The organism is Sphingobacteriaceae bacterium GW460-11-11-14-LB5, from assembly GCA_002151545.1.
Classification (GTDB): domain Bacteria; phylum Bacteroidota; class Bacteroidia; order Sphingobacteriales; family Sphingobacteriaceae; genus Pedobacter.
On record CP021237.1, the window covers coordinates 5,305,775 to 5,421,117 of the forward strand.

General features: G+C 39.5%; 97 protein-coding genes, 2 tRNA genes and 1 pseudogene (1 of these 100 cut by a window edge). 61 read left to right on the forward strand and 39 right to left on the reverse strand.

The features are described 5' to 3' along the window. The 5 genes from CA265_21545 to CA265_21565 form a co-directional block, all read left to right on the forward strand. Window positions 1-129, forward strand: partial view of a hypothetical protein gene (locus CA265_21545; GenBank protein ARS42099.1) — the 3' end only. It extends 1,119 nt beyond the left edge of the window; 129 of the gene's 1,248 nt are visible here — the last part of the coding sequence; its start codon lies beyond the left edge, outside the window; its stop codon occupies window positions 127-129. A 92-nt stretch (window positions 130-221) separates the two neighbouring features. Further along, window positions 222-2,738 (forward strand): zinc-dependent metalloprotease, encoded by a 2,517-nt coding sequence (locus tag CA265_21550; protein ARS42100.1) that lies wholly within the window; start codon window positions 222-224, stop codon window positions 2,736-2,738. 213 nt (window positions 2,739-2,951) lie between these two features. Beyond that, window positions 2,952-3,827: a hypothetical protein gene (locus CA265_21555; protein ARS43087.1), complete on the forward strand. Its 876-nt coding sequence runs from the start codon at window positions 2,952-2,954 to the stop codon at window positions 3,825-3,827. A 69-nt stretch (window positions 3,828-3,896) separates the two neighbouring features. Further along, on the forward strand, window positions 3,897-4,823 hold the full coding sequence (locus CA265_21560) for a hypothetical protein (protein ID ARS42101.1): 927 nt from the start codon (window positions 3,897-3,899) through the stop codon (window positions 4,821-4,823). A 104-nt stretch (window positions 4,824-4,927) separates the two neighbouring features. Further along, entirely contained in the window at window positions 4,928-5,119 is a 192-nt protein-coding gene (locus CA265_21565) for a cold-shock protein (protein ID ARS43088.1), read from the forward strand. Between the two features lie 197 nt (window positions 5,120-5,316). On the opposite strand, the gene CA265_21570 is transcribed toward CA265_21565, so the two are convergent. The 4 genes from CA265_21570 to CA265_21585 all read right to left on the reverse strand — a co-directional run bounded on the left by CA265_21570 (window position 5,317) and on the right by CA265_21585 (window position 7,908). Then, complete coding sequence (locus tag CA265_21570) at window positions 5,317-5,799, reverse strand: hypothetical protein (protein ARS42102.1); 483 nt, start codon at window positions 5,797-5,799, stop codon at window positions 5,317-5,319. Beyond that, entirely contained in the window at window positions 5,796-6,377 is a 582-nt protein-coding gene (locus tag CA265_21575) for an RNA polymerase subunit sigma (protein ARS42103.1), read from the reverse strand. Before CA265_21575 ends, CA265_21570 begins: the two co-directional genes overlap by 4 nt. A gap of 574 nt (window positions 6,378-6,951) precedes the next feature. Then, the gene (locus CA265_21580; protein ID ARS42104.1) at window positions 6,952-7,272 is read right to left on the reverse strand and encodes a QacE family quaternary ammonium compound efflux SMR transporter; all 321 of its coding nucleotides are present in this window, start codon (window positions 7,270-7,272) and stop codon (window positions 6,952-6,954) included. Window positions 7,273-7,341: 69 nt separating this feature from the next. Next, window positions 7,342-7,908 carry a cyclic nucleotide-binding protein gene (locus tag CA265_21585; protein ARS42105.1) on the reverse strand — a complete coding sequence of 189 codons (567 nt, stop codon included), beginning with the start codon at window positions 7,906-7,908 and terminating at the stop codon, window positions 7,342-7,344. A gap of 139 nt (window positions 7,909-8,047) precedes the next feature. Here CA265_21585 and CA265_21590 point away from each other — a divergent pair, with 139 nt between their 5' ends. Beyond that, window positions 8,048-8,413: a hypothetical protein gene (locus tag CA265_21590; GenBank protein ID ARS42106.1), complete on the forward strand. Its 366-nt coding sequence runs from the start codon at window positions 8,048-8,050 to the stop codon at window positions 8,411-8,413. Between the two features lie 94 nt (window positions 8,414-8,507). On the opposite strand, the gene CA265_21595 is transcribed toward CA265_21590, so the two are convergent. From CA265_21595 to CA265_21605, 3 genes are read right to left on the reverse strand one after another with little or no spacing between them, the layout of a single operon-like run. Next, window positions 8,508-8,930, reverse strand: coding sequence for an esterase (locus CA265_21595; protein ARS42107.1), 423 nt, complete (start codon window positions 8,928-8,930; stop codon window positions 8,508-8,510). Continuing rightward, a complete protein-coding gene (locus CA265_21600) occupies window positions 8,920-9,429 on the reverse strand; it encodes a hypothetical protein (protein ARS42108.1) in 510 nt (169 codons plus the stop codon). Before CA265_21600 ends, CA265_21595 begins: the two co-directional genes overlap by 11 nt. Beyond that, on the reverse strand, window positions 9,410-10,618 hold the full coding sequence (locus CA265_21605) for a sensor histidine kinase (protein ID ARS42109.1): 1,209 nt from the start codon (window positions 10,616-10,618) through the stop codon (window positions 9,410-9,412). The genes CA265_21600 and CA265_21605 overlap by 20 nt, the downstream gene beginning before the upstream one ends. Before the next feature lie 224 nt (window positions 10,619-10,842). On the opposite strand from CA265_21605, the gene CA265_21610 reads away from it, so the two are divergent. The 8 genes from CA265_21610 to CA265_21645 all read left to right on the forward strand — a co-directional run bounded on the left by CA265_21610 (window position 10,843) and on the right by CA265_21645 (window position 20,361). Next, entirely contained in the window at window positions 10,843-12,351 is a 1,509-nt protein-coding gene (locus CA265_21610; protein ID ARS42110.1) for a glutamate--tRNA ligase, read from the forward strand. A 163-nt stretch (window positions 12,352-12,514) separates the two neighbouring features. Further along, a complete protein-coding gene (locus CA265_21615) occupies window positions 12,515-13,357 on the forward strand; it encodes a metalloprotease (protein ID ARS42111.1) in 843 nt (280 codons plus the stop codon). 104 nt (window positions 13,358-13,461) lie between these two features. Further along, window positions 13,462-14,595, forward strand: coding sequence for a hybrid sensor histidine kinase/response regulator (locus tag CA265_21620; GenBank protein ID ARS42112.1), 1,134 nt, complete (start codon window positions 13,462-13,464; stop codon window positions 14,593-14,595). Between the two features lie 18 nt (window positions 14,596-14,613). Continuing rightward, window positions 14,614-18,198 (forward strand): histidine kinase, encoded by a 3,585-nt coding sequence (locus CA265_21625; GenBank protein ARS42113.1) that lies wholly within the window; start codon window positions 14,614-14,616, stop codon window positions 18,196-18,198. A 15-nt stretch (window positions 18,199-18,213) separates the two neighbouring features. Then, window positions 18,214-18,585: a response regulator gene (locus tag CA265_21630; protein ID ARS42114.1), complete on the forward strand. Its 372-nt coding sequence runs from the start codon at window positions 18,214-18,216 to the stop codon at window positions 18,583-18,585. Between the two features lie 3 nt (window positions 18,586-18,588). Beyond that, a complete protein-coding gene (locus CA265_21635; protein ARS42115.1) occupies window positions 18,589-19,407 on the forward strand; it encodes a chemotaxis protein CheR in 819 nt (272 codons plus the stop codon). Further along, entirely contained in the window at window positions 19,392-19,976 is a 585-nt protein-coding gene (locus tag CA265_21640) for a chemotaxis protein CheB (GenBank protein ARS42116.1), read from the forward strand. The genes CA265_21635 and CA265_21640 overlap by 16 nt, the downstream gene beginning before the upstream one ends. Before the next feature lie 19 nt (window positions 19,977-19,995). Then, window positions 19,996-20,361, forward strand: coding sequence for a response regulator (locus tag CA265_21645; GenBank protein ARS43089.1), 366 nt, complete (start codon window positions 19,996-19,998; stop codon window positions 20,359-20,361). Window positions 20,362-20,590: 229 nt separating this feature from the next. Here the strand turns inward: CA265_21645 and CA265_21650 are convergent, their stop codons facing one another. The 4 genes from CA265_21650 to CA265_21665 form a co-directional block, all read right to left on the reverse strand. Further along, entirely contained in the window at window positions 20,591-21,547 is a 957-nt protein-coding gene (locus tag CA265_21650) for a galanin (protein ARS42117.1), read from the reverse strand. Continuing rightward, the gene (locus CA265_21655; protein ARS42118.1) at window positions 21,547-22,104 is read right to left on the reverse strand and encodes a LemA family protein; all 558 of its coding nucleotides are present in this window, start codon (window positions 22,102-22,104) and stop codon (window positions 21,547-21,549) included. Before CA265_21655 ends, CA265_21650 begins: the two co-directional genes overlap by 1 nt. Before the next feature lie 50 nt (window positions 22,105-22,154). Then, the gene (locus CA265_21660; protein ID ARS42119.1) at window positions 22,155-23,969 is read right to left on the reverse strand and encodes a hypothetical protein; all 1,815 of its coding nucleotides are present in this window, start codon (window positions 23,967-23,969) and stop codon (window positions 22,155-22,157) included. Between the two features lie 67 nt (window positions 23,970-24,036). Continuing rightward, a complete protein-coding gene (locus tag CA265_21665; protein ARS42120.1) occupies window positions 24,037-25,824 on the reverse strand; it encodes a hypothetical protein in 1,788 nt (595 codons plus the stop codon). Between the two features lie 5 nt (window positions 25,825-25,829). On the opposite strand from CA265_21665, the gene CA265_21670 reads away from it, so the two are divergent. The 9 genes from CA265_21670 (at window position 25,830) to CA265_21710 (ending at window position 34,731) form a co-directional block, all read left to right on the forward strand. After that, window positions 25,830-26,198 (forward strand): hypothetical protein, encoded by a 369-nt coding sequence (locus tag CA265_21670; protein ARS42121.1) that lies wholly within the window; start codon window positions 25,830-25,832, stop codon window positions 26,196-26,198. 237 nt (window positions 26,199-26,435) lie between these two features. Then, window positions 26,436-27,851 (forward strand): tRNA (N6-isopentenyl adenosine(37)-C2)-methylthiotransferase MiaB, encoded by a 1,416-nt coding sequence (locus CA265_21675; GenBank protein ARS42122.1) that lies wholly within the window; start codon window positions 26,436-26,438, stop codon window positions 27,849-27,851. 63 nt (window positions 27,852-27,914) lie between these two features. Continuing rightward, entirely contained in the window at window positions 27,915-29,162 is a 1,248-nt protein-coding gene (locus CA265_21680) for a sigma-54-dependent Fis family transcriptional regulator (protein ARS42123.1), read from the forward strand. A 37-nt stretch (window positions 29,163-29,199) separates the two neighbouring features. Continuing rightward, the gene (locus tag CA265_21685; GenBank protein ARS42124.1) at window positions 29,200-29,712 is read left to right on the forward strand and encodes a hypothetical protein; all 513 of its coding nucleotides are present in this window, start codon (window positions 29,200-29,202) and stop codon (window positions 29,710-29,712) included. A gap of 75 nt (window positions 29,713-29,787) precedes the next feature. Then, window positions 29,788-30,846 carry a hypothetical protein gene (locus CA265_21690; protein ID ARS42125.1) on the forward strand — a complete coding sequence of 353 codons (1,059 nt, stop codon included), beginning with the start codon at window positions 29,788-29,790 and terminating at the stop codon, window positions 30,844-30,846. 14 nt (window positions 30,847-30,860) lie between these two features. Then, window positions 30,861-31,223, forward strand: coding sequence for a preprotein translocase subunit SecG (locus CA265_21695; GenBank protein ARS42126.1), 363 nt, complete (start codon window positions 30,861-30,863; stop codon window positions 31,221-31,223). Window positions 31,224-31,693: 470 nt separating this feature from the next. Further along, window positions 31,694-32,719, forward strand: coding sequence for a two-component sensor histidine kinase (locus tag CA265_21700; protein ARS42127.1), 1,026 nt, complete (start codon window positions 31,694-31,696; stop codon window positions 32,717-32,719). Window positions 32,720-33,060: 341 nt separating this feature from the next. Beyond that, complete coding sequence (locus CA265_21705; GenBank protein ARS42128.1) at window positions 33,061-33,708, forward strand: phosphate transport regulator; 648 nt, start codon at window positions 33,061-33,063, stop codon at window positions 33,706-33,708. A 12-nt stretch (window positions 33,709-33,720) separates the two neighbouring features. Then, window positions 33,721-34,731, forward strand: coding sequence for an anion permease (locus CA265_21710; GenBank protein ID ARS42129.1), 1,011 nt, complete (start codon window positions 33,721-33,723; stop codon window positions 34,729-34,731). 345 nt (window positions 34,732-35,076) lie between these two features. Here CA265_21710 and CA265_21715 read toward each other — a convergent pair whose 3' ends face one another. Then, complete coding sequence (locus CA265_21715; protein ID ARS42130.1) at window positions 35,077-36,384, reverse strand: hypothetical protein; 1,308 nt, start codon at window positions 36,382-36,384, stop codon at window positions 35,077-35,079. After that, window positions 36,377-36,955 (reverse strand): RNA polymerase subunit sigma-70, encoded by a 579-nt coding sequence (locus CA265_21720; protein ID ARS42131.1) that lies wholly within the window; start codon window positions 36,953-36,955, stop codon window positions 36,377-36,379. Before CA265_21720 ends, CA265_21715 begins: the two co-directional genes overlap by 8 nt. Window positions 36,956-37,171: 216 nt before the next feature. Between CA265_21720 and CA265_21725 the strand changes: the two genes are divergently transcribed. The 11 genes from CA265_21725 (at window position 37,172) to CA265_21775 (ending at window position 45,335) form a co-directional block, all read left to right on the forward strand. Further along, window positions 37,172-37,933 carry a hypothetical protein gene (locus CA265_21725; protein ID ARS42132.1) on the forward strand — a complete coding sequence of 254 codons (762 nt, stop codon included), beginning with the start codon at window positions 37,172-37,174 and terminating at the stop codon, window positions 37,931-37,933. A 163-nt stretch (window positions 37,934-38,096) separates the two neighbouring features. Continuing rightward, window positions 38,097-39,023, forward strand: coding sequence for a hypothetical protein (locus tag CA265_21730; GenBank protein ARS42133.1), 927 nt, complete (start codon window positions 38,097-38,099; stop codon window positions 39,021-39,023). A gap of 5 nt (window positions 39,024-39,028) precedes the next feature. After that, window positions 39,029-39,970 carry a hypothetical protein gene (locus CA265_21735; GenBank protein ARS42134.1) on the forward strand — a complete coding sequence of 314 codons (942 nt, stop codon included), beginning with the start codon at window positions 39,029-39,031 and terminating at the stop codon, window positions 39,968-39,970. A gap of 113 nt (window positions 39,971-40,083) precedes the next feature. Beyond that, on the forward strand, window positions 40,084-40,635 hold the full coding sequence (locus CA265_21740) for an RNA polymerase subunit sigma-24 (protein ARS42135.1): 552 nt from the start codon (window positions 40,084-40,086) through the stop codon (window positions 40,633-40,635). 13 nt (window positions 40,636-40,648) lie between these two features. Next, entirely contained in the window at window positions 40,649-40,996 is a 348-nt protein-coding gene (locus CA265_21745) for a hypothetical protein (protein ID ARS42136.1), read from the forward strand. A 460-nt stretch (window positions 40,997-41,456) separates the two neighbouring features. Continuing rightward, window positions 41,457-41,723, forward strand: a complete 267-nt coding sequence (locus CA265_21750; GenBank protein ID ARS42137.1) for a hypothetical protein — start codon at window positions 41,457-41,459, stop codon at window positions 41,721-41,723. A gap of 5 nt (window positions 41,724-41,728) precedes the next feature. Beyond that, on the forward strand, window positions 41,729-41,962 hold the full coding sequence (locus CA265_21755) for a hypothetical protein (GenBank protein ARS42138.1): 234 nt from the start codon (window positions 41,729-41,731) through the stop codon (window positions 41,960-41,962). A 4-nt stretch (window positions 41,963-41,966) separates the two neighbouring features. Beyond that, window positions 41,967-42,359 carry a hypothetical protein gene (locus CA265_21760; protein ID ARS42139.1) on the forward strand — a complete coding sequence of 131 codons (393 nt, stop codon included), beginning with the start codon at window positions 41,967-41,969 and terminating at the stop codon, window positions 42,357-42,359. Window positions 42,360-42,414: 55 nt separating this feature from the next. Next, window positions 42,415-42,867 carry a hypothetical protein gene (locus CA265_21765; protein ID ARS42140.1) on the forward strand — a complete coding sequence of 151 codons (453 nt, stop codon included), beginning with the start codon at window positions 42,415-42,417 and terminating at the stop codon, window positions 42,865-42,867. Window positions 42,868-43,053: 186 nt separating this feature from the next. After that, a complete protein-coding gene (locus CA265_21770; GenBank protein ID ARS42141.1) occupies window positions 43,054-44,274 on the forward strand; it encodes an ATP-dependent RNA helicase in 1,221 nt (406 codons plus the stop codon). A gap of 149 nt (window positions 44,275-44,423) precedes the next feature. Next, window positions 44,424-45,335: a transporter gene (locus CA265_21775; GenBank protein ARS42142.1), complete on the forward strand. Its 912-nt coding sequence runs from the start codon at window positions 44,424-44,426 to the stop codon at window positions 45,333-45,335. Between the two features lie 337 nt (window positions 45,336-45,672). Here CA265_21775 and CA265_21780 read toward each other — a convergent pair whose 3' ends face one another. Together CA265_21780 and CA265_21785 are read right to left on the reverse strand one after the other, a co-directional pair. Further along, window positions 45,673-46,866 carry an aminopeptidase gene (locus CA265_21780; GenBank protein ARS42143.1) on the reverse strand — a complete coding sequence of 398 codons (1,194 nt, stop codon included), beginning with the start codon at window positions 46,864-46,866 and terminating at the stop codon, window positions 45,673-45,675. A 111-nt stretch (window positions 46,867-46,977) separates the two neighbouring features. After that, the gene (locus CA265_21785) at window positions 46,978-48,405 is read right to left on the reverse strand and encodes an L-serine ammonia-lyase (GenBank protein ARS42144.1); all 1,428 of its coding nucleotides are present in this window, start codon (window positions 48,403-48,405) and stop codon (window positions 46,978-46,980) included. 109 nt (window positions 48,406-48,514) lie between these two features. On the opposite strand from CA265_21785, the gene CA265_21790 reads away from it, so the two are divergent. After that, window positions 48,515-49,006: a hypothetical protein gene (locus tag CA265_21790; GenBank protein ARS42145.1), complete on the forward strand. Its 492-nt coding sequence runs from the start codon at window positions 48,515-48,517 to the stop codon at window positions 49,004-49,006. Here CA265_21790 and CA265_21795 read toward each other — a convergent pair. The 8 genes from CA265_21795 to CA265_21830 all read right to left on the reverse strand — a co-directional run bounded on the left by CA265_21795 (window position 48,987) and on the right by CA265_21830 (window position 61,896). Further along, window positions 48,987-49,646 carry a magnesium transporter MgtC gene (locus CA265_21795; GenBank protein ID ARS42146.1) on the reverse strand — a complete coding sequence of 220 codons (660 nt, stop codon included), beginning with the start codon at window positions 49,644-49,646 and terminating at the stop codon, window positions 48,987-48,989. The two genes, CA265_21790 and CA265_21795, sit on opposite strands and share 20 nt — an antisense overlap. A gap of 23 nt (window positions 49,647-49,669) precedes the next feature. Beyond that, a complete protein-coding gene (locus CA265_21800; protein ID ARS42147.1) occupies window positions 49,670-50,692 on the reverse strand; it encodes a hypothetical protein in 1,023 nt (340 codons plus the stop codon). Then, window positions 50,689-56,643: a hypothetical protein gene (locus CA265_21805; GenBank protein ID ARS42148.1), complete on the reverse strand. Its 5,955-nt coding sequence runs from the start codon at window positions 56,641-56,643 to the stop codon at window positions 50,689-50,691. The genes CA265_21800 and CA265_21805 overlap by 4 nt, the downstream gene beginning before the upstream one ends. 296 nt (window positions 56,644-56,939) lie before the next feature. Further along, window positions 56,940-58,574, reverse strand: coding sequence for a molecular chaperone GroEL (locus tag CA265_21810; protein ID ARS42149.1), 1,635 nt, complete (start codon window positions 58,572-58,574; stop codon window positions 56,940-56,942). Between the two features lie 101 nt (window positions 58,575-58,675). After that, window positions 58,676-58,966, reverse strand: a complete 291-nt coding sequence (locus CA265_21815) for a co-chaperone GroES (protein ID ARS42150.1) — start codon at window positions 58,964-58,966, stop codon at window positions 58,676-58,678. Window positions 58,967-59,304: 338 nt separating this feature from the next. After that, the gene (locus tag CA265_21820; GenBank protein ID ARS43090.1) at window positions 59,305-60,066 is read right to left on the reverse strand and encodes a DNA metabolism protein; all 762 of its coding nucleotides are present in this window, start codon (window positions 60,064-60,066) and stop codon (window positions 59,305-59,307) included. A 120-nt stretch (window positions 60,067-60,186) separates the two neighbouring features. Next, entirely contained in the window at window positions 60,187-61,443 is a 1,257-nt protein-coding gene (locus CA265_21825) for a putative DNA modification/repair radical SAM protein (protein ID ARS42151.1), read from the reverse strand. 90 nt (window positions 61,444-61,533) lie between these two features. Further along, entirely contained in the window at window positions 61,534-61,896 is a 363-nt protein-coding gene (locus CA265_21830; GenBank protein ARS42152.1) for a hypothetical protein, read from the reverse strand. On the opposite strand from CA265_21830, the gene CA265_21835 reads away from it, so the two are divergent. Next, the gene (locus CA265_21835) at window positions 61,868-62,053 is read left to right on the forward strand and encodes a hypothetical protein (GenBank protein ID ARS42153.1); all 186 of its coding nucleotides are present in this window, start codon (window positions 61,868-61,870) and stop codon (window positions 62,051-62,053) included. The genes CA265_21830 and CA265_21835 overlap by 29 nt on opposite strands. 90 nt (window positions 62,054-62,143) lie before the next feature. On the opposite strand, the gene CA265_21840 is transcribed toward CA265_21835, so the two are convergent. The 4 genes from CA265_21840 to CA265_21855 form a co-directional block, all read right to left on the reverse strand. Beyond that, a complete protein-coding gene (locus tag CA265_21840) occupies window positions 62,144-62,788 on the reverse strand; it encodes a phosphohydrolase (GenBank protein ID ARS42154.1) in 645 nt (214 codons plus the stop codon). Between the two features lie 73 nt (window positions 62,789-62,861). Continuing rightward, complete coding sequence (locus CA265_21845) at window positions 62,862-63,143, reverse strand: transcriptional regulator (GenBank protein ID ARS42155.1); 282 nt, start codon at window positions 63,141-63,143, stop codon at window positions 62,862-62,864. A gap of 321 nt (window positions 63,144-63,464) precedes the next feature. Continuing rightward, entirely contained in the window at window positions 63,465-63,959 is a 495-nt protein-coding gene (locus CA265_21850) for a hypothetical protein (GenBank protein ARS42156.1), read from the reverse strand. A 67-nt stretch (window positions 63,960-64,026) separates the two neighbouring features. Beyond that, on the reverse strand, window positions 64,027-65,205 hold the full coding sequence (locus CA265_21855; protein ARS43091.1) for an RNA methyltransferase: 1,179 nt from the start codon (window positions 65,203-65,205) through the stop codon (window positions 64,027-64,029). A 71-nt stretch (window positions 65,206-65,276) separates the two neighbouring features. On the opposite strand from CA265_21855, the gene CA265_21860 reads away from it, so the two are divergent. From CA265_21860 to CA265_21870, 3 genes are all read left to right on the forward strand, one after another. Further along, entirely contained in the window at window positions 65,277-65,642 is a 366-nt protein-coding gene (locus tag CA265_21860; protein ARS42157.1) for a hypothetical protein, read from the forward strand. Window positions 65,643-65,845: 203 nt separating this feature from the next. Next, window positions 65,846-67,666, forward strand: coding sequence for a two-component sensor histidine kinase (locus CA265_21865; GenBank protein ID ARS42158.1), 1,821 nt, complete (start codon window positions 65,846-65,848; stop codon window positions 67,664-67,666). A 235-nt stretch (window positions 67,667-67,901) separates the two neighbouring features. After that, window positions 67,902-68,597, forward strand: a complete 696-nt coding sequence (locus CA265_21870) for a DNA-binding response regulator (protein ID ARS42159.1) — start codon at window positions 67,902-67,904, stop codon at window positions 68,595-68,597. 136 nt (window positions 68,598-68,733) lie between these two features. On the opposite strand, the gene CA265_21875 is transcribed toward CA265_21870, so the two are convergent. Further along, window positions 68,734-69,582 (reverse strand): 1,4-dihydroxy-6-naphthoate synthase, encoded by an 849-nt coding sequence (locus tag CA265_21875; GenBank protein ID ARS42160.1) that lies wholly within the window; start codon window positions 69,580-69,582, stop codon window positions 68,734-68,736. Between the two features lie 113 nt (window positions 69,583-69,695). Beyond that, entirely contained in the window at window positions 69,696-70,319 is a 624-nt protein-coding gene (locus tag CA265_21880) for a futalosine hydrolase (GenBank protein ARS42161.1), read from the reverse strand. A 204-nt stretch (window positions 70,320-70,523) separates the two neighbouring features. On the opposite strand from CA265_21880, the gene CA265_21885 reads away from it, so the two are divergent. The 4 genes from CA265_21885 (at window position 70,524) to CA265_21900 (ending at window position 76,370) form a co-directional block, all read left to right on the forward strand. After that, entirely contained in the window at window positions 70,524-70,934 is a 411-nt protein-coding gene (locus CA265_21885; GenBank protein ID ARS42162.1) for a 6-pyruvoyl tetrahydrobiopterin synthase, read from the forward strand. Window positions 70,935-70,946: 12 nt separating this feature from the next. Continuing rightward, window positions 70,947-71,582, forward strand: a complete 636-nt coding sequence (locus CA265_21890; protein ID ARS42163.1) for a GTP cyclohydrolase I FolE — start codon at window positions 70,947-70,949, stop codon at window positions 71,580-71,582. 83 nt (window positions 71,583-71,665) lie between these two features. Next, window positions 71,666-72,547, forward strand: a complete 882-nt coding sequence (locus tag CA265_21895) for a [acyl-carrier-protein] S-malonyltransferase (protein ARS42164.1) — start codon at window positions 71,666-71,668, stop codon at window positions 72,545-72,547. A gap of 91 nt (window positions 72,548-72,638) precedes the next feature. Continuing rightward, window positions 72,639-76,370, forward strand: coding sequence for a two-component sensor histidine kinase (locus tag CA265_21900; protein ID ARS42165.1), 3,732 nt, complete (start codon window positions 72,639-72,641; stop codon window positions 76,368-76,370). A 43-nt stretch (window positions 76,371-76,413) separates the two neighbouring features. On the opposite strand, the gene CA265_21905 is transcribed toward CA265_21900, so the two are convergent. Beyond that, window positions 76,414-77,316, reverse strand: coding sequence for a hypothetical protein (locus tag CA265_21905; protein ID ARS42166.1), 903 nt, complete (start codon window positions 77,314-77,316; stop codon window positions 76,414-76,416). Between the two features lie 206 nt (window positions 77,317-77,522). Between CA265_21905 and CA265_21910 the strand changes: the two genes are divergently transcribed. Further along, window positions 77,523-79,067, forward strand: a complete 1,545-nt coding sequence (locus tag CA265_21910; GenBank protein ARS42167.1) for a glycoside hydrolase — start codon at window positions 77,523-77,525, stop codon at window positions 79,065-79,067. Window positions 79,068-79,073: 6 nt separating this feature from the next. On the opposite strand, the gene CA265_21915 is transcribed toward CA265_21910, so the two are convergent. The 3 genes from CA265_21915 to CA265_21925 form a co-directional block, all read right to left on the reverse strand. After that, the gene (locus tag CA265_21915) at window positions 79,074-80,096 is read right to left on the reverse strand and encodes a LacI family transcriptional regulator (GenBank protein ID ARS42168.1); all 1,023 of its coding nucleotides are present in this window, start codon (window positions 80,094-80,096) and stop codon (window positions 79,074-79,076) included. Between the two features lie 36 nt (window positions 80,097-80,132). Continuing rightward, window positions 80,133-81,293 carry a DUF5009 domain-containing protein gene (locus CA265_21920; GenBank protein ID ARS42169.1) on the reverse strand — a complete coding sequence of 387 codons (1,161 nt, stop codon included), beginning with the start codon at window positions 81,291-81,293 and terminating at the stop codon, window positions 80,133-80,135. A gap of 618 nt (window positions 81,294-81,911) precedes the next feature. Continuing rightward, window positions 81,912-83,837, reverse strand: coding sequence for a glucosamine-6-phosphate deaminase (locus CA265_21925; GenBank protein ARS42170.1), 1,926 nt, complete (start codon window positions 83,835-83,837; stop codon window positions 81,912-81,914). A 153-nt stretch (window positions 83,838-83,990) separates the two neighbouring features. Between CA265_21925 and CA265_21930 the strand changes: the two genes are divergently transcribed. From CA265_21930 to CA265_21940, 3 genes are all read left to right on the forward strand, one after another. Beyond that, window positions 83,991-85,187: an anhydro-N-acetylmuramic acid kinase gene (locus CA265_21930; GenBank protein ID ARS42171.1), complete on the forward strand. Its 1,197-nt coding sequence runs from the start codon at window positions 83,991-83,993 to the stop codon at window positions 85,185-85,187. A 114-nt stretch (window positions 85,188-85,301) separates the two neighbouring features. Continuing rightward, a complete protein-coding gene (locus tag CA265_21935; GenBank protein ARS42172.1) occupies window positions 85,302-88,403 on the forward strand; it encodes a SusC/RagA family TonB-linked outer membrane protein in 3,102 nt (1,033 codons plus the stop codon). Window positions 88,404-88,430: 27 nt separating this feature from the next. Then, on the forward strand, window positions 88,431-89,726 hold the full coding sequence (locus tag CA265_21940) for a RagB/SusD family protein (protein ARS42173.1): 1,296 nt from the start codon (window positions 88,431-88,433) through the stop codon (window positions 89,724-89,726). 37 nt (window positions 89,727-89,763) lie between these two features. On the opposite strand, the gene CA265_21945 is transcribed toward CA265_21940, so the two are convergent. Beyond that, on the reverse strand, window positions 89,764-90,510 hold the full coding sequence (locus tag CA265_21945; GenBank protein ARS42174.1) for a DeoR family transcriptional regulator: 747 nt from the start codon (window positions 90,508-90,510) through the stop codon (window positions 89,764-89,766). Window positions 90,511-90,754: 244 nt separating this feature from the next. Between CA265_21945 and CA265_21950 the strand changes: the two genes are divergently transcribed. The 3 genes from CA265_21950 to CA265_21960 are packed head-to-tail and all read left to right on the forward strand — an operon-like array spanning window position 90,755 to window position 95,795. After that, on the forward strand, window positions 90,755-93,814 hold the full coding sequence (locus tag CA265_21950; protein ID ARS42175.1) for a SusC/RagA family TonB-linked outer membrane protein: 3,060 nt from the start codon (window positions 90,755-90,757) through the stop codon (window positions 93,812-93,814). 12 nt (window positions 93,815-93,826) lie between these two features. After that, a complete protein-coding gene (locus CA265_21955) occupies window positions 93,827-95,335 on the forward strand; it encodes a hypothetical protein (GenBank protein ARS42176.1) in 1,509 nt (502 codons plus the stop codon). A 16-nt stretch (window positions 95,336-95,351) separates the two neighbouring features. Then, window positions 95,352-95,795, forward strand: coding sequence for a hypothetical protein (locus CA265_21960; protein ID ARS42177.1), 444 nt, complete (start codon window positions 95,352-95,354; stop codon window positions 95,793-95,795). Window positions 95,796-95,856: 61 nt separating this feature from the next. Here CA265_21960 and CA265_21965 read toward each other — a convergent pair whose 3' ends face one another. Then, window positions 95,857-96,459, reverse strand: coding sequence for a hypothetical protein (locus tag CA265_21965; GenBank protein ARS42178.1), 603 nt, complete (start codon window positions 96,457-96,459; stop codon window positions 95,857-95,859). A gap of 254 nt (window positions 96,460-96,713) precedes the next feature. Between CA265_21965 and CA265_21970 the strand changes: the two genes are divergently transcribed. The 5 genes from CA265_21970 (at window position 96,714) to CA265_21990 (ending at window position 105,482) form a co-directional block, all read left to right on the forward strand. Further along, window positions 96,714-96,929 carry a hypothetical protein gene (locus CA265_21970; GenBank protein ID ARS42179.1) on the forward strand — a complete coding sequence of 72 codons (216 nt, stop codon included), beginning with the start codon at window positions 96,714-96,716 and terminating at the stop codon, window positions 96,927-96,929. Window positions 96,930-97,115: 186 nt separating this feature from the next. Then, window positions 97,116-98,807, forward strand: coding sequence for a peptidase S41 (locus tag CA265_21975; GenBank protein ID ARS42180.1), 1,692 nt, complete (start codon window positions 97,116-97,118; stop codon window positions 98,805-98,807). Window positions 98,808-98,835: 28 nt separating this feature from the next. Continuing rightward, window positions 98,836-100,161 carry an alpha-L-fucosidase gene (locus CA265_21980; GenBank protein ID ARS42181.1) on the forward strand — a complete coding sequence of 442 codons (1,326 nt, stop codon included), beginning with the start codon at window positions 98,836-98,838 and terminating at the stop codon, window positions 100,159-100,161. Between the two features lie 289 nt (window positions 100,162-100,450). Then, a complete protein-coding gene (locus tag CA265_21985) occupies window positions 100,451-102,709 on the forward strand; it encodes a sugar hydrolase (GenBank protein ARS42182.1) in 2,259 nt (752 codons plus the stop codon). A gap of 166 nt (window positions 102,710-102,875) precedes the next feature. Next, entirely contained in the window at window positions 102,876-105,482 is a 2,607-nt protein-coding gene (locus CA265_21990) for a glycosyl hydrolase (protein ID ARS42183.1), read from the forward strand. 193 nt (window positions 105,483-105,675) lie between these two features. On the opposite strand, the gene CA265_21995 is transcribed toward CA265_21990, so the two are convergent. From CA265_21995 to CA265_22010, 4 genes are all read right to left on the reverse strand, one after another. Next, window positions 105,676-106,002: a ferredoxin gene (locus CA265_21995; GenBank protein ID ARS42184.1), complete on the reverse strand. Its 327-nt coding sequence runs from the start codon at window positions 106,000-106,002 to the stop codon at window positions 105,676-105,678. A gap of 46 nt (window positions 106,003-106,048) precedes the next feature. Beyond that, complete coding sequence (locus CA265_22000; GenBank protein ARS42185.1) at window positions 106,049-107,059, reverse strand: ferredoxin--NADP(+) reductase; 1,011 nt, start codon at window positions 107,057-107,059, stop codon at window positions 106,049-106,051. A gap of 324 nt (window positions 107,060-107,383) precedes the next feature. Next, the gene (locus CA265_22005) at window positions 107,384-109,510 is read right to left on the reverse strand and encodes a S9 family peptidase (protein ID ARS42186.1); all 2,127 of its coding nucleotides are present in this window, start codon (window positions 109,508-109,510) and stop codon (window positions 107,384-107,386) included. Window positions 109,511-109,622: 112 nt separating this feature from the next. Further along, window positions 109,623-109,874 (reverse strand): hypothetical protein, encoded by a 252-nt coding sequence (locus CA265_22010; GenBank protein ARS42187.1) that lies wholly within the window; start codon window positions 109,872-109,874, stop codon window positions 109,623-109,625. A 165-nt stretch (window positions 109,875-110,039) separates the two neighbouring features. On the opposite strand from CA265_22010, the gene CA265_22015 reads away from it, so the two are divergent. From CA265_22015 to CA265_22040, 6 genes and pseudogenes are all read left to right on the forward strand, one after another. After that, on the forward strand, window positions 110,040-110,789 hold the full coding sequence (locus CA265_22015; GenBank protein ID ARS42188.1) for a UDP-2,3-diacylglucosamine hydrolase: 750 nt from the start codon (window positions 110,040-110,042) through the stop codon (window positions 110,787-110,789). 1,074 nt (window positions 110,790-111,863) lie between these two features. After that, the gene (locus CA265_22020) at window positions 111,864-112,937 is read left to right on the forward strand and encodes a peptide chain release factor 1 (protein ID ARS42189.1); all 1,074 of its coding nucleotides are present in this window, start codon (window positions 111,864-111,866) and stop codon (window positions 112,935-112,937) included. Window positions 112,938-113,041: 104 nt separating this feature from the next. Further along, window positions 113,042-113,118, forward strand: a tRNA-Asp gene (locus CA265_22025). 192 nt (window positions 113,119-113,310) lie between these two features. Next, window positions 113,311-113,387: transfer RNA gene (locus CA265_22030), tRNA-Asp, on the forward strand. A gap of 281 nt (window positions 113,388-113,668) precedes the next feature. After that, window positions 113,669-114,069: pseudogene (locus tag CA265_22035) on the forward strand (hypothetical protein). Window positions 114,070-114,142: 73 nt separating this feature from the next. Further along, window positions 114,143-114,613 carry a hypothetical protein gene (locus tag CA265_22040; protein ID ARS42190.1) on the forward strand — a complete coding sequence of 157 codons (471 nt, stop codon included), beginning with the start codon at window positions 114,143-114,145 and terminating at the stop codon, window positions 114,611-114,613. Window positions 114,614-115,343 lie beyond the last annotated feature (730 nt).

Below are 115,343 nucleotides of genomic sequence, written 5' to 3' on the forward strand. Positions count from 1 at the left end.
GTAGATGCGTATACTTTAAACGAGCTGACCGAAATGTTTAAATCGAAAGCTGATAGAAATGTAATCTTCGAAATTTTTAGAGATAATCAAGTCTATTTTAAGGTGGTGCGCCTTGAAAAGCGGATCTGAAAAGCGTAATTTTCCAGTTACAAAACAATTGTCGTGTAACAAGATTCTAACTTTAACCTCTTATTGTCAAGCAAACTAACTTTTATATACACATGAAGAAAAACTTTAAGGTACTTGCCCTTGCAGGTATCGTAGCACTTGGTGTAGCCGGATCAGGTTCCGTATATGCCCAGAAAAAATCTAAAACCACAAAAGGAGCAACTCCAGCAACGCCAACTGCAACTCCGGCAGCAGCTCCAAAAAAAGAAGGAATTAAACCATTCTCAGAAGTAATTACCGCAAAAGCCAGAACAACAAACGGTTTATTTAAAACACACAAAGTTGACGATAAATGGTATTTTGAGATACCAGATTCGATGATAAACCGCGAAATGCTTGTGGTTACCCGTTTAGCAAAAGTACCTGCGGGCGTAAAAGTTGGCAACCAGCAATATGGTGGAGAACAATTAAACGAACAAGTGTGGAAATGGGAGCGTAGAGGTAAACAGGTTTACATTCGTGTACCAAGCTATTCAACCAAGGCCGATCCGAACAGCGATATGTACGAATCGGTACAAAACTCTAATCTTGCACAGATTTTAGCCAGCTTTGAAATTAAAGCTTATAATAAAGACACTACAGGCGTTGTAATTGATGTTACCGATTTCTATAACGGTGATGTAATGGCGATTGGTGCTACCGATCAGATCCGCAAGGCTTATAAAGTGACCATGTACGATGCAACACGTTCTTATATCGATACGGTAAAAACTTTCCCTATTAACGTTGAAGTAAAAACAGCTAAAACATATCGTGCAGCAGAATCTCCAACCGATAATAGTAATGGAGCAGTTACTTTCGAATTCAATACATCGATGTTGTTATTGCCAAAAACCCCTGTAAAAGCCAGAATAATGGATAGCAGAGTTGGTTTCTTTGGTCAATCTCAAATTGATTATGGAACCAATGCACAAAAGGCAGAGCGTACAGCCTATATCCACCGCTGGAATTTAGTTCCCAAAGATACCAATGCTTACAAACGTGGCGAATTGGTAGAACCGGTAAAACCGATTGTAATTTATATCGATCCTGCAACACCAAAAAAATGGGTACCATTTTTAATCCAGGGTATTAACGATTGGCAGGTAGCGTTCGAAGCGGCTGGTTTCAAAAATGCCATCATTGGTAAAGAAGCACCAAGCCCGCAACAAGATCCTCAATTTAGCGTAGAAGATTCGAGATATTCGGTTGTTCGTTATTTTGCATCAGATATTGCAAATGCTTATGGTCCGCACATTAGCGATCCCCGTACCGGACAGATTTTAGAAACGCATATTGGTTGGTACCATAATGTTATGAACCTGTTGCGCAACTGGTACTTTGTACAAACAGCAGCCATTAACCCAGAAGTACGTAAAGCTAAATTTACTGATGCACAAATGGGCGAATTGATCCGTTTTGTTTCTTCACACGAAATTGGCCATACATTAGGTTTACCTCATAACTTTGGCTCAAGTTATGCTTATCCGGTTGATTCATTACGTTCGAAAGCATTTACAGATAAACATGGTACAGCGCCATCTATTATGGATTATGCGCGTTTTAACTACATCGCTCAACCTGGTGATGGTGTAACCAAACTTCACCCTCAAATTGGAGAATACGATAAATGGGTAGTGAAATGGGGATATTCCTGGATTCCTGGAAACAAAACTGCTGAGCAGGAAAAAGAAATTTTAGATCAGTGGACATTAAAAAATGCAGGTAATCCGCTGTATTTCTATGGCCGCCAGGGAACTTCATTAGATCCTCGTTTGCAAAGCGAAGATTTGGGCGACAATGCGATGAAAGCAAGTACTTATGGCATTGCCAACTTAAAACGCATTTTACCTAATGTAGAAAAATGGACTTACCAAAAAGGAAAAGACTATAGCGATTTAAAAGAAATCTACACAGAAATTGTTGGCCAGTTTAACCGTTATATGGGACATGTGGCTGCAAACGTTGGTGGATTAAGCGAAAACTTTAAAACCTACGAGCAAAAAGGACCGGTTTACGCTTATTTGCCTAAAGCAAAACAAAAAGAAGCGGTTACCTTTTTCAATCAACAGTTATTTACAACGCCACTCTGGTTAATCAGCAATGACCAGTTGAGCAAATTTGATAACGGTGTATTGTTAAACCGCATTAAAAGTGTTCAAGCGAATACTTTAGGCAACTTATTATCTGCTCCGCGTATTGCACGTTTGTTAGATAACGAAACTAAAAACGGTGCAGCCAAAGCATACACCTTGCCTGAATTATTTACTGACTTAAGATCATCGGTATTTGTTGCAGGAAGAGCAGATGCATTTAAACGTAATTTACAACGTGCTTATGTAGATCGTTTGCAGGATTTAATGACCAAAGAAGCAGAACTTCCGGTTGGATTCCCTGCAGATTATGCCGCAAGTTATGGTTTAACGCCAATCAATGTTGGCTTATCTGATATCAGACCATTGGTTAGGGCAGAGTTGAAAACCTTATTGGCTACAACAAAAGCCAGAGCAACAGCAGGCGATGCCATTACCAAAGCACACTACGAAGATTTAAATATCAGAATTAAAGATATTTTAGATCCGAAGAAATAAAATAATTAAATGATAGAGGGATTGAATGATAGCATGTTCGATTATTAAGCGCCCAAATTCACTCATTATCTAATCTACTCAATCGAAATCAAAAGAACGGAGCAGATCATTAAATTGATCGCTCCGTTTTTTGTTTTGGTTCGTTTGTATAATTCTTGATGCTTTAAGCTAAACCCACAACAGTTTTTTAATTTTATGATCAAAACGGCTATCATGCTTAAAAAAATAACACTTGCCATTGCTTTATTTACCTGCAGTTTAGCTGTATTTGGCCAAAGTGCAGATTCGCTAACAATCGTAAAAACCAAATGGCAGAAAAACAGCGTTGCCAAACAGGTGGTTTTATACCGGCATCACTTTGATCAGAAAAATCTTTTCGCTGCAAACGAAAATATTTCTTTTCTCGAAATTAAAAATACAGGACGAAAAGCAGTATTTGCCATTGGTGCAGAAGAAAAAGAACTGATTACGACCAGTAGTTTTGGACTGCGCGATACCGCAATTGCTGCGGTCAACGGCAATTTTTTTGATGTGAAAAATGGAGGGTCGGTAGATTTTGTTCGTGTTAACGGAAAAACCATTAATACTAACCGCCTGGATAAGCATGGAAATCGGGCAAGGCACCAGGAAGCAGCGCTTGTTATTGAAAACGGAAAGATTTCGATCAAAAAGTGGGATGGAACAACCGACTGGGAAACCAAATTAACTGCCCAAAATGTTTTGTTAAACGGACCATTGTTAACCTTAAACCGCGTTGATGAAACACTAGATACAGCCGGATTTAACCGCTTGCGTCATCCGCGCACCTGCCTGGGCATAAAACCAAACGGGAGGGTAATTTTGTTAACCGTTGACGGAAGAAATGAAAACTCCGCAGGCATGAGTTTGTTCGAACTAACCAAATTAATGCGTTGGTTAGGCTGTACCAGTGCCATTAATTTTGATGGCGGGGGTTCTACCACTTTATGGGTAAACGGAATGCCCGATAATGGTGTTATCAACTATCCAACTGACAATAAAAAATGGGATCACGAAGGGCAGCGTAAAGTAGCTAATGTCATTTTGGTGAAAAAACAAGTCCGGAGATAAACCGGCATCTATAACAAGCATGTTTAGCTCTGGTTAAAAAAACTTATTTTAGCCAAAGATTTTCTTGAAATGATTAAAAATACAATATACTTTTTCTTTTTTGTGCTGATGCTTTCTGCCTGTAAATTTGGCTCTAAAACCAGCGATCCAACTTTAAGAGATTTTACTTTCGAGCCTGTAAAAGGCATTCGCTATCAAGAGGTAAAACGCCGGTTTAAAAATGGACTTTCTTTTAACGCAGAAGGTTTTATGCAAAAACCATCCTGGATTATTGAAGTGGTTAAAGAAGATACCATGTCGGCCTGGAGCCCGCAGAAAAAAAAGATGCAGAAGTTTTATATGCAGTACGATCACGGAAACGTGTATAATTTTGCTGCAGAATTTTTTAAGGTGAAACACATCAGTAAAGATAGCCTGGTTTTTCAGCGTGTGCAGGTAGAAGGAAGGGTGATTGCCGCCGATGTACGTTCGGATGTAAACATGACCTTTTACGCACAGGATTACATTAAAAATAAATTAAAAACCACGGCTGCTGACCTGCAAAAACCAACCAAAGCCGATACGGCATTTATTCTGGAACGATGTACTAAGGTAAACCGGAATAGTAACGATGCTTTCGCTGCTACAGACCCGGTTCAGTTTATCTCTAAAAGTAAAATTGCAAGGGTAGAAAAAATCAGTACGGTAGACCGGGCGAATAATAGAACCGAGGCTTACGATTACATGTTTCCGCAGTATATTATTCGGATAGACCGGGCTTATAAAGATTTTGCTTACCAGGTTGCAGCCGTTGTTGATTTTCAGGGAGGCATACATGTAAAAACGATTTATAACGTGCTTCCGGAGAATAAGGAGGCTAAGAAAAAAGTGGCTCAGGGCATAGCCGATATCTACGTTCGAAACCTTTTTGATGTGGCTCCCGGAACAACGCTGGGGATTCCACACAATAGCGAAATTACTTTAACAATAATTGGGAAGGCGATTAAAAAGCCTTAGTAATCTGCTATTTACAAAATTTTAATGTTAAAAAAATGTTAAAATTTATTTTGATTTTAAAAATTAAAACTTACCTTGCATACTTAATTTTAATATTTAATACAATGCAAGAAGGCACAGTAAAATTCTTCAATGTAACTAAAGGTTTTGGCTTTATCATCCCTGCGAATGGCGATAGCGAAATTTTTGTTCATTCAACAGGTCTTATCGACGAAATCCGTGAAAACGACAAAGTTCAGTACGAAGTTGCTAACGGTAAAAAAGGCTTAAACGCCGTTAATGTGAAAGTAATTTAATTTATTTATCATATTTACAGAGAAGGCTGCTTTCTTGCGATGGCGGCCTTTTTTTGTTTTATTTTTCGAGGACTGAACTCTTTCGGGACCTTTTTCACTTATTCAGGACCTGTTGAATTCCCGCAGATGTCGCAGACAGCGCAGATGAATATAACTCTGCGTCAATCACTTTGATCTGCGGGCGCTATTTAGCGTTCTTACTTCTGGGCAACTTTCTTCCTTAAAAACTGATCCAGAAAAATTAATCCAATCACCAGATCTGCAAAAAGAAAGGCATAAATAGCCGTAGGTGTAATGTATTGGTTTAAATTGAAATCCAAATTCACCTTCAAATCGAATGCAGGCATGTCGAGCTTAACCTTATAAAACACATAACCGATTAAGGCCAATAAAGAGATCAGGAAAAAGCCCCCAATGCTATAAATAATCTTTTTGTCGACCTTCGTTTTCATTGCTACCGGGGCCGGAGCTAATGCGATACTTTCCATTACATTCCTGTTGAACGACATAGAGGGTTCATCAAGATCGAGCTCATTAAAAACTAAATTGAGCTTTAACAGATCCTCGTACTGCGATTTAATCTCAGCATCCGATTCGATTTTTTCTTCGATGGCTTTTTTTGAAGAATCATCCAAATTCCCATCAATATAATCCCAAAGCTGTTGTTCTATTGTGTTCATAGTAACTCCTTTACTTCATCTTTTAACAAATATTGTAATTTTTCTTTAAGTCTTTGCCTGGCCCTGTGCAACTTAACCTTTATCGTGTTGGGTTCCATGTGCAGCGCCTCGCCAATTTCTTCTAAACTCTGTTCACCTTTATAAAATAGCGTAATAATAGCGGCATCGTCTGGTAAAAGCTGGGTAATGGCAATATTTAAAAAAGTATGGCTATCCTGTTTCTCGTAACCATTTGCATTAAAACTGGAAGTCTGGTTTTCGAGCTGCAATATGGTACCTTCATCATGAATTGATGTGGTATCTAAACGGTTTTTCCTTAAAAAAGTCATGGCCGTGGTATACGTTATCGAGTACAGCCAGGTACTAAATTTAGCCGTTTGTTTAAAGGTGCCCAATGCTTTATAGGCTTTTACAAAGCAATCCTGCGCAATTTCTTCGGCATCTTCCCTGTTTTTCGAAAACCGTAAAGCAAGTGTAAATACAAACCGCTGATGGCGTTTTACCAACAAGGCATACTGATCGGTTTCGCCGCTCAATACCTTCTGGATCAGCTCTAAATCTGTAGGTTTTTGCTCCATGTTTAGCAATAAGACTACATTAAAGATAAGTAGGTTACACGTGAAACATCATTAAAGAGATTTATTATTTATTCGTTGCCAGGTGGATAATAAACTTAGTATAGTTTTTTGGAAATGAAAGGGCAGTTTTTCATGGCGAACAGCAGGTTTATGAACATTGGGTGTGCTCATGGCAGCCCTAAAAATGAAATGCTGCTCTGGCCATTTAGCCCCCTGCCCGAAGCAGGCGGGCGGGTGAAGCGGTACCCTGCAGGCTGAGGTACGAAGCCAAAGCGTACAAGCGCAACACGGGAACCAGGTTGGTTTTTTATGCAGGCACTGCGCTCCAAAAAGAAAATTAGCTGAATATCATTTATTTTATTGATTGGAAATGAAAGGGCCGTTTTTCATGGCTGATTGTAGTCCTGCTGTTCGCTATAGTCCCGACGTGAAGTCGCGAGCTGCCGCTGCCATCAGGTTTACGAGCAACGTGTGTGCTCTTGGCAGCCCTAAATGAAATGTTGTGGGCCATGCCGAAACTTGCGAAGTTTCACCCGGCTCCGGGGCCTGTTAAACTTCGCAAGGTGCACACGCCCTAATGCGAAGCGAAGAATTTTAATCCTGCAATTGATCCAATAAGCGTACAGATAAAAAATATCCGCCAGAAGGTTGCGGGTTCATTGAAATAAAAAATGCCGATAATTACCGTGCCTACGGCACCGATGCCTGTCCAAACAGCATAAGCAGTTCCCATGGGTAAAGTTTGAGTGGCCTTATTTAGCAATAAGAAACTTAAAATAATGCAGACAAAAAAAGCGGTACTCCATTTTATATTCGAAAAATTGTTCGATAATTTTAGGCAGGTGGTAAAGCCAACTTCAAAAAGGCCGGCAATAATTAAGATAATCCAGTTCATGATAAATGTGTTTCTGCAAATTTAAGGCACATTTATCGGGCAACATTTTACAAATGTTAAAAAATGACTTTATTTATGCGCAGCTCTAATTCTGCTCAGCGTAACCTGTGTTACGCCCAGGTAAGAAGCAATATGTTTTAAAGCCACTCTTTTAATCAGCTCCGGAGATTGATTTACAAAGTCCTGATAACGCTCTGCCGCACCTTTAAAAGCCCGGTCTATTAACCTTCTTTCTGTAGCAATTAATTCCTGTTCCGCAATTTTTCTGCCCCAGTTGGCAATTTCTAAATGTTGGTCGTAAAGTAAAAAAAGATCAGTTAGCCTGATTTGAATTAAGCAGCAATTTTCTAAAAGCTCAATATTTTCGTATCCCGGACGGTTATTAATATAGCTGTTAAAAGAAAAAAGAACCGCACCGCTTTCGCCAAACCAAAAGGTAATCTGCTGGTTTTCGCCATCAGAATAGGCCCGGGCAATACCGCTTTCGAGGATATAGAAATAAGGTTCTGTTTTATCGGCGTGGATTAATATTGTTCCCTTTGGATGTGCTACCGGTTTGGAAACAGCAGCTAACCTTTCTAAAGCTTCATTACTGAGCGGCTTAAAAATTTCTATATTTTTTAACTGATTGTGCAAGGGGATTTTTGAATGTTTGATAAAGCTATTGATTTTTTTTCAGCAAGGGTGTAACCTGATTAAAAAGCATGTAGTCATAATACACAGAACACGGTTCAATTTAGACAATAGAATATTTACAAATTAAAAAATTATAATCATGGTAGGTATATTAGTTCCCATCTCACTTTTTTTAGGTGCATTCGCAATGGTATTCGGAATGCGCTATTTATCAAACAAGGAGAAAATGGCAATGATCGAAAGGGGAATCGATCCGGGGGTGCATAAGGCTACCCCAAAACCTTTTTTAAGTTTAAAGTTCGGTTTGCTCTTGGTTGGTTTAGGGGTTGGCTTACTGGTAGCGCTCTTTACCGTTAGGGGCGTATTCGGCAGCGATATGACGAATAGTGAGCAAGGTCAATCAGTAGCCATTTATTTTGGTTGCATCGGAATTTTCGGCGGACTGGGTCTAATTGTTTCTTACCTGGTAGAGAAGAAATGGCTGGATAACAATAAAATGTTATAGTGTTGTCAGGTATTACTATCTGATAATATGAATTCTCAGTCTGATCAGAGCAGTCAAGTTTCATAGCCAGTTTGCTATAAAACTTGACTGCTTTTTATTGCGGTTTGTTAATAATCGCAACGGTTAAGCGGCTAATGCAGTTCATTTTTCCGCGTTCATCGTAAATTTTAATTTCCCAAACCTGAGTTTTGGCACCAATATGTAAAGGCTTACAGATGCCTTTAACCAAACCACTTTTTACTGGTCGTAAATGGTTGGCGTTTACTTCTAAACCCACGGCAACATATTTCTCCGGATCGATACACATATAAGAAGCAATACTGCCCAAAGTTTCGGCCAAAACTACTGAGGCACCTCCGTGCAGTATTCCGGCAGGTTGGTGTGTGCGCTCATCAACAGGCATGGTTCCGATAATAAAATCTTCACCAATTTCTGTAAATCTGATATCGAGCAAGGCTCCAAGATGATTTTTAGGGCGGTTGTTCAGCTCATCAACTGTAAAGTTTTTAAACCACATGGTAACGTTCTTTTAAAATGGAAACATGGTGAATAATGTGTCCGCCAACAATAAATAAAATAGATTTTACATTAATTTCTCTGCCCGAAGCAATTCCCTTTCTGTTGAGTTCTTCTTCGTTTAAAGATTTAAAAAGGTATAAATTAGCTTTACGCAGGGCGATAAATTCTTCAATCAAATCTTCCAGATCGCGTTGGGCAAAGCGGGCATTGGTTACATAATCATCTTCTTCAAAACCTGGTAAAGGCTGCTGTTCTTTCCGGGCAAAACAGGTCATGCGAAAAGCAAAAACACGTTCAGCGTCGATAATATGGCCTAACATTTCTTTCAGTGTCCATTTACCTTCGGCATAGGCATAATCAGCCTTATCGGCGTTTGCCCTAAACAAGGCCGGAAGACTTTGCATCTGATCGTTTAAAATTTCGAAAATATCCCGATCAACTTTACTGATATAGGTTTCGCCCCAGGCTGGGTATTCGTTAGGCTGTGGTCGGTTCATATCTTAAACTGCTTTTTAATATTATTCTAAAAGTTGTGCCCTTACCCAGTTCAGAGTCTTTTACAAAAATTTCTCCACTGTGGTAATTTTCTACAATCCGTTTGGTAAGCGATAAACCCAGGCCCCAGCCACGTTTACGCGTGGTATAGCCGGGTTGAAAAACTGCATCGAACTTAGATCTTGGAATGCCCTTTCCGGTATCACTCACATCAATAAATACCTGCTCCTTGGCTAAATTTTCAATAATATTGATGGAAATTGAGCCTTCGTTTTCGATGGCATTGGCCGCATTTTTTAACAGGTTTTCAATCACCCAATCAAATAATGGAACGTTTAACATCGCCCTTACCTGCTCATCACCGGTAATGCTAAATTTAACCTTGTCGGATGTACGCACCTTAAAATAGCGGATAAAATCGCTCACCACGATATAAACCGTATGGTCTTCGAGTATCGGTTTAGAACCGATTTTCGAGAAACGGTCGGTAATAATTTCCAATCGTTTAATATCGTTCTCCATTTCGGCAATCAACGGGTCATCTTCTGCATCAAATTTCGATTTCATCAGCTCTGTCCAGGCCATCAGCGATGATATTGGTGTACCCAGCTGGTGGGCCGTTTCTTTGGCCAAGCCTACCCAAACATGGTCCTGTTCATCCCTGCGGGCTGAACTAAACGCTGCGTAGGCCGTCAAAAGAAAAAGAAAGATAACGCCCATCTGGATATAGGGAAAATACCTCAACTGCGTTAAAATAAAGGAATCACGATAGTAGGCCTTAAATTTTCTGCCAAAAATATTCATTTCATCCGGTGGATGCTGGGCTTTCATTTGCCTTAACTGCCTTACAAAATATAGGCTATCATAAGTAAGTTTTGCATCCGAAATGGGATAGTTGGTTTTAGTACTATCGAGCCCATTAAAGGAAGTAATGGTTCCGGCCGAATCGGTCATGATTACAGGCGTTTTCGTATTTTTTCTCACGGTTTCAACCACTATGCGATAATCATCGTTATCGTAGAGAAACATCGCCCGCTCCTGAATTTTCACCCAGAGGTGAAATTGGTCCGCCTCTTCGCGTTCCATTTTTTTTACAAAAGAATCGGTGTAAAATACTGAGGCAATGCCAATTAAGATGGCAAAAATGAGAAGGAAAAACTTCCAGCGGCGTTTCTTTTGATAAGGGTTCATGCTTTAGCTAGCCAAATTACAATAACAAAACGAAAAAAACATCAAACCATTATGCTTTTTCAAAAACCTTAAAGCGATCATTTCGAATGCATAATAGCTTCATCGCAGATGAAAACACTATAAAATGGATGAAAAACATATCTTTGCAACGTCTTGCGTTTTGCGCAGAGCGGTAAGCGCCAGAGCGCCCAACGCCTAACGCCAACCGCTCAACAAACCAATTTATGGATAAAAAAGTTAGAGTAAGATTTGCCCCAAGCCCAACCGGAGGTTTGCATTTAGGTGGTGTGCGTACCGCCTTGTTCAATTATTTATTTGCGAAAAGGAATAATGGAACTTTTGTACTTCGTGTAGAAGATACCGATCAAAACCGCTTTGTAGAAGGCGCAGAACAATATATAGTGAACTGTTTAGACTGGTGCGGTATTACGCCAGATGAAAGTCCTGATAATCCTGGTGCATATGGCCCATACCGCCAAAGCGAGCGTAAACCCAGCTACCGCAAATTTGCCGAGCAGTTAATTAGTGATGGTTATGCCTATTACGCTTTCGATACACCGGAAGATTTAGATGCCAAACGTAAAGAAATTCCAAATTTCCAATACGGACAGGCCACACGGATGCAGATGCGCAATTCTTTAACCCTTACCATTAGCGAGGTGGAGGAGTTATTGGCGGCCAAAACACCACATGTTATCCGCATTAAAGTACCAGCCGATGAAATTGTACATTTTAACGATTTAATCCGCGGCGATGTAAGTTTCGAAACTTCATTGGTTGATGATAAAGTACTCTTAAAAGCCGATGGAATGCCAACTTATCATTTAGCTGTTGTGGTTGATGATAAAGCGATGGAAATTACCCATGCTTTTAGAGGAGAAGAATGGCTGCCTTCGGCACCGGTTCATATTTTACTTTGGAAATATTTAGGCTGGGAAGCAGATATGCCGGCATGGGCGCATTTGCCATTAATTTTAAAGCCCGATGGACATGGGAAATTAAGTAAACGCGATGGTGACCGCTTAGGTTTCCCGGTTTATGCCATGAACTGGACCGATCCTAAAACTGGCGATGTAACCAAAGGATTTAAGGAAATGGGTTTTATGCCCGAAGCTTTTATCAATATGCTGGCACTTTTAGGCTGGAATGATGGTACCGACCAGGAGTTATTCTCGTTAAAAGAGCTGGAAGAAAAATTCTCGATAGAAAGAATCAGTAAAGCAGGGGCTAAATTCGATTTTGAAAAGGCCAAGTGGTATAACCATGAGTGGATTAAATCGCAGGGCGCTGAGCGCTTAGCGCCAACCGTTAAAGAAGAACTGGAAAAAGCAGGAATTGAAGTAAATGACCATGCTTTCTTAAATACCGTTATTGATTTAATTAAAGATCGCTGTACATTATTGCCCGATTTTGTGGCGCAGAGCAGTTACTTTTTTGCTTCACCGGAAGTATATGATGTAAACTCGGTAAAGCCAAAATGGACAGTTGAAAAAGCTGATTTTTTTAATGCTTTTGCTGATGGTTTAACCTTAACTGATGCGGTAAGTGCTGAAGCGGCCTTTAAAGCCCTGGCAGAAGAAAAAGGCTTTAAACCAGGCGAATTGATGTTGCCTTTCCGCATTATGTTGGTAGGCGGTAAATTTGGCCCGGGCGTTTTTGATATTGCAGTTTTGTTGGGCGTAGCAGAAACTAAAACAAGAATAACAAAAGCAATTGCTGTTTTTAATAGCTAGCATAAGCCTCATGGCTACAAGCGATAATAGAAGAAGTCGGGTTTAAAACCTGGCTTCTTTTTTTTGTGAAAATGCGAAAGGGTAAATCAATAAAAATAATTTATACTTTAGTATAACAATTGTCCCGTAATTAAGGTTATTCATTAAACTAAAAGAATAGATTATGCAATGGTTTGGTAAAGGCAGTAATAATGTAGAAGACGGCAGAAGTGGCGGTGGTGGAAAAACCATCCTCGGTGGCGGTGTAGGTATAATAATTGTTGTACTCGGGTTAATTTTTGGTAAAGATTTAACGGGTTTGGTTGGCCAGATTCCGGCTACTGCTGGGACAGAAGAAGTAAAGCAGGGCGTACCTGCTAATGATCCACAGGCACAGTTTGTTGCGGGTGTGTTAGAATCAACCGAGCAGGTTTGGGATAAGGAATTTCAGGCAATGGGCAAACAGTATGAGTACCCTAAACTCAGGCTATTCAGAGATGCTGTTCAAACGGCCTGCGGAAATGCCGGAGCCAATGTAGGCCCCTTTTACTGCCCTGGCGATCATAAAGTTTATATCGATTTATCATTTTACGATGATTTAAAGAACCGTTTCGGTGCTGCCGGAGATTTTGCCCAGGCTTATGTAATTGCACATGAGGTTGGCCATCACGTTCAAAATTTATTAGGCATTTCGGAAAAACTCGATCAGGCACGTGGACAGGTGAGTGAAAAAGAATATAACCGCTTGTCAGTGAAATTGGAGTTGCAGGCCGATTTTTTTGCCGGACTTTGGGCGCATAATGCACAAAACCTAAAAGATTTTAAACTGGATGAGGGCGACATTGAAGAAGCGTTAACTGCTGCCAATGCCATCGGCGATGATAAATTGCAAAAACAGGCTACAGGCGATGTTCAGCCCGATTCCTTTACCCACGGCACCTCTGCACAGCGCATGTATTGGTTTAAAAAAGGCTTTGAAACCGGAGATATTAAACAGGGTGATACCTTTAATTCAAATAATTTATAAAAAATCAAAACTTTTTTAAAAGAGTGTTGTTTGTTTACAGTTAATGAGATTTTTATCTCAAAACCAAACATAATTATCCCGGCTTCTTATTTGTTTTAATAAAGATGATCCTTATAGTTGATGACAGGCCCGAAAACCTGATCTCGTTACAGAAAGTACTCCAAGCACACAATTTTGAGGTTGATACCGCATCATCTGGCGAAGAAGCGCTGAAAAAAGTTTTAAAAAACAATTACGTCCTGATTATTCTCGATGTACAAATGCCGGATATGGATGGCTTCGAGGTGGCTGAAGCCATTTCGGGTTTTAGTAAGGCAAAAGATACCGCCATTATATTTCTTTCGGCTGTAAATACAGAGTTAAAATTTATTACCAAAGGATACCTGAGCGGCGGACTGGATTACATTACCAAGCCCGTTGATATTAATGTGCTGCTCCTCAAAATAAAAACATTTTATCGCATTTACGAGCAGAACAGAAAACTTAACGAGGTGCAGGAAAAATTGCTCGAAGAAATCGAATTCCGAAAGCAGGCCGAACATAAAAAAGACGAATTTATCAGCATTGCCAGTCATGAGTTAAAAACACCTTTAACCAGTGTAAAGGGATATATTCAGTTGCTGCAACGCAGCCTCAACAGGGATGATAAAACGATGGCCCAGAACCATCTCGAAAAAGCCAGCATCCAGCTCGAAAAACTAAATGAATTAATTGTCGATCTGCTCGATATCTCGAAAATTGAAAGCGGAAAGATGAAGTTTAACATGAAAAGCTTTTGTGTTGATAACATGGTAAACAATGCCATCGAGATGTTGCAGCAATCTAATCCTGATTTCAAAATCAGCAAACTGGGTAAAACCGACGAAATGGTATTTGGAGATGAAATGCGACTGGAACAAGTGGTTATCAATTTTATTACCAATGCCATTAAATATGCTCCAGGTACCAATCAGGTTAACGTAACCATCCACATTAAAGATGAAAAACTTTATCTGGCTGTAAAAGATTTTGGTATTGGGATTTCAAAAGAACAGCAGCACAAAATTTTTGATAAATTTTATCGGGTAGAAGAAAACAGTAACCGGTTTAACGGCCTGGGCATTGGTTTATATATCTGTTCGGAAATTATTAACCGCCACGGAGGCACAATTGGTGTAAACAGTGTGCCGGATGAGGGCTCTGAATTTTATTTTATCATTCCCACTACCGAAGAAGAAATCCTTAAAAATCAAATCTAATTATCCTTAATTCATATAATGAAAACAACTCTTAAAAATAATTTACGTTTAGGCCTTGGCTTATCGCTAATTATTCTATTTATCAGTTCGCTGGCTTCCTATATTAGTATTAACAACCTGATTAAAAGTACCGAACTGGTTAAACACAGTGATGAAGTGATTTTAAATTCGGAGAGTATTATATCCTATTTAAAAGATGCTGAAACGGGTCAGCGGGGCTTTTTACTAACCGGAAACAAGGTGTTTTTAACACCTTATTACGGTGCAAGCGATTCGGCCGCAGTAATACTGAAAAGAGTTGAGCTTGATACCAAGGATAACAGCGTTCAGCAAAAAAATGTAGCAGCACTTAAAAGCATTCTTTTTAAAAGAATGGATATCATTAAATCGACTATTGAGATTAAAACTTTGGGCGGTGTTATTGATCCTACAGTTTTGTTTCAGGGCAAGGTTTATATGGATGAGGCGAGGTCAATTGTCAGTAAAATGGTAATCGAAGAGAAAAGATTGCTTGAAGAAAGAACCAACGAATTAAATAAACTAACCGCTTATACCCCGATACTGATTTTAATTGCGGCGCTGCTTGCCATTCTGATTACGTTGTTTTTTTACCGTAGAGTATCAATCGATTTTGATGAACGTGTTAAACTTCAACAGGAAATTGAAGATAAAAAATACGAGATGGAGAAACGTATTGTTGCCATTAAAGAAATTGCCTATCAAATTTCTAACGGTAATTATGGCGTAAAACTCGATAGCCAAAGCCGGGATGATATTGGCGAACTTGCCGATTCGTTGAATACAATGTCAACATCATTGAAAAAATCTTTCGATACATTAGAAGAAAACGAATGGTTGCAAACTGGTGTAGCCAACTTAAACGTAAAAATGGTGGGCGAAAAAGACGTTTTCCATTTGGCAGAAGATATTATAGCGTTTTTGGCCAATTATACCAGAAGCCAGATTGGTGCCATTTATTTATTTAAAGATGATGGATACCTGCACTTAAAAGGGCAGTATGCTTTACAAGGACAAAATTTAGCCCAAACCATAGAACTTGGCCAGGGCTTAATTGGCCAGTCGGTTAAAACAGGTAAACCAATATTTCTGGACGATGTTCCGCAGAACGAACTCACCGTTACGCACGCTACCGGGAATATAAAACCGGCACAGCTCATTGTGCTGCCAATTATTAGAAATGAAATTTCAATAGGCGGCTTAGAATTAGGTACTATTGGTAAATACAGCGATCTGCAATTGCACTTTTTAAACCTGGTTTTATCTGATGTGGGTACTGCATTGCTGGGCGCACAAAACAGACAAAAGCTTCAGCAGTTATTAGAAGAAACGCAGGCACAATCAGAAGAATTGCAGGTTCAGCACAATGAGTTGGAAGGCTTAAATGCGGAGCTCGAAGCACAGGCACAGAAACTTCAGGCCAGTGAAGAGGAATTACGTGTACAGCAAGAAGAACTGTTGCAAAGCAACCAGGAACTTGAAGAAAGAAGCAGCCTGCTGGAAGAAAAAAATGAACTGATAGAAGAGCGCAATATAGAGATTCAGCAAAAGGCCGAAGCTTTAGAATTGAGCACAAGGTATAAGTCAGAATTTTTGGCCAATATGTCGCACGAGTTAAGAACACCACTCAACTCAATATTGCTATTGTCGCGGTTAATGGCCGAAAATGAGGCGATGGATCGCGAGCACCAGGAATATGCAGAGGTTATTCAAAGTTCAGGTCAGGGGCTTTTGAGTTTAATCGACGAAATTTTAGATCTTTCTAAAATTGAAGCAGGCAAAATGGAACTCGATCGCACAAATATTAAGGTTGATGAGATCATCTTTAACATGCGTTCGCTGTTTAACCCTTTGGCTAAAGAAAAAAACCTAAACTTTGTGATCGAAAAATCAGCAGAGGTACCTGAGTTTTTTCATACCGATAAAATGCGCTTAGAGCAGATTATCAAAAACCTGCTGTCAAACGCGATTAAATTTACTACCGTAGGTGCAGTAACCCTAAATATCAATAAGAATGAAAAGTTAGGTGCCCTGGTATTTAAAGTTACCGATACGGGCGTAGGCATTGCACCCGAAAAGCAAGGTATGGTATTCGAAGCCTTTCAACAGGCCGATGGTTCTACACGTCGTAAGTTTGGCGGTACAGGCCTCGGGCTTTCCATTAGTAGAGAGCTGGCCAAATTATTGGGCGGTTACATTGATTTAAAAAGTACGGAGGGCGAAGGAAGTATTTTTACGCTAACCTTACCTATTGACCGAAATAAAGGTTTTGACGGTGTTGTGCCGAGTGCAGATAAACCGGTAATCGCTTTAGAGCCGCCGGTAAAAAAAGTAAGCCATTTAACCGTCGAGAATATTCCGCAGGAGATTGAAGATGACCGCGATAATATTCAGCCTGATGATAAAGTGATTTTAATTGTTGAAGATGATACCCCTTTTGCCAAAACACTTTTAGATTTTACCCGTAAAAGAAACTATAAAGGTTTGGTTGCTGTTCGGGGCGATGCAGGTATTGAAATGGCTAAAACCTTTAAACCACTTGCCATTTTACTCGATATCCAGCTGCCGGTTAAAGATGGCTGGCAGGTCATGGAAGAGCTGAAATCAGACCCTTCAACACGACCTATTCCAGTGCACATCATGTCTTCCTTGCAGGTTAAAAAAGAAAGTTTATTAAAAGGAGCGGTAGACTTTATAAATAAGCCTTTTGCTTTTGAGCACATGCAGGAGATATTTTCAAAACTGGAGCATGCCTTAAGCCGTCACCCTAAAAAGGTACTTATTGTTGAAGAAAATGAACAACACGCCAAGGCCTTAAGTTATTTTTTAAGCAATTTTAATATCCAGACAGAAATTGTTAACCAGGTTAACGAAAGTGTTTCTGCCCTGCATAAACCAGAGGTTAACTGCGTGATTTTGGATATGGGCATTCCTGACAAACATGCTTACGAAACCCTGGAAGTGGTAAAGAAGACACCTGGTTTAGAGAATTTACCGATCATCATTTTCACCGGTAAAAACCTTTCAAAAGGAGAAGAAAACCGGATCAAACAATATGCTGATTCCATTGTGGTAAAAACGGCGCATTCTTATCAACGTATTTTGGATGAAGCAGGCCTGTTCCTTCACCTGGTAGAAGAAAAAAGTAAGGAAAAAACCAAAACACCTAAAAAGTTTTCAGAATTGCAGGATGTATTGGTGGGTAAAACCGTGCTGGTGGCAGATGATGATGTACGTAACATTTTCTCCTTAACCAAAATGTTAGAGCAGCATCAAATGAAAGTTGTAGCAGCCACTGATGGTAAAGAAGCGCTTAAACTATTAAACGAAAATCCGGAAATTGATGTCGTTTTAATGGACATGATGATGCCGGAATTAGATGGTTACGAAACGACAACCGCCATCAGGCAGGATATTAAATACCGGAACCTGCCGATTTTGGCCGTTACGGCAAAAGCCATGATGGGCGATCGCGAAAAGTGTATTGCTGCAGGTGCATCCGATTACATTAGCAAACCGGTAGATATGGATCAGCTGATATCGTTATTAAGAGTATGGTTGTACGAAAATCATCATAAATCATAAACCATTTTTTATTTTATGCCTCAAAAATTAATTCTCATAATTGATGATGATAACCGAAACATTTTTGCTTTAAAAGCTGTTTTAAAGGCCAAAGGTTTTGATTGTTTATCTGCTATAAGTGCCAAAGAAGGTTTTTCTATCCTGGAAAAGCACGATAATGTTGCCATTGTTTTAATGGATATGATGATGCCAGATATGGACGGTTATCAGGCCATTGCAGCCATGAAAAAATCGGCTAAAATGCAGAATATACCGGTATTAGCGGTAACCGCCCAGGCGATGGTTGGCGATAAGGAACGCTGCTTAAGCGCAGGAGCCTCGGGTTATGTTTCAAAACCGATAAATGTTGACGAGTTATTAATTCAAATAGAAAATTTTACAAAATAGCTGGTGATAAGTGATGCAATAGATAATGAACAGGTAGAAATCCTGTTGAATGATGTTTTAGAAACTCACGGTTATGATTTTCTGGAATACTCTCATGCATCGATAAAAAGAAGGATTATACGCCTTTACGGACTGGATAATTTTGTGAGTTTCGCTGAATTTCGTTACACCATTAAAACAGATAAGCAGTATTTTAAGCGTTTTTTAGAGGAGATTACGGTTAATGTTACCGAAATGTTCCGCGATCCTTCCTTTTATAAATCTTTGCGGAACGACGTACTTCCTGTACTGGGCACTTATCCGTTTATCCGGATCTGGGTGGCAGGCTGTTCTACCGGAGAAGAGGCTTATTCCCTTGCCATTGTTTTAAAAGAACTTAATTTGCTCAATAAATCGCTTATTTATGCCACAGATATTAATCCATCGGTTTTAGAAAAAGCAAAAAAAGGCATGTTTCCCTTAAATTACCTGAAGCAATATTCTGAAAATTATCTACAATCGGGCGGATTAAAAGATTTTTCTACTTATTACACGGCAAACTACTCATTGGCAAAATTTGATGAAAGTTTAAATAGTAAAATGATTTTTTCTACGCATAACCTGGTTTCCGATCATTCTTTTAACGAATTTCAGCTTATTTTATGTAGAAACGTATTAATTTATTTCGATAAAGACTTACAGCATAAAGTATTTAATCTATTTGATGGTAGCATCGAGAAATTAGGGTACCTTGCCCTAGGAAGTAAAGAAAGTCTGGAGTTCTGGCCAAAAGCCAAAGAATATAAAAGGGTTAAAATGGAGAAAATATGGCGGAAACTGTAAACCCTAAGCCATGTGGAGCCTTAATTATCGGCGGTTCGGCCGGTAGCTTAGATGTGCTGCTCGAAATTTTCCCTGCCTTAAGGAATGATATCAGTTTTCCTATTGTGTTAGTGGTGCACCGTAAGGCCAGTAATGAATCTCTTTTAACTGATTTATTAAAATCGCGTACTACACTCGCGGTAAGTGAAGCAGAAGAGAAGGAATTTTTAAGTTCGGGTAAAGTTTTTATTGCACCTGCTGATTATCATATGCTGGTGGAGCAAGACCAAAGTATATCTTTAGATTATTCGGAAAAAGTAAATTATTCCCGGCCATCAATTGATGTAACCTTTCAATCAGCAGCTGAGGTTTATAAAGAAAAATTAGTCTGTATTTTACTTTCAGGCTCCAACGCAGATGGAGTAGAAGGGTTAAAAAGTGTAAACAATTTTGGCGGTAGGGTGGTTATACAAAATCCAAATACGGCAATAATGCCGTATATGCCACAGCAGGCGGTACTGAACGTTAAACCGCATGTGTTATTGGATAGCCATGACATGGCTGATTATATAAATAAGTTAAATGATTAATTGCTTTTCGGAGGTTAATATGATAGTTGCAAAAAAAGTATTTGTTTTTGATGATAATAGGGACATCCTTGATCTCTGTACATTTATTTTGGAAGATGCGGGGTATGAGATAAAAACATCTGAAAATGCCAATAACATAGAAGAACAGGTTGCGGCCTATATGCCTGATCTGATTTTTATGGATAATTGGTTGCCCGATCTGGGCGGGATACAGGCTACTAAAGCATTAAAAAGCCACCCTGATTTAAAACATATTCCGGTGATTTATTTTTCAGCCAATAATGATATATCTTCATTAGCGGATGAAGCTGGCGCGGATAGTTACTTATCAAAACCATTTGATATTGCTGCCCTCGAAGAAATTGTGAAAAAACATTTGAGCTAGCCCGAAGACTCACGAAGTTTGAAGAAGCTGGTGTGCAGGAAAACTTCGTGAGTCTAGGATGAACCCTGCTAAACTTCCGAAGTTTTCTAGGGCTCGAAAGATCGTCATTTCGAGCGGAGTGCAACGAAGTCGGGAACCACGTAGTACTCAGCGAAGCTAAATCTATCGTGGCAGATCTCTCCATTCCACTGCGTTCCAGTCGAGATGACGAATTTTCTATTTTAAATCTTTATTCCTTTCCCCAGATCCTGGTGTTCAGGTCAAGCTCCTTAACAATATCGTACATAAACTTGATGGTGGAGATATCTTCATTTACGGTTTCCGGACTTAGCAATGATTTAAAAACAGGCGCTTCGAAATAATTCCGGTTCAGCGGGAAACCAATGTACATCCTCGATTCGATAAACGATAAACTGATGTTATACTTGGTTTGATGATTCAGGTTTAATATCCGCTCCATCATCGCAGGTGTGAGGATGTACCTGGATTCGACCTGATCGGAGCCATAAGTCACAAAAGTCTTATCAAATTCTACATTCTCCAATTGAATCACATCCTTACTGCCAAAAGAAAACAGGTTTTTTGAAAACCAGGCACCAAAAGCGGCTCCGAAATCTTTTGGCCTGACAATGGTTACACCATTAAATTTTTTGTTAAAATCGGCAGCAAAGATAATTCCCCTAAAAATGTCGTGCCACTCGGTTCGGGTTCCGTTTTTTGTTTGGGTTACGGTTTTATATTCGGCATGCACCTCTGCAAAGTAAAACCGGGTTTTATCAGCACATCCGGTTACCAGGTCTTCTGTTTTATAACGATCAGGCTCAGTGCTGAACAACTGTGTATACATAAACTCCGAAGCTTCAATTCCCTCGTAGGGATTAATTGACAGGCTTTCGTCTAAAAATTTAAGGGCAGCACCAATTACATTGGTTTTATAGGCATTTTGATAAGCTGTTAAAGAATCGTTGATCTTGAATAGTAAAACACCGCCATAAATAAGGGGAATTAAGCCCCCAATTACACCAGGAATGGGAAAGCTCAGGAAAAAACCCAGAATACAGACCAGAATACCCGCGGCAATAAAAATATAGCCTTTGGTTTGGGCGGCGGCAATTCTTTTGCGTTCTACCTCCATTGTAGCCAAAACTTGCTGTAAGGCTACATTACTTGCAATATCGAACGACATTAATTATTGAAAAGTTCTTTAGCGCTAATGTTTTTACGTTCTTCGGCTGCGGTTTCTAAAACAGCAATCGGTTGGAAGTTTAACATGCCGGCAAATAAACTCCCCGGAAACATCATAATCGAATTGTTGTAATCGGTTACCGAAGCATTATAGGTTCTTTTGGCAGCTGCAATCTGTTCTTCGCTTTCGGTCCAGGTGGTTTGCAGGTTAATAAAGTTAGTATTGGCTTTTAAATCAGGGTAATTTTCGACATTAACCATTAAACCTTTCACACTACTGCTCAATTGGGCATCTAAATCTGCTTTTTCTGCATTGCTGATGTTAGGTGAGCCCGCTTTAGATCTCAGTTCAACTATTTTGGTCAAGGTTCCCTGCTCGTAAGTCGTGTATTGTTTCACCACTTCAACCAGGTTTGGAATAAGGTCGAAGCGCTTTTTAAGCATTACATCAATGGCCGAGAAGGCATTGGTTACCTGGTTTTTCTTCCCGATAAGTGAGTTGTAAAAGAAAATCCCGATAAGAAATATAAATCCGATAATAACGAGGGCAATAATCATAATTTTAGTTTAAGGTTTAGAGAATAAAGATAACAAAAGGTTACAAAATGTTATCGCTTTTCATTTTGTTCCCGCGCTCTCTTTATCCGGCGTTCTAATCGTTTCTGTTTCCTTTGGATATGATTGGCCCGCATGGCCTTAAACTTTGCAATATGCTCGCGCACTTCATTCTGTTTTTCTTCCGTTATACCGATGCTATATTTTATGCCGGTAAAGAGGCTCTTCCAGATCATGTTGAAGAATGATGTATTTACCGGCCTGCTGTAATTTACGGTTACAGGTACCAGCTTTCCGTCTGCACCCGGGTTTTCTGATTTGATGATTAAAGCATTCGCTAAAAATGAAAGGAAACCACGGGTAACCAGGTGATCTTTTTCCGGATCGTTTTTCATCAGCGCTACCGAAAGGTCGTAGTACGAGAAAGCTACTGTTCCTTTTGCACCTAAATCGTTGGCTTTAAAATTAAACTTCAGTTTATCGACACTTCCGCGGTTAATGCGGACCAAACCAAGCGGTTTAGTAATCTGATTTAAAACGCGCGCATTAAAGTTGTGTAAAACCCCGTTGTACGAAAATGCACCATCTTTAGCGGTAAGATCAAATATAAAGTTTACATCCAGCTTTCCCTGGCTAAACAGGTAAGTGTTTAGGTTTACCTCCATAATGGGGTTTATGGCTTTAATTTTTTCGAGGTTGGTGGCGTTTTTGATAATGCCTGAAGTATGCTCAAAAGTAATCTGCCCTTTCTGGTTACTCTCGTTGTTGTAAACGGCGTAATTTACATTGATATCTTTCAACTGGATTTTCTGAACCAGAATAGGGGCACTAACAAGCTGTAAGAGTTGATGGGGGAATTTTCCAATCTTGTTTTCCTGTGGTTTTTTGGGGAGGCCGTTATGGTTAAACACCGAAATGAAACCATTGGTAATGGCCATTTCTTTCGCCCAGAGTTCTTGTTTGCTAATGTATAGCGGCAAATCAATCCCATTAAGCATAATGTCGCTCATTTTGATGTTGAAGCGCTCTCTGGCATATCCGGCAACTTTACCAAAGTTCATCTCATCATGTAATGGCACTAAAGCAAAACTGTTAATCCTCAACTTACCTGTTGTAGCCCTGAAATCCAGTTTGTCCAGTTTAATATCGTACATCTTATCTGGAGTATGGTATACATAGTTATTGAGGTTAATTACAATATCTTTAATCAGATAAAAACGCGAAGGATCTTCTGCAGAGGTCGAATCCACCAGGAGGTCGGTTAAGGTAATATTCAGGTCATCAATAGAGAAAGGCAATGAATTGCTTATATTTTTGTCGATGTATTTAAAACTTACATCTTTAAACCGGATGCTTTTAATGCTAAATTCTTTCAGGTTTTTAGAGATGATCGCGTAAGGCGATTTAATGGGCCTTGGTGCCCGGCCCTCGTTAAAGCTAAACTGCTGATTCACCATCGTAACCTCAGGTTTATCAAATATAATTTCTTCCAGCTGAAGTTTTTTTTCGCGATATAAGGTTAATGGGTGGAAGCGTTTAACCACCAGTTTTTTTAAAGAAACCGTATACAAATTGTTTGGTGCTCTTTTTAAGGCGATAAGTTGTTTAAACCTGTTAGTATCGGGTATTATTTTTACGTTTTGTAAAGTGGCATTTCCGGTAAAAACATTGGTAGAAACCTTGGTGAAGCTAATGGTATATAAGCTATCGGTCGATTTGTAGAGCAGTGTTTTGATTCTATCGGTTAAAATAGGGCGGGATTTTACATTTAATAACCAGGCGATACTTGCAAGTACAATAAAAACACTGAGTAATGTACACGCAATCCATTTAAAAACTTTGTAACGGTATCTTTTAGTATCAGGCATTAAAAAATGAGAGCTGTGGTTTTATTAGCAATATACGGTTATAAACATATATATGAAAAATGTAAGATCAGTTTTTTTCTCTCCGGGCTTTCCTTGCCGCTTTTCTGTCTGCCCGTTTTTGTTCCCTTATTTTTTTGGCAATTACTTTTTGCTGTTTTACCGGATTCTTTTCGGGTACTACACCAACACCTACAATATCCTTTATGCCTACAAAAAGGGTTTTCCACATCAGGTTAAAAAAGGATGCCGAATTAATCCTGGTATTGGTCATGTTTGCTGTTCTTGGCGCTTCGCCTTTTTGTGGATTTTCATTTTTAACTAAAATGGCATTAGCCAGAAAAGATAAAAATCCTTTCTCTTTAGTTCCTTCACCATCAATATTGTCTGATAACAGTTTCACCTTTAAATCAGTGTACAGCATATTCATCGATCCCGATGCCGACCTTAAATTTCCGTTCGCCTTAAAATCAAGATGTTGTATATTGCCGCTTTCTATTTCAACCAGGCCCAGCGATTTTGATAGTGGATTTAAATTTTTCATGTCAAACCGGCCCAGGCTGCCGCTGTAAGCGAATACCCCGTTTTTGTCGGTAAGGTTGAAATCGATTTTTACATTCAGCTTTCCTGTGCCCATTAAAAGCGTATTTAAATCAGCCACAGCATGGTTCTTTTTGCTCAATTGCAAACTATCGTTGGTTACATTTAATATGTTTCCGGTGATTGCTTTAAAATCAACCGTTCCGGTTTTTTTGCTCGCCGGATTAAATTCAGCGTATTTAACATTAACGTTTCTTAATTTTACCGTATCAATCAGGGTAGGCATATTTAACCTTTTCAATGCCATATGCGGGTAGTTTTGGCCTTTATCAAAGCCCGGTGGAGGTGGCGATTCGCGACTCATAAAAACCTCCACATTGGCCGGACCAATCCTTAGCGATTTGGCATGTAATTTCTGGTCGGTATTTAAACCAATAAAATCAACGCCGTTAAATTCTATTTTATCAAAACTGAGGTTATACCGGTCTTTCTGAACGTTGTATTTTCTGGCAAAAGTAAGTGCATCATATAATGGCGTCAGTTTAAAACCTTTAACCGTTATTTTTTTTGATGCGGTAGAACCTTTAATGGTATCAACTTTCATGTTGTACATTTTATCTTTCGTTACCGATTTGTAACCGGCAATTTGAAAGGAGGCATCTTTAGTGTAGTAAAACCTTGTGGTGTCGTTGCCAGAAAGCGAATCCAATAAAAAATCGTTAATGGTAATGTCGAGGTGTTTGATGGAGTTTTTGGTCTTTTTTGCAGCAGTTTTGTTAATATAGTCGAAATCTGCATCAACAATTTTGATACTTTTAACCTGTACCGATTTAAAAGTTTTCGAAATCTGCTCATAAAGCGATTTTTCATCTTTTAGGGTATCTGGTTTTTTAGTTACCTTATTAAAAATCATGTTGATAGATGGCTTTTGTAAAATGATTTCATTTACATCTATCCGTTTTTTAAAGTAGGCCGTTAATATTCCAACACGGCTAATCTGTAGTTTCTTTAGTTTAAGCTCGAAAGTGTGTGCAGGAGCCAGCTGTTTTTTCTTCAAGCTGTCGAAAACAGCTGTATCGTGGATTAAAGTAACATCGCGCAAGGCTAAGCTGCCGGTAATTACATTTAAGTTAATGCTTTTAAAATCTATCCGGTACAGGTGATGGGAACCATTATATACCCCGGCCTTAATTTTTTCGGTCAACATAGGTTTCCACCGGGCACTTAAAAACATGGCGCCAAATGCAACAATTAAGATCAATATGCCGAATATGCTTCCTATCCAGGTCCAAATTTTATTTCTATGCTGAGCTGTCATTTATTATGGCTTATCGATATGTAACAGATAGAAGAGCGAAAGGTTTTTTTGAAGGGGAAAGGGAAAAGACTAGAGCTGAAAGACCAATAAGGAAGAATGATGAAATAATTTTTGGAGCGCAGGTGCAGTACAAGAAACACCGTTTGTTCCTTTGCTTCTCCAGGGGGCTAGGTAGCAAGTTATTCCAAAACCATTTTATCCAACTTAAGAATTATTGTTATATGCCGCTAGTCACATTATATTTTAGTAAAATGGTTTTTGGAGCGCAGGTGCAGTACAAGAAACACCGTTTGTTCCTTTGCTACGCTTGTACGCTTAGGCCGTCGTGCCTCCTGCCTGCAGGGTACCGCTTCGCCAAGGGCTACGTCGGTTAGACTCCTGGCACAGAAGCCCCTCATAGTAATTTAAACGCGACCGTAGCGGATCTGCAGCCCTCCACAGGCACGGCACTGTACATTTCCCAAAAAAATCTTTCTTAACCAGCACTAGGTCACTTGGTGCCAATCGTGGTATGATCATAATCGTACTGTAAACATTTAAACAAAATATGTCAATTTGTCACTTTTAATTTTATTTATGTATTTTTGCAATCCCCAAAATGTTTTTAAATAATGATTGATTTACAAGTACAGGATAAGACGCACGATGAAGCAAGGCAAGGTGAAGCTTTAATTTTAGATACACCAATTAAAGCCGATGCCCGTAAATTATACATCGAAAGTTACGGTTGTGCAATGAATTTTGCTGATAGCGAAATTGTTGCCTCTATTTTATCCGAAACTGGATTTGAAACCACAGGGGATTATCACCAGGCTGATGTAATCTTTATCAACACCTGCTCCATCCGCGAAAACGCCGAAACCAGGGTTAGAAACCGCCTTTCACAGTTCGGTGTCGAAAAACGCCGTAACCCGAAATTAATTGTTGGCGTTTTGGGCTGTATGGCAGAACGTTTAAAATCTAAATTTTTAGAAGAAGAGCGTTTAGTTGATGTAGTAGTCGGGCCAGATGCTTACCGCGATCTGCCGAATTTAATTGAGCAGGTAGAAAGTGGACATAAAGCAGTTAATGTACTTTTATCACGTGAAGAAACTTATGCAGATATCAGCCCTGTTCGTTTAAACAGCAACGGAATTACCGCCTTTATTTCCATTACCCGTGGTTGTAATAACATGTGTTCTTTCTGTGTGGTTCCATTTACCCGTGGCCGCGAACGTAGCCGCGATGCCCATTCGATTGTAGAAGAAGCAAAAGGTTTATTTGAAGCTGGTTACCGCGAGGTTACACTTTTAGGCCAGAATGTAGATTCGTACACCTGGACATCAGAAGATGGAACAGAAACCGTAAATTTTGCACAGCTTTTGGAGCAAACGGCATTGGTTAATCCTGATTTAAGGGTTCGTTTTTCTACTTCGCACCCTAAAGATATTACCGACGAAGTTTTACATACTATTGCTAAATACGATAACATTTGTAATTATATCCATTTGCCTGTTCAATCGGGTAATACCCGCATATTGGAATTGATGAACAGGACTTATACCCGCGAATGGTATATTAACCGTATTGATGCCATCCGCAACATTATTCCGGGTTGTGCAATTTCTACCGATATTATTGCTGGTTTCTGTACGGAAACAGAAGAAGAGCACCAGGAAACCCTGAGCATGATGGATTATGTGGAGTATGATTTTGCTTATAACTTCACTTACTCTGAAAGACCAGGAACTTTAGCTGCGCGTAAATTGGAAGATGATATTCCTGAAGAGGTGAAAAAACGCCGTTTAGCGGAGATTTTAGCCAAGCAACAGGCACATTCGTTAATGCGTTTACAAGAGTGGGTGGGTAAAACCGTTCGTGTTTTGATTGAAGGTACTTCTAAAAAATCCGATCTGGATTATTGCGGAAGAGGAGATAGCGGCGCAATGGCCATTTTCCCAGCCATTGAAAGCGTTAAACCCGGCCAGTATGCAAATGTATTTATCGAAAAATGCACTTCAGCTACGTTAATTGGTAAAATAGTTTAAAAAAGGTAGAGGGTATAAGGCAAGAGGCTTAAGGTCTAATATCTCAAATCTCAAATCTAAAGAATGGATACACAAAATATTAAACAACGGTTCGGTATTATTGGCAATTCGCCATTGCTTAACCGTGCTATCGATATTGCAAGCCAGGTAGCACCAACGGATATGTCGGTGTTAATAACAGGCGAAAGTGGTAGCGGTAAAGAGGTATTCTCACAGATTATCCATCAAATGAGTGCCCGTAAACACGGTGCTTTTATTGCCGTAAACTGTGGTGCCATTCCCGAAGGAACCATTGATTCAGAATTGTTTGGTCACGAGAAAGGATCTTTTACAGGCGCACACGAAGCCCGTAAAGGTTACTTTGAAGTAGCCAACGGCGGAACCATTTTTTTAGATGAGGTTGCTGAGCTGCCTTTAGGCACACAGGCACGTTTACTGCGTATTCTAGAAAGTGGCGAATACTTACGTGTAGGCTCATCTAAAGTGCAGAAAACAGATGTTCGCATTATTGCTGCAACTAATGTTGATGTGTATAACCGCGTTAAAAACGGAAAATTCCGCGAAGATTTATATTACAGGTTAAATACCGTTCCATTGCGCATACCGGCTTTGCAAGAGCGTAAAGAAGATATTTATTTATTATTCAGAAAATTCTCTGCCGATTTCAGCGATAAATACCGTAGTCCGGCATTACACCTGGAGCCAGATGCCATTCAGATTTTAACCAACTACAGCTGGCCGGGTAATGTTCGTCAGTTAAAAAATATTGCCGAGCAAATCTGTGTGTTGGAAAAAGACCGTAATGTAACCGGACAGGCCATTTTAAATTATATCCCGAATGAGGCTGGAAGTAACCTGCCCATGACGATTAATGCGCAGTCGAAAGAAGATTTTACAGAAAGAGATATTTTGTACAAGGTACTTTTCGATATGAAAAAAGATATGGTTGAGCTTAAAAAATTAGTTGCCGAAATTATTCAGCATGGTGGAAATACCGCGACTGTTCTGGCAGATAATCCACAATATATCAATCAGCTGTATCGCGATGTAGAATTGCCGGCAGGACAGGAACATGCCTTTACCATTCAGCAACCTACACCAGGCAATAATAACATCAACAACAATGGCAATACTGATTATTTTGCCCACGAGGCAGAAGAAGTAGAAGAATCTTTGTCGTTAGTGGATAAAGAATCTGACCTGATTAAAAAAGCACTAAAGAAACACAAGGGCAAACGCAAATTTGCAGCACAGGAACTGGGTATCTCTGAAAGAACATTGTACCGAAAAATTAAAGAATTAAATTTATAATTTAACGTACAATTGCTTTAAGCATCAATAATGATCTATGAAAATTAAAATATTTGCTTTAATCCTTCTGGCTTCGGTATTAAACGCTTGTTCTTACAAATTCAGCGGAGCCTCTACAACCGGATTAAAAACGGTGGTTGTTCGCGTATTTGAAAATAATGCACCATTGGTTGTACCAACGTTAAGTAATCAGATTACGGAATCATTAAAAACCCGGATCCGCACGCAAACGAAATTGATTATTTCTCCTACAGGTGAGGGCGATGCATCATTTGAGGGCAGAATAACGGGTTATGAAATTAAACCAGTTGCGCTTCAAAATAGTGCTACACCTACTTCAGGGGCAAACAGATTAACCATAACCGTTTCAGTAAAGTATAAGAATAATATAAAAGAGCACGAAAAAGAAAGTTTTGAAGAAAGCTTTACTAAATTTTTCGATTTTCCGATCAACGGGGCGCCAATCCAATCGTTACTGCCTGGGGCTATTGAAGCGATTAATAAACAATTATCGGAAGATATTTTTAACCGTGCATTTGCGCAGTGGTAAATAAAGCAGGATTCTAAAAAGACAAAATTTTCAAAACCCGTCTACATTTTTTTAACTTAGCGGCAAACCTCGATAATGGATAACAAAAAGCTACTGGCAGATTTACTTGCGCAACCCGGAAAGGTTGGACCAGAGCATGTATCCATGTTGCAGGAAATGGTGCAGCAATTTCCATATGCCCAGCCCATTCATTTATTGTTGGCTAAGGCCAGTGCATCAGCAGTACCAAAGGCGGCACTTTATAGCCAGGGGCACGTATTGTTCCATGTATTAAATATGGTTTCAGTGCGTGAGCCGAAGCAGGAAGAGGATGCTGAAATTAATACCGTGCTTACTGAACATATACCAGACGAACAGGAAGTTTTCGAAGAAATAAATGAATTTACTGCAGATACCCCTTCACCTGCCAGTCAAACAACGAATGTAGAAACGCCAGATAACCTGCCGGGTATTGACAGTCATTTAATGGACTTGCCGGCAGATGATGATTCTTTTATTGAAAGTGTAGCCGCTACCGATTTTTTTGCCTTTGAGCAGAAATTAAGCACAGATGTGGTTAGCACCGCACCAGAAATTGAAACCGTAGTTCCTGATGAACCTGAAAGGAATTTTGTTTCACAATATAACGACGATAAACTTCCGTATACATTTTTATGGTGGTTGGCTAAAACCCGCAAAGAGCACGAACAGATTTTTCAGCCTTATGCGCATCCTAACGCTGCTAAGGTAAAAACACAGCCACAAAATAACCAGCAGCAAGAAAGAGCAGAGTTTCAGCAACAGTATGTGGAGCACATCTTCCACATTCAAACCCCTTTCGAAGTAGCTGATCATTTAGCCGAATATCCTTCTGCTGAAATTAAAGATGCAAAGGGCGCCGAAATTATTGAGCGATTTTTGAAAGAAGATCCAACAATCAAGCCGCCAAAGCCCGAACAGATAGATAATGAAAATAAGGCAAAGAAAAGTGCAGAAGACAATTACGACCTTGTTTCGGAGACTTTAGCTAAAATTTATATCGAGCAAATGCTTTATCACAAAGCCATAGATACTTATAAAAAATTAAGTTTGAAATATCCGGAAAAAAGCCGTTACTTTGCCGACCTTATCCAATCTATAGAAAAGAAATTTTAAAATATAATATTACCATGGTAACCTTTTTAATCATTTTATTAATTATTGCGTGTGTAGCCTTAGGCTTATTTGTTTTAGTACAAAACCCTAAAGGCGGAGGTTTAGCTACCGGTGGTGGCACCAGTAACATGTTTGGTGTACAACGTACCGGCGATGTTTTAGAAAAAGGATCGTGGGTATTGTTAACCCTGATCGTAGTTTTAACGCTTGCGGTGACTACAATTGCTAAAACCAGTGGTGGTACTGCAGCTGTTGGAAACTCAGCTATTCAGGAGCGTTTAGATAAAACACCATCACCATCTCCACTTGGCGGAAATTTAAACAGCACTAAACCTGCAGCTTCAACTCCGGCTAAAGCTGATTCAACAAAGAAATAAGTAATACTTACCCGTATTTTATAAAGCTTTCCTCAAAAGGGAAAGCTTTTTTGTGTTTTAATGATGCGGTATCATCAATTTACAAAAATCAATATAAATGACAAGGAAAATCTCCGCATCTAACTCCAATAAGCTACTGTCATTTCGGGCGGAGTGCAACGCAGTCGAGAACCATGTAGTGGTCAGCGGAGCTAAATCTGTCTTTGATAGATCTCTCCACTCCACTGCGTTTCGGTCGAGATGACGCTATCTTTTTTGACGCTGTCAAGGATAGCCTGTCGAAGGACTTGTTTAGATGCCTCGCAAAGCGTTTCGATTACTTGCCCCGATTCGTCGAAGCTTAACGTGCCAAGTTCGAATGGAATTACAGCTTATGATACAACCTCCTTTGTTTTAACATTCCGTACTAAATGAATCAATCCCCTTGATCTCTTAACACACATTTAACATAAAAAGCTTTAAATTGCAACATGAAATTAAGTGTGCTGGTTCTATTTACTGCTCTTGCCGTTGGTCTTTCCATCGGGATGGTTAATTTTTATTTTCAGCATAGTCTGTATTACATGGCTATTTCTTTTGGTGTATCGTTTCTGTGTAGTTTTTTGGTTTTTTATTATTTGCTGGAAAAATACATTTACACTAAAATTAAACTCATCTACAAGCTTATCCATAACCTTAAATTAGGTAAAGATTTAAAAGATGCACTGGGCGAGTATGTGAGTTCCGATCCGATTAATGATGTAGAGCAGGAAGTAAAGGAGTGGGCGGGCGCAAAGAAAAAAGAAATAGATTTATTAAAAAAACAGGAACAGTTTAGGAGAGAATTTCTTTCAAATGTTTCGCATGAGTTTAAAACCCCGCTTTTTGCCATCCAGGGTTATATCGAAACTTTACAGGACTGTTTGGTAGATGATCCCGATCAGGCTGTTTTATTCCTAAAAAAAGCAGAAAATAATGTAGAGCGACTGAGTTATTTAATTAATGATTTAGACGTTATTTCGAAGTTAGAAACGGGCGAATCGCCTATTAACTACCAAAAATTCGATTTTGTGCAGCTGGCGAAAGAGGTCATGGAAAACCTCGAAGACCGCGCAGAAGCAAAAAACATTAAACTCTTTTTTAAAGATAAGTATACGGCCATTACCTTGGTTTCGGCCGATCGCGAAAAGATTAGGCAGGTGTTGATTAACTTAATGGTCAACAGCATTAAGTACGGCATTGACGGAGGAGAGACGGCCATCAAGATTTTTGAACTGCACGATCAGGTTTTGATAGAAGTGACCGATAATGGAATTGGCATTGAAGAAAAACACCTGCTGCGTTTATTTGAGCGCTTTTACCGCATCGATACCCACCGGGCGAGGGAAGTTGGCGGTACAGGTTTAGGCTTAGCCATTGTGAAGCACATTTTAGAAGCGCACCAGCAAACCATTTCGGTAAGAAGTACACCAGGTATAGGCACTACCTTTGCTTTTACGCTACAAAAAGGCGGGTAGCCTGGGTGCCTTGATAATTATTCTTCAATTTTGGCCAGGGAAACATAAAACGCACGAAAAATATGGCGTCTGATTTGGTTCCGAAAAGCCATTGACCACTGTTGCTAAACCCGATATTAGCGGGCATCCTGATTTTTCATCAGGATAAAGCGTTTAGCGGGGCTATCGGTACCGAAGTACTTGTTCACGCAGTTTTCTAAAACCCCTATTTATTTCATTGTCAGCCACCTAAAAATATAGAAATAAGCCAAGCCTGATTAAATAAGGCAATAATTAGTTAATATAATTAATAAATTAACATTAACTTAACATTGGGCTTGTAGCTTTGCAACATATTAAAAATTAACATGAACAATATTTTTAAGTTCTTTACACCTCAAGACAAAAAGTTTCATCCGCTTTTCGAACAAGCCGGTAGCAATGCATTAAAAATTGCAGAAACCCTTTTAGAAATGGTTAGCACGGGTGATGCTGAAAGCAGGAAAACAATTTTTAAAGAAATTGAGCGCCTGGAGCATGTAGGTGATGATATTACCCATTCAATTTTTCTTGAACTAAGCAGGAACTTTATTACGCCATTTGATAGAGAAGACATCCATGCATTGGCTACTGCCGTTGATGATGTTGCCGATTATATTTATGGTACTGCAAACCGCATGCAGATGTATAACATGAATACCATTAACGAGCCAATTGTTAAAATTGCCGAGCTTTTGGTAGAGATGTGTACTGACATTGATAAAGCAATTAAAGAATTACGCAGTTTCAAAAACATCCGCGTAATTGCCGATGCTTGTATCCGTATTAACAGCGGCGAAAACCAGGCTGATTATGTATTTACATTAGCGGTAGCCCGTTTATTCGAATACGAAACCAATGCGATTGAATTAATTAAACAAAAAGAGGTTTTACAAACGATAGAAAAAGCGACAGATAAGTGTGAGGATGTGGCGAATGTGCTTGAAACTATCTTGGTTAAAAACGCTTAATAAAAAACAAACATGGTAACTACCTTATTGGTTGTTGTTGTAATTCTGGCTATTGCTTTCGATTACATTAACGGCTTTCACGATGCCGCTAACTCGATTGCAACAGTTGTTTCTACAAAAGTTCTTACGCCTTTTCAGGCGGTTTTGTGGGCTGCGTTGTTCAATTTCGCTGCTTACTTTTATTTTACCGACCACAAAGTGGCAAATACAGTTGCTAAAACGGTAATCGAAAATTATATCACACTTGAAGTTATCCTTGCAGGTTTAGTTGCTGCAATTATCTGGAACCTTTTAACCTGGTGGTATGGTATCCCTTCAAGTTCATCGCATACCTTAATTGGTGGTTTTGCCGGTGCGGGCATGACACATGCTTTACTTACAGGCGCTAGTCCGCTTGATGCTGTAAACATGGGTTATGTAATAAAAATTGTTTCTTTCATTGTATTGGCACCGATAATCGGTATGGTGATTTCAGTTGTATTAACACTGATCATTATCAATATCTGTCGTTATGCTAAGCCGGCAACGGCTGAGAAATGGTTTAAACGCCTGCAGTTGTTATCTTCTGCAGCACTGAGTTTCTTTCATGGCGGTAACGATGCACAAAAAGTAATGGGTATTATCGCTACAGCTTTAATCGCCTCTAAAGTGATTCCTAATTTCGACGCCATGCCGGCATGGGTACCCATTGCCTGTTATTCGGCAATATCATTAGGTACCATGAGTGGTGGCTGGAAAATCGTTAAAACAATGGGATCGAAAATTACCAAGGTAACCGCGCTGGAAGGTGTAGCTGCCGAAGGTGCAGGTGCAGTAACATTGGGTATTACAGAGCATTTCGGTATTCCGGTTTCTACAACGCACACCATTACAGGTTCGATTGTGGGTGTGGGTGTGGTAAAAAGTGTTTCGGCTGTACGTTGGGGGGTAACCATCAACTTAATCTGGGCCTGGATTTTAACCATTCCGGTATCGGCAACACTGGCTGCTATTATTTATGCAGCTATTTACTACTTAAAGTAAAAACAAAATCCTTTAATATACTCAAGAGACCAAAGCTAATCGCCTTGGTCTTTTTGGTTTTATAATGAATTGGAAAGAATAGCGGGAAACCTTTGGCTTGGCGGGCGTACCGCTACGCATTATCCTGATGAAACCTGTAAATATACCAGGGACACTATAAGCGGTCTATTCAGCTGCTAAATCGGGATGTGCGCTGAATGATATGTTGATCGGCTACTAGAATCGTCATTGCGAGGAGGTACGACGAAGCAATCTTAAAAAGATCGCTAATAGCGGAGTCAATGCTTCCTAATTATTAAAACAGAGCACTTCACCTATCCTCAGTACGTAATAAATGGTTGAAACTTAAAACTTAACGCTTATTTCAACTGAATCAATTCCATTTTTAGGCAATACCCAATCCGGACCTTCCTGAATCAGCCGTTTCGCTTCCGCATCGGCTTTTTTGTTGAGCGATTTTATAACGCTAACATTGGCTGGCCGGCCGTTACTTTTAACTTTGAAACTTAAAATTACAAATTGTGCCGGGCCTTTAGGGTTATAAAGTTTATTGTTGTTCTCTAAATATTGGCCATAGTTAATGGTAGAAACCGGAATAGGCTTCGTAATATCTTCGGCCGATTTTCCATCCAGGTTTTGTTCTGCATGTAATGTAATTTTTGGTGCAGCAATATTTTCTTTTTTGTGCCCATTCGAGCCCGTAATTAATGCAATTTCATTTAGCGATTTATTTCCGCTTAATGCACTTTTAATTGCGTTAGGATCTTGCAGGCCAGCTACAGGCAATTCTTTAAAACCAATGGCATTAATCAATAAATCCTTATCCTTTGCATTGCTGTCGGCAGGTAAATAAAAATAACCTTTCGCATCTGTAGCGGTTACATTTTTCGAGCCGGCTAATTTTACAACAGCCCCTTGTACAGGTCGGCCATTACTTTGGTCTACAACATTGCCACTAAATGCAATTTTACTTGATGCTAATGCCGGAGCAGGTGCTGCAGCCACCACGGCTTCATTTAGTGCACTTTGTTCCGCTTTTGCTTTATAAGCATAAGCCCCAGGGCTTTCTGCTTTTGCCGATCTTGCCCGATTGTAATCTGAAACAGCTTTTGCTTCGGCAATTTGTTGCTCGGCAGGTTGTACAGTGGGTTTAGTTTTCGTGTTTTTTGCTAAATCGCCTGTTTTTGCTGCTGTAATGGCTTTATCAACTAATGCTGCTCTTGTGCTAATTTGTGCTACGGTATCTTCTTTTGGTTTTGCAGCCGCAATTGTTGTTGTGCTATCCAACTGAACCATTACACCGCCTTGTTTGTGCGCTGCAATTTCTGCGTTTCGACGGTTGGTTTCGCGCATAAAGAATAAAATGCTCACTGCAATAAAGGCTACCGTTGCTGTTGCCGCTATACTTAACCTTTGCGTAGTAATGCCCCAAAGCTTGCGTTTTATAGGTTTCTCAGCAACACGGTCGTAGAGTTGTTTTTGTAAGATAGACAGTGTTTGCTTGCGTTTTGGCGATTGTTTCAGTCCCTCCAGGGCTTCGGCAACAAAAGGATCCTCTAAAGCCTGTCTTTCTACAAAGTGCATAGCTTTAGCATCAAGCTTACCATCCAGGTAATCTTCCAGAACATCAATATCTAACCAATCGTTATTCACTACTGTTTTTCTCTATACAAATCTTTAAATTCCGCTTACCGTTTTGGATGTAACTCTTAACTTTAAGCATATCGTAGCCCGTAATATCGGCTACTTCTTTATAGCATTTTTCTTGTAAATAAAATAAATCTACGCTTTTTCGCTGTTCTTCGGGCAAAGTTTCCATACACTTTTCCATAATGGTAAGCTGCGTTTCTTTTGTGTTGTCTATATCCAGATGCACAAACTCGCTGTTTTCCACAAAAGTATCGTCTATGGAGACATTATTTTGTTTTGCCGATTTCCGAAGTGCCATTAAACAATGGTTCCGCGTTAAAACATGAAGCCAGCTTTTAAAATTCTGGACCTCATATATTTTCAGCTTCGTTACCAGTTCTTCAAAAATCTGCATTACCGCATCCTTGCTTTGCTCTTCATCTTTAAAGTAGTTTAAGCAAACCCCGAATACCAAATGCATATATTTATTGTAAAGCGTACCCAATGCGTCCAAATCGCCGGTATTTTTATACTCAGCAATCAGTTTGGCATCGTCTTGCTGGGTGTTCCCAGCTGTGTTTTTTATAAACCTCAAAAAATGGCAGCTATTTCGAATTATCTTTCAAGTATAAAAAATATTTCTGAGTGATGAGACATAAACTAATTTTTTAGGAAGAGAAGATCCTAAATATTTTACGTTGTTGACTATTTTTTGAAAGGTTTAAATGGTGTTCCCGTGTCCAAAGACTTATCTTTGAGGGTAAAAGGAAAGTATGGCAGTTGTTTTGCTAAGCATGATTAAACACACGAAATGAAAAAGATCAATATTGTAACGGCATCACTGGCCATGCTGGTATTTGCAAGCCTAAATGTTAGCGCACAGATTAAGCTGAGTGATATATTTAAAAAGATAACCGAAAAACAGGGCACCACAACAGCAGCTACCGGAACACCTTCTACTTTTGAAATAGGACAGGGCATTAAAGAAGCGCTACAAATTGGTGTTTCTGCAGGTGCTGACAGGCTTTCGCTAAAAGATGGCTTTTTGGGTAACCTGGCTGTTAAAATCCTGATGCCTCCGGAAGCACAAAAAGTTGAAAAAACATTGCGTAGTATAGGTTTGAACAAACTTTGCGATAATGTGATTGTAAGTTTAAACCGTGCCGCTGAAGATGCGGCTACCGAAGCGAAGCCTATTTTTATATCAGCCATTAAACAAATGACTTTAACCGATGCAACGAATATCCTTTTAGGAAACAAAGATGCAGCTACCGAATATTTTAAAAGGGTAACCACCGCACAATTGATGCAAAAATTTAGCCCGATTGTAACCACCAGCCTGAATAAGGTAAATGCCACCAAGTATTACAGCGATTTAACTACACAATACAACCGCTTGCCTTTGGTAAAACCCGTAAATACCAACCTAACGGAATACGTTACGCAAAAAGCAATAGATGGTTTATTTGTTGAAGTGGCTAAGGAAGAACTCAAAATTAGGGGTAACCTGAGCTCAAGAAGCACTACATTATTGCAAAAGGTATTTGGTTACGCGGATAAGAAAAAGATTTAATCTGTTTAATTGTGGCTCAGGAGGACACGAACTGTAGCGGAAAGAATCAATTGCCTCGGTCTGTGTGCTCACACACCGAAATTAGAAAGTTTGTATTAAGTAAAATATAGCTTCCCGAGCTTATCCGGAACAACAGAGCCAAAAACTATTTGTAAAATTGTACATGATGAAGTTCAACAAACCATTTGCTTTAGCTTGTATTGCAATGGTATTAACTGCTTGCAATAGCAACAAAACCGAAGAAAATGCCAAAGCCGTTTTAGATACTGTTTCGTTAAGCAGTAAAAATTTCGCGCTGGCTTATCAGGATGGAGATAAAATTGTAGCCACAAGTATTGATACGATGAAACAGATTTCATTTGGTGGCGCTACCGATCCGGCGATTTCCCCGGATGGAAATAAACTGGCCTATACCCTGAGCGATTCTACCGGGAACAGGTCAATTTGGATTGCCGATATGGAAAACAAAAGCCAGGGCAAATTGCAGGTAAACAGCCATAATTATTATCAGGCCATGTGGTCGGCTGATGGAAGCGCGATCGCTTTCAATATTTTTAACAGTAAAAACCTATGGAAGATAGGCGTAATTAAAACCGATAACTCGGGATATGTGATGCTCGATAGTGCATCTAAAATAAATGTTTATGCCCCAACCTGGAAAAATGAAAAGGAAATCATCGGGCAGGACCTTAATAACCTGTACACCTTTGATCTAACAGGAAAGTTAATCGATACCAAACCGATAGCCGATTTGATCGGGAAGGAATTTTCCATCGCAAGTAGTAATCGTTTCTTTTATACAAGAGATGGAGCCAAACTGATTTTTAATGCAGGGAATAACGATGTTCTGGACGGATTGACAGGACCGAGTGAAGCCGTTTATGTTTTAGATCTGGCCAGTAAAAAAGTAACGCGGATTTCGCCAAAAGGTATAAATGTTCCTTATGTTTTTCTTACTGCCGATGACCGGATCTTTTACAGCGGCGCTGAAAAACCTTTCACACAGAGCAAAATATATGTTGCTGATTTAAACGGGAATGTTAAAACGATAGTGGATAAAGGAAACAATCCAACGGGTGCATTGAAATAATCCGCATGATCATGCCAAATAAAACAAGAATTGTTATTGTAGGAATTGGTGGCGTGGGTGGGTATTTCGGAGGTTTATTGTCTAAGAAATACAGCAGTGCAAATGATGTGGAAGTTGTTTTTGTTGCCCGCGGCGAACATTTAAATGAGATACAAAAAAAGGGTTTAACGGTAATAAACGGCAACGAAAGTTTTATCACTCAGCCATTTTTAGCTACTGATGATTATGGTAAGATTGGCCTGGCCGATTATGTGATCATCTGCAGCAAAAGCTACGATTTAACACAAACCATCGAAAAGTTAAAACCCTTAATTAACCGCAAAACGGTATTATTGCCACTTTTAAATGGCGTTAGTGCAAGCGATCAAATTTTAGAAACCCTGCCACATGCAAATGTTTTGAAAGGCTGTGCTTTTATCGTTTCCAAAATCAAATCACCCGGCATCATCGAAAATTCCGGCAATATTCAAAAACTGTCTTTTGGGATGGATGGGCCACTTAGTGATGCGGTTTTACAGCTGAAAAATTTAATGTTTGATGCCGGAATCGATGTAACGGTTTCGGATAAAATCTCTACCGCCATCTGGGAAAAATTTATATTTATTTCTCCTACGGCCACTTCCACCTCTTATTTCGATAACACCATTGGAAAGGTACTGGAAGAAAATCTTCAAACGGTCATGAAGTTAATTGAAGAAGTGAAAAACCTTGCCCTGGCTAAAGGCGTAAGCATCAGTGGTGACATTTCGGATAAAACATTAAATACGATGAAATCGATGCCCTATGAGGTTACTTCATCCATGCACCGCGATTATCTCAACCAAAAACCGCAAACAGAAGTAGAAGCATTAACAGGCTACATCGTACGCGAAGCCGAAAAACTTGGCATGGCTACGCCAACTTATCATAAACTGTACGAAGGATTGCTCAAAAGAAAACCATTGTAAGTCGCTAAAAATCAGGTTGATTTGATCAAAAATGCCGATTTTATGAAAAAAGTAAAGAAAATTTAAAGTAATATTGAGTTTCATCCGTTTACTGGGTTATTAAGCAAAATTTAGTGCCAACAAACGAACCTCAAAATATCATTTCAACGGTTGCCAATTATGGTAAACGCTTATTCAGTTTCATCCGTGGAAGGGTGAATACGGATGAGGATGCAGAAGATATTTTACAGGATGTTTGGTTTCAGCTCAGCAACCAACCCGAAGCAGGTGCCATCGAGCAGATCAGTGGCTGGTTATATCGGGTGGCCAGAAATAAGATCACCGATAAATACCGCAAACAAAAAGAAGAATCGTTAGAAGATTTTACTTTCGAAGGGGAGGATGGTGAAATCAATTTTAAAGAAATTTTACTAGCTGAGGCTTACTCACCCGAAGAAGAGAGTTTAAAGAAACTATTCTGGGATCAATTGTTCTTGGCGCTTGAGGAGCTGCCCGAAAATCAACGTTATGTATTTGTTCAGAACGAACTCGAAGAACGTACCTTTCAGGAGCTGGCAGATGAGAGCGGAGAGAATATCAAAACATTAATATCAAGAAAAGGTTATGCGGTAAAACATTTGCGTAACCGCTTACAAAATTTATATCAGGAATTTATTAACTATTAAATTTACAGACATGATGAATAGAAATTTTAATCGCGGTAAGAAATTCATGTTCTTTTTCCCTGTAGCGGTGCTTATTGCAGCGGTACTGGGTTACGTAGTTATGTCTTTATGGAACTGGATTTTGCCGGAAGTAGCCCATGCAGGGCGGCTTAATTATTGGCAGGCCCTTGGTTTGCTCGTGCTTTGCAGAATATTGTTCGGAAATTTCAATAAAGGAGGGCATGGTGGCGGCGGTTTCCGTGAGCGTGCCCGGGGAATGCGGGCCAAATGGGATTCGATGAACGAAGAGGAGCGGGCAAAATTTAAAGAAGAATATAAACGGAGATGTGGCGGATGGGGCCACCACCGAAATAAGGAATAGGCAAAGGCTCCGAAGAAATTCGGAGCTTTTTTGTTTTATCTATTTCTCCGTTATTCTGAACATCGTGCAAGCCTCTCCGCGAATCGTCATCTCGACCGCAGCAACGCGGAGTGGAGAGATCTATCAAGATAGATTTTTAGTAGAGTGGTCCGTCTTTCCCGCGCAGGCGGGAATCTTAAAGCGCTTGCATTACGATTCCCAATCGAGTTGGGAATGACGACTCCTGGTAGGCTAACATTATTTATTCTATCGGTTGGTGTCTCACCGACCGAAAGGGTAACGACTAAAAGATCCTTCATTGCATTCAGGATGACAAAATTCTTTAGTCAATAAAAAAATCAAAATAATTTAAAGTAAAAATAAAGGTTCGCCGTCTTCCTATATAAATAACAAAAACAACAGTGTTGGTAACTCAACTCATTTACGGTGAATTGATTACCATGCTTTAAAATTATAAGGAATGAAAAAAATATTAAAAACCATAGGATTCGGGATTGTACTTGGTACAGTCGCTTTCTTCATACCATTTGTATTCAAATTTATATTGGCCATCATGCTGATCGGTTTAATGTTCAGGATTTTTATCGGCGGGAGACGCCATTATTTCCATAACCGCTTTAACGGCTTCGAAAATTATTATAACCCTATTGTACCGATTGATAACCAATGGTACAGACCAACCGTACAAGGCAATGGAACAGTTAACAATATTAACATAAATGATTAAGCGCCATGAGAACATTTAGAATATTACTGGCACTGGCTGTTGCCGCAGGAACTTTTTACAGCTTAAATGTACTGGCCGTTCAGAATGGATACCGCGATCGGTTAGATTTTAAAAACAGGCATTATCATGATGATTGCCAGCAAGAACATCATAGAAACCATAATTACAGTCACCACAGCAGAAAAATGGACGATACCATGATTACACCTGTTGACAGTATAAATCCATTAAAAAGATAGCGTTATGTCACAGGTACTTTTTTTAAGCGATCCATCTCAGTCTGATGTCAAACCGATTTTGGGCATGGCAAACGAACTGATTACCCGGGGGGAGAAGGTAACTTTCTTTAGCTCGGATGAGTTTAAAGCCCCTATAGAACAAATTGGTGCAGACTTTAAAGCCTACAACAAAGAACTGAATATTTTTCAGGGGAAAAAGGCTATTGATGAAGAAGAGAAACCTAAATCGGGATTGATCAGCGCACTTCTTGAGCCCATGAAATTTATCGATGATATTTTGGTTCAGATAAGGGGTTTAAAATTTGACTATGCCGTTTTCTCGCCGGCATATCCCTACGCAAATATCATCACGCAGCTGTTGGGTATCCCTAAAACGGAGCAGGCAGTTTACAACTAATATTGGCTTAAGCCGATGAATTAATAAAATAAAATAACAATTAAAATTAAATAAAATGTACAACGAACATAGATGCCATTCGGGCAAGATGCATGGTCGCTTCGGCGCAGGAGAGGGAAGATTTGGAAGACACTTTGGTGGTCCTTTCGGTCACCATAAACACGGTATGTTTAACCAGGGCTTTAGAAAAGTGCCTGTAAACATAGAAGAAACAGAAAGCAGCTTTATTATTGAGCTTTTTGCACCGGCTTTGGTTAAAGAGAACTTAAAAGTGACTACCAAAGACGATGTATTAACCGTTTCTTACCAAGCGAAAGAAGAAGCCGATTCAGCTAAAAAGTATAGCCGTAGAGAATATAGCAACGGCACTTTCGAAAGGGCTTTTGGCTTAAACGGAAAGGTTTTAGCAGAAAATATTTCAGCCAGTTATGCTGATGGAATTTTGAAGGTTACACTACCTAAAAACCCTGAAACGAATACACCAGAGAAAGATATTCTGGTAGACTAAGTTTCGTCTATTATAATTTCCAGGCCCCGATTGTTTTAAAGCAGTTGGGGCTATTTTATTTAATTTCAACAGGCAGGAATACATTCGATATTGCTTTTCATATTACCAGGCAAAGGGATATTGAAATGCAGTTTGCTATTAGCGGTATTTTAAGGTACTTTTGCTAAAAGACATAAACACAATAGATTGAATTTTAACGACTTTAATTTTAACCCCGATTTATACGAAGGTTTAATGGCCATGGGGTATAAAAGCGCTACTCCAATACAAGAACAAGCCATCCCGGTAATTTTAGATAATCATGATCTGATTGCCTGCGCGCAAACCGGTACCGGAAAAACAGCCAGCTATTTATTACCCGTAATGGATAAAATTAGCAAAGCGGCTGACAGACATAACAATACCTTGATCCTGGCTCCAACACGTGAGCTTGCGCAACAGATTGATTTACAGGTAGAGGCGCTGGCTTATTTTACCAATATCAGTTCATTAGCAGTTTACGGCGGCGGAGATGGTATTGCCTATGAACAGCAAAAACGTTCTATGCGCGAAGGCGTAGATATTATTATTGCTACTCCGGGCAGGCTAATGGCACATTTATCTTCAGGCGTGCTAAAACTGGAACATTTGCAGCATTTGATTTTAGATGAAGCCGATAGGATGTTGGATATGGGTTTTTACGACGATATTATCCGCATTATTAGCTACCTGCCAAAGAAAAGGCAAACGCTTTTATTCTCCGCTACAATGGCACCGAAAATAAGGACTATGGCGGGCAAGATTTTGCACGAACCGAAGCAGATTACCATTTCAATTGCTAAACCTGCTGAAGGAATAGATCAACAGGCCTATAATATTCATGATCAGCAGAAACAGGCTTTATTAACCGATATTTTTAAAAGCGGACAATATAAAAGCAGCATTATTTTTGTTTCGACCAAGGATAAAGTAAAAGCTTTATTTAAAACTTTTAAAGGATTAGGCATCAAAGCCGAAGCTTTTCACTCCGATTTGGGGCAGAAAGAACGCGAAGATATTTTACTGGCTTTTAAAAACCGCAGGTTGCCAATTTTAATTGGAACGGATGTATTATCCCGCGGAATCGATGTAGAGGGAATCGACCTGGTCATCAATTATGATGTTCCCGGCGATCCGGCCGATTATGTACACAGGATTGGTCGTACCGCAAGAGCTGCAACCAAAGGAACAGCTATTACATTGGTTAACGGAAGAGATAAACGTAAATTCGATAACATTGAAAAGTTAATTGAGAAGGAAGTTCCCCGGATGCCATTGCCAGAAAGTATAGCTGCAATGGAAATTACACATGTGGAGGAAAAAAAACCGCAGCATAAAGGCAAGAAAAAGGTTTGGCACAAAAAGAAAAAACCAAAACCTTCTGCTTAAAAATGTAAAATGTAATATGGATGATTGATCTAGCGATAGGAGATTCATCCATTTGCTTTTAACCTGTGCTCCATCATTGATTTTTGCTTTGTGATGTTTAACGAACATTTATCGAGTTCAAGTTTTTAGATTAATTCCGAGCTATTCAAATGGCAAACTTCATTCTTATCGGTTTATGCATTGTGGCGGGGATTCTTTTCAGAAAAAGTAAATCGCTTCCCAAAGATGCACACAAAGGCATTAACGCTTGGATTATCTACATTGCGCTGCCAGCAGTTTCGTTTAAATATCTGCCACATATTACCTGGACTAAAGACCTATTGTTTCCAGCACTGGCACCAATTTGTATCTGGCTATTTGGCTGGTTGTTTATCACGCTTTATAGCCGCATCCAGAATATGAGTAAAGCCACTTCAGGCGGCTTAAAACTAACCAGTTCTTTAAGTAATACTTCATTTGTAGGTTTCCCGTTAATTGTGGCCTATTTTAGTGAAAAAGAACTGGCTGTAGCCATAATCTGCGATCAGGTTACCTTTACGCTTTTGTCTACCATTGGCATTATTGTAGCCATCCGCTCATCACAGCATCAAAAGTTAAGCCCGAAACTGGTGCTGAAAAAAGTATTAACCTTTCCGCCGCTTATTGGTTGCGTTTTGGCGCTAAGCCTCCCACATTTTATTAATCTTTCTTCACTTGATCCGTTATTCGAGAAACTGGCTGGTACGGTTGGGCCGCTGGCGCTGTTTTCAATCGGTTTACAGCTAAAATTTGGCGGTTGGTTCAGTGAACTAAAACACATCAGTTTTGCTTTATTATACAAACTGATATTAGCGCCACTGGTTGTTTTGCTTCTGGCACTTGTTTTAGGTATGAATGGCATGATAACCAAAATAACCATTTTCGAAATGGCTATGCCAACGCTATTAACTGCAGGTGTGGTAGCCGATCAGTATAATCTTAACCCTAAGCTTTCTAATCTGGTTGTTGGGATCGGGATTTTATTGTCTTTTATGACCACGGGTTTATGGTGGCTGGTATTGACCTACTCGGGTTTAGTTTAATTTATCCCGTTTTTAACCACAAAGTACGCGAGCGCAGAGGAAGTCTTATGCGCTTAGTTTGATTAACATTTACCCCCCGTGATCAATTTTAACACAATTTCTTACCACGATCGTCATGCTGAACTCGTTTCAGTATCTTTCTTGCTAGGATAGGCCCTGAAATAAATTACCTTCGGTGAGCTCGCTTAAAGCTCGGGTTACTGCGTAGCTTTCCGCTGCGCTACAGGTCAGGGTGACGACCATTAGGTCTTGCGAAAACCTTCGTGTTCTTTGCGGTTAAACCCAACAAAAAAGCCGCAAAATTTCTTCTGCGGCTTCCTGAATAATTTAGGTTTAATTACAACGCTAATTTTTTAGAAATTGCAGCTGGAATCCCTGCTTTGTTTAATAATATTGCGGTTGTTTTATATTTTACATAGTTTTTCGTTACGTATAAATATCCTTTATAATCGTTGCTTGCTCCCCAGGAGTTTTTAACGATATAATATTCTTTACCGGTTTGATCTTTGGCTAAACCCACAATGTGCATCCCATGATCATCAGTAGTTTGATAGTTGTCGAAAGCAAGCTGACGGTTCTCCTGGGTAATTTCCATCTCTGGCTGCGGGCCGTTAAACATATCTGCTTTTTGTTTAGCTGTCATATCAGCGAAAGGTGTTTGCGGAACAAAAGCCACACCGTTTTTCCAGCTGAAGTTTTTTTCGCTTACATCTGTAGCCCAGGCAACAGTATAACCACCTTTTAAAGCGTTATCAATAATGTCGGTTAACTCATTCACTTTAACATTATAAACCTGATCAAAAGACCAGTTATCAGGCACTAACAAAGTAAATTTACTATAGAAAGGATGATCATTAAACGATGAAAGTTCTACATAGTTGTCGGCATTTAAACCTACCACTTCCTGAGCAAAAGTTTTTGGTGTGTATTTTTTGCCATTGTAGGTAAAGTTTTCGGGTACAGCGCCTAAATAAGCGTCAATTACACCGGTATAAGCTTTTAACCAGTTTGGCGTTAACTCGCCATTTGCATTCTTTACAACAGCTTCTAAAACACCTTTTTCGATATCGCCAAGTTCTGCAGTTTTATTAATTTTAGTGCCGTAATTTAATCCGGTGTATACTTCCTGTGGAACCGCACCATATTTTCTGTACATGTTGATTACATCGTGCAAAGCACCACCATCGCCTAATGAAACTGCACCATGCATACGCACGTAATTTTTACCTTTTTCTACATAAGCATTGCGGGCCGAAAAAAGTTGAGATAAGGTTACGGGTTGTTTCCCCGCTTTAATCATTTCTGATTCTAAAAATGAGTTGGTAGAATAACTCCAGCAAGTACCTGAAGAACCCTGGTTTTGAACTGGTGTATTGGCCAGGTTAATCACTTCGGTGAACTTAAAAGAAGCAGCACTGTTTTCGCTTTGGTTGTTTTTTAAAGAATTAACGAGATTGTCTTGAGCATAAGTCGCGGATATAGATAACGACAAAGCCAAACCAATCACACTGATTTTTGTGTAGTTGATCATTTTTTTATGAATAATTAATAATTCAGCGAATGTAAAAATACTTGTTCATTTGACACCAGAAAGTTTGTAATAAATCGATAACATTTATCATTTTATTGCAACAATGTTGAATTAACATTCTGGCAAACTGATTGGAATATTGGTTGCCAAGCCTCCATCAGATGTTTCTTTGTATTTGGCATTCATATCGAGGGCGGTTTCCCACATGGTATTTACCACTGCATCTAAGCTTACTTTTGCCTTATCGGGATTGCTTTGCAGGGCGAGCTGACTAGCGGTGATGGCTTTAATGGCGCCCATGGTGTTTCTTTCGATACAAGGGATCTGTACCAGGCCTCCAATCGGATCGCAGGTGAGGCCCAGGTGATGTTCCATGGCAATTTCTGCTGCCATTAAAACCTGCCTTTGCGAACCGCCCAAACACTCTGTCAGCGCTGCCGCAGCCATGGCTGAGGAAACGCCAATTTCGGCCTGACAGCCGCCCATAGCAGCTGAAATTGTTGCTCCTTTTTTGAAAATACTGCCTATTTCTGAAGCGCAGGCAATAAACTGCATGATTTTTTCTTCGCTGTAACCATCGCAAAAGGTAATAAAATATTGTAGTACGGCTGGAATTACTCCCGCAGCACCATTGGTAGGGGCGGTTACCACGCGACCAAATGATGCATTTTCTTCGTTAACGGCTAGTGCAAAACAGCTTACCCAGTCTAAAGTATAATTAAAACCATTTCCACCTTTTCTAATGGCTTCTACCCAGCTATTGTAATCTGAATATTCACTTTTGCCAATTAATCGTTTATTTAGCGGAAATGCCCTTCGCGCCACATTTAACCCGCCGGGTAAAAAACCTGTGGTATGACATCCGCGATAAATACAATCGCTCATTACCGCAAAATGTTGTAAGATGCCTTTTTTGGTCTCCGCTTCAGTACGCCAGGCCAATTCATTTTCCATTACGATTTCGCTCACCTTTAAGCCGGTAGATAAACACCAGTGTAAAAGGTCTTTTGCTTTTTCTACAGGAAAAGGAAGGTCTACCTGTGGTTTTTTACTGTTGTCTTCTCCTTCTTTAACCACAAAACCACCACCAATAGAGTAGTAGGTTTCTGAAAATGCTTTTCCGCCCTTTAAAAATGCCTGAAAAGTAACCGCATTTGGGTGGAAGGGCAAACTTTCGGCAAAAAGAAAAAGTAGGTCATTATCGTAATCAAAATCAATGATTAAATGACCAGCAAGATTTAATTTCTGATCTCTTTGGATGCTTTCGAAAGTAGGTGTAACGGCATCCACATCAAAAGTTACCGGATCGGCACCTGTTAAACCGAGTAGGATAGCGACATCAGTTCCGTGGCCTTTACCTGTTTTGGCAAGTGAACCATAAAGCAATATTTTTATCCCTTCAATTTCATCAATCAAATGGTTTTGAGCAAGCGAAGCTGTAAACTGTTGTGCAGCCCGCCATGGACCTAAGGTATGTGAGCTGGATGGGCCTATGCCTATTTTAAAAATATCGAAAACTGAAATCTGTTCCTTGATCATTATGAATATAGTTATACAAAGCTATGATTGTTTTATGATTTTGGATGAATTAATTTTGGCCGAAGATGAAAATATTTTACCTTAGAAATATCTGATATCAACGCTCATAATGAATTTCAATAAGTATTACCAAACCATTAATTTGGATGACTGCCGTGCAACTACAGTCAAGAGATTTGCCAATTACCTTATCGATTTAGTTGTTTGCTATATCATCGCCTTTGGTGTTGCCATCACGCTAAGGTTTATCAGTCCAGAACTTTTAAATGGTTTTGATGAATTATCAATCCGCTTGATTTTCCTGTTGATTTATGGCCTTGTGATGTTTATGACGGAGGCCATGTTTAATGGAAGATCATTAGGAAAATTAATTACAGGAACAAGGGCAGTAGATGCAAATGGTAATGACATCACTCTTCAAAAGGCATTTATACGGAATATAGTAAGGGCCATCCCTTTCATCGCCTTTAGTGCATTGGGCCGCCCTTGTGCACCATGGCACGACAACTGGTCAAACACGATTGTGATTGAAGAGAAAAAAGTAGCACTACAGCAACAGAAAGTAGATTTGTTTGCTACGGTTAAAAATCAAACTCTATAATATCATCATCTTTAAGCATCCGCTCCACAAATTTCTGATGGTTTTGCGGGGTACCTGTAGCTGTCCAGTTTCCGGTGATGATATTATCCACCAGTTGGTGTTTCCCACGTTGGGGTTTAAGTTTGCTTTCGCGGAAAACCTCCTCATAGCTTTCTAAATTGCCGTGTGTATGCTGTTTTTTAACGATACGGTAAACCCTTTTGGTAAAACGACGGTCGCCAATTTCTTCTAAAAAGGGAAAAATAATCAGCGCCAGTAAAACCACAATGGTAACGCCTATTGCCTGTTCGTAATAACCTGAGCCTACAGCCATTCCGATGGCGGCAACAATCCAGATAATGCAGGCAGTGGTAAGCCCTTTAACGCGGTTTTCTTCTTTAAAAATTACCCCGGCACCTAAAAAACCTATTCCGGTAACAATGTTCGAGGCAATACGATCCTGACTGGTTGGTCCGATTTTGATGGACAGGATGGTAAACAGGGTAGCACCCAAACCAATCATCATCATGGTTTTAAGTCCGGCAGATTTACTTCTGTACTCGCGTTCGGCACCAATGATGCCACAAAGTAGGGTAGCCAATAAAAATTTATTGATTTCACTCTGTGTAATGAAATGGTTTTGGTCTATGATTTCGTTCATCGCCTTGAATTATCACAGGCAAATTAATAAAAATCATAACATCTTAGGCCATTTGCCCGGCCACCATTTGAACTATTTGGAAAATATTTTTCGTAACCCACACCAATTTCGGATGTTCCGCCGGTATTGGTGTAGTTGATTTTAGATGTTGTGGCATCATGACTGATGCCTAACCTGAATTTCTCGCCGTTTGTTCTGCGGTTAAATATATCGAAGATTACAGAAAATACAATGGCATCATTCCCGTTCGAATTGCCATCATTTCGGTACCATATGCCTGCATTTATTCCGGCGTATTTATACTGTGTGCCGACGCTGAATGATTTTACATTGCCCTGTTTGTAGGCAACAATGGAAGGGATCAGGTAACTTCCATCCCGATCATACTGGTCAGGGATCAGGGTGAGTTTATAACTTAAATTCCCCGATATGCGCATCGGTAATTTCGCCTGGAAACCGGAGAGCGATTCGTCAGGACGGTTAAGGTGATGGACAGCAAGCCCCATCATAAATTTTTTATAAACGAGATTGGCTCCTGTATTGGCGTCAAAATAAAAACGGCTATCAACGCTTGGCCGCTCGGCGCCAGAAATACTGCCCGGAATATAACCGGTATTGATATCGATCTGATCGCCAAAAACAAGTTTATCCCAGTTTAATTTCTGATTGGTGATGCCACCCTGTAATCCAAAGGAGAGTGCAAAATCATCACCCCCGATAATATAAGCATAACTCAGCGCGATGTTATTCTTTACCAGGTAGGCCGTACCCTCGCTGCTGCGGTTAAAAATTAAACCGATACCACTGTTAAACTGGTGAAGGTTTAAATCACCAGAAGCACTCATGTAGGAAAAATCGCTGGCTAAACCCGTCCATTGGTTTCGGTATAAGGCATTAAACCTAATGTCGCCCTCAAACTGACCTGTTAAAGCCGGATTTAAATAAACAGGGGCATTGTAAAACTGCGAATAAATGTGATCCTGCGCTGAAACGATTAAAGGCAGCACTAACACAAACCAAAATAATATTATCCCTCTCCTCATCATCTTATTAAATATATTACACCCGTTTTCCTTGGAGGAGATGAATCGTAAGTCATTCCTTTCCAATCGCTGCCATTAATAAATTTTATATCTACTTTCCAGTAATAAACACCTTGTGGTTGTTCCTGTCCTTTATAAGTACCGTCCCAGCCCTCCAGCGGTGCGCCATCGTCGAGTTTGGTGGTTTCCCAAAGTAATTGCCCCCATTTGTTAAAAACAGACATCTGCCATTCTTTAATGCCACGGCCTTTTGCTTTAAAAACTTTGATTTCGTTCTTCGCACTTGCAGGCATAAATGAATTGGGGATGTTTAAGTAGCCCGGTACGCCGATAATCCTTACTGATTGGAAAGTGCTCGAAGAACAACCTTCTTTGTTCAGCACTTTTAGCGTTACATTATAAGTGCCTTCGTTGGCATAGGTGTGGTTTGGGTTTTGTAGGGTTGATCCCGATCCATCACTAAAAGTCCATTCCCAGCTTACGGCATTGGTACTGATATCTTTAAAGGCAAATGAATAGTTGGGAATGGATAATTCATTCCCGGGGCTAACGGTGAATGTGGCCACTGGTGGCGCAACAATGTGGATAAAATCGGTTTTTGTTGTAGGGTTAGAACAACCCAATGCATTGATTGCTGTTAAGGTTACAGTATAACTTACATCTGATCCGGTGTAAGTATGCTGTGGCTCAAACTCAGTTGAGGTTGGAGAACCATCGCCAAAATCCCATAGATAGCCTACTGCACCAACACTGGTGTTTTTAAACTTAACTGCTAGATTGCTGCAGCCAGAGGTTTTATCTGCAGTAAAGCCTACTGTTGGCTGAGCTAAGATGGTAACAGTTTCTGTCGTGAAACTATGTGAACAGTCGTTTTCCGCGTCTAACCTGATGGTATATTTTCCAGGTTTGGTAAAGGTGTACGGATAAACACCTGTAGAGCTGGAGAATGCGGTATTGATTTCACCGGTATCTTCATTGGTAAAAGTGTAAAGAAATCTGCTCGCTCCACTGGTATTGTTTACAAAATTAACAAGGAAAGGGGCGCAGCCTTTTTTCTCATTTCCATTTACCACCAGTTCTGCAATAACATTGTTTGGTGAAACTACAATAGTGCTATTAGAAGTGCTTATTCCGCAAGCATTTTTTGCAGTCATCGTTACTATAAAATCCTTAACGATAAGCGTTTTAAAGGTATGGCTTACCGTTCTTCTATCTGGATAGGGTTCTGGGGTAGTGCCATCACCAAAATCGTAGGTATAGGTTGTGCCCACACTTTCTGGAGAAGTATTGCTAAAGTTTACAAGCAGATTAGAACATCCTGTTGTTTTATCGGGCGAAAACATAGAAACAGGTTCTGCATGCACGATAACTTTTGCGTTTTTTATAATTGGAGGACCACATGGTGTGGTGGTTTCTAGGGTAACTTCATAAACAATGTCTTTTCCGGTTGGGTCTGCCAAAAAAGTTTGAGCTGGTGGTTGGGCTAAAGTTGATGTTTGTCCATTGCCAAAAATCCATTTAAATGCTGCGCCGGTAAGTGGGGTCGTGGTATTTGTAAAAGTAACATTAAGTGGGCCGCAACCTTCAGATATACTTGGAGTAAAAGAAGGCGTAACTACGGGAAGCGTGCTAAATACCTCACTTTTTTCATCCGTATTACAGCCCAAACTACTTGTAACAATCAGTTTTATGGTTACGCTTTCATTTCCATTCATGATGGTATAACCCGGAAATGTTGGTCCTACGCCGATCTGTACATTGTTGGCAAACCAGGTATAAATACTGTTCCTATCGGGATATAAAGTTGCGGCAATATTGTTTGCATCTAGAATAAAAGGGGCACAGCCAACATTTTTATTATAGGTAATTTCTGCCTTAGCATGTGGATTAACTGTTATCTTAACCTGGTTGCTTAAGTTGTTGCTGCAAGCTCCGCTGCTTAACGATCGGCGGTAATAAATGCTTACAGTTGGTGTCGGAGGCGTAAAGTTTACACCATTTGCCCCCAGCACATCGCTCCAGGCTGTTCCGTTTAAGCTCGATTGCCATTGATACACATAAGTTCCGCTGCCACCACTTGGCGTAGTACCGGTTAAAGCTGCTGCCGATGTACCAATACAGATGTTTTGATCGGCTGTAATAACATTGTTCGTTAAGCCTGGTAAAACAATAACCTGTAGCGAATTACTGATTGAAGTGCAGATGGTGCTGTTTACCAGTCTTCTGAAATAAGTTGAGGAGTTTACGATTAGGGTTAAATCCTTATTAATGGCCGAAGGAACATTGCTCCAGGTATTTCCATCCGCACTGCTCTGCCATTGATAGGCAAAAGTTCCGGTTCCGCCTGTTGGGGTATCGCCGGTAATGTTGATGCTTTGTCCGGCACAAACCGGCGCTGTTGATGCGGTAATATTATTGGTAACAGGCGAATAATAGGTGACGGTTACATCATCTACAGATGGTGGACAGCCATTGAAGCCAGAAATGGTCCACCGGAAAGTGTAAGTTTGTCCTGGTACCAGACCAGTAACCGTGGTGTTGTAAAGCGTAGGATCGGTGATGGTAATGCCGGTTTGTGCTGAAGTTAAAGTCCACGCACCACTGTTCGGCGAAGGATTATTGCCATTTAAAGTAATACCGTTTCCACTGCAAAGGTTTTGATCTGCCCCTGCATTGGCCGCAACAGTGCCCGGATTTACCGTGATGGTGGTTACGGTTGATAGGGCCTCTGCACAACTACCACTTTGAATTACCGCACGGTACAGGGTGGTTATGGTAAGGTTTGAAAATACATATGGATTTGCTGTAGAGGTAAGGGTAGACCAGTTTGTACCGTTATCGATAGATCTTTCCCAACGGATAATATTTCCAACCTGCCCGCTTAAACTGATGTTTCCGCCATTTGCACCTGCACATACACTCACATCGCCTGTGGTTGTGCCGCCAACACTGAGCGGGTTAACCGTGATCCTGACATCATCACCCGAAGTAGCGCAGTTGGTGTCGCTTATGGTCCACCTTAAAGTATAGCTATTCCCCGCCTGCAGACCAGTGATTGTTGTATTGCCCTGCGTATCATCAGCAAAAGTTATGGCCGTAGGTGCTGTAACGATTGTCCATTTGCCTGTGCCAACTACTGGTATATTTCCTTTTAAGGTGTAAGCGCTTGCGTTACAAATGGCTTCATCCGGCCCGGCATTTGGCAGTGTTGCACCTGGCAAAACCGTAATGGTAATGCTGCCTGGTGTGCCAGGGCAGCCATTTGTAGAGACAGGTGTAATGGTATAAGTTACCGTACCTGCAGTGGTGCCTGTATTGGTTAAGATATCGTTAATTTGTGTTCCTGCAGATGGGATTGCTCTATTGCTGTTTCCGGTTATTGCTCCGGTGATCGCACTGGTATAAGTATAATTTACACCCGTTAGGTTTGCTGTTAAGGTAATGGCCGATGAAGTGGCATTACAGATGCTTGCATTGGCGGCAGTAGGTGTTACAATAGGATTGGGTTTAATGGTCACCACCAAATTAAAGGGCGTTCCATCGCAGCCATCGAAATGAGGAGTGATGATATAAGTTACGTTTGCGTCGGCACTTGGATCGGTATTGCTAAGGATATCGTTAATGGCTCCGCTTCCGCTGGCAGTATAGCCAGTTGCTGACGCGGTTCCGGTAGCGGTCCAGGTGTAGGTTACACCCGCGACCGCAGAAGCAGGTGTATAGGCAACATTATTACCCGTACAGATGGTTTTAGCTGCTGCGCTCGTTAAACTGATATTGGGTTTTATTTTAAGAATAATATCGTCGTCAATCTGGTTGCAGGGTGCCGCCAGTGCGGTGGTAACCCTTAATCGTAAGGTCACCGTACCCGCTGCTTTTTCAGCTGCGGTTGGCGTGTAAGTCGCATTCAAATCGTTTCTGCTGGGGGTAAAGGTTCCCAGTCCGCCAATCCAGGCTTGTGTGGCAGTAGCGCCGGTTATGGTTCCGCTAAGCGTAAAGCCCGGGTCGTTAAAACAAATGTTTTGATCAGGTCCAGCGCTAATCACCGGTGCAGTACTGAAGGTTAGGATTTGGGTATCGCTTGCGGTACCGCAATTGTTTTTGTGCACAACCGTTACGGTATAGGTATCATAACTATCAAACTTGATGGATGGATATTTAGAATTGGCGGTTGTACCTCCGGTAAAACTATAAGTTCCTGTGCCTGATGGAACAACTGTCCAGGTATAACTGTCTGGTAAATCTTTTGTAGTGCCGGTAATTAATGTTTTGGTTGGCCCTGTTGTGGTATTGTTAAAATCGTAAGTGGCCAGGTTACACAACGTAATATCGGGCGATAGTGTAGCTACGGGATTCGCATTAACCACAACAGTTTGTGGTAAGCTGGTAATTACTCCACACGACGGCGTACTGATGCTTAAAGTGATGGTATAGGTGCCCGGACTGGTAAAATTGAACTCCGGTTCTTTGCTTGCTGCATTTGTACCACCTGTAAAAGCCACAGCAGGTGTAACTGACCATGAATAGTTATTGGCTGCATTGCAGATATTATCTAAAACAGAAAGATCGGTCGCTTTTAATGTTGTTCCGGCACAAATGGTTGTTGAAGGTAAACTAAAATCGGGTTTGGGCGGATCCTGGATACAGATTTTCATTTCTACGGGATCGGCATCACACTCGCCTGTAATGTTTTTAGATTCTAGGCGGATAGTATATTCTCCATGGCTTGGAAACTTGTATACAAAATTGTATGATTTTGGTTTATCAACTTCTTTAATCACCCCATCAACATACCAGTTATAGGTTACGTTATTGGGTGTACAGGCTGCGGTATTGGTGTTCGGATTTTCGCCCAGAATAGAGGTGTTCACAAAGGTGATGTTGGCATTTGTACACCCGGGGGTATTAAAGGCAAACGAATTTATCGGTTTTACCACCACTTTAGCCGAAGAAGAAACAGGCGTGCCCATGGTGGTACAGAATGCATTCGATACATTAATAGATACATCAAAAGCGTTGTAGATTGTGCCCGCACTGGAGGTGGAAACACTTCCGCAAGAGGATCGGGTATAAGCATGTGTAACCTTACCGCCATCGGCAATAATCTCACAAAGGGTGTAGGTGGATGTCGTTTGATCTCCCCAGGTAATCGTATAAATGTCTCCGGGGAAGTTATTTTGAATACCTGCGCTCGAACTTACATCTACACTAAATGTTAAGGCGCCCAGTGGCAAACAAACCACGGTATTGCCCGAATTGGCAAAAGCGGTTATTGCTTTATTGTTGATGAGCAGATAAGCCTTGGTTGCTACAGACCCATCGGGCATTACGGCTTTGGTATAAATGGTATAATGTGTCTGCTGGGCCGTAAAAGGCTGTATGGCTGTAGGGAAATTGATTAAAGTTGGGCTCCCTCCATTTACCTCATCGGTTATGCTAGCGGTAACCGTGCTGTTTGCTGTAGAAGCATTTGTAAGGAAAAAAGCATTATTGGCTTTGCTGGTGCAGGTACCAAAAGTTTCGTCGTTTGCGGGGTTTAATAACGTTGAGGTTAATTTTGCTTCTACTGCAGGTCCGGCCTTTATTTCAAACGCCGTAGAGGCAGTGCTTGTGAAGGCCGGAGCAGTTGATTTTATCCTGACCTTGTAACCTGTGCCGGGTGTAAGGCTTGCAGGAAGTTTACCGTTTATATAAGTCGTATAAAAACCCGTGTAGTTGCCTATGAGTGTTTCGGCGCCAAAATTTCCGTTCTGATCGGATAAATAGAGCTGAAATTGATTTCCTTGAGCCGCACAGCCTGCGCTAATGCTAAAAGGAACTGCAATGGTACTGCCCGGGGTAAAAGGCCCTGCATCTACTGAGCCTATGGTAATTTGGGCGAAAACATTTGACGTGAACAAAAATGCCCCAAAAAACAGGACAAAAGAAAGCCATTTCCTCGTACAACGAATCTTCATAAATCTCTAACACTAGGGAATGATTTTATTGCGTTCTGGAAGCTTTGTTTGTTCAACTTTGCTTAATCCAATACCAGAAATGAGTATTCGGCCTAAGACGCGTCAATAAATATTCGTTACAAAGAACGTAATTTTTGCATTACAGTGCCAAATTTTTACACCAACTTTAACTAAATGAGTAGGTTACAGCGCTGATAAAGCTTCGTTTTTGCTATAACAAAGCATAAAAAAACCCTCAAGGCATTATACCTTGAGGGTGTATTTTTACACGAAATCGTTTCGTTATAGAATGGTTATTACATCATACCACCCATACCGCCGCCGCCCATTGGAGGCATTGGAGCACCACCTTCTTCAGGTTCGTCTGCTAAAACAACTTCTGTAGTTAATAACATCGCTGCAATAGAAGCTGCATTTTCTAATGCTACACGACTTACTTTAGTTGGGTCGATAACACCGGCACCAATTAAGTTTTCGTAAACATCAGTACGTGCATTGTAACCGAAATCGGCTTTACCTTCTTTAACTTTTTGAACTACGATAGAACCTTCAATACCTGCGTTTTCGCAAATTTGACGTAATGGCTCTTCGATAGCGCGACGGATGATCTGGATACCTGTATTTTCATCTTCGTTAGCACCTTTTAGGTTAGCTAAGGCTTCAACCGCACGGATAAAAGCAACACCACCACCAGCAACAATACCTTCTTCTACAGCCGCACGGGTTGCATGTAAAGCATCATCAACACGGTCTTTTTTCTCTTTCATTTCAACCTCACTAGCTGCACCTACGTAAAGAACCGCAACACCGCCAGCTAATTTAGCTAAACGCTCTTGTAATTTTTCTTTATCGTAATCAGATGTAGTTGTTTCGATCTGAGATTTAATTTGGCTAACACGAGATTTAATATCATCTGAGTTACCAGCACCGTTAATTACAGTTGTATTGTCTTTATCAACAACAACTTTCTCAGCAGAACCTAAGTAAGTTAAATCAGCATTTTCTAATTTGTAACCTCTTTCTTCTGATACTACAATACCACCAGTTAAGATCGCGATGTCTTCCAACATGGCTTTTCTTCTGTCGCCAAAACCTGGTGCTTTAACCGCAACAACTTTTAACGAACCGCGGATTTTGTTTACTACCAATGTTGCTAAAGCTTCGCCATCTAAATCCTCAGAAATGATTACCAATGGTTTGCCTGTTTGAACAGTTTTTTCTAGAACCGGTAACAATTCTTTCATGTTACTGATTTTTTTGTCGTAGATTAAAATGTAAGGATTTTCTAATTCAGCTTCCATTTTATCTGCATTGGTTACAAAATATGGAGATAAATAACCTCTGTCAAATTGCATACCTTCTACTGTTTTAACTTCAGTTTCGGTACCTTTTGCTTCTTCAACCGTAATTACACCATCTTTACCAACTTTGCTCATGGCCTCAGCAATTAACGAACCGATCACCTCGTCGTTATTAGCCGAAATAGACGCTACTTGTTTAATTTTATTGTTATCATCACCAACCGCTTGCGATTGAGATTTTAAGTTTTCTACAACAGCAGCAACCGCTTTATCAATACCACGTTTTAAATCCATTGGGTTTGCACCAGCAGCAACGTTTTTAATACCTGTAGTAATAATCGCCTGCGCCAATACAGTAGCCGTAGTTGTACCATCACCAGCAATATCAGCTGTTTTTGAAGCTACTTCTTTAACCATTTGAGCACCCATGTTCTCTACTGCATCTTTCAATTCGATTTCTTTTGCAACCGTAACACCATCTTTTGTGATTGCCGGTGAACCGAATTTTTTATCGATAATTACATTACGGCCTTTTGGACCTAAGGTTACTTTTACTGCATTTGCAAGAATATCAACACCTCTTTTCAGGGCGTCGCGTGCTTCTACGTTATATTTTACTTGTTTTGACATTTTAAGAATATTTTAAAGTTTTAATGTTGGAAGGTTGAAATATTTCAATCCTCCGATTTATGTTAACATTACAACGTTTTAACATTGCAACATTTTAATTTTTACCCAACAACCGCGTAAATATCAGTTTCGCGCATAATTAAGTAATCTTTACCTTCATAAGGGAATTCGGTACCACCGTATTTACCATAAATTACAACATCGCCAACTTTTACACTTGCTTTTTTACCTTCAGCATCTTCTTCAGAAACAGAAACTACAGTTCCTTTAGATGGTTTTTCTTTTGCAGTATCAGGGATATACAAACCTGATGCAGTTTTTTCTTCTGCCGCAGCCGGTTCAACTATTACTCTGTTCGAACTGCCAGCAATTGGTTTAAGGTTTAACGCCATAACTTTTATTATTTTTTTATTTTGATTTGAGTTTTTTAACTAAGCTTACAATTAACACTTTTTATGCCAAGCGGTTTTGAGGGACAAATTTTCACCAAACTGTCAAACTTTTTACCCTAATTGAGAATGTGGGTGTCAGCATGGCAGTAAGTTTTAGTTTTTTGAGCCAGATTTATTATTGAATCACCGCTTGTCATTCGGGCAGAGTGATAAGAAGTCGAGAACCACGATTGCTCAGCGAAGCTAAATCTGCCTGGTTAGCGCGCTCCATTCTATCCGATAGCTATCGGGTCGGGATGAGGGCTGGGTGATTGAAATGAGTTTAGGTTTCGCCCATTTTATATCGCTTTCTCTGTTAAATATTTCCAGTACCTTTTGGGCACATGCTGTAAATGCAGTTTGGTGTTTTTTCGGGCGACAATATTCGCACTTTTAAAATAATCTTTCCAGAGCGTTGCGTATAAAACTTCGCTATCGTCCATTAAAACCGGTGCCGGGTTTTGTTTATTTACCCCATTGCTAAAGCTGATCGTAATTTCTTCCACCGCAGTTAAATTATAATGGAGGCCATATTTGCGTTTTAAATCATAAATTACCCATGGCTGATCGGCATAACGGTTTTTAAAATGGTTGGATATCAAGGGCAACACATTAAAATCAGGATCTATATTCGCATAAAATATCCCGTCGCCGGTTTTCTGAAAACGAATAAAGGCTTCCATCCTGTGTTTTTCCCTTTCTACACTTTTGGCATATTTAGCCAATGCAATTACATGCGGATTGCCATAATTACTTTCTGCACCCGGTTGATTTTGAAAAATGTATAGGGTAAACTGAAAGAGGTGGTTATAAGCCTCCGGAATTTCTGATAAATAACTGCAATAGTATTTGCGCTGCCAGTCTTTTTTGAGTTTCTTTTGTAGTCCAGCCCAAACCCGGTCAGCCTTTTCTGTATTGGTGATCACGGTAAAGCTTTCTACAAAGGCTTCGGGTTGAAAAATCGAGGTAGATTTTAGCATCACCTTTCCCGGCTTGCGTTCGAACCATTCGAAAACAGCAGTTAATAAACCCTGAAAAGTGCCATCAAAAATGTAAGTCATATTTATATTGACAGGTTTTATATCGGTCGTCATTCCCGTGCAAGCGGGAATCTTAAAGCTAGGGCATTAAGATTCCCAATCAAGTTGGGAATGACACGTCTCCTTAATCGGACAGTACTTTTAAAACAAAATCATCTGGTTACTATCTGTTTTTAAATATTTACTCTGGCTTTCTGCCAAAATAAAAGCTTTAATCTGAGTGCCCTGATAATCTTTTAACTGATAGGGGCTGTCTAGACAAATAATAAAGTGTTTGGCCCGGTTATAAGCCACGCCGATTTTTTTTAACTGATCAATCCTCAATTTCCCAAACTTACGGGCCTGTACAATTTTTTGAGCCGACATTACGCCAATACCTGGAATCCGGAGAATCATTTTATAATCGGCCGTATTAATATCAACAGGGAAATGATGCATATTGCGGATGGCCCAGCTTAATTTTGGATCGATATCTACATCAAGATTTGGATTGGCATCGTTTAAAATTTCCTGTACTTTAAATCCATAAAACCGCATTAGCCAATCGGTTTGGTACAACCTGTTTTCTCTTAACAATGGCGGCTGTGTGCCTAGGATAGGCATGCGGGTATCATTACTGATAGGCACATAACCGGAATAGTATACCCTTTTTAAAGCGAAATTTTTGTAAAATGCATTTGCGGTATACATAATATCCTTGTCACTTTCGGGAGTGGCACCAATTACCATTTGGGTGCTTTGCCCTGCAGGAACAAATTTAGGTACATGCCTGATTAACTTTTTATCTGCCGAAAACTGTGTAATTTGTTGCTGAACAAAGGCTAAAGGTTTAATAACGTCTTCATGATTTTTTTCCGGGGCCAAAAGTTTTAAACCTGCTTCAGTTGGCATTTCTAAATTAATGCTCATCCGGTCGGCGTATAAGCCGGCTTCCTTAATCAATTCGTCGCTGGCGCCCGGAATGGTTTTTAAATGGATATAGCCATTATAGTTCTGCTCTAATCGAAGTTTTTTAACCACTAATAATAACCGCTCCATGGTAAAATCGGCATTTTTGAAAATCCCTGAGCTTAAAAACAAACCTTCAATATAATTGCGGCGATAAAAATTCATGGTCAGTTCTACCACTTCATCTACGGTAAAGGCTGCGCGTTTTACATCGTTACTTTTCCGCGAAACGCAGAATAAACAATCGTATATACAATGGTTGGTTAAAAGGATTTTTAACAGCGAAACACATCGGCCGTCTTCAGTGTAAGTATGGCAAATGCCCGATGTGTGGCTGTCGCCAAGTCCTTTATTGGTGTTTTTTCTCGTGCCGCCGCTTGATGAACAAGAAACATCATATTTAGCGGCGTCAGCAAGAATATTTAATTTTTCACGAATTCGATCAGACATAGGAATGTATTTACTAACAAAGATAGTTTAATAACTAAAAATATTAGCAAATAGATTTGTTTAACCTATTCTATTTTGGAATAATAGTAACTAAAAACTGTTTGAGGGATTAAGCTTTCTGCTTATTGGCAGTTGATGCGCAATATTATAGCTTTCCTGATAGTATTGCAGTTCAGAAAAGAAGCGATCTGCTTCGATTTCATGGTTTTTAAGCGGACTAAAATTGGTTACGAAATCGGGGTTTTTAAATGCAATTTGATAAAAATAGCCTCCATTGTGGTTATCGAACATTTCGGTTACGCTGCTTACGTTTTCCCAGCCAGAAAAAAACTCGGTCCTGCGGTATAAAAATGAAGTGCTTTTTAACTTAAAGCTGATACCTTTTTCGCTGATTAAAATTTTACTATGGACAAAAATCTGTGTTTTGGTTATCCATAATAATAGGAGTGCCATTAAAATAATCGATAGGGAAACAAATATCAAAGTAGAAGTTTCTGAAAGCGATGAGGGTAAACTAAAAAGACAATACAACATTAAGGAAATGAAGAACACAGGAATGCCAACCATCGCGATTAACAAAACACTGTTTTTGTGGTATTTTAGCTTGTAGGGATGCATGAGAATTAATTTTTATAAAGTTAAGTCCTAATGCACCGTTCTGGAATACTTACTATTCGGTATTTTATCGCTAATTGTTTAATTATTTACCATCCCATTCTTTGTAAAAGTGCTCCAGGTACAGCAGCATAAAATTGTGTCTCTCTGTGGCAATTGCTTTCCCTGCATCCGTATTCATCATGTCTTTCAACAGCAGCAGTTTTTCATAAAAATGGTTAATGGTAGGAGCGGTGGTATTTTTATAACTTTCTTTGGTGAGGTGTTCTTCCGGTAAGATAGCCGGATCGTAGAGTACCCTGTTTTTAAATCCACCATAAGTAAATGCCCTTGCAATGCCAATGGCTCCAATTGCATCTAAACGATCTGCATCCTGAACAATCTGCATTTCTTTGGACGTAAAACTTGCGCCATCAAAACTATTTTTGAACGACATGTTCTGGATAATCAGTTTAACATGGGCAATCACTTCAGCATCAACCGCAATCGAGGCTAAAAAGGATGCAGCCATATTTGGCCCCAATTCTTCATCGCCGTTGTTAAATTTAGGATCAGCAATATCATGCAACAATGCGGCAAAGGCTACCACCAGTTCATCACCATTTTCTTGTTGATTAATGGTTTGAGCGGTTTTGAAAACACGTTCAATATGGAACCAATCGTGCCCTGCCTCGGCGTCAGCTAATGTTTTCTTAACAAAATCGATCGTTTTTTGAATGGTAGCCTGCATAATCCTAAATTTATTCCAAAGGTATTGGAATTATTTGCAGGGTAAAAGAAATGATATCAACAGTGCCTGCGTATTAGCTCGCCGCCTTTGCCCTGTTCTCATCATCAGCAATAATTTTGATTAAATCATTGTGGTTAAGGGTTAATAAATGAGATACTTCTACCTCTAAAATTGCTGCAATTTGAAACAAACGGTCGATGGTTAATTTACTATAACCGAGCTCAATTTTGCTGTATGCATTTTGAGATATTTTCAATTTCGCCGCCAGATAATCCTGAGTATAGTCTCTGTATTCTCTAATTTTTCTGATATTCCCGGCAACATTCTTTGTCTTTAAAGCCAATACATCTTCCATAAAAAGGGGATAAATTTTTTAATGTTTATTCATTATATACGAAACTTTCACCTCAACAGATTTTAAAAGTATAAATTTTAGCACTATTAAGAATTACGCGAAACGGAGTAATGAACTAAATGTTACAACAAAAAAACAACCTAAATGTTTAAGGGTACTGTTTTTGACTGATAATCAGATGTTTGTGGCGGGTTGAATAGAGGCGATTAGAATAGGAAATGGAATGGATAACAGCATATGATGTGTTTAAGAACTTATAACACATGCAGTGCAAATCAACAAAAAGAAAGGAAGAGAAAATCCAGCGTTCGTTTTTAAGGGTTAATATAAGCCCCAGTCATCTTCAAACTCATCTTTTTCGAAATATTTAACCCATTCGATAAAGAGTAGACGAAATTTTTCAATTTCGTCTAAAACAATGTCTTTATATTCAGGGGTACAGATTTCGAACATGTCTGCTGCCCTTACCTGGGTTTCTAATTCACGGCAATTGGTTCGGATAATAGAGGCATTTTCCATTCTTAAAATATACATATCAGCACCTTCTGCCCCAACAATTTTAGGGCATAACATGAGGGCATTCTGCATAATTAAGTTAGCGGTCATTTCGGCCATTTCTCCCTCTAATGTTTCGCAGAACAGGGCAGCATATTTGTATACGGCTCTTGCCTGGTTGTAAAGGCTTTTAGCCCTGGTTACTTTCAGCCTAACCTTTTCCGCATCAACACTTGATAGATTTTCTTCATCCTCATCATCCCGGCCAAACCGGCTGAAATGCTCCCATTCGGGCATATGATCCATGTCATCAAATTCCATATTTTTCAAAATTTTTTACGTTATGGTACGTAAGAGAGCGTAATATATTAATTTTCAATGAAAAAGACTAGGCCTCAGTTAATGGGGCCCTGCGAGAGCCATCATATAATTCATACTCTAGTAAACGACAGTCTAATTTACCATTATAAAATTCAACTTTTTTAGCAGCTTTTAATCCAATTTTCTTTGCAAGATCAGGATTTCCAGTGAAAATATACCCAGAATAGCCCTTGCATTTCGTTTTCATAAAATCGCCCATGCGTTTATAAGTTAATTCTAACTTGCTATGCACGCCTAAACGCTCACCATACTCCGGGTTAAAAACAACCACACCTTTGCCATCTTCAGGAACTGGTGTTAATTCAAAATCACAAACTTCGAATTCGATTAAAGTATCAACCCCTGCAGTTTTAGCATTTCTCCGGGTTACTTCAACCGCATCTTCCGAAAGATCGGAAGCTACAATCTTAAGATCAACATTTTTAATTACCTGATCTTTTAAAATTCTGCGCTCGGCGAAAAAATCTTCTTCATTATAACCTAAGATATGCATAAAACCATAATTCATGCGGTATAAACCAGGTGCACGGTTGGTTGCAATCAGGGCTGCTTCGATGGCTAAGGTTCCAGAACCACACATGGGGTTAATAAATGGGGATTTTTTATCCCAATTGGTAGCTAAAATAACCCCGGCGGCCAAAGCCTCTAACATAGGTGCCTTTCCGGGAATTTTACGGTAACCATGTTTGGCAAGAGTTTCGCCGGAAGTATCCATAAAAACATCTGCATCTGCATCTTTCCAGTATAAATGTACTACCGTTTTATTCGCATCAGATCCAGAATTAGGGCGAATGCCTTTTTTCTCTTTCATGCGGTCAACTATGGCATCCTTTACTTTTAAGTTTGCAAAAAGTGGTGTCGTAATATTTGGGTTATCCACATTTGAGGTTACCGAGAAATAACCCGAAAAATCAATCAGTTCTTCCCACTCAATGGCTGCAATTTCTTTATATAAATCATCGGGTGTTATGGCCTTGAAACTTTTGATGGCATATAGAATCTGACTGGCACAGCGCAAGTTCAAATTTAGCTTTATACACTCTGTAAGGGTGATGTTGAGCTCAACGCCTGTAGCAAAAGACCGCTCGATGGTATAACCTAAAGCCGTAACTTCTTCTTGTAAATAAGGCGAAAGGCGCTTGTTGCAGGTAATAATTACCTTGCTTTTATTGTGGAAAACTTGCATCATAATATATGCGAAGTTATCAATAAAATTATAGAGATTTGATGTTTATAGTACATTAAGTAGTATTAGATATGGAAATTAAAGGAAAAGTACACGAAGTAGGTGCCACACAACAAGTAAGTGAAACGTTTAAAAAACGTGATTTAATAGTAGAATACGCAGAAAATCCAACATACCCAGAATATATCCGTTTTGAGGCTTTACAAGATAAAACTGCATTATTAGATACATTTAAAGCAGGCGATGAGGTTGAGGTTTTCTTTAATTTACGTGGTCGCCCCTGGACAGATAAAGCAGGTAAAACATCATATTTTAACAGTTTGGTTATTTGGCGTATAAATGCAGTGGCAGCAGGTGCTCCGGCAGCTACGCCAGCTTATGCAGCTCCGGTTGATGTAAGTAATGCACCAGGTGAAGATGATGATTTGCCTTTCTAAATAAAGAATCTTTTTTAAGCAAACAATTTTGAACCATGCCGAGGCTTTAGCCTCGGCATTTTTTTTTGCCCCTCCGCCAGTGCCTGCGCTGTTAAAATATGTTAAAAACAAACACTTCACTTCACTAATCAGTATTTTTGATATCTGTTTAGATTTAAGAAGATTATGCCCCGGTTTTTTTAATTTTAAAACCAATCTAGTTCATGAAGAAAAAGAGTTTTTGGTTAATTACTGTTTTAATGACGGTAGCTTTGCTTGGTGTTTTTGTAATGCAGTTGTATTACATCAGGGAATCGTATAAACTAAAATCTCAGCTTTTTGATGAACAGGTTAATCAAACGCTAACATCGGTAGTCAATAAAATACAACGTAGAAATGTTGCCGATCACTTAAACCGGAAAGATGCTGAAAATAAGCTGAAGCAATTACAAGACTCCAGGCAACGTGCGTTAGATATTAAAGATTTGCGCCAGCAATATGTACAAGAGACAGAACTAAGACAGGCGGAAAGGGAAAATCAGATTGAGAATTACTTAAACCAGCAAGATAGTATTATCCGTGTATCTTATCGGGCGCCGAATGTGATTTCTGAAATGGAATATACTTCGCTGACTTCGAAAAACGGCGATAAGCTGGATTTGCAGATGGATGCTTTCATTGATGTTAAAAGCCTTATTTTAAAAGGTTATAGCATGCGCACAAAACCTTTTGCTGCGCCACCAAAAGCATTCGAATTTAAAAGTTTACAAAGCTTGCCAGATACGTTAAGGTATTTAGTTTACGATCCTGGAAATGCTAAGCCACTTACAGTGAGCGTTCCAAAGATTTCTGACGATTTAGAGAAAAAATTTAAACGTGAAGATGAAATTGAGCGGAAAAAACTGGAACTTAAAATTGCAGCACTGGGTAAGGATACTTTTTCGTATACCCGATCGAGTGTGGTTGAGGATGTATCTAAAGAACTGCAGGAAACCAATGTGCCAATTTACAAACGCATTAATTTTAGCTCTTTAGGCCGTTTATTAAAACAAGAACTCCTGGCCAATAATATTTCACTGGAACCTGCTTATCGGATTTCGTTAGCCAGAAAAGATTCGACCATTTTCATGGCGGCTGCTAACGTTAAAGGTGAGTTTTTACCCGAGAATACCTATAAAACACCTTTATTTGGAAACGATATCTTTCGCGATCCCGGAATGCTTTTGGTCAGTTTCCCGGATAAAAATTCGGCAATTATTTCTAACCTCAGTGCAACACTCGCCTCATCAATCGGTCTGTTACTTGTACTTGTTTTCATTTTCTCTTATACGCTGTATGCTATATTAAAGCAGAAGAAACTGTCGGAAATGAAAACAGATTTCATCAATAACATGACGCACGAGTTTAAAACCCCGGTGGCTACTATTATGATTGCCAGTGAAGCTTTGAAAGATCCGGAAGTGACAGAGGATAAAGCCCGTTTAAAACGTTTGGCAGGGATTATTTATGATGAAAATGTTCGGCTGGGTAGTCATATCGAACGTGTTTTAAGCATTGCCCGTTTAGAAAAAGGTGAACTTAAAATGGAAAACGCCGAAGTAGATGTGAACGATTTGATTGTGATTGTGCTGGATAGCATGGAATTGCAACTGCAGAAAAGGAATGCCATTATCAATGTACATACCGACGCAGAGCATGCGGTTATTTATGGCGACGAGCTACACCTATCGAATGTAATTTATAACCTTATTGATAATGCCAATAAATACAGCAGCGGTACTCCGGAGATTACCATTACTACCCGCAATACCGGCAAGAATTTAATTATCGAAATAGCAGATAAAGGCATTGGTATGACCAAAGAGCATGCTAAGCGGATTTTTGATCAGTTTTATAGGGTGCCAACGGGTAATTTACATGATGTTAAAGGCTTTGGACTGGGTTTAAATTATGTTCAGGATATTATTAAAAAATTGAATGGAACAGTTAAGGTAAGTAGCGAAAAAGATAGAGGAACCACGTTCGAAATATCTTTACCTTTATAAAAGTGGAGTATTAATTTAATCTACAGTATAAATTAAACCGTTACGCATATTCAGAATCAAACCTTCAGCGTGGGTAATGCCATATTTGAATAAAAACGAGAAAATGAAACCATCATGATTTTTCAAATCACAAGCAGATGAATAACCGGCTCAAGCCTTCTTAAGCACCGTTAAAACAGCTGCATTGGTGAAAAATCCGATCGCTTCATCACAATTGAAAATAAATTATATACTAATGAAAAAAATACTTCTGGTAGAAGACGACCCCAATTTAGGTTTATTGTTACAAGACTATTTGCAGCTAAAAGGCAAATTTGATGTAGTATTATGCACCGATGGTGAGGATGGATTAAAAACGTTTAATAAGCAGAACTTCGATTTGTGTATTTTAGATGTGATGATGCCTAAAAAAGATGGTTTTACCCTGGGGAAGGATATCAGAAAGGTAAACACGCAGGTGCCCATTATTTTTGCAACGGCTAAAACCATGCTGGAAGATAAATCTGCTGCCTATGATTTAGGGGGTGATGACTATATTACCAAACCTTTTCGTATAGAAGAGCTTTTATTGCGCATTAATGCCATGTTTAAACGTGTGGCCAATAAGACAGATAACAATGATGAGGCTGCCGAAACGCAGTTTTCTATCGGTCAATATCATTTTGATTATACTACTCAGATTATTACCGATAACGATCACCAGCAAAAACTTTCTACCAAAGAAGCCGAGTTGTTGCGTTTATTGTGCTTGAAAAAGAATACCGTTTTAACCCGTGAAGAAGCACTGTTAAGCATCTGGCATGATGATAATTACTTTAACGGACGGAGTATGGATGTGTTTTTGAGTAAGTTGCGTAAATACCTTAGGGCTGATCCGGCAGTTGAAATTATTAACGTGCACGGAAAAGGCTATAAGTTGTTGGTGAGTTAATTAGATCAGTTCGCCATCCTGAACTTGTTTCAGGATCATCATGAAGCCGATTTATCGTCATTTCGACTGGAGTGCAACGGAATGGAGAAATCTTTTATGGATCTCTCCGCTACGGTCGAGATGACGGATCGATGAATTAGATATATAAATCCTCCTGAATAGCGGGGATGATATTCCTTTCCTGAGCCAGTTTAAATAAAGTATCAACCGCTTTACGGCCTTCTTCGCCAAGGTTTATACTGTATTTATTTACATATAATTCGATGTGTTTGTACATCACACTTTCTTCCATGGCCTGGGCATGCTGACGGATAAAATCGATGCCCGATTTTGGGTGTGCAAAGGCAAACTCTACCGACTGTCGGACCAGGCGGTTTACTTTTAACTGTACCTCGCGGTCTAGATTACGGTTGATTACGATTCCGCCTAATGGAATAGCACAGCCCGTTAGTTTTTCCCAATAATCGCCTAAATCAACAATCTTGGTTAAACCTTTATCCTGGTAAGTGAACCTGTTTTCGTGAATAATCAGTCCTAAATCAATCTGCTCATTAAGTAAAGCCGATTCAATTTCCGAAAAAACAAGTTCCTGCTTGTTTTGTAAGTGGGGATAAGCAATGCCCAGCAAGAAATTTGCAGTAGTATATTTCCCTGGTATGCCAACCCTCAGTTTGGAATTTGGTGTTTGCAGTTCAGTGTCTTTTTCTCCGTTAAAATGATTTTTGCTAATCAATAGCGGACCCACGCCGAATCCGAGGGCACTCCCGGCATCCAGTAAGGCATACTGGTTGGCAACATAGGCAAAGGCATGGAAACTTAACTTGGTGATGTCTAATTCGCCCCTAAGCGCCTTTTGATTTAAAGTTTCTACATCATCATAAGAAACCTCAAATTCTAATCCTTCCGTATCAATTTTATGGTGAATTAATGCGTCGAAAATGAATGTATCGTTAGGGCAGGGAGAAAATCCAAGTGTAAGTTTCATCTATTTATTTTTTTTCAGTTGTTAGATGGACCTTTGACAATTAAAATAATTATTTTAATGGTGTCGGGTTCATAGATCAAAATTAAGTACTGTGGTAAACTAATCAGTCATAATCAGTTCATTTCTCCAACAAAAGCAATGGCCCAGTCGTTTAAATTTTTAATGGCCAAACCAATTTTCCAATTGTCTTTATTTCGGGGTTCTACATAATTAGAGATACTTCTGATCTGTAAACAATCTACATTTAACTGTTTGCAGGCATAAAAAACAGCAGCACCTTCCATGCTTTCGGTCGTTGGATTTAACCTCTTAATTAGATTTTTAATGCTTTTTTCGCTTCCCGTTACACAGTTCACGGTGATGCCTTTTGCTATCGGCAGGCTAACACTTTGGTGTGTTTTTGAGGTATAGTGGTTCTCCCCAAAACCTAAATCGCTTATGGTTAAAAATTCGTCTCCATTTTCGGCGCCCAGTTCGGCAAAAGTATCCTCCGTAATATGTAATACCGTACCTAAGGCCAGGTTCCGGTCAAAGCTTCCGGCAATGCCGAAATTTACCACAAGGTCGTATTTAGATGAAAGATGTTTGCCAAGGGCAAAGGCTGTTGCTACCATTCCAACGCCTGTAATCAGCAAATCGAAATTTTTACTTTCTACAAAATCTCCATCCGGCAAGTTAAAATGCTGGTAAAAGAAGGCAAGTTCGGCTTTTGTAGCAGCAACAACTAAAGTTTTCATAAGGTAAAGTTAATGAAATGGCGCGAAGTCTGATGTGTAGGTACTATGGCCGATGTAATATGGATGATGGAATAAAAATTCGATGCAAATTGAAGTACTTGCATTTTGCTTTTGAAATGATGATTAATAACATCTTCCATTATCCCTCATACATTTTCCATACCTTAAACCTTTATCTGTATATTTGCATTTTATTTTATAGTAATGATTTACATAACGAGAAAAGCATCATTTAACGCGGCGCACAAATTAGCCCGTACCGATTGGGATGATGATAAAAACAACGAAGTTTATGGTAAATGTGCCAACCCCAACTGGCATGGCCATAACTATTGGTTATATGTTACAGTTAAAGGCGAAGTTAATCCGGAAACAGGTTTTCTTGTTGATTTAAAATGGCTGAAAGACGTAATGAATGATTATGTGGTAGATAAGGTTGATCATAAAAATTTAAATCTTGATGTAGATTTTATGAAAGGCAAGCTGGCTTCAACTGAAAATCTGGCCATAGAAATCTGGAAACAATTATGGGCACCGATTGCAGAGAGCGGCGCAGTTTTACATTGCGTAAAAATATACGAGACCGAAAATAATTTTGTTGAATACTTTGGTTAAAAACCCGAATTAATGAGCGATAAAGACGTATTGAAAGGCGAATCGAGAGACGGTTATGTAAAAATAGACCGTTACAACGAAGATAAAATTGAAGCTGTAGCTACACATTATAAAGATATTCTTGGCCAGTTGGGTGAAAATCCAGAACGCGAAGGTTTATTAAAAACACCCGAGCGCGTAGCTAAGGCGCTGCAATATTTAACACATGGTTACGATTTAAAACCTGATGAAATTCTGAAGGGCGCCATGTTTGAAGAAGATTATAGCCAAATGGTTGTGGTTAAGGATATTGAAGTATATTCGATGTGCGAACACCATATGTTGCCATTCTTTGGTAAAGCACATATTGCCTATATTCCGAACGGACACATTGTGGGTTTAAGTAAAATTCCACGTGTAGTTGATGCTTTTGCCCGCCGTTTACAGGTACAGGAGCGCTTAACGAACGAAATCAGAGATTGTATTCAGAATACCCTTAACCCCATGGGCGTTGCGGTGGTGATGGAATGCAGGCATTTATGCATGTCAATGCGTGGCGTGCAAAAACAGAATTCGGTAACCACAACCTCGGCCTTTACAGGGACTTTTTTAAGTAACGATAAAACAAGAGCAGAGTTTTTAAGGTTAATTACCGCAAGTTTAGATTAACCCCCATCCCCCTTGAGGGGGTATGGATTTAACAATAATAATTTAACTAAATATTTAATTTCCCCTTTAGGGGATTAAGGGGTATGAAAGCATATATTTTTCCCGGACAGGGAGCACAGTTTGTAGGCATGGGCAAAGATCTTTACGAGAACCCAAAAGCTGCAGCATTATTTGAACAAGCCAACGAGATTATTGGTTTCCGTATTAGCGATATTATGTTCAGCGGAACAGATGAAGAGCTTAAACAAACCAATGTAACCCAACCGGCAATTTTTTTGCATTCGGTTATTTTAGCTAAAGTGTTGGGCGATGATTTTAAACCAGATATGGTTGCAGGCCATTCTTTAGGCGAATTTTCGGCTTTAGTGGCTGCAAATGCATTAAGCTTTGAAGATGGATTAAAACTGGTTATTGCGCGTGCAAATGCCATGCAAAAGGCTTGTGAAGCACAACCATCAACCATGGCTGCCATTTTAGGTTTAGCTGATGATGTAGTGGAGAAAATCTGTGCCGAAATTGATGCGGTTGTTGTTCCTGCAAATTATAACTGCCCTGGGCAATTGGTCATTTCGGGCAGCATCGAAGGCATTGACCTGGCTTGCGCTAAATTAACAGAAGCAGGCGCTAAAAGAGCTTTAAAATTAAATGTGGGTGGTGCATTCCACTCTCCTTTAATGGAGCCTGCAAAAATTGAATTACAGGCAGCTATAGAAGCTACTGCTATTTCTGCTCCAATTTGCCCGGTTTATCAAAACGTTGATGCAAAGCCGTATACAGACCCAACTGAAATTAAAGGCAATTTAATTAAACAATTAACCGGTGCTGTACGTTGGACACAAACAGTAGGGAACATGCTTGCCGATGGTGCAACTGAATTTGTAGAAGTTGGCCCAGGTAATGTGTTACAAGGATTGGTTAAAAAGGTAAGCCGCGAAGTACAAACAAGTAGTGCTGCTATAGCTTAATTTTATTCAAAATAGAATATTAGTGCCAACGCCATAAACTCAGCTGTTTATGGCGTTGTTTTTTATCAATATTTAATATCTTTATCCGTAGATGAAAATGAGCTTTGGTGTAAAAATAAGATTTCTATTGCTTGTTTTAGGCTGTTGCCTCATTGCAACTTCTATTTCGTTAAGCCGCTTTACCACCAAAAGCGAACTTCTGGAGCACGATGCACAAGAAATTCAGCACAACCTTTTAATCAAAGAAAAAGCTGTTCAAAGTTTTCTGGCCGATAAACAGCAGGTTGCCAGAGCCAAACAATTTCATCTCAATCCTAATCATGCAATAGATTTTATCAAAACCTACCGCACAAACAGCGGCATAAACCTGTTAACCTACCAAAATAATGAGCTTAAATTCTGGAGTACCAATAAAGTTTCTGAAATAGATCCGGCTACAATAAAAGAAGGTAGCTCGGTTTTGTTTTTTTATAATGGCTGGTACGAGGTAATTAAAAGCACCCAGGGAAATTTTAGCTTTATTTTCCTGATCACCATTCAATCTCAATATCCTTTTAAAGAAACAAAATATTTTAAAAATGATATCGATCCAATTTTATCAACCACCAAAATATTAACGTTTGCATCTTTTACGGATAAGGATGTATATGTGATAAAAAGTTTGGACAATAAGTTTTTATTCGGACTTAAGGTTAAACCAGGTTATGCAGAAACCCATTATTCGGGTACACAATTATGGTTATTTGTTGCCGGGATGTTATGCATCTGCATGTTTTTTAATTCTTTAAGTTCGTTTATTGCCAGACGCGGACATATTGCATGGGGTACGTTTTTGTTATTGTTTTTCTTCTTAACCTTTAGGTTAACCGATTTATATTACGGTTGGTTTAACCACAGGTTTACCTTAGATCTGTTTGATCCGAGAATATATGCCGATAATTTCCTGATGCCTTCTCTGGGCGATTTTCTGTTAAATGTAATTGCATTAACCTGGCTGCTCTTGTTTATGTACAACCATAAAGAACAGTATAAGTTTCCGGGATGGATTAAGCGGAGCAAAATAATTGGAGTGGTTATTCAGGCCGGATTAATGGTGCTGATTGGTCGGATAGTTTGGGATACCGATGATATTTTCTTCGGATTGATTTTTAACTCTAAAATTAATTTCGATATCGTTAATATCCTTAAGCTCAGCGGAACCAGCTGGGTAGGCATTGTGATTTTATGTCTGGCCTGGTTTCAGATTTACCTGATCACTGCCGTTTCGGCAACAGTAAGCAGTCAGTTAAATGTTAGCAATAAAGAGCGGGTTATTATTTTTTTAATTGGTTTTGCAGGTGTGTTTATCTACAAAGTAGTGGTAGATTTTAATGCATTTTTTATCGTTTTTGCCCTGGTGTTATTTATCGTGGCGCGGGCTGTTTATTTAAAGGAAAAGAACTTTTCAATCGGCATGTTTGCCATCGTATTTTTCTGCCTGGCTTTTAATACCTCCATTAAATACACCAAGTATAAAGATATTAAAGAAAGAAGTTTACGCGAGCCTTTGGCCAGAAAAGTGCAATCATCAGAAGATCCGAATGCTATTATTGCTTTAGGTACTTTGGGTGATGAAATTGTTAAAGATAATTTTCTGACCAACTATTTTAGTCAAAACAGAAAAGGCAATTATGCCGTACTCAAAAACCACATTAAAGATTATTTAGATGGCTATTTAAACCGGTATGATTATCAGATCTATCCATACGACAGATTGGGTGCTGCGATAGAAAATTCTGATACCCCACCAATTGATAAATATAAAAACCTGGTCGAGGCCGGCTCGGTCAAGATTGATGGATCTAACTTTTTTTATCAGGTTAACAATACATTTGGTTACCAGGATTATTTTGGAATCATTTCCGTTGTAAATAATGGTAGTTTATTAGGCACACTCGTGATCGAACTCCGGTCCAAACCATATAATTATAACAATCGGCTACCCGATCTTTTGGGCGATCAAAAATTGATCAAAGATGAAGATTTTAAGGGTTATTCTATTGCCTTGTACAGCAATAATAAATTGCTTAATCAATCTGGAAATTATACCTATCCTTTAGATGGCAGCATCTTTAAGGGTAAAAAGGATGATTTTATCACGAGTAATGACAATGAACTTCGTTATAGCCATTTAATTTATAAGCCTACTAACAGTAAAATGGTGGTGATCAGCAAAGAGAAAGTTGATTATGTAGAGCGTTTGGCAGCGCTATCATTTTTCTTCCTGATATTTATCATCTTCTCCTTGTTACTGTATGGTTTAATATGGTTAATCAAAAATCTTGATGACGATAAGGTAGGCTGGTTTAGTATCAACAGGTCGTTGATGATTAACGCCAATAAGATTTTGTATAAAACCAGAATCCAGGTTTCTATTGTATTGGCCGTTGTGGCCACGCTGGTTATTGTAGGTTGGGGAACTTATTATTACATGAACAATGAGTACCGTGGACAGCAGGATGCTATATTAAAGGATAAAATAAGAAAGGTTCAACAGAATTTTGAAAAGCAGATTTTCAGTAATGGCATTATTGCAAATGATGAGAGTGCTGCTGCAGATTTTAACAACTTTGCCGATATCAATAATGCCGATTTAAATTTATACGACCTCAGTGGCAACCTGATCATGACTACCTATCCCAAACTCTATAATTATAAAATTATCGGTAAAAAAATGGGACCATATGCCTTTGCTTCTTTAGAAGGACTGCATCGGTCAGAATTTATCAACGCTGAAGAAAAAATTGGCAATTTAACCTATGCTGCTGCATATGCCCCGATTAGGAACGCTCAAAATAAAACAATTGCCTATATCGGCCTGCCGAATTACTCTACCGAAGAAGAATATACCGATAAACTGGCGCTTTTTGTGAGTAACCTGATTAATCTATATGCACTGGTGTTTGTGGCTATTGGCGTATTGGCTGTTTTTTTGGCCAATCAGATTACCAATCCCTTAACTTTTATTCAGGATAGCATTAGTAAAACTAAAATCGGGCAAAAGAACGAGCCTATTATATGGCGCAGGCATGATGAGATTGGCTCTTTAATTAAGGAGTATAACCATATGATTGCAGCCCTGGAAGATAGTGCAATTAAGCTGGCCAGATCGGAGCGGGAGAGTGCCTGGCGCGAAATGGCGAAACAGGTTGCCCACGAAATCAAAAATCCGTTGACGCCTTTAAAATTAGGTGTTCAGTTGTTGGAGAAATCGTGGAAAGAGAAAGACCCTAACTTCGAACTGAAGTTTAATAAGTTTAGCAAATCTTTTATAGAACAGATTGATAGCCTTTCGAAAATCGCTTCTGAGTTTTCTAATTTTGCCAAAATGCCCGATACCAACCTGGAGCGTCTTTCTTTACTTCCTATTATTGACCAGGCAAGAGAAGTATTTAAAAGCACTGAAAATGTAACCATTGACGTGTTAAATAAAAGCGATAAGGACATCGAAATCATGGCCGATCATGATCAGCTTCTAAGGACGTTTAATAACTTACTTAAAAATGCAATAGAAGCTATAGATGAAGAAACTTTATGCTGCATTACCATTATTGTTTACGTGGATGCAAAGAATGCATATATAGAGATAAAAGATAATGGAAAAGGTATTCCGCCTACCCTGCACGATAAAATATTTGTGCCGAACTTCACGACCAAAACATCAGGTACGGGTTTAGGCTTAGCCTTTGTTAAGCAGGCTGTAGAAAACGCAGGCGGTTCAGTTAAATTTACTTCGATAAGCGGTTTAGGAACAACGTTCTATTTGAACTTTCCTTTAGCTTAAATTAAAATAACAGGTAGAGATTTAATTAATCAGGTGGTGGGGTTTATCTCAGCTCCACTTGAGCCTTACCCATGGTATTACCGTCAGCATATAAAATTACGGTATATATGCCCTTTATAAATGGCTTAGGATTTGCCCAGTCGATAACATAGGTGCTGTCATCGTTATTGTAGTTTATAAAAATAGAATGGCTGAACTGCATATCCTGCCCATCAGCCTCAAAATGGTTTCCCTCGTCGGCAAGTAAATTCCCTGCCGGATCGAATACCCGAAGATAAATGTTGTGATGTCCTTTTTCTGCTAACTGGTTAGGCACCACATTAAAGCGTACACTTAACTTCTCTGCAGTAGATGATTTAGTTACTTCGACTTTTTTACCGCTTGATTTGGTTCTGAAAGCAATAATTTCGGCCGATTGAAGTTTTAAGGCTGCTGCGGTTTTAACTTTTGCATTTAGATTGGAATTTTCGTTCTCTAAGTTCGATGCCTTATTGCTGATGTTTCTTAGGGTATTCTGTAAGCTATCGCGACTATTTTTCAGAAAAATATTGTCTTTCTGCAACTGAATAATCTGATCATTGTAGTTTTTTACAAATGTTTTCAGCTCATTAATCTGTGCATTGGCTTTGTCGAGTTCGCCCTGGGTAATCTGGCTTTTCTCTAAAGCCGTTTTAAGTTCTTCAATTTTTACACGGGCAAGCTTCTGTTCTTCAACAAGTTTCTCATTTAAATCGAGGTTTAAAGCATTAACCTTATCCAGCTCAACCTCAATCTTTTCTACCTCAAGCCTTAGTTTATCCTTCTCTGCACTAACAGTAACAAATCGCTCACTTTGCTGTCGGTCTTTAAAAAACAAGTAAGCATTTGTGCCAATTAAAGCTGCAATAACGATGACCAGGAAGTAAATTTTGTTTCTATCACCCTTATTAATCTTTTGTGGTTCCATTTTTAATAACGCTGTATCTTCTGTAAATTAATATACTTTTGTTGTCCATAGGTAAATGGGTGTACACAATTAATTTTAGCAGGGCGCAAATTAAAATTTTTAATAAACTTATAAGAGTTTTTAAAAAAAATCGTTTACTTGCTAATGTTCATTTGTATTCAAATCAACATAAACACACAACCTGAATAAAAAATAAGACAGAAATAATGCTTAAAAACTTCCTATACGCACTTTTATCTTTAACTGTAGTACCTTATATATTAAATGCACAACCTTTATCAAAAATTGCACCAAAAAGGGAGTTTAGAGGTGTTTGGGTGGCTACTGTTACCAATATCGACTGGCCATCGAAGCCAGGTTTAAGCATTGATCAGCAAAAGCAGGAGCTGATTGGTATTTTAGAAAGACATAAAAGCCAGGGAATGAATGCAATTATTTTGCAGGTTAGACCGGCAGCTGATGCATTTTACGCAAAATCAAGAGAGCCCTGGAGCCAATGGTTAATGGGTAAACAAGGTTTAGCACCTGCCCCCGGTTACGATCCTTTGGCCTTTGCCATTAAAGAAGCCCATTTCAGGGGAATGGAACTTCACGCCTGGTTTAATCCTTACAGGGCCAGTATGAGCAGTACGGCTGTTTTGAGTGAAAACCATGCTTATCGTAAACATCCCGATTGGTTTTTTACCTATGGTGGCAAAAAGCAGTTTGATCCGGGTATTCCAGATGTAAGAGAATATATTGTTCAGGTAATTTTAGATGTGGTAAAGGGATATGATATTGATGGTATTCACTTCGACGATTATTTTTACCCTTATAAAGTAGAAGGGCAGACCATTAACGATGGCAATACTTTTTATAAATACCCCAATAATATTTCTGACATTAAAGATTGGAGGCGCAATAATGTCGACTTGCTGATCAAACAGTTAGATGATAGTATTCACCATTATAAAAAATGGGTGAAATTTGGCATCAGCCCGTTTGGCATCTGGAAAAATAAGTATGAAGATCCGGAAGGTTCTGCTACCAGTGGTTTATCCAATTACGCAGAACTTTTTGCCGATAGCCGTAAATGGGTGAGGGAAGGCTGGGTAGATTACATCAATCCTCAGATTTATTTTACGTTTACCAGAAGAGTAGCACCTTATGGCATTTTAGTTGATTGGTGGAGCAATAACACTTTTGGCAGGCATGTTTATATCGGACAAGGTGCTTACCTGGTTAATTCGAGGGCAGAAGCCGCATGGAAAAACCTAAATGAAATACCCAATCAGATTAGATACATCAGAAATAACAACCGGATTCAGGGTAGCGTGTTTTTTAGTTCCAAATCGTTAAGTACGGTTGCTAAGGCCGTTGGCGATTCGCTAAAGAACGATTTTTATAAATACCCTGCTTTACCGCCACAAATGCCATGGCTGGATGAGGTGCCGCCAAATGAGCCTCAGGCTTTAACGGCTGATGCGTTAAAAGATGGTGTACATTTAAAATGGCAACTTCCGTTAAAGGCAAAAGATGGAGAAACGGCTTCGGGATTTGTAATTTACCGGTTTAGTGAAGGAGAGAAAATCTCGATTCTCGACCCGAAGAATATTGTTAAAATAAGCTTTGAAGATTATCTTTCATTTATTGATACCAGTGTAGAAAGTGGAAAGCGGTATAGCTATCTGGTAACGGCGCTAGACCGGTTAAAAAATGAAAGTGAACCTAGCGGGCCTGTTGGCATTGAGGTCCCGTTAGCGAAGGAGTAACAGGCTTTATTCATCCTTTTTATTGGTCGATTCTCTTTCCACAACAGCTGGATCGAGCACAATATGTTCCATATTGGCGTATGGGCTCTCCTGATTAATCATTTTCAGAAACATTTTAGCGCATTCTTTGCCCATTTGTGGTGCATGCTGATCAATGGTTGACAGGTTAGGTGTAATGTAAGCGGAGAACGCCTCATTGGCGAAACCAATTACGCCAACTTCAGGCGGTGTTTCATCAATCTCTTTAAGTTTTTTAATTACGCCCAGTGCCGTAAAATCATCACCTGCAATAATAGCATCGGGTTTGTTTCTGCTGCGCATTAACTTGCCCGCACCAAACCGACCATCTTTAATGGATAAACCTCCGAAAATAATATGCTCTTCTATTAGTGGAAGATGATGGTCTGCTAAAGCGGCTTTGTACCCTTCTAACCGATCGTTAAATATTTTAATCTGATGAACGGTGGTTACAAATGCAATTTTTTTATAGCCCTGATCGATTAAATGTTTCGTAGCGATATAACCTGCCTTGAAATCATCAAGCGTAATGGTAGGGACTTTTAATGCTACGTTTACACGATCGAATAGTATAAGGGGTTTATTTTGTTTAATAATTTCGGCAAAGTGCGAAACATTCTCTGTTTCTAAAGACATGGAGGCCATAATGCCGTCTACCTGCGCCTCCAGCAAGGTTTTTACACCATTTATTTCGTTCTCTACAGATTCGTTGGATTGATAGATAATAACGCGATAGCCGCTGTCTTTCAGGCCATCTTCTATACAATGGATGATAGATGCAAAAAAATGTGCCTGTACACTGGGCACAATTACACCAATGATATGGGTTTTACCAGATTTTAATGCAGATGCGAGTTTATTCGGGCTATAATTTAATTTTTTAGCCATTTCAACAACAGCCTTTCTGGTCGTATCACTTATCGCCGGAAACCCGCTAAGCGCCCTTGAAACAGTTGATACTGTAATATCAAGCTCCTTTGCTATATCATATATGGTGGTTTTCTTTTTCAATTGCAGAGGGGGACAATCAATTCTAGCGTAAATTTACTAAACCTTAATAATAATGTTCTTTTTATACATAAAATATAACAAAACATAAAAACCGAGCACATAGGTTATGGCCCAAACTAAGGAGGCATTTATGGGACTAAAAAACGGAGTATAGCAGGTTTCGTAAAATCGGACTAATAGTCCTGTTTTTGTACCGTCAGGTTTGGTAATCTGGATGAGATTTAATACCCGGGGCATTAATCCTGCTAAGAAAAAAACGGTTATGGCATTTACACCATAAACAACAAATGGAGTGGTGAATTTTTTATAACCCTGAACATCGATGATCCAGTAACAAAGTGCCAAGCCTATAGAAGCCAACCCACCTGCATAGAGTACATATGAGCTTGTCCACAGGGCTTTGTTAATCGGGAATTGTAAATCCCAAAGCAAACCTAAAATTACCGAGGTTATGCCGGTCGTGAATAACCAGGCCACCTTAGTTGGATTGTCTACATCCTTTCTGCGCATCCAAACACCAACCAGAATGCCAAATAAGCAGGTTCCTATTGCAGGTAATGTACTTAGAATGCCCTCCGGATCCCAAGTTTTAGATGATGCCCAGGTATGTGCTTCGGTTAAAATTCCGCGGTCGATCCAGGCGGCCAGGTTGGTTTCTTTTTCGAGGTTTGGGTAACCCACCCCAGGAACCGGAATAAAGGTCATTAAGGCCCAATAAACAGCAAGTATTACAATTAATGTTTTGAATATCGTTTTGTTAGATACCTTGATGAAAATGATACTGCTGATGATGAAAACTATGCCGATTCTTTGTAAAACACCCAAAAGCCTTACTGTTTGAAAAGCCTCCCAGATAGATCTGCCATCTATTATGGCGCTGATGATTTTCCCGAAAATGGCCAGGAAAAACCCGAGTAAATAAAGTATAATGCCACGTTTAATGGCTTTTATGATTGTTTTTTGATGGGTGGTTGGGTCTGTTTTGCTGCTGCTCATGGCAAACGCAATGGATACACCAACAATCCATAAAAAGAATGGGAAAATTAAATCGGTGGGTGTACATCCATTCCATTCCGCATGCTCTAAAGGTGCGTAAATATGCCCCCAGCTGCCCGGATTGTTCACTAAGATCATTGCGGCTACGGTTAACCCCCTGAAAAAATCAAGAGATAGTAAACGTTGTTTAGGTTCGGTCATGGCTAGTTTGTTTGGGGTTCAGCAAACTAATTTAGAGTATTGTTTTTAGAATGAGAAATAATTGGATCACTACTAAGTTTGGGAAGATGCTTTTTCATCCTGAACAAAGTGAAGGATCTTTTGCAAAGTTGCCATATGGTGTCGATGAGTTTTGTCTGATTAACTTTTGTGGTTTATCGTTACAGATGCTTCGCTAAGCCCAGCATGACAACAGAGGAGAATGCTGCTTTTTGCCATACAACGACTCGGAAAACCTCATTGAAACCTGATTCTCTTACGAAAAATTTGGATCATCATAGCAAAGTCCTATGTTCAATAAACCTGACCGACAGCGTTATCCCGATTTAAGATTAATTTGTTTTTATCGTTTTTTATCGGGATTAAGCAAAGGGCAGGACTAGCGAGACCGATGTAGTACAGGCACTGCTTTCCAAAAAAGAGTTGCTTTTTTCAGCATATAGATATCTCCATTTCGTTACTCTTCAGTCGAGACGATAAGACTTTCTTGAGATGCTTCGCTATGCTCGGCATGACCATTTGTCGAGGCTAAACCTCGAGGGCAAAAAAAAACCTGCTTCGAATGAACGAAGCAGGATTACTATTTATTTTCTTTTTTAATTAATCTTCAAATTTCCAACGTACAAAAGCTTCCATTGCTTCGTATTCTGCAAGGCCAAGCTCATCGTAAGCTTTTGCTGTATCGCGATTACGGTCTTCGGCACGTTGCCAGAATTCCCTTGAATCATCACCAGGGAAAACTGCCCGGTCTTTTTGGCTCTGGTGTTTGAAAATAGCATATTTTTTACGCTCAAGCTCTTGTGGCGAAATTGGAACGGCCATTTCGATTTCATGCGTTTCAAATTCGTGCCATGCACCACGGTACATCCACAACCAGCAATCTTGTGCCCAGGCTTCGGTTTTACGTAAGCGCTTTAATGCTTCTAAAATAATATTGAAACAAACAATATGCGTTCCGTGTGGATCTTCAAAATCGCCTGCTGCATAAACCTGTTGAGGTTTAACTTTTTGTAATAATTCTATTGTAAGTTCGATATCCGCATCAGTTACCGGGTTTTTCTGAACCTTTCCACTTTCGTAGAAAGGAAGTGCCTGGAAATGGATATGATCATCTTCAAGACCGCAATATCTTGCGCCGGCAATAGCTTCACCTTTTCTGATCAGTCCTTTAACTGTTTGGATCTCTGGAGTATCAATCTGGTTTGGTTTTTTCTGCTCAATAAAGGCTCTCATTTTGTTATAAAGATCCTTTAAGTGCGTATTGTCCATGCCCATTTTCTCTGTGAAATCTACATTGAACTCCACAAAACGCAATGCATCGTCATCCCAAACTGCGGTATTACCTGAAGTTTGGTAAGCGACATGTACATCATGTCCCTGGTCAACCAGGCGGAGAAAAGTACCGCCCATCGAGATCACATCATCATCAGGGTGAGGAGAGAAAATAATGACTCTCTTCTTCGCTGGTTCTGCTCTTTCCGGACGTTGAGAATCATCAGCGTTCGGTTTGCCACCTGGCCAGCCGGTAATGGTGTGCTGTAATTTATTGAAAATATGAATATTGATATTGTACACTGGTCCTTTTTCAGTTGCCAGTTGCGCCATACCATTATTGTTGTAATCGTCTTCCGTTAATTTTAAGATCGGTTTTTTCAAGGTGTTGGCCAACCAGATCACCGCTTTGCGGATCAAGGCATCGGTCCAAACGCAATCTTTAACCAACCATGGTGTGTAAAAACGAGTTAATTCTGATGCTGCAGGTGCATCAAGGATAAACTCCACATGGTCAGAAAGCTGAAGGAAAGTTGCCGGAACATCGCCTGAAATTTCGCCTTCAACTGCTTTTTTGATGATCGAAGCTTTTTTACGGCTCCAGGCCATTAATATAATTTCCCTTGCTTTGAAAATTGTACCAATACCCATGGTAATGGCTTTTGTGGGTACAAAGGTTTTTCCACCGAAATCGCGTGCAGCATCACGACGGGTTAAATCATCTAAGGTAACTAAACGGGTACCAGAATTTGGTGCAGAGCCCGGCTCGTTAAATCCGATGTGACCTGTACGACCGATACCTAAAATCTGGATATCAAGACCACCAAGATCACCTATTTTTTTTTCGTATTCCAGACAGAAAGCAGGAATGTCTTCCAGTGCAAGCGTGCCATCAGGGATGTGAACGTTCTTCTTATCAATGTCGATATGATTGAAAAGGTTTTCGTTCATAAACGTAACATAACTTTGTGCCGCAGTTGGCGCCATTGGATAGTATTCATCCAGGTTGAAAGTAATTACGTTTTTAAAACTCAAGCCCTCTTCTTTGTGCAGTCTAACCAGTTCGGCATAAACTGCAATTGGAGTAACACCTGTTGCTAAGCCCAGTACTGCAGGTGTGTTGTTTGCTTGTTTTGATTTAATGAGCTCGGCAATGCGGTGTGCTACATTAATTGAAGCAATTTTTGGATTTTCGAACACGCTTACCGGTAATTTCTCGAAACGTGTCTCCTCCAGTAGATTTAATCTAGCCATTTTTTTTATATGGATTTTAATGTACGGAGCAGTAAATATAGAGAGTTATGCCCAATTTGTAACAAAGGTTATTTACTTTTATTGCAAGTATTTATATAAAATTCGATTAAAGGGGCAGACAAACGTTTGATCTTTTTCAGATAAAAAACCAATATGAACACACAGATTGAAAAGTTGTATTCGAAAGCAGCGAAATCGGAACGGTTAATTATAGGATTGATGAGTGGCACATCAATGGATGGGCTGGATATTGCGCTTTGTTTGGTTAAAGGAAGCGGTGCCGATACCGATATCCAAATTTTAGAATTTAAAACCGGCAATTATTCCGATGATTTCAGGGCCAAAATAAAAGCCGTTTTTTCTAAAAAAGAAGTCGACTTACAGCTGGTATGCCTGATGAACGAACATATTGCAAATACCCATGCACAGCTCATAAACGAAGCGCTAAAAGAATGGGGTTATCAAAATGAAGCTATCGATTTTATTGCCAGCCACGGCCAAACGATTTTTCATGCGCCAAAATCTCTGCATCAACTGGCCGATTACCCCAATGGTACCTTACAAATTGGTGATGGTGATCATATTGCATTAAGGACTGGAATCATCACCCTTTCTGATTTTAGGCAAAAACATTTGGCTGCCGGGGGCGAAGGTGCGCCATTGGCTGTGTATGGCGATTATTTGATCTTTTCGAAAGCCGGTGAAGATCGGGTGATGTTAAATATAGGTGGCATAGCAAATTTCACTTATTTACCAGGAAGTACCGATGCCAGTGAAATTTTTTCGACGGATGTTGGCCCCGGAAATACCTTGATGGATCAGTATATGCAAAAGCACTTTAATCAATTTTATGATAAAAATGCCGCTGTCGCTTTGGCTGGCGAATTTAATTCCAGTCTATTGGCTGCGCTGTTAAATTGCAGCTTCTTTGATTTAGATTTCCCTAAAACGACGGGGCCGGAGCTATTTAATCTGGAATATTTAATCCGCGCACAAGAACAGTCTTCAACAACAAATTTAAGTAAGGAAGATGTGATGGCTACCCTATGCCATTTTTCTGCAGAAACCACTACCAATGCAATTAAACGTTGTTTTGGTGATGATGCTAAAGCACAGGTTTTTATGAGTGGCGGCGGAATGCATAATCCTTTACTGGTGCAGCTTCTTCAAAGCAAGCTACCTTATTGCAAATTCCAAACCACTGATGATTTAAATATTAATCCCGATGCAAAAGAGGCTGTTTTGTTTGCTGTGTTAGCCAATGAAACCCTTTGCGGAAAACCGATCAGTTTTGGAAACAGGCAAGGTGTACCCTCGGTTTGCATGGGTAAAATTAGTTTGCCAGCTTAATAAAATATGATCGTTTTACGAATTGTAAAGCAGTTTGTACCTGTTAAAAATTTGGTTTGTGCGGTATTTTGTTAAATTTGTTTTAACACTAATCTTCTAACAAAACCAAATTTTATGGAAAAAAGTTACCTAAAATGGTCACCAGGATTCTTCGCGATTTTGTTGATCCCATTTCTGCTGCTCTTATTTACAGGAATGGCACAGGCACAAAACAAACGGTATACCATAAGTGGTAAGGTTACCGATGCCTCTAATAACAGTCCTGTCCCTGGCGCTGTTGTAAAAATTATGAATACCAATCTCGTAACAAGCACAAGTTCATCCGGGACGTATAGCTTTTCGGTTGATTTGGCGCCGGGTAAATACCAGATACAGATTTCTTTTATCGGCTTTAAATCAAATATCGAATCTGTAATACTTGGCGATAATACCACCGTTCAGGCCAATAGTGCTTTAAGTGGCGATGCAGTGGGGCTGGATGAAGTTATTGTTACGGGTACCTCTCAGGGAACTACCCGTAAACAGCTCGGTAGTTATGTGAGTACAGTAAAGGGTGATGATTTAAATAAAGCACCTAGTGGAAATGCCCTGGCCTCACTACAAGGTAAAACACCTGGTGCACAGATTAGTCAAAACTCCGGTGATCCGGCAGGAGGGATATCTGTTCGTTTAAGAGGGGTAAGCTCGGTTAACTCATCTTCTGAGCCACTATACATCATCGATGGTGTAATTGTAAACAATTCTACAACCAGAGTAACCAATACCTCAGCCAATTATGATGGTGGAAACTTTGTTGGAAGTATTGGACAAAACCGGATGGTGGATATCAGCCCGTCTGATATTGATCATATTGAGGTTTTAAATGGTGCTGCCGCTGCAGCAATCTACGGATCGAGGGCAAATGCAGGCGTAATCCAGATTTTTACCAAGAGAGGTAAAACCGGCGAGCCGCAAGTGAGCTTTAGCACAAGTTTAACAATCAGCGAGCTTCGTAAACAAATTGAGGTAAACCAGGCGCCTGTTCGGTTTGGGGACAATGCGAACTCTGTGACGCAAGATGTTATTCAAACAGTTCCACCCACTCCTGGTGCCACTCCTGTTTTACAGACCGCGAAAACTCCAGTTACCAGATATAACTATCAGGACTATATTTTTCATACCGGTGTAGGTACTGATAATTCCGTTTCTGTTTCAGGTGGAAACGATAATACCAAGTTTTACACCTCGGCAGGGTATTTTTTAAATCAAGGGATTATAAAGAATACAGATTTCAAAAGAATGAACTTCAGGGCAAACCTGGATCAAAAGATTAATAACTGGGCTAAAATGACCGCTGGCTTTAATTATATACACAGTGATGCCAACGAAAAACCAGATGGGAATTCATTCTTTTCACCAATGAACTCAGTTACTATTATTGGTAATTTTCACGACATTTTTGCAAGAGATGTACTTGGTAACTTACAGGCTGTTGGCGAACGCGGCCGTGTAAATCCGGTTTCTGTTATTGAAGATATCAAGCAGCGCCAGTTTACCAATCGTATTATTGCCAATTTAGGCTTAAAGCTTAACCCGGTAAAAAACCTAACTATCGATTACACCATGGGGGTTGATAATTCAATTCAAAACGGAACAACATTTATTCCGCCCTTTACCTATAATGTAAGTACGGGTTTTTATGGTGGCGGAGCTAGTTTAGACCCGTCGTTAAATGGTTATGCGAGTGCGGCAAATGCCACTACCACACTATTTAATAATGAATTAAATTTTACCTACGATGCAAAAATATCTGATCTGTTAAGTTCTACAACGCAATTGGGTGGTTCTTATCAATATCAAAAAGACCTGTACAGTTTGCTAAACGGACGTGGGTTAGCGCCTTTTGTTCAGGTGGTAAACGGAGCAAGTACTGTTTTGGCAAATGTTGATAGTCGTTCAGAATTTTCCATTAGCGGCGCTTATTTACAACAAAATTTTAAATATAAAGACCATTTGTTTGTAACTGGAGCCATTAGAGTAGATCAATCTACTGTATTTGGGGAAGACAATAGAACGCAATTTTATCCTAAGGCTAATGTGAGTTATGTATTGTCATCTGCCGATTATTGGAAAGATTTTGGTGTATCATCATGGTGGAATGCTTTCAAACTAAGAGCCGCTTATGGCCAGTCAGGAAATTTAACAGGGATTGGCGCATACGATCGTTTCAACATTTATTCACCAAGTGCGCTAAACAGCAAAACATCTTTAACCTCTTTAGCAACATTGGCTAATACTGGTGTAAAACCAGAGCGCCAGAAAGAGCTTGAAATCGGTACAGATATGTCATTTTTTAACAATCGCTTAGGTTTAACTTTTAGTTATTATAATAAAAACGTAACTGATTTATTATTACCGGTTGTAATTGCGCCAACAACTGGTTTTTCTAGTCTGTTAGACAATATCAGCGGTACTTTAAAAAATAAAGGGATCGAGTTAATGCTTACCGGTGTGCCAGTTAAAACGGAAGACTTTAGCTGGACATCGACCCTGATCTACAACAGAAATAGAAATAAAATTGAGGGTTCAGGTGCACAGAGATTAATTTCAACCAATGCTGGCGCACCTGTTTCCATCACTGATGGTTATCCGGTTGGTGTTTTTTATGGGACATATTTTGAGCGGACATCCACCGGAGATATTGCAACAAACCCTGCTGGTATTCCTTTAACTGCAGGTCAGGCTGCAGGTAATGTTTTGCGTAAAGTAATCGGCGATCCGAACCCAGATTATACAGGGTCTTTTGTCAACGATTTTACCTACAAAAAATTAAGCTTACACATTCAATTGGATGCTGTTCAAGGTGGGGATGTATGGAATGCGGATTGGAGAACTCGTCAAGGTGTAGGTAATGGCAAGGTTGCTGAAGCAGAGCAGCTGGGCCAATTGCCCAGAGGTTACGTGGCTGGTGCATATAATGTAGAAGAATGGCGTATTGACGACGGATCTTTTGTGAAATTGAGAGAGATTTCTTTAAGCTATAACATTGGAAAGGTAAAGTTTGTTAAAGATCTTACCATAAATATTAGTGGTAGAAACCTGGTTTCATGGGATAATTATAAGGGCTATGATCCAGAGTTAAATGCAGGTGGCCAATCAACAATTTTAAGAAATATCGATTTTGGTGCGGTACCGATTCCACGAACGTTTTCTTTCGGTTTACAAGCTAAGTTCTAATTAATTGAAAAAATAAATCATATTAAGATGAAAAATTCAAGATCAAAATATATTCACTACATATTTTTCTTTGCATTGGCCGTTTCACTGGCTGCTTGTAAAAAGGAATATTTAAATCCTAACGCTGCTGTGGCAGATGATGTGCTCCTTTCCGCGAGAGGTTTGACAGGGGTTACGGTTGGCCTTCAGAAGAATTTCTCCACAACAAGGGCAGGGCTACTGTATGCTGCAATTACTGTTAATGGTATTACTACCAATGAGTTAATTTCTGTTAATACAGGAAATACCAATGAAGATCGGTTAATGACAGGCGGAGTGCAGGTAGATGGTGCAAATTCGGTATTGTTAAATGTTTGGACCAGTTCAAATAAAATCATCTACGATGCAGATAATGTGATTAATAATGCGGCTAATCTTGGCGATAAAGGTTTGGCTTCGGGTTTAATTGCACATGCCAGTATTTTTAAAGCTCTGGCTTTAGGTAATTTGTCGGAATTTTGGGAAAAAGTTCCAGCAGGAACGGGGCAAAATGTAACTTTTATAACAAGGACGGAGGGTTTTAATAAAGCTATTGCAACTATTGATAATGCTTTGGCCTTGATTGCTGCAAATCCAATCAGCACCTCGTTTTTGAGCAACATTCCTACAGGAGTAGATATTCCGAATACGTTGAATGCATTAAAAGCACGTTACGCCTTATTTGTTGGAAACTATGCCGTTGCATTAAGCAGCGCCAATGCTGTTGATCTAACCAAAAGATCGTCGTTCACTTACGATGCGCAAAATCTCAATCCCATTTTTGAAATTGCTACCTCTACTAATAATGTTATTCAACCAAAAAATATAAACTTAGGGCAAACTGGCGCGAATATTCCAGATGCAGGTGATGCCAGGATTCCATTTTATACTACAATTAATACAACTGTACGTATCAATGGTTTTGGTGCGGCTAGCTTAGCGCCAATTCCAGTTTATCTGCCTGGCGAAATGACTTTAATTAAGGCAGAGGCCTATGCCCGTCAAGCTACGCCGAACTTAACTTCTTCGCTTACTGAGCTGAATAAGATTGTAACCAAAACTGCTGCTACAGATCCTTTTGGTGTTGGTGCGGCATTGCCAGCACTAACAGGTCCTTATACACAGCAACAGCTGTTAGACCTGATTTACAAACACCGTTGTATCGAACTCTTTATGTCTGGACTAAAACTGGAAGATATGAGAAGGTTCAATCAGCCATTAACCGATCGTAAACGTAATTTTTTTCCTTATCCTTTCGCAGAAAGAGATAACAATACTAACACCCCTGCAGATCCAACTTTCTAGCAGCATAAAAAGAGCCCCGATTTCATCGGGGCTCTTTTTATAAAATATTCAATTCTTTAGCACGGTAACCGGCTAAAGATTCGTGTTCTACTTCTAACTCGGTGATTAAATAGCTTATATTTTCTATCGGGCAAACTTTAAGCCTCAATGTGATATCTAGTTTTTCTGAAATACAAAGCACCGCTGTTTTTTTCGCGCAGGCTACCATGGCCTTTTTGAGCTGGTTAATTTCCCAATCGGTATCAGTTAGTCCTTCTTCCGGGTGTATCGCACTTGTACCCATTAAGCATAAATCGACCTTAATTTCAGCTAATTGACTAATTACATGGCCGCCATAGGTTATCTGAGAGTTTTTTGAAAAAAGACCACCAATTAATATCACTTCAATATTGTTGTATTTGGCCAGTTCTACAGCAACAAGCGGACTAATGGTAAAGAATGTGGCGCCCAGGTGTTGTGGTAACTGTTTAACAAATTCTAAGATCGTTGTGCCTCCGCCAATGAGCACCACCATGCCGTCTTTGATCAAACGGATTGTTTTTTTTGCAATCACAATTTTACTATCTCTTGCATATACAGTACTATCATCGAAAGAGCTATGATATGATTTAGATAAAGCTCCGCCATGCACTTTAAACAGTAGGCCATCATCAACAAGTTCCTGCAAGTCTCGTCTGATCGTGTCTTCCGAAACATTAAGCAATTGAACCAGATCTGAGGTTAGCACCCGGTTGTGCAGGTTAATCTGGCGCATGATGAAATCGTGACGTTCTTTTTTCAGCATAAATCATTTGATTTTCTACGAATGTATAAAAACATTTTAAAAATATATTATTTGCGTGTTTGTGCGTGTTTATGCAATAATGTTTTGTGTGATAGCTAAATATACTTTATTTAAATGTTTTTTTATTGAAAAACATTTATGATATTAGCTAAATATTAAAGTAAAATGCGTTATTATGCGTGTTTTGGCAAACAATAAAAACTAACAACTAAACAATCACTTCATTCCCCTAAACTGGCAGTTTATGAAAAAAAAACTACTATTAATTTTTCTTGGTACGTTTTTGTTGCTGGCTCACGCCATCGCGCAGCAAATAACCGTTACCGGTAAGGTTACATCGGCTGATGGACCTTTACCAGGCGTTTCCATTCGAGTGAAAGGAAGCACAGTCGTTTCGCAAACCAATGCAGATGGAAATTATTCTATAAAAGCTTTGAAAAATGAAACACTACAATTTTCTTTTATTGGCTATAAAACCGTAGAACGAGTTATTGGAAATACGGTAATTAATATCGTGTTGGTAAACGATGCTAGCAACTTAGATGAAGTTGTTGTAACAGCATTTAATGTCGCCCAAGATCGAAAAAGTATTAACTATGCTTTTCAAAATGTGAAGTCGAAAGATATCGAAGAGTCTAGGCAGCAAAATATTGTCAATGCCTTGCAAGGTAAAATCGCCGGTGCAGTTATCACAAGCTCAGGCGGTGGCCCGGGAGAAGGCTCTGCAATTATTCTTCGTGGAGGTACTTCTCTGGATGGGGATAACCAACCGCTATTTGTTGTTGACGGAGTACCATTGGATAATAGCTCTTTTGTAGAATCAACGGCGCCCGGAGCAGGAAGTGCTTTCAATGGTGTATTAGGTCGTAGTGTTGGTACTCCCAATCGTGCATCAGATATTAATCCGGATGATATAGAAAGTGTAACCGTTTTAAAAGGACCGGCTGCTGCGGCATTATACGGCTTAAAGGCTGGTAATGGTGCTATTATCATCACAACTAAAAAAGGGAAAACTGGTTCAACAACAATAACATATAATAATGTGTTTTCTTGGGATAATGTAATCAGATTACCAGAAACTCAATCCATCTATAAACAAGGAACTGCCGGGATTTATAACCTTACCAGTAGAGATTCGTACGGCTCAGAGTTTGCGCCAGGCGAAACCATTTACGATAATTTAGGAGATTTCTTCGTTACAGGTAAATCACAAACACATAATTTAAGTGTTTCTGGTGGTTCTGATAAATACACGTTTAGGTTTTCAGCATCTAATGCTAACCAAAACGGAGTTGTCCCTCAAACGGATTATGGTAAAACTTCTGTTAGGCTATCAGGAAGTGCGATAGCCAGTGAAAAATTTACTTTTACCGGATCGGCCAACTATATGAGAACAACAGGCAGACGACCACTACAGGGACCTGGCTTGTTCGGTGGTACTGGTGGATTTTTGGTAAGCATATTCAATTGGCCCAAGAATGATAATATGAAGGATTATTTAAGCCCTGATGGCACCAGAAGGCGACTACTGGCAAGTGCTACGGGAGATACAGATAACCCATATTTCACCATTGATAAAAATCCGCAGACAGATTCAAATGATCGCTTTTTAGGTAATGCGGGTGCTGAATACAGACCTTTCAAATGGCTTAAAGTAAATTATACCCTCGGTACCGATTTATACACGGAAAGAATTCAAAGTGTAAGGGCCGTGGGAACATCGCTGCCTAATAACTTCAATGGAGGAATAGGACAAACAGTTAATACGTTTCAGAGTTTAACTTCCAACCTCTTAATTAGTGCAGAACAAAGTTTCGGAGATTTTAGTACCTCGCTTTTGGTTGGTAATGCGGTAGATCAAACCAAATTTTCTACTGTTGATTACTTAGGTTTAATTTTTCAAAATCCAGATTTCATCAGCGTAAACAATACTGTAAACAGAAGTTTGATAGAAAGAAATTCGCTTAAGCGAATTATCGGCGCTTTTGGAAGTTTCAACGCTGACTGGAAAAAAACTATTTTCTTAAATTTAACAGGCCGTAACGATTGGTCATCTACACTTCCTACCAAAAACAGGTCATTCTTTTATCCTTCGGTAAGTTTGGGGTATGAATTTACAAAATCCTTGAATTTAGAGAGTAATAAGTGGCTTAGTTATGGAAAACTTAGACTTTCTTATGCTGATGTAGGAAAAGATACTAGTCCATACAGAGTAGAATCTCCTTTACAATCAAATACATTTATTGGTGGAGGTTTTAGATATGGTTTCTTTGGTAATAACCCGGAGTTGAAGCCAGAAAGGCGGACATCATTTGAAGCAGGCTTGGATCTACAGTTTTTTGATCAAAGATTAAGGTTGGATGCTACTGTTTATAGAGATAGAACAAAAGATCAGATTATAGCACCAAGGGTGAGTCAGGCAACTGGATTTATTTTACAATATATTAATGGCGGATTAGTAGAAAATAGAGGTGTTGAATTAATGTTATCTGGCACACCAATTAGAAACAAAAATTTTAACTGGGATATTAACTTCAACTTTGCTTCTAATAAAAATGAAGTTTTATCATTGCCTTATCCACTTACTATTGTGAGGAATTCTGATGCATCAATTATAAACGTTGCGGAAGGGGCTTCCTATCCGGGAAAATCTTTAACCTCAATTAGTGCGACAGATTATATCAGAGATCCTGAAGGACGGATTATTATTGATGCCAACGGTTATCCAACATTTAATACCTTATTTACTTATGCTGGCGACAGAGCACCGAAGTTTACAATGGGGCTTAATAATACCTTTAGATATAAAAATTTAGAATTTAGTTTCTTGGTGGATATCAGAAAAGGTGGCGACGTAATTAATGGTAATGAATGGGAATTAGTGAGAAGTGGATTAAGTATGCAAACCGCAGAACGTAATAAACCAGTGATTTTTGAGGGTGTTGTTAAAAATGCAGATGGCAGTTTTAGTCCAAATACCAAACAGGTTGAATTAACCCAGGGATACTTTGAAAATAATTTGGCTGCTGTTGGTACGGCATTTATTGAAGATGGATCTTGGATTAGATTGAGATCAGCAACCATTAATTATACATTGAATAGAAAGTATCTTCCTAAGTTTTTCTCTACACTAAATCTATTTGTAACCGGTAGAAATCTTGTTCTGCTGACTAATTATTCAGGTATCGACCCTGAAGTAGGGGTTTCGGGTGCCGGTGTTAGAGGAGGTGGCTCTGCTGGATTAGATTATGGTGGGGTTCCTAGTAGAAGAGGTTTTGATTTAGGTTTGAAGGTTGGTTTTTAATTGATTATAGTTATGAAAAGAATAATAATATTTATAATAGCGGTAACCTTCATTACGAGTGTTATATCTTGTAAAAAAGGATTTTTAGATGTAAATACGGATCCAAATAATCCAACATCTACAACCCCTAATTTTTTACTTCCAAGTATTATTTCGAATGGTTTTTCTATGCAGGCCTTCGAAGCTTACCAATTTACGGGTCTTTTCACTCAGAATATTGGTAGAAGGGGTGCCCCAAACGGAGCATTTGAGCAATATTACTTAGCACCAAATGTAAGACCGTTCCAGGATACATATCAAATTGTTGGAGCAAATATTCCACCAATGATTGATATTGCACAGAAAGAAGGTTCGCCTTATTATGTAGGCGCAGGTAAAATCATGTATGCGCTTATTTTAGCTCATGCTACAGATCTATTAGGGGATATTCCGTATACAGAAGCATTTAAGCCCGCTTTAACAATTTCTCCAAAATATGATACTCAAGAATCGATTTATGCAGCCGTAAACAAATTATTGGATGAAGGAATTGTAGAATTGCAAAAGCCTGCATCAAGCAATAGCAGGCCATTCTACATTAGTACTCCGAGTATCAGTGGTGATATTCTTTATAAAGGCAATACCGCATTATGGATTAAACTTGCATACTCTATTAAAGCAAGACAGGCTAATCATTTAACAAAAAAATCATCTTATAATCCAACAGCAGTATTAGATTTGATTGATAAGGGTTTAAGTTCGAATTCTGAAGATGCTCAACTACAATGGCAGGCTGTAACCAGCACGGTATTAAATTCTACAAATGTATTTGGTGCAACACGGAATAACATGTCTGCATTAACATATGGCAGATTTTTGATAGAAATGCTAAATGGTAAAAACTTGTTAGGTGATGCAGCTCTTCCCGATGATCCGCGACTTGCAATTATGGCAACCGCCACAAGCACAGGAACACAACCTGGTGCTAATAATGCTCAGGCATTAGGAACGGGTGTTGTTTCTGATTTCTACACAAGCTGGTATGCAACAGAAGTTTATAACGCAGCTAATAATTCAGGAGTCTTTCAGATTTTAACCAATGCAGAAGTTCGCTTTATTGAAGCAGAGGCCGCGTTTAGAGCAAATAATATGCCTAGAGCTTATAAAGCATATCGCGATGGTATCATTGCTCATATGGATAAGCTGGGTGTTGCAGCCACTGCTAGGGATGCATATATGTTAACACCGGCAGTTGTACAGTTGAGCACAAGTTTAACACTAAAGGATATTATGCAGCAAAAATACATTGCGCTTTTTATGAATCCTGAAAGTTGGGCAGATATGAGGCGGTTGGATTACAGCCAGACTGTTTACCCTGGATTCTATTATCCAACAAATGCTAATCCTGTTGCAAAGGGTTTGTTTCCTCAGCGAACATTATATCCATTAACCGAAATACAACTTAACCCAGGTGAGGTTGAAAAACAGGGAGCTAATGCACAAGATTATTTTTTAAAACCATTATGGTGGAATCAACCATAATCATATACATTATAACATGAAAAAGACATTCATATTTTATCTGCTATTTGCTTTTGTAGTGGTTTTAAACGCCTGCGATCGTAGCAAAGATCCTATTTATCAAAAAATAAATGATAATAGGTTTCCTGTAATATTTTCTAACACCACTTTTGTTACTCCATCAATTCCTACTGCCGGTTTAGCAAAGGGAAGTGTTGTTAAGGTTGAACTTAATTTTTTACCAACTGATCCGGTAAAAGAAATTCAGTTTTACCAAAAAGTAGATTTGGCCGACTCAACACTTATTTCTACAATTCCTTATGCTCCTGCATTTTCGAAAAGTAAGAATTGTGATACGCTCATTTATAATTATACGGTGCCTTCAGCCCCAGCTATCGGCGCTGCAATTGTAGTTCGTGCCAGAGTTTTGAATCAGAATGGATTATTTAAAGATCGGTCATTTAACTATAAAATAAAATAACCAGATACCTTTAAATAGAAAAAGCAGCCAAGTGGCTGCTTTTTCTATTTAAAGCGATTTCTTACAAAATTTTAAAACCTAAACTCAGTTGAAATAAGTTAGGTTTTTGCGTGTACTTTTCGCTTTTACTGATGTTTGATAAACCAGCTTCATAACGCAAATCAACTGAAATACTGCCAACATCTACACCCGCACCGGCTTGTAAACCTAATGCCTGGTTTTTGTAATTGTCGAAATCGGTAGCTTGCTGGTAAGCAGAACTAAATGAAGAATTTTCGTCTAAAACAAACGAAATAACCGGACCAGCCATCAAACGGAAGTTTAAATTTTTAGCGCCAAATTTTGTTCCCAATAAAACAGGAACATCTAAAGTGGTAAATTTTACTTTTCCTTCAGCTGAAACTTCATTCCCGTTATCCTGTGTAATGCTGATAAATTTGTTGCCTTTACTGCCAATGTAGGCCTCTGGCTGTACATAAAAGCTGGCACCACCAATACGTGCCCAGGCACCAATCTGATAACCTAAACGGTTTTCTTCACTTGCGAAATCTGCATTTAACTTGGCCAAGTTTACGCCTGCTTTAACCCCAAGGTTAAAGGTTTGTGCCTTTGATGTTGCCCAACCCAAGGTTAGGAAAACAATAGAGAAGATGATCTTTTTCATGTTGTTTAAATTGTTTTTTAAGGGTTATAAAACCATAAACAGCGTTTGAGCAATTTAACCTGCGTTTTTTGTGCTATGGTTCTTTTTAAAATTTGCATCAAACCGCTGTTATACCGGGTTAGGTTTTATAACGCGGTTTTAACACAATTATCGTGCAAAAATATTCCGCGAATCTCTACTTTTTTTGTCACATCACATAAAAAGGTATTAACCTGAGCAAATATTTTTTACTTTTGCATCAAATAAAATATGCCATGGCTAATTTTCAACTTACTTCAGAAACTGCGTTTAAAGTAAAAACTAAATTTTTAAGGAAATACCGCGATCTGGCGAACGAACCTTTAGAATTTACGCCAGGCAAAGAAGATCAGTTAATTGAAGATTTAATGCGTTTGGTAAAACGCGACCGTACCTACATCGAATTTACAATTCAAAAAGCACTTGCTGATACCAAAGGGAACAGACTTTAGTTTATCTCTTTACAAAGCCATTTCTGTTTCTTTTTAGCGTAACGCTTAATTTACGCATCGACCAAATAAGCTGTTTTTAATCTTTATCGCTTTTTGTACATTTACGTTTGTACACAATTACTAAATAATCTTTCAAGCACGGCTCATCTATTAATTTGCACGATTTGGAATTAAAATATAAAGGGGATGAAAAAACTAAAATATGGTCTTTTAGCAGCAGGTTTCGGGCTGGCTGTTTTATCTTTTTCATTTAAGGAAGATTTGTTTCTGGTTTCTAAAAACCTGGATATTTTTGCTTCGCTCTATAAAGAAATCAACATTAACTATGTAGATGATACCAATGCCCCGCAATTGATGAAAACCGGTATTGATGCTATGCTGGATAGTTTAGATCCTTATACCGAGTATGTTCCCGAATCGGAAATTGAAGATTACAAGTTGAAATATGTAAGCACGCAGTACGGAGGTATTGGTGCCAGCACTGTTTTTATCGATGGCAAACTGTTTATTAACGATGTGAGTGAAGGTTATCCCGCAAATAAAAGTGAAGTTAAAGCCGGAGATCAGGTAGTGAGTATCAACGGAATTGCGGTAAAAGGTAAAGATCGTCAGGAAATTAGTCAGTTGTTGCGTGGCCCCAAAGGAACGCCGGTTGATTTGCTGGTGATCAGAGATGGTAAAGAAATTACAAAAAAACTTGTCCGTGATGAAATAAAACAACCTAACGTATCTTACTCCGGAATGGTTGGCGACGGAATAGGTTATATCAAGCTTGATAAATTTCTGGAAAATTCTGGTCAGGAAGTTAAAGATGCCCTGTTGGCTATTCAAAAAGAAAACCCCAAAGGTGTTGTTTTAGATTTGAGAAACAATGGCGGGGGTATTTTGCAGGAAGCGGTTAAAATTGTGAACCTTTTTGTGAATAAAGATCAGCTTATTGTAACCCAAAAAGGCAAAAATGTAGAGAAAAACATTGCCTATAAAACACTTTTAACCCCAGTTTCTACTTCTGTTCCGCTGGTGGTGTTGGTAAACGGAAATTCGGCCTCAGCTTCAGAAATTGTGGCCGGTTCGTTACAGGATTTAGATCGTGCCATTGTAATCGGTCAACGTAGTTACGGCAAAGGCCTGGTTCAGCAAACCTTCAACCTGCCTTATAACAGTTTGGTTAAAGTAACGGTTGCTAAATATTATACCCCATCAGGCAGGTGTATCCAAAAATTAGATTATGCACATAAAAATGCTGATGGCGTTGCAGAGCGTTTTGCCGATTCGACCATGGTCATGTACCAAACCAAAGCAGGAAGAAATGTGTACAGTGGTAATGGTGTTTATCCTGATATTGTGGTTGATGCCAAAAAGCTCAGCCCGATTACGATTTCAATGATCAATAAAAACCTGTTCTTCAACTACGCAAATCAATACCGGAAAGAGAAACCAAGTCTGGCATCAGCCAAAACGTTCCAGCTATCAGATGCAGATTATGCAACATTTTCTGGCAGCCTTGCCGATAAAGATCTGGCTTACCAAAGCCGTACCGAAAGATTGCTTTCCGATTTAAGGTTAGAGGCTGAAAAGGAAAATAAATCTGCTGAAGTGAAAACCGATCTGGAAAATCTTAAATATAAACTTACCTCTTCTAAAAAAACTGATCTGGTTAGCCATAAAGCAGAAATTAAAAGGGTTTTAGAAACACAGATTGTGAGCCGTTATTTTTACGAAAAAGGAAGAATTGAGCAAAGCTTCCAATACGATAAAGAATTGGCTGCGGCGAAAAATCTTTTTACCAATCAATCGCAGATACTGGCCATTTTAAAAGGAGATGGCAATTATAAGGTGATTGGAAAACCAACCAAAGCCACCGCATCAATAGACTAAACCCGACTAAACTATACCGCTATCCCTTATGAAGAAATTAGCCCTGATATGCCTTGTGCTATTAAGCGCCTTACAGTTAAAAGCACAGGATTATACACCTGCGGCCGCTAATTTAAAACAAAGAGCCTGGTTTAACGAAGCCCGATTCGGCTTATTTATTCATTGGGGGCCTTTTAGCATCCCGGGAAGTGGCGAATGGGTAATGAACGAACGGAAGCTGAATGTTCATAATTATACCAACCTGAAAGATTTTTTCAATCCGGTTGAATTTAATGCTGAGCAATGGGTGAGTATGGCGAAGAATGCCGGAATGAAGTACATTACGCTAATCACCCGCCATCATGACGGCTTTAGTATGTGGGATACGAAGTATTCTGACTTCAACATCATGAATACGCCTTATAAAAAAGATATTGTAAAAATGATGGCCGATGAGTGCCATAAACAAGGTATAAAACTATACCTGTATTATTCGCTGTTAGATTGGCGCAGGGAAGACTATCCGCATGAAACCGGCCGTACTGGTCAGAATTCGGGCAGAACCGGCAAAGGCGATTACGCCAGTTATTTGCAGTTTATGAAAAACCAGCTGACCGAGTTGTTAACCAATTATGGTGAAATCGGAGGGATCTGGTTTGACGGGCATTGGGATCAAACCGAACCAGAAGGATCAAAAGACCGGACTTCGCGGATTGATTGGAAATACAATGAAATTTATGGTTTAATCCACAAACTTCAACCACAATGTATGATTGGTAACAACCATCACCTTACACCCTTTGCCGGAGAAGATTTTCAGATGTTCGAGCGCGATCTTCCGGGCGAGAATAAATCGGGCTTGAGCTTTCAAAAGGCATCAGATAAATTACCACTCGAAACCTGCGAAACCATTTCAAATTCGTGGGGATATAATTTGAGCGATACCTATTACAAATCGAATAAAGAACTGGTTCATATGTTGGTTAAAGCCGCGAGTTTGGGTTCTAATCTTTTACTGAACATTGGTCCGATGCCAAGCGGTAAAATCCAGCCAGAGTTTCAAGACCGGTTAACAGGCCTGGGCGATTGGCTTAAAATTTATGGCGAAAGCATTTATGGTACAAAAGCTGGATTTATTAAACCGCAAGCCTGGGGCAGCATTACACAAAGCGACAATAAAATTTATATCCACCTGGTTGACGGAAAAACGGCATCCCTTGATTTAGAAAACGTTCCGGTAAAGAAAATTAAAAAGGCATATTTACTAAAAGATAAAAGCCCGGTAAACTATACCTTTAAAAAGTCGAAATTAACCATTACCACAACTTTAAATGGGGCAGAACCCGATCAGGTAATCGTTTTGGAGATTGGCTAAGAGGACATTTATATATGCTGTCATCCTGAACGTAGTGAAGGATCTTTCCGAATTTCAATCAAAAAAGTCGTCATTGCTTCCCCGAAAGGTCGGGACAAGTTGTCGGCTGAAAAAGCCTTCTCGCAATGACGATCTCTCTTGTTCAAAAGCCTATTTATCTTCCTATAATTGGGCTTAATTCAATGCTTTTACTTAATTTCAACACAATTCTTCACCTCTTTATAAGAAAATAAACGTAAAACGTTTTACTTTTAGATTTTTAAATCTATTGTCGGAAATTATAAGCACCATGCAGTTCAAGAAAATCTCTTCCATTCTATTTTTAACGGCCTCTCTTTTTACCAATAATACCTTTGCACAACAAAAAACGAATTTAACCCAGTATATCGATCCATTAATCGGATCAGCAAAACATGGGCATGTTTTTGTAGGTGCCAATGTTCCGTTTGGGGCTGTACAGCTTGGGCCGAACAATATTTTTGAAGGCTGGGACTGGTGCAGTGGATATAATTATGCCAGCAATACCATTACCGGTTTTGCGCATACGCATTTAAGTGGTACCGGTATTGGCGACTTAGGTGATATTTCGATTATGCCCGCAACCGGAAAAACGCTTTTAGAAAAAGGCAAAACGGCCAATGATCCTGCAGGTTATTTATCTACCTTTTCTCATCAGCATGAAACCGCTAAAGCTGGTTATTATAGTGTGCTGTTAGAGAAATATGGCATTAAAGCCGAACTAACTGCGACCGAAAGGGTAGGTTTTCACCAATATACCTTTAAAAAAGACGCTGAAAATCCACATATCATTATCGATTTGATTGAGGGTATAGGCTGGGATGCGCCTGTATCTGCTTCATTTAAACAGCTTGATGCTACCACTATTGTAGGGCATCGTAATTCGAAAGGCTGGGCCAACGATCAACGTTTATATTTTGTAATTAAACTTTCACAACCGATTAAAAGTCTGGCATTGTATGACAGCACTGCAGTGAAAAGTGGCGCGGCATTATCTGGCAAAAAACTAAAAGCAGCGGTAAGTTTTAATGCCATTAACAACGATAAATTACAGATTAAAGTAGCTTTATCTCCGGTAAGCATCGAAAATGCCATTTTAAATCTAAAAACAGAATTACCAGGCTGGGACTTTGCATCAACAGTTAAAAACGGTGATGCAAAATGGGAGAAGGAACTCGCCAAGGTAAAGATTGAGGCTTCAAATACAACCAAAAAGGTGTTTTATACCGCTTTGTATCACACGATGGTGGCGCCATCACTTTTTAACGATGTAAACAAAGATTACCTGGGTACAGATAAAAAGGTGTACAAAAAGGCCAGTTTTAATAATTTAACTACTTTCTCTCTTTGGGATACCTACCGTGCAGCAAATCCGCTTTTCACGATCCTGCACCAGGATAAGGTAAACGATGTGGTAAATACCATGCTGGCCATTTACAAGCAACAGGGTAAACTACCGGTTTGGCATTTAATGGGTAGCGAAACCAATACCATGGTAGGCTATCATGCCGTTCCGGTTATTGTTGATGCTTATTTAAAAGGCTACCGCGGTTTCGATGTAAACCTGGCATACGAAGCCATAAAACAATCGGCCATGCAGAAAACGGATGGCATCGAATACATTCAGGAGCTTAAACATATTCCGGCCGATAAAATAAACGAATCAGTGGGTAAGGCTTTGGAATATGCTATTGACGATTATTGCATCGCTCAAATGGCGAAAGCACTAAACAAAACGGCAGATTACACTTACTTTAGCAAAAGATCGAAGTTGTATAGTTTATATTTCGATCCAAACGTTCAGTTTATGCGGGGTAAACTTACCAATGGAAACTGGAGAAGTCCTTTCGATCCTTTTTCATCCAAACACCGTGAAGATGATTACGTAGAAGGCAATGCCTGGCAGTATACCTGGTTGGTGCCACAAGATGTAGAAGGGCTGATTAATCTTTTTGGAGGAGATAAAGCTTTTACCAATAAACTCGACTCGCTATTTACCTTACCTTTAGATTTAGGGACCAATGGTTCGCCGGATATTAGCGGATTGATTGGTAATTATGCACAGGGAAATGAACCCAATCACCACATTCCCTATTTATATACTTATGCAGGCCAGCCATGGAAAACTGCCGATCTGATCCGTAAAATTGATAAAGATTTTTATTCGGCTAAACCAGATGGATTGTGCGGCAATGAAGATGTAGGGCAGATGAGTGCCTGGTATGTTTTCTCAGCAATGGGATTTTATCCCGTAAATCCGGCAAACGGTGCTTACGTTTTTGGAACGCCTTTGATTAACAGTGCTAACATTTCATTGCCTGGGAATAAGAAATTCGATATTAAGGTGATAGGTAATAGTGCTGAGCATAAATACATTCAGAAAATTGTACTGAATGGCAAAGCTTATACAAAATCATTTATCCTGCATAAAACCATTACAGCAGGAGGAAATATGCAAATTTACATGGGCAATAAACCATCGGAAAGCTGGGGCGTAAAACCTGGGGATAGACCAACATCCGGGAAATAATTCCAGATGAAAAAGAGGTTAGTTTATCTGGATTTTGTCTGGTTGAGCTTGTCGAAACGCCCTGCACGGCGTTGTGTAAGGTCCTTCGACAGGCTCAGGATGACAATTCTAAATACATCCTCATGAACATCAACCATAACAAGTATCAACTAAATATCTTAAATAAATGAAGAAAATATTTTTACTTTTTTTACTCTGTTCAGCTTTAATTGTCGATGCGCAACAGCGTTACGAGTTAAATTCGGGCTGGGTATGCACCAATATTAAAGAGGCAAAAGCTAACGGCTCAGAAATTTCGAAGGCAGGTTTTTCGACCAACAACTGGATGCCTGCAACTGTTCCCGGAACGGTATTAACCACTTTGCTAAATAATAAAAAGGTTCCAGATCCATTTTATGGAATGAATAATGAAAAAATTCCGGATGTATATAAAACGGGTAACGACTATTATACCTATTGGTTTGTAAAAGATTTCGAGGAGCATGCTGTGGGTAACGAACAGGTTTGGCTGCAGTTTAGAGGAATAAATTACAAAGCCGAAATTTATTTAAACGGAAAAAAAGTTAATCCGAAAACCCAGGTAGGCATGCACCTTAGGGCGCAATACAACATCACTAAACTGTTATCTTCGAACGGAAAAAACAGGCTGGCTGTTATCGTTTATCCACCAGATTTTCCGGGCAATCCGAATGGTGGACAAGGTGGCGATGGTACCATTGCAAAAGGCTTAACCACACAATATACAGCTGGCTGGGACTGGATTCAGCCCACCCGCGACCGTAACACGGGCATTTGGGATAAAGTGACTATTGAGAAAACAAAAAGTATAAATATCCAGAATCCACAAGTAATCACCCTGGTTCCGGGCAAGCGTTTACCCGAAGGCAAACAAAATCCAGCTACAGTTAAAGTTTCGGTTGAAGTAGAAAATCCTACCGGCCAGGCGGTTTCAGGCACCTTGCAATATCAAATTGCCGGAAAGCTGATTAAACAGCCTGCCACTATCGCGGCAAACAAAACCACCACAGTTAAACTACCGGATTTACAGCTCGAAAACCCTAAATTATGGTGGCCAAGCGGATATGGGCCGCAAAACCTGTATGAGGTGAAGATCGAATTTGTAGCCGCCAATCAGGTATTAGACCAGGAACAGCTTAAAGTAGGGGTTCGCCAGATTGACAATATCTGGAATGGACATACTCAAAGTATGGGCGCCTATGTAAACGGACAAAAGATTTTTATTAAAGGAGGCAACTGGATTATTTCTGATGCAATGCTCCGTTTTAGTGATGCCCGTTACGATGCCGAAGTACGTTACCATAAAGATATGAACCTCAACCTGATCAGGATTTGGGGAGGGGCAATTTTAGAAAGACCAGAGTTTTACAACGCCTGCGATAAATATGGTTTATTGATATTCCAGGATTTCTGGTTCAGTGGTGATTGTAATGGCCGTTGGGTAGATCCGATGAAAAAGGAAGACCAATGGACACGCAGAAATTATCCTGATGATCATCATTTAACCTTAACAGCCATTGAAGATCAGATCAAGATGATCAGGAACCATGCTTCGCTGGCTTTTTGGTGTGGAGGGAATGAAATTACACCACCTGAAGACATTTTAGAGCCGTTAAAAAACGATATCCTGCCGCGCCTGGATGGTACTCGAAAACTTTTCGATTTCTCTAATAGCGACGAAATGTCGTTCAATTCAATCGGTGGAAATGGCGATGGCCCTTACGGCATACAGGACATTAAAACTTTCTGGGGCACCAGAACCTTTCCTTATAATTCGGAAGTTGGATCGGTAGGTGTAGGCGATTATGTTTCCCTGCTCCGTTTTATCCCAAAAGAAAACCTGATTGCACCGCAATACAAAGCTAAACCCGATTCGGTGTGGGATTACCATAAATATATTTCTTATGAGCAATACCTTAATCCATACGGTAAGCCAAAAAGTGCAGAAGATTTTGCCATGAAGGCCCAGCTGGCCAATTACGATCAATACAGGGCATTAATGGAAGGTTTTTCTAATAAAATGTGGGATTGGTATACCGGATCAATCATCTGGAAAACCCAAAATCCATGGACAGCCATGCGTGGACAGATGTATGATTATTACCTTGATCCTAATGCCTGTTTATATGGCTTAAGAAAAGGGAGTGAGCCCTTGCATGTGATGATGAATCCTTTGGATAGTATGGTTACCATCGTAAACAATGGGTTCACCACCAGAAATAACCTGATGGTACAAGCGAAAGCTTATGATATGGATGGAAAAGATTATTTCTATTCGCAGGTATTCAACTCAGTAGGTCCATCTTCGGTGAGGAGACTTTTTCCTATGAACGAATTCTTAACCAAACTGGATAAAAAAGAAGGTGTATTTGTTTCTTTAAGGATTTTAGATCAAAAGCAAAATATTTTAAGTGAGAATATTTACTGGCTTCCTGGTAAGGACGGTGAATATTCGGGGTTAAAAAACATCAAACAAACACCATTAAAAGTAGCAGCTGTCAATCAGAAAAATGGTAAGGTTACCGTGACTTTGAGCAATGCAAGCGGAAATCCGGTGGCATTTTTTAACCGTGTTGCTTTAATAAACGGCAATAGCGGTGAACGTATACTCCCTGCTTTTTATGATGATAACTATGTAAGTATTTTACCAGGCGAAAGTAAAACGGTAACGGTAGAATATACAGGGAAACAAAGTAATCTGGGTGTAGAGGTATACGGCTGGAATGTAGCAAAGCAGAAAGTAAGTATTCAATAATAGCAAAGTTCGTCATTACTTGTTAGTCGGGATTTATAATCCCGACTTTAGTGCTAAGGATTTTAAATCCTTTGGTGGATTGCAAATCCACACCTCATTCAGTCGAGATTGCAAATCTCGACTAACATGATCTAAAACAAAAAAAGGCGACACTTTACGTATCGCCTTTTTCCATTTAATATGTTTTACAGCCTTAGCTTACGCCGTGTAATTTTACTTTTAATCCGTCCATATTGTTATTTAACTGCAACTGGCAGGCTAAACGCGAATTTGGTAACAGATCAGGCAAGGTATCTAACATGGCATACTCATCGTCTGTCATTTCGTTCAGTTTCTCTTCGCCTTCTAACACATCTACGCAGCAGGTAGCACATAAGGCCATTCCGCCACAGGTAGCCAGAATATCGTACTCTGATGCTTTTAAAAACTCCATCAGGCTTAAACCCATGTCAGTTGGTGCAACGTGTTCCGTAACCGAGCCATCCGGCTCTTGCATATATATGTTAATGTTATTTTCCATTTTTTTTAGTTCTCTTATGTTTGTAGCGACAAATATAGGAGAAAGCTTAAAATTCTGAAACTCCGTTTACAGTTGTATATTTCATGGTATATTTCACACCTGGGTTCATGTAAGAATAAGCACTGTGGCTCATTAATGCTGCCTCGTGGAAACCACACAGAATCAACTTTAATTTGTTGGTGTACGTGTTGATATCGCCAATAGCATAAATTCCAGGGATATTTGTCGAATAATCATCCACATTAACCTCAATTGCACTTTTGTTGATATTTAAGTTCCAATCTTCGATTGGACCTAATTTAGGACTTAAACCAAATAAAGGAATTAAGTGATCAGCTTCTACTACCGTTTTTTCCATGGTACGGTTCTGAACAATTTCTACTTGTTCTAATTTATCCGTTCCCTGTACAGCCTGAAGGTTGCTGTTTAAAATCAAATTGATTTTTCCGCTTTCTGCCAATGCCATTACTTTGGCAACCGAATCTGGCGCACCACGGAAACTCTCGCTTCTGTGCACTAAAGTTAATTCAGAACAAACTTCAGCTAAGTAAATGGTCCAGTCTAAAGCAGAGTCACCACCTCCGGCAATCACCATTTTCTGATCGCGGTACTTCTCAGGATCAAGGATCATATAATTTACGCCTTTACCATTCTCAAAGTTTTCTAAGTTTTCTACAGCAGGTTTACGTGGCTCAAAGCAACCTAAACCGCCTGCAATTACCACCACTTTAGCTTCGATAACGGTACCCATATTCGTGGTTAAAACGAAATCTGCCTCGCCACGCTTTTCTAAACCTTCAATACGCTCGCCTAAAGTAAACGTTGGATGGAAAGGTTTTGCCTGCTCCATTAAGTTATCGATAAGTTCCTGAGCCAACACAGAAGGATAACCAGGGATATCGTATATCGGTTTTTTAGGGTAAATTTCAGACAGCTGACCACCAACCTGCGGCAAGTAGTCAATTAAATGGCAACGCATTTTTAATAAACCGGCTTCAAAAATGGCGAATAAGCCAACCGGACCAGCGCCTATTACGGCTATATCAGTAGTGATCATTAAAAAAAATTTGACGCAAAGTTACAAAATAAAGTATTATCAATTCTGCTATTTAGAAATATTCTAGATAATTTTGTAATAATGTTGTATTCAATATTTTATATGCTTTGCATTGGCTAAAAACAAAAGTTAAGGGTTTTTAGGAGTTTAAAGCAAATTATAATTGGTCTATGGATTTAGTGGGTTTTGTCATATCCCCGGTAAATTGTCATACTGTCCCGAATGTTCGGGAGCGAAGCTAAATCTACCTCGGTAGATCTCTCCATTTCGCTACGCTCCAGTCGAGATGACGAATTTTTGGGGTTCAGAATGACAAAAAACACGTTACCAGTTCATTCCTAAATTCTGAAATACAAAACTCCATACATCAGCAGCCTCTTCAATCAATTTCGTAGTGGGTTTGCCTGCACCGTGTCCCGCTTTGGTTTCGATCCTGATTAAAACAGGGTTTTCGCCTTTATATTTTTCCTGTAAGGTTGCTGCAAATTTAAAGGAGTGTGCGGGTACCACGCGGTCATCATGATCGGCAGTTGTGATTAATGTGGCCGGATAATTAACCCCGCTTTTTAAGTTATGGAGCGGCGAATATTTAATCAGGTAATCGAAATCTTCTTTTTTGTCGCTGCTTCCATATTCAACGGCCCAGCCCCAGCCTACGGTAAATTTATGGTAACGCAACATGTCTAAAACGCCAACAGCAGGCAAAGCCACTTTAAACAGGTCAGGTCTTTGCGTCATGCAGGCACCGACCAACAGGCCGCCATTTGAGCCGCCAGATATGGCTATTTTAGCCGGATTGGTATATTTTTCTTTAACCAGGTATTCGGCTGCGGCGATAAAATCGTCGAAAACGTTCTGTTTTTTGGCTAACATACCACCTTTGTGCCAGGCCTCGCCATACTCGCTTCCACCCCGTAAACTCGGCTGAACGTAAATGCCACCACGCTCTAAAAAGAGCATCCGCGAGAGGCTGAAGCCTGGGGTTAAACTAATCTGGAAGCCGCCATAGGCATACAGATAAACGGGATTGTTGCCATCCAGTTTGATGCCTTTTTTGTGTACGATAAACATGGGTACTTTTGTGCCATCTTTTGATGGATAAAATACCTGTTTGGTTTCGTAGTTATCGGTGTTAAACTGCAGGTCTGATTTTTTATATAATATCGATTCGCTTTTATTGATATCGTAACGATAAATCGTGCCCGGAGTGGTGAAGTTGGTAAAGGTATAAAAGAATTCTTTGTCTTCTTTGTACCCGCCAAAGCCTCCAACGGTTCCGATAGCTGGTAGTTTTACATCGCCAATTTTCTTTCCCATTAAATCAAACTGAACAATATTGGTGCTTGCATCTTTTAAGTAGGATGCCCAAAGAAATCCTCCGCCAGTTCCAATACCTTCTAAAGCCAGTTTAGATTCAGGGATAATCTTCTGCCAGTTTTTAGGATCTGCATTTTTTGGATCGACTAAAACTACCTGTTTGTTTTCGGCACCGAGGTCGGTATTTACCAGCAGTTTATCACCGATATTATCAACAACGCTGTGGTTGTTTTCAAAACCTTTAACCAGTAAGGCAATTTTGCTATCCGGCGCTTTTAAATCCTGATAATAAAGTGCATTGCCCGAAGTACCCGCACTGGCGTAAACCACCAGAAAGCGTTCATCTTCGGTAACGTTGGCGCCAAAATATAGATTTGGATTGCTTTTGTCTTCAAAAATTAACTGATCATTTTGCTGCTGATCGCCTAATTTGTGGAAATACACTTTTTGGTATTTGTTGGCTGCTGAAAGATCGGTTCCTTTAGCGGGCTCGTCAAATTTACTGTAGTAAAAACCATCACCTTTCCAGGCTGCACCAGAGAATTTAGTCCATTTCAGCTCATCGGCTAATTTGGTTTTACTGGCAACCTCCATGATATAAATATTGCTCCAGTCTGATCCCGCCTGTGCAACGGAATAAGCCAGGTATTTTTTGTCGTGCGAGAAACCAAGCAATGAAACGGCTGCTGTTCCATCTTTTGTGAGTTTATTGGGATCGAGAAAAATCTCTTCCTTACCTGCTAATCCTTTTTTAATAAACCAGATACTCTGGTTCTGGAGGCCATCATTTTTAGTAAAGAAATAATATTCGCCCACCTTAAATGGGGCACTTTCTTTAGGGTAATTCCATAATTCGGTTAAGCGCTTTTTAATATCCGCGCGGTAAGGAATTTGCTCCAGGTAGTTTTGGGTAACCTTATTTTCGGCGATAACCCAGGCTTTTGTTTCTGCCGAGGTATCATTCTCCAGCCATCTGTAAGGGTCGGCAATGGTCGTTCCGAAATAATTATCTTTTGTACTGTCTTTTTTTGTTTCAGGGTATTTCATCAATGTTATTTTTTCTGCAGGTTTTTTGCCCTGGTTACAGGCAAACAGACTTAATGCAAATAAGCTCAATAGAATTTGTTTTTTCATGGTTTTATTGTCTTTTTTAATGAGGATACTTCGTATTCAGATTATTTACTAATATATGTTTTTACCTGCGGCTTGATTGCACAGATTTTTAGATTTCGCAGATTAAGGTGCTTTAAGCTTTTTTCTTTAGTCTCCAGAATTTTACCATTGAGAAATTAAGGGCATTAAGGTTTTTCTCTCGCTTGCCCATATTACAAAACAAAGATTTACACGGAGTTTGGTTCCTTACTTTAATCATTGACCTTTTACCTTCGGGTTGATTGCAGAGATTATAGTGGTTTAAGCTTTGATCCTTCTTCTTTAATTTCCAGAATTTTACCATTGAGGAATTAAGGGCATTAAGGTTTTTGTCTCGCTTGCCCATATCAAAACAAAGATTTACACGGAGTTTGTTTCCTTAATTTAGTCTTTCCGCTTTTTTCCTTTCGGGTTGATTGCACAGATTTTTTGATTGCACAGATTATAGTGGTTTAAGCTTTGGTCTTTCTTCTTTAGTCTTTCCGCTTTTTTCCTTTACCTTTGAAAATCCATGGCAAAAAATATTTACTTCGCTTCCGATTTTCATTTAGGCACACCCAGTTATGCCGAAAGCCGTGCCCGTGAAGCGCGTATTGTAAGCTGGTTAAATTTTATAGAACCGAATTGTGGCGAACTGTTTTTGATGGGCGATATTTTCGATTTCTGGTTCGAGTACGCTAAAGTAATTCCGAAGGGATTTATCCGTTTACAGGGTAAGTTAGCTGCCATGGCCGATGCCGGGATAAAAATCTACTTTTTTAAGGGTAACCACGATATGTGGGTGCGCGATTATTTCACTCAGGAAATCGGTATGGAAATCATCAGCGATGAACTGATTATTGAAAGGGGTGGCAAGAAATTCTATTTACACCATGGCGATGGCTTAGGACCAGGGGATAAAAAATATAAATTCTTAAGAAAGATTTTTAGAAGCAAATTTTGCCAATGGTTATTTGCCCGTTTGCATCCAAACCTGGGCATTGGTATTGCCAATGGATGGAGCCGGGGCAGCAGGGCTGCGCAAACCGAAAAGGAAGTTTTTTTAGGAGCGGATAAAGAATGGCTGGCCATTTATGCCAAAGAGCAGTTACAGAAGGTGCATTTCGATTATTTTATTTTCGGACACAGGCACCTGCCGCTCGATATCGATTTGGGTAATGGAAGCCGCTATGTGAATATTGGCGAATGGCTTAATTATAATTCTTACGCAGTGTTTGACGGGCAGGAGTTGAAATTGGAGTATTATAAGCCAAATTTATAGTTCCTATTTGTTTTTTGGAAAGCAGAACCTGTAGCATCAGTTTAATGTTTGCCGGGCTTTTCGTTATAGTCCCGATTTTGAAGGAAAATCGGGAGCTGCCACTGCAATCCCGTTTAGGTACCCGGGTTTGTGCTGCTATTAGATTTGCATAGTGCTTAGATGCACCGCCCTCAGTTTATAAACCTGATAGAGCGAAAAGCCCGGAGCGAGGAACGAGTGAGGACTTGGAGAGATAGCAGGGCTACCGGCTGCCACAGGTACAGAACCTTTCATTTTCAAAACCTTTAAAACGCTTTCCCTTTGTAAATCAGTTTTTCAGCACTGTTTGATGTTTTTTGGAAAGCAGAACCTGTAACATCAGTTTAATGTTCGCCGGGCTTTTCGTTATAGTCCCGATTTTGAAGGAAAATCGGGAGCTGCCACTGCAATCCCGTTTAGGTACCCGGGTTTGTGCTGCTATTAGATTTGCATAGTGCTTAGATGCACCGCCCTCAGTTTATAAACCTGATAGAACGAAAAGCCCGGAGCGAGGAACGAGTGAGGACTTGGAGAAATAGCAGGGCTACCGGCTGCCACAGGTACAGAACGTTCATTTCCAAAACCTTTAAATAATGCTTTCCCTTTGTAAATCAGTTTTTCAGCACTATAATTTGATGTTTTTTGGAAAGCAGAACCTGTAACATCAGTCTAATTTTCGCCGGGCTTTTCGTTATAGTCCCGATTTTGAAGGAAAATCGGGAGCTGCCACTGCAATCCCGTTTAGGTACACAGGTTCCTGCTGCTATTTGGGTTTGCATAGTGCCTGGGTGCACTGCCCTTTGTTCATAAGCCCGATAAAACAAAAAGCCCGGAGCGAAGTATGAGCAAGGACTTGGAGGGATAGCGGACTATCGCCCTCCACGGGCTTAGAACCTTTCATTTTCAAATTGAACTGTAGCGATTTCAATTTATGTCTAAGCGATTAGCCAATTAACCATCCTTCCTTTCCAAACTAATTCAGCTTTTTTCCTTATTTTTGCATTTCCTGAATTTTTGGGTCTATGCCAAGCTCAGGAAATTTCAACAAGAATAAATATGTTAGATAAATTAGAAGCTATAAAGCTGCGTTGGGAAGATGTGGAAGAATCGTTGAGTAATCCGGATGTAATACAGGATATGAAACGCTTTGCGGCTTTAAATAAAGAATATAAAGACTTAGGCAAGATTGTGGATGAATATAAAATCTACAAAAATGTGATGAGTAATATTGATGCCAACAAAGAAATTTTAGCTACTGAGAAAGATGCTGAAATGCGTGAGATGGCAAAAGAAGAGCTCGATCTTTTGTTAAAGCAACAGGAAGAAATGGAAAGCAATATCCGTTTGATGTTGATTCCTAAAGATCCGGAAGATGCTAAAAATGCTGTATTTGAGATCCGTGGCGGTACCGGTGGTGATGAGGCGGCTTTATTTGCCGGCGATTTATACCGCATGTATACCCGTTATTTCGAAACCAAAGGCTGGAAAGTGGAAACTGTTGATGTAACCGAAGGTACTGCTGGTGGTTATAAAGAGGTGATTCTGAAAGTGAGTGGCGATGATGTTTATGGCCAGTTAAAGTACGAAAGTGGTGTACACCGCGTACAGCGTGTGCCTGATACCGAAACACAGGGTCGTGTGCATACTTCAGCTGCATCTGTAGCAGTTTTACCAGAAGCTGAAGAGATTGATCTTTACATTAATCCTGCCGATATTGAATTGCAAACTTCGCGCTCAGGTGGTGCCGGTGGACAGAACGTAAATAAGGTAGAAACCAAGGTGCAGCTAACGCACAAACCATCGGGTATTGTGGTGGTTTGTCAGCAGGAACGCTCGCAGTTGGGTAACCGCGTTATTGCAATGGAGATGTTGCGTAGTAAACTTTACGATATCGAATTGCAGAAAAAGAATGGCGATATTGCTGCTAAACGTAAAACAATGGTATCAACCGGCGATCGTTCAGCGAAAATCAGGACCTACAATTATCCTCAGGGCCGCGTTACCGAACACCGCATCGGATTAACGATGTATAACCTGCCAACCATTATGGACGGCGATATTCAGGAGATTATTGATGCGCTTCAGTTTGCTGAAAATGCAGAGAAGATGCAGGAAGGTGCTGTAGGTTAAGGAGTTAAATATTTTTAAAAAAAAAAGTTTGCAAATTAAGATATAGTCTCTATATTTGCAACCTCGAAAGAGACAAGAGGTTCGAACTTTAAAGAAGAACAAAAGGAGTGGTAGTTCAGCTGGTTAGAATGCCTGCCTGTCACGCAGGAGGTCGCGGGTTCGAGTCCCGTCCATTCCGCAACAAAAGCCTTAACTTGAAAAAGTTGAGGCTTTTTTGTTTAAGAATCATTTTGATTAAAATATTTAGAATGAGGTTCAGTGTGTTACGTAATTATTGATTAAAAAGTCGGTTATTATAGTGATAAACTGAATATAGTGTCTATATTTGCATTCCCGAAAGGGGAAAGAGGTTCGAACTTTAAAGAGAACAAAAGGAGTGGTAGTTCAGCTGGTTAGAATGCCTGCCTGTCACGCAGGAGGTCGCGGGTTCGAGTCCCGTCCATTCCGCAACAAAAGCCTTAACTTGAAAAAAGTTAGGGCTTTTTTGTTTTCTGATAGTAGCAATTATTCATTTCTTCGCAATAAAAAGGTGAGCAATTCGGTGAGCACATTAAACGATATGAATGCTCACCGATTATAGCTTAACAGTTTTTATAAGCTATTTCAATCATTAACATCTTGACTGGAAGTGATAGAATTAACAATTTTGTTTCACTTTAGTCCTTTGTCATGAGAATAAACATCAATCTGCTTTTTTATTTAAAAAGCGCTCCAATTACAAAACCGGTCCAATCACCATTTATTTAAGGTTTACAGTCAATGGTAAACCTGCAGAAACTTCAACGGGAAAGCCATGTGATCCCAACCGCTGGAATGCACAGGCCGGAAGAACCTCAGGTACAAAAGAAGATACCAGGGTTTTAAATTCTTTTTTGGACAGGCTACAGTCAAAAGCTCAGGAACTTCACCAATTGATGGCGGTAGGGAGCGAAACTGTTACGTCAGAAACGGTTAAAAACCGCTTTATCGGAAAGACTCTGCAGTTAAGGACCCTTGTTACAGTTTTTTAAGATCACAACTTTAAAATGAAAAGCCACATGGAAAGGAGTACGAAAGAAGTACTCTTCAGCGCTATGAAACCTGCCTAACGCACGTCATAGATTTTATGCAGTTAGATAGATTATTCAAGTAAAATATGTCTAGAGTTTTATAAATTTTAGACATATTTTGTCATTAATTACATCTATATAGATAATTAGGAATTCATGTATTTTGGAATAGGACTAACAATAAGCCCAGAAGCTCAGCATAAAGCTCAATTAATACACAACATCGACAATGCTTTAAAAGCAGACCAACTGCTTAAAAACTATGGCGAGGGTTTGATAGCATTTTCCATTGATATGAAAGTTGTTAATCCACCCCCCGGCTTCGAGCATCTATTTAAAGTGTTGCCCCCCAAGTACGTGCTTGAAAAGACATCAAAAAATCCTTATACAGGAGAACTTGTAGTAACCAAAAAGCACTTTTTTTGCACATCGCTGATAAATGGTGCTCCATATGAATTGTTTTTGGCTGGAACTGAGGCTGAAAGTCAAAAAATCATAATTCAGAAGATTATAGAATCTTTAGATAATTTGGAGTCCCTTCCTAGGAAGGTTAAAGATTTTAATCGAGATGAATTTAAGCGGGATGTCGAATTTTTTTTAGCTTCCTTAGCCAAGAAAGGCGCTTAAAGAGTTTCGTAATGTATTTTATGCTGCAGGTAAATAAAATGATCTAATGTTAAGACTTACTCAGAAGTTGGCTTAAAAAATAATATAGTAACATCACACTAAGGACTATTCTAAATATAAGGTAACGCCTTACCAAAGTGTATTCAGCTAGCTAGGTAGAGCTTCGGCTATATTAGCTGGAGGACTAGCTACAGGCGGCGCAATTGCGGCGGGCGGAACAGTAACAGTCGTTGGTGCGGTAGCTGGATGGGTCGCCGGAGGTCTTGTTGTTACAGGTGCAGCTATCGGTGCTGGAGTTGTTTATCTTTGGGATAAATTTCATAGTAGTTCCGATGATGGTTCGCAAGTTGTATTAAATGCGGAGGCTAAGCCGAATTCGAGTGGTGCAGAGAAGGCAAAAAGTCCTTCTGAGAAAAATGAAAAGCTTAGAGGAACAGTTAAGACGGGACAAGAAGCGCACAGACAAGAGCAGAAAAAAATAAGAGAAAAGGGTGGCAAAACTGAAGTACCCATGGAGCTGGAAGATGGAACAAAGGTTAGAAAAGATGGAGTTAGGCCCGATGGAACAGCAGTTATTATTAAACCGGATACTAAATCTGGTAGAAAATCGGCTGAAAAAAGGGAAAAATTAATGAAAAAAAAATAAGGTCAAAACTGAAACCATTTTATATGATCCTAAAAATCCCGCATATCAGCCTGGTTCTCCCACATACATAGGCCCGAAAACAAA

What these genes read in the sequence shown, in the direction of transcription:
- CA265_22010 (ARS42187.1), bottom strand. Translation starts at nt 109,874, where the DNA reads ATGGGCAAGCGAGACAAAAACCTTAATGCCCTTAATTCCTCAATGGTA.
- CA265_21580 (ARS42104.1), bottom strand. Translation starts at nt 7,272, where the DNA reads ATGAACTGGATTATCTTAATTATTGCCGGCCTTTTTGAAGTTGGCTTT.
- CA265_21885 (ARS42162.1), top strand. Translation starts at nt 70,524, where the DNA reads ATGATTTACATAACGAGAAAAGCATCATTTAACGCGGCGCACAAATTA.
- CA265_21610 (ARS42110.1), top strand. Translation starts at nt 10,843, where the DNA reads ATGGATAAAAAAGTTAGAGTAAGATTTGCCCCAAGCCCAACCGGAGGT.
- CA265_21570 (ARS42102.1), bottom strand. Translation starts at nt 5,799, where the DNA reads ATGAACACAATAGAACAACAGCTTTGGGATTATATTGATGGGAATTTG.
- CA265_21755 (ARS42138.1), top strand. Translation starts at nt 41,729, where the DNA reads ATGAGAACATTTAGAATATTACTGGCACTGGCTGTTGCCGCAGGAACT.
- CA265_21820 (ARS43090.1), bottom strand. Translation starts at nt 60,066, where the DNA reads ATGACTTACATTTTTGATGGCACTTTTCAGGGTTTATTAACTGCTGTT.
- CA265_21905 (ARS42166.1), bottom strand. Translation starts at nt 77,316, where the DNA reads ATGGAACCACAAAAGATTAATAAGGGTGATAGAAACAAAATTTACTTC.
- CA265_21680 (ARS42123.1), top strand. Translation starts at nt 27,915, where the DNA reads ATGGATACACAAAATATTAAACAACGGTTCGGTATTATTGGCAATTCG.
- CA265_21735 (ARS42134.1), top strand. Translation starts at nt 39,029, where the DNA reads ATGATCATGCCAAATAAAACAAGAATTGTTATTGTAGGAATTGGTGGC.
- CA265_21825 (ARS42151.1), bottom strand. Translation starts at nt 61,443, where the DNA reads ATGTCTGATCGAATTCGTGAAAAATTAAATATTCTTGCTGACGCCGCT.
- CA265_21945 (ARS42174.1), bottom strand. Translation starts at nt 90,510, where the DNA reads ATGCTGAAAAAAGAACGTCACGATTTCATCATGCGCCAGATTAACCTG.
- CA265_21645 (ARS43089.1), top strand. Translation starts at nt 19,996, where the DNA reads ATGATAGTTGCAAAAAAAGTATTTGTTTTTGATGATAATAGGGACATC.
- CA265_21995 (ARS42184.1), bottom strand. Translation starts at nt 106,002, where the DNA reads ATGGAAAATAACATTAACATATATATGCAAGAGCCGGATGGCTCGGTT.
- CA265_21620 (ARS42112.1), top strand. Translation starts at nt 13,462, where the DNA reads ATGATCCTTATAGTTGATGACAGGCCCGAAAACCTGATCTCGTTACAG.
- CA265_21710 (ARS42129.1), top strand. Translation starts at nt 33,721, where the DNA reads ATGGTAACTACCTTATTGGTTGTTGTTGTAATTCTGGCTATTGCTTTC.
- CA265_21810 (ARS42149.1), bottom strand. Translation starts at nt 58,574, where the DNA reads ATGTCAAAACAAGTAAAATATAACGTAGAAGCACGCGACGCCCTGAAA.
- CA265_22015 (ARS42188.1), top strand. Translation starts at nt 110,040, where the DNA reads ATGGCAAAAAATATTTACTTCGCTTCCGATTTTCATTTAGGCACACCC.
- CA265_21880 (ARS42161.1), bottom strand. Translation starts at nt 70,319, where the DNA reads ATGAAAACTTTAGTTGTTGCTGCTACAAAAGCCGAACTTGCCTTCTTT.
- CA265_21625 (ARS42113.1), top strand. Translation starts at nt 14,614, where the DNA reads ATGAAAACAACTCTTAAAAATAATTTACGTTTAGGCCTTGGCTTATCG.
- CA265_21795 (ARS42146.1), bottom strand. Translation starts at nt 49,646, where the DNA reads ATGAACGAAATCATAGACCAAAACCATTTCATTACACAGAGTGAAATC.
- CA265_21650 (ARS42117.1), bottom strand. Translation starts at nt 21,547, where the DNA reads ATGTCGTTCGATATTGCAAGTAATGTAGCCTTACAGCAAGTTTTGGCT.
- CA265_21860 (ARS42157.1), top strand. Translation starts at nt 65,277, where the DNA reads ATGGAAATTAAAGGAAAAGTACACGAAGTAGGTGCCACACAACAAGTA.
- CA265_21925 (ARS42170.1), bottom strand. Translation starts at nt 83,837, where the DNA reads ATGGCTAGATTAAATCTACTGGAGGAGACACGTTTCGAGAAATTACCG.
- CA265_21560 (ARS42101.1), top strand. Translation starts at nt 3,897, where the DNA reads ATGATTAAAAATACAATATACTTTTTCTTTTTTGTGCTGATGCTTTCT.
- CA265_21940 (ARS42173.1), top strand. Translation starts at nt 88,431, where the DNA reads ATGAAAAATTCAAGATCAAAATATATTCACTACATATTTTTCTTTGCA.
- CA265_21765 (ARS42140.1), top strand. Translation starts at nt 42,415, where the DNA reads ATGTACAACGAACATAGATGCCATTCGGGCAAGATGCATGGTCGCTTC.
- CA265_21700 (ARS42127.1), top strand. Translation starts at nt 31,694, where the DNA reads ATGAAATTAAGTGTGCTGGTTCTATTTACTGCTCTTGCCGTTGGTCTT.
- CA265_21555 (ARS43087.1), top strand. Translation starts at nt 2,952, where the DNA reads ATGCTTAAAAAAATAACACTTGCCATTGCTTTATTTACCTGCAGTTTA.
- CA265_21890 (ARS42163.1), top strand. Translation starts at nt 70,947, where the DNA reads ATGAGCGATAAAGACGTATTGAAAGGCGAATCGAGAGACGGTTATGTA.
- CA265_21690 (ARS42125.1), top strand. Translation starts at nt 29,788, where the DNA reads ATGGATAACAAAAAGCTACTGGCAGATTTACTTGCGCAACCCGGAAAG.
- CA265_22000 (ARS42185.1), bottom strand. Translation starts at nt 107,059, where the DNA reads ATGATCACTACTGATATAGCCGTAATAGGCGCTGGTCCGGTTGGCTTA.
- CA265_21980 (ARS42181.1), top strand. Translation starts at nt 98,836, where the DNA reads ATGAAGAAATTAGCCCTGATATGCCTTGTGCTATTAAGCGCCTTACAG.
- CA265_21675 (ARS42122.1), top strand. Translation starts at nt 26,436, where the DNA reads ATGATTGATTTACAAGTACAGGATAAGACGCACGATGAAGCAAGGCAA.
- CA265_21790 (ARS42145.1), top strand. Translation starts at nt 48,515, where the DNA reads ATGAATTTCAATAAGTATTACCAAACCATTAATTTGGATGACTGCCGT.
- CA265_21660 (ARS42119.1), bottom strand. Translation starts at nt 23,969, where the DNA reads ATGCCTGATACTAAAAGATACCGTTACAAAGTTTTTAAATGGATTGCG.
- CA265_21965 (ARS42178.1), bottom strand. Translation starts at nt 96,459, where the DNA reads ATGAAAAAGATCATCTTCTCTATTGTTTTCCTAACCTTGGGTTGGGCA.
- CA265_21785 (ARS42144.1), bottom strand. Translation starts at nt 48,405, where the DNA reads ATGATCAAGGAACAGATTTCAGTTTTCGATATTTTTAAAATAGGCATA.
- CA265_21575 (ARS42103.1), bottom strand. Translation starts at nt 6,377, where the DNA reads ATGGAGCAAAAACCTACAGATTTAGAGCTGATCCAGAAGGTATTGAGC.
- CA265_21745 (ARS42136.1), top strand. Translation starts at nt 40,649, where the DNA reads ATGAATAGAAATTTTAATCGCGGTAAGAAATTCATGTTCTTTTTCCCT.
- CA265_21655 (ARS42118.1), bottom strand. Translation starts at nt 22,104, where the DNA reads ATGATTATTGCCCTCGTTATTATCGGATTTATATTTCTTATCGGGATT.
- CA265_21865 (ARS42158.1), top strand. Translation starts at nt 65,846, where the DNA reads ATGAAGAAAAAGAGTTTTTGGTTAATTACTGTTTTAATGACGGTAGCT.
- CA265_21970 (ARS42179.1), top strand. Translation starts at nt 96,714, where the DNA reads ATGGCTAATTTTCAACTTACTTCAGAAACTGCGTTTAAAGTAAAAACT.
- CA265_21875 (ARS42160.1), bottom strand. Translation starts at nt 69,582, where the DNA reads ATGAAACTTACACTTGGATTTTCTCCCTGCCCTAACGATACATTCATT.
- CA265_21685 (ARS42124.1), top strand. Translation starts at nt 29,200, where the DNA reads ATGAAAATTAAAATATTTGCTTTAATCCTTCTGGCTTCGGTATTAAAC.
- CA265_21630 (ARS42114.1), top strand. Translation starts at nt 18,214, where the DNA reads ATGCCTCAAAAATTAATTCTCATAATTGATGATGATAACCGAAACATT.
- CA265_21850 (ARS42156.1), bottom strand. Translation starts at nt 63,959, where the DNA reads ATGGAATTTGATGACATGGATCATATGCCCGAATGGGAGCATTTCAGC.
- CA265_21815 (ARS42150.1), bottom strand. Translation starts at nt 58,966, where the DNA reads ATGGCGTTAAACCTTAAACCAATTGCTGGCAGTTCGAACAGAGTAATA.
- CA265_21595 (ARS42107.1), bottom strand. Translation starts at nt 8,930, where the DNA reads ATGTGGTTTAAAAACTTTACAGTTGATGAGCTGAACAACCGCCCTAAA.
- CA265_21600 (ARS42108.1), bottom strand. Translation starts at nt 9,429, where the DNA reads ATGAACCGACCACAGCCTAACGAATACCCAGCCTGGGGCGAAACCTAT.
- CA265_21550 (ARS42100.1), top strand. Translation starts at nt 222, where the DNA reads ATGAAGAAAAACTTTAAGGTACTTGCCCTTGCAGGTATCGTAGCACTT.
- CA265_22020 (ARS42189.1), top strand. Translation starts at nt 111,864, where the DNA reads ATGTTAGATAAATTAGAAGCTATAAAGCTGCGTTGGGAAGATGTGGAA.
- CA265_21975 (ARS42180.1), top strand. Translation starts at nt 97,116, where the DNA reads ATGAAAAAACTAAAATATGGTCTTTTAGCAGCAGGTTTCGGGCTGGCT.
- CA265_21870 (ARS42159.1), top strand. Translation starts at nt 67,902, where the DNA reads ATGAAAAAAATACTTCTGGTAGAAGACGACCCCAATTTAGGTTTATTG.
- CA265_21920 (ARS42169.1), bottom strand. Translation starts at nt 81,293, where the DNA reads ATGACCGAACCTAAACAACGTTTACTATCTCTTGATTTTTTCAGGGGG.
- CA265_21695 (ARS42126.1), top strand. Translation starts at nt 30,861, where the DNA reads ATGGTAACCTTTTTAATCATTTTATTAATTATTGCGTGTGTAGCCTTA.
- CA265_21950 (ARS42175.1), top strand. Translation starts at nt 90,755, where the DNA reads ATGAAAAAAAAACTACTATTAATTTTTCTTGGTACGTTTTTGTTGCTG.
- CA265_21730 (ARS42133.1), top strand. Translation starts at nt 38,097, where the DNA reads ATGATGAAGTTCAACAAACCATTTGCTTTAGCTTGTATTGCAATGGTA.
- CA265_21805 (ARS42148.1), bottom strand. Translation starts at nt 56,643, where the DNA reads ATGAAGATTCGTTGTACGAGGAAATGGCTTTCTTTTGTCCTGTTTTTT.
- CA265_21780 (ARS42143.1), bottom strand. Translation starts at nt 46,866, where the DNA reads ATGATCAACTACACAAAAATCAGTGTGATTGGTTTGGCTTTGTCGTTA.
- CA265_21605 (ARS42109.1), bottom strand. Translation starts at nt 10,618, where the DNA reads ATGAACCCTTATCAAAAGAAACGCCGCTGGAAGTTTTTCCTTCTCATT.
- CA265_21565 (ARS43088.1), top strand. Translation starts at nt 4,928, where the DNA reads ATGCAAGAAGGCACAGTAAAATTCTTCAATGTAACTAAAGGTTTTGGC.
- CA265_21670 (ARS42121.1), top strand. Translation starts at nt 25,830, where the DNA reads ATGGCTTATCGATATGTAACAGATAGAAGAGCGAAAGGTTTTTTTGAA.
- CA265_21955 (ARS42176.1), top strand. Translation starts at nt 93,827, where the DNA reads ATGAAAAGAATAATAATATTTATAATAGCGGTAACCTTCATTACGAGT.
- CA265_21750 (ARS42137.1), top strand. Translation starts at nt 41,457, where the DNA reads ATGAAAAAAATATTAAAAACCATAGGATTCGGGATTGTACTTGGTACA.
- CA265_21895 (ARS42164.1), top strand. Translation starts at nt 71,666, where the DNA reads ATGAAAGCATATATTTTTCCCGGACAGGGAGCACAGTTTGTAGGCATG.
- CA265_21935 (ARS42172.1), top strand. Translation starts at nt 85,302, where the DNA reads ATGGAAAAAAGTTACCTAAAATGGTCACCAGGATTCTTCGCGATTTTG.
- CA265_21615 (ARS42111.1), top strand. Translation starts at nt 12,515, where the DNA reads ATGCAATGGTTTGGTAAAGGCAGTAATAATGTAGAAGACGGCAGAAGT.
- CA265_21800 (ARS42147.1), bottom strand. Translation starts at nt 50,692, where the DNA reads ATGATGAGGAGAGGGATAATATTATTTTGGTTTGTGTTAGTGCTGCCT.
- CA265_21960 (ARS42177.1), top strand. Translation starts at nt 95,352, where the DNA reads ATGAAAAAGACATTCATATTTTATCTGCTATTTGCTTTTGTAGTGGTT.
- CA265_21665 (ARS42120.1), bottom strand. Translation starts at nt 25,824, where the DNA reads ATGACAGCTCAGCATAGAAATAAAATTTGGACCTGGATAGGAAGCATA.
- CA265_21590 (ARS42106.1), top strand. Translation starts at nt 8,048, where the DNA reads ATGGTAGGTATATTAGTTCCCATCTCACTTTTTTTAGGTGCATTCGCA.
- CA265_22040 (ARS42190.1), top strand. Translation starts at nt 114,143, where the DNA reads ATGTATTTTGGAATAGGACTAACAATAAGCCCAGAAGCTCAGCATAAA.
- CA265_21855 (ARS43091.1), bottom strand. Translation starts at nt 65,205, where the DNA reads ATGCAAGTTTTCCACAATAAAAGCAAGGTAATTATTACCTGCAACAAG.
- CA265_21985 (ARS42182.1), top strand. Translation starts at nt 100,451, where the DNA reads ATGCAGTTCAAGAAAATCTCTTCCATTCTATTTTTAACGGCCTCTCTT.
- CA265_21910 (ARS42167.1), top strand. Translation starts at nt 77,523, where the DNA reads ATGCTTAAAAACTTCCTATACGCACTTTTATCTTTAACTGTAGTACCT.
- CA265_21900 (ARS42165.1), top strand. Translation starts at nt 72,639, where the DNA reads ATGAAAATGAGCTTTGGTGTAAAAATAAGATTTCTATTGCTTGTTTTA.
- CA265_21840 (ARS42154.1), bottom strand. Translation starts at nt 62,788, where the DNA reads ATGCAGGCTACCATTCAAAAAACGATCGATTTTGTTAAGAAAACATTA.
- CA265_21990 (ARS42183.1), top strand. Translation starts at nt 102,876, where the DNA reads ATGAAGAAAATATTTTTACTTTTTTTACTCTGTTCAGCTTTAATTGTC.
- CA265_21845 (ARS42155.1), bottom strand. Translation starts at nt 63,143, where the DNA reads ATGGAAGATGTATTGGCTTTAAAGACAAAGAATGTTGCCGGGAATATC.
- CA265_21725 (ARS42132.1), top strand. Translation starts at nt 37,172, where the DNA reads ATGAAAAAGATCAATATTGTAACGGCATCACTGGCCATGCTGGTATTT.
- CA265_21775 (ARS42142.1), top strand. Translation starts at nt 44,424, where the DNA reads ATGGCAAACTTCATTCTTATCGGTTTATGCATTGTGGCGGGGATTCTT.
- CA265_21640 (ARS42116.1), top strand. Translation starts at nt 19,392, where the DNA reads ATGGCGGAAACTGTAAACCCTAAGCCATGTGGAGCCTTAATTATCGGC.
- CA265_21830 (ARS42152.1), bottom strand. Translation starts at nt 61,896, where the DNA reads ATGGCACTCCTATTATTATGGATAACCAAAACACAGATTTTTGTCCAT.
- CA265_21760 (ARS42139.1), top strand. Translation starts at nt 41,967, where the DNA reads ATGTCACAGGTACTTTTTTTAAGCGATCCATCTCAGTCTGATGTCAAA.
- CA265_21930 (ARS42171.1), top strand. Translation starts at nt 83,991, where the DNA reads ATGAACACACAGATTGAAAAGTTGTATTCGAAAGCAGCGAAATCGGAA.
- CA265_22005 (ARS42186.1), bottom strand. Translation starts at nt 109,510, where the DNA reads ATGAAAAAACAAATTCTATTGAGCTTATTTGCATTAAGTCTGTTTGCC.